This window comes from Ruegeria discodermiae (assembly GCF_030758345.1).
GTDB lineage: Bacteria > Pseudomonadota > Alphaproteobacteria > Rhodobacterales > Rhodobacteraceae > Ruegeria_C.
Genome location: NZ_JAVAMO010000002.1, coordinates 230,687 through 345,694 on the forward strand (window position 1 = coordinate 230,687; position 115,008 = coordinate 345,694).

98 protein-coding genes, 1 tRNA gene and 2 pseudogenes (2 of these 101 only partly in view) are annotated in these 115,008 nt (G+C 61.0%); 39 read left to right on the forward strand and 62 right to left on the reverse strand.

The genetic code is table 11. From position 1 onward, the window contains the following. Positions 1-394: the start of an alkaline phosphatase family protein gene (locus tag Q5Y75_RS08090; protein WP_306196095.1), read on the reverse strand. 1,136 nt of this gene lie to the left of the window's left edge; only the first 394 of its 1,530 coding nucleotides appear in the window; the start codon lies at positions 392-394; its stop codon lies beyond the left edge, outside the window. A 199-nt stretch (positions 395-593) separates the two neighbouring features. Between Q5Y75_RS08090 and Q5Y75_RS08095 the strand changes: the two genes are divergently transcribed. Further along, the gene (locus Q5Y75_RS08095) at positions 594-1,238 is read left to right on the forward strand and encodes a GNAT family N-acetyltransferase (RefSeq protein WP_306196097.1); all 645 of its coding nucleotides are present in this window, start codon (positions 594-596) and stop codon (positions 1,236-1,238) included. 89 nt (positions 1,239-1,327) lie between these two features. After that, positions 1,328-3,100 carry an adenylate/guanylate cyclase domain-containing protein gene (locus tag Q5Y75_RS08100; protein WP_306196099.1) on the forward strand — a complete coding sequence of 591 codons (1,773 nt, stop codon included), beginning with the start codon at positions 1,328-1,330 and terminating at the stop codon, positions 3,098-3,100. Between the two features lie 75 nt (positions 3,101-3,175). Here the strand turns inward: Q5Y75_RS08100 and Q5Y75_RS08105 are convergent, their stop codons facing one another. The 14 genes from Q5Y75_RS08105 to Q5Y75_RS08170 all read right to left on the reverse strand — a co-directional run bounded on the left by Q5Y75_RS08105 (position 3,176) and on the right by Q5Y75_RS08170 (position 19,914). Continuing rightward, positions 3,176-3,898 (reverse strand): hypothetical protein, encoded by a 723-nt coding sequence (locus Q5Y75_RS08105; RefSeq protein ID WP_306196101.1) that lies wholly within the window; start codon positions 3,896-3,898, stop codon positions 3,176-3,178. A gap of 35 nt (positions 3,899-3,933) precedes the next feature. After that, complete coding sequence (locus Q5Y75_RS08110; RefSeq protein ID WP_306196102.1) at positions 3,934-5,229, reverse strand: gluzincin family metallopeptidase; 1,296 nt, start codon at positions 5,227-5,229, stop codon at positions 3,934-3,936. 20 nt (positions 5,230-5,249) lie between these two features. Further along, positions 5,250-6,584 carry a TfuA-like protein gene (locus Q5Y75_RS08115; RefSeq protein WP_306196104.1) on the reverse strand — a complete coding sequence of 445 codons (1,335 nt, stop codon included), beginning with the start codon at positions 6,582-6,584 and terminating at the stop codon, positions 5,250-5,252. Beyond that, positions 6,581-7,777 carry a YcaO-like family protein gene (locus tag Q5Y75_RS08120; RefSeq protein ID WP_306196106.1) on the reverse strand — a complete coding sequence of 399 codons (1,197 nt, stop codon included), beginning with the start codon at positions 7,775-7,777 and terminating at the stop codon, positions 6,581-6,583. The genes Q5Y75_RS08115 and Q5Y75_RS08120 overlap by 4 nt, the downstream gene beginning before the upstream one ends. Before the next feature lie 111 nt (positions 7,778-7,888). After that, complete coding sequence (locus tag Q5Y75_RS08125) at positions 7,889-9,805, reverse strand: beta-galactosidase (RefSeq protein WP_306196108.1); 1,917 nt, start codon at positions 9,803-9,805, stop codon at positions 7,889-7,891. After that, positions 9,802-10,662, reverse strand: a complete 861-nt coding sequence (locus Q5Y75_RS08130; RefSeq protein ID WP_306196109.1) for an SMP-30/gluconolactonase/LRE family protein — start codon at positions 10,660-10,662, stop codon at positions 9,802-9,804. The genes Q5Y75_RS08125 and Q5Y75_RS08130 overlap by 4 nt, the downstream gene beginning before the upstream one ends. After that, complete coding sequence (locus Q5Y75_RS08135) at positions 10,662-11,264, reverse strand: 2-dehydro-3-deoxy-6-phosphogalactonate aldolase (RefSeq protein ID WP_306196111.1); 603 nt, start codon at positions 11,262-11,264, stop codon at positions 10,662-10,664. Before Q5Y75_RS08135 ends, Q5Y75_RS08130 begins: the two co-directional genes overlap by 1 nt. Position 11,265: 1 nt before the next feature. Further along, positions 11,266-12,159 (reverse strand): 2-dehydro-3-deoxygalactonokinase, encoded by an 894-nt coding sequence (locus Q5Y75_RS08140; RefSeq protein ID WP_306196113.1) that lies wholly within the window; start codon positions 12,157-12,159, stop codon positions 11,266-11,268. Between the two features lie 3 nt (positions 12,160-12,162). After that, the gene (locus tag Q5Y75_RS08145) at positions 12,163-12,924 is read right to left on the reverse strand and encodes an SDR family NAD(P)-dependent oxidoreductase (protein WP_306196115.1); all 762 of its coding nucleotides are present in this window, start codon (positions 12,922-12,924) and stop codon (positions 12,163-12,165) included. A gap of 57 nt (positions 12,925-12,981) precedes the next feature. Beyond that, entirely contained in the window at positions 12,982-14,688 is a 1,707-nt protein-coding gene (locus tag Q5Y75_RS08150; protein WP_306196116.1) for an IlvD/Edd family dehydratase, read from the reverse strand. Continuing rightward, on the reverse strand, positions 14,685-16,772 hold the full coding sequence (locus Q5Y75_RS08155) for an alpha-galactosidase (RefSeq protein WP_306196118.1): 2,088 nt from the start codon (positions 16,770-16,772) through the stop codon (positions 14,685-14,687). The genes Q5Y75_RS08150 and Q5Y75_RS08155 overlap by 4 nt, the downstream gene beginning before the upstream one ends. Beyond that, positions 16,772-17,620 carry a carbohydrate ABC transporter permease gene (locus Q5Y75_RS08160; protein WP_306196120.1) on the reverse strand — a complete coding sequence of 283 codons (849 nt, stop codon included), beginning with the start codon at positions 17,618-17,620 and terminating at the stop codon, positions 16,772-16,774. The genes Q5Y75_RS08155 and Q5Y75_RS08160 overlap by 1 nt, the downstream gene beginning before the upstream one ends. 3 nt (positions 17,621-17,623) lie before the next feature. Further along, positions 17,624-18,556 carry a carbohydrate ABC transporter permease gene (locus Q5Y75_RS08165; protein WP_306196122.1) on the reverse strand — a complete coding sequence of 311 codons (933 nt, stop codon included), beginning with the start codon at positions 18,554-18,556 and terminating at the stop codon, positions 17,624-17,626. A gap of 101 nt (positions 18,557-18,657) precedes the next feature. After that, complete coding sequence (locus tag Q5Y75_RS08170) at positions 18,658-19,914, reverse strand: ABC transporter substrate-binding protein (protein WP_306196124.1); 1,257 nt, start codon at positions 19,912-19,914, stop codon at positions 18,658-18,660. 140 nt (positions 19,915-20,054) lie between these two features. On the opposite strand from Q5Y75_RS08170, the gene Q5Y75_RS08175 reads away from it, so the two are divergent. Then, on the forward strand, positions 20,055-20,849 hold the full coding sequence (locus Q5Y75_RS08175; RefSeq protein ID WP_306196126.1) for an IclR family transcriptional regulator: 795 nt from the start codon (positions 20,055-20,057) through the stop codon (positions 20,847-20,849). Then, entirely contained in the window at positions 20,846-21,904 is a 1,059-nt protein-coding gene (locus Q5Y75_RS08180) for an ABC transporter ATP-binding protein (RefSeq protein WP_306196128.1), read from the forward strand. Before Q5Y75_RS08175 ends, Q5Y75_RS08180 begins: the two co-directional genes overlap by 4 nt. A 91-nt stretch (positions 21,905-21,995) precedes the next feature. Here the strand turns inward: Q5Y75_RS08180 and Q5Y75_RS08185 are convergent, their stop codons facing one another. The 5 genes from Q5Y75_RS08185 to Q5Y75_RS08205 all read right to left on the reverse strand — a co-directional run bounded on the left by Q5Y75_RS08185 (position 21,996) and on the right by Q5Y75_RS08205 (position 25,693). Continuing rightward, positions 21,996-22,481 carry an SRPBCC family protein gene (locus Q5Y75_RS08185; protein ID WP_306196130.1) on the reverse strand — a complete coding sequence of 162 codons (486 nt, stop codon included), beginning with the start codon at positions 22,479-22,481 and terminating at the stop codon, positions 21,996-21,998. Further along, complete coding sequence (locus tag Q5Y75_RS08190; protein WP_306196132.1) at positions 22,474-22,812, reverse strand: ArsR/SmtB family transcription factor; 339 nt, start codon at positions 22,810-22,812, stop codon at positions 22,474-22,476. Before Q5Y75_RS08190 ends, Q5Y75_RS08185 begins: the two co-directional genes overlap by 8 nt. 119 nt (positions 22,813-22,931) lie before the next feature. Then, the gene (locus tag Q5Y75_RS08195) at positions 22,932-24,038 is read right to left on the reverse strand and encodes a saccharopine dehydrogenase family protein (RefSeq protein WP_306196134.1); all 1,107 of its coding nucleotides are present in this window, start codon (positions 24,036-24,038) and stop codon (positions 22,932-22,934) included. A gap of 117 nt (positions 24,039-24,155) precedes the next feature. Further along, positions 24,156-24,584, reverse strand: a complete 429-nt coding sequence (locus Q5Y75_RS08200) for an Lrp/AsnC family transcriptional regulator (protein WP_306196136.1) — start codon at positions 24,582-24,584, stop codon at positions 24,156-24,158. Positions 24,585-24,664: 80 nt separating this feature from the next. Beyond that, positions 24,665-25,693 carry a fatty acid desaturase gene (locus Q5Y75_RS08205; protein WP_306196138.1) on the reverse strand — a complete coding sequence of 343 codons (1,029 nt, stop codon included), beginning with the start codon at positions 25,691-25,693 and terminating at the stop codon, positions 24,665-24,667. 223 nt (positions 25,694-25,916) lie between these two features. Between Q5Y75_RS08205 and Q5Y75_RS08210 the strand changes: the two genes are divergently transcribed. Next, positions 25,917-28,100, forward strand: coding sequence for a thiamine pyrophosphate-dependent enzyme (locus Q5Y75_RS08210; protein WP_306196140.1), 2,184 nt, complete (start codon positions 25,917-25,919; stop codon positions 28,098-28,100). Beyond that, complete coding sequence (locus Q5Y75_RS08215) at positions 28,097-29,128, forward strand: ACP S-malonyltransferase (protein ID WP_306196142.1); 1,032 nt, start codon at positions 28,097-28,099, stop codon at positions 29,126-29,128. Before Q5Y75_RS08210 ends, Q5Y75_RS08215 begins: the two co-directional genes overlap by 4 nt. Before the next feature lie 77 nt (positions 29,129-29,205). Here Q5Y75_RS08215 and Q5Y75_RS08220 read toward each other — a convergent pair whose 3' ends face one another. Continuing rightward, the gene (locus Q5Y75_RS08220; protein WP_306196144.1) at positions 29,206-31,218 is read right to left on the reverse strand and encodes a heparinase II/III domain-containing protein; all 2,013 of its coding nucleotides are present in this window, start codon (positions 31,216-31,218) and stop codon (positions 29,206-29,208) included. Between the two features lie 204 nt (positions 31,219-31,422). On the opposite strand from Q5Y75_RS08220, the gene dctP reads away from it, so the two are divergent. The 3 genes from dctP (at position 31,423) to Q5Y75_RS08235 (ending at position 34,567) form a co-directional block, all read left to right on the forward strand. Then, entirely contained in the window at positions 31,423-32,436 is a 1,014-nt protein-coding gene (dctP, locus tag Q5Y75_RS08225) for a TRAP transporter substrate-binding protein DctP (RefSeq protein ID WP_306196146.1), read from the forward strand. An 85-nt stretch (positions 32,437-32,521) separates the two neighbouring features. Beyond that, complete coding sequence (locus Q5Y75_RS08230) at positions 32,522-33,154, forward strand: TRAP transporter small permease subunit (RefSeq protein WP_306196148.1); 633 nt, start codon at positions 32,522-32,524, stop codon at positions 33,152-33,154. Between the two features lie 12 nt (positions 33,155-33,166). Then, on the forward strand, positions 33,167-34,567 hold the full coding sequence (locus tag Q5Y75_RS08235; RefSeq protein ID WP_306196150.1) for a TRAP transporter large permease: 1,401 nt from the start codon (positions 33,167-33,169) through the stop codon (positions 34,565-34,567). Positions 34,568-35,014: 447 nt separating this feature from the next. On the opposite strand, the gene tssK is transcribed toward Q5Y75_RS08235, so the two are convergent. The 20 genes and pseudogenes from tssK to tssA form a co-directional block, all read right to left on the reverse strand. After that, the gene (gene tssK, locus Q5Y75_RS08240; RefSeq protein WP_306196151.1) at positions 35,015-36,355 is read right to left on the reverse strand and encodes a type VI secretion system baseplate subunit TssK; all 1,341 of its coding nucleotides are present in this window, start codon (positions 36,353-36,355) and stop codon (positions 35,015-35,017) included. A 40-nt stretch (positions 36,356-36,395) separates the two neighbouring features. Continuing rightward, a complete protein-coding gene (gene tagH / locus Q5Y75_RS08245) occupies positions 36,396-37,853 on the reverse strand; it encodes a type VI secretion system-associated FHA domain protein TagH (RefSeq protein ID WP_306196153.1) in 1,458 nt (485 codons plus the stop codon). Positions 37,854-37,863: 10 nt separating this feature from the next. After that, the gene (locus Q5Y75_RS08250; protein WP_306196155.1) at positions 37,864-38,166 is read right to left on the reverse strand and encodes a PAAR domain-containing contractile injection system baseplate protein; all 303 of its coding nucleotides are present in this window, start codon (positions 38,164-38,166) and stop codon (positions 37,864-37,866) included. 2 nt (positions 38,167-38,168) lie between these two features. After that, the gene (locus Q5Y75_RS08255; RefSeq protein ID WP_306196156.1) at positions 38,169-38,771 is read right to left on the reverse strand and encodes a DUF6931 family protein; all 603 of its coding nucleotides are present in this window, start codon (positions 38,769-38,771) and stop codon (positions 38,169-38,171) included. A gap of 11 nt (positions 38,772-38,782) precedes the next feature. Then, complete coding sequence (locus Q5Y75_RS08260) at positions 38,783-40,816, reverse strand: type VI secretion system Vgr family protein (protein ID WP_306196158.1); 2,034 nt, start codon at positions 40,814-40,816, stop codon at positions 38,783-38,785. Between the two features lie 31 nt (positions 40,817-40,847). Beyond that, positions 40,848-43,796, reverse strand: a complete 2,949-nt coding sequence (locus tag Q5Y75_RS08265; RefSeq protein ID WP_306196483.1) for a type VI secretion system contractile sheath domain-containing protein — start codon at positions 43,794-43,796, stop codon at positions 40,848-40,850. 2,358 nt (positions 43,797-46,154) lie between these two features. Next, positions 46,155-46,658, reverse strand: a pseudogene (gene tssB / locus Q5Y75_RS08270) (type VI secretion system contractile sheath small subunit); the annotation flags it as partial. Continuing rightward, complete coding sequence (locus Q5Y75_RS08275; RefSeq protein ID WP_306196160.1) at positions 46,651-47,508, reverse strand: ion transporter; 858 nt, start codon at positions 47,506-47,508, stop codon at positions 46,651-46,653. The gene Q5Y75_RS08275 and the pseudogene tssB (Q5Y75_RS08270), both read right to left, overlap by 8 nt. 76 nt (positions 47,509-47,584) lie before the next feature. After that, complete coding sequence (locus Q5Y75_RS08280; protein ID WP_306196162.1) at positions 47,585-48,838, reverse strand: hypothetical protein; 1,254 nt, start codon at positions 48,836-48,838, stop codon at positions 47,585-47,587. A 46-nt stretch (positions 48,839-48,884) separates the two neighbouring features. Next, positions 48,885-50,132: a hypothetical protein gene (locus tag Q5Y75_RS08285; protein ID WP_306196164.1), complete on the reverse strand. Its 1,248-nt coding sequence runs from the start codon at positions 50,130-50,132 to the stop codon at positions 48,885-48,887. A 215-nt stretch (positions 50,133-50,347) separates the two neighbouring features. Then, a complete protein-coding gene (locus Q5Y75_RS08290) occupies positions 50,348-51,925 on the reverse strand; it encodes a hypothetical protein (protein ID WP_306196166.1) in 1,578 nt (525 codons plus the stop codon). 50 nt (positions 51,926-51,975) lie between these two features. Next, positions 51,976-54,723, reverse strand: a complete 2,748-nt coding sequence (tssH, locus tag Q5Y75_RS08295) for a type VI secretion system ATPase TssH (protein WP_306196168.1) — start codon at positions 54,721-54,723, stop codon at positions 51,976-51,978. Between the two features lie 59 nt (positions 54,724-54,782). Further along, entirely contained in the window at positions 54,783-55,814 is a 1,032-nt protein-coding gene (gene tssG, locus Q5Y75_RS08300; RefSeq protein WP_306196170.1) for a type VI secretion system baseplate subunit TssG, read from the reverse strand. Continuing rightward, positions 55,778-57,655: a type VI secretion system baseplate subunit TssF gene (gene tssF, locus Q5Y75_RS08305; protein ID WP_306196172.1), complete on the reverse strand. Its 1,878-nt coding sequence runs from the start codon at positions 57,653-57,655 to the stop codon at positions 55,778-55,780. Before tssF ends, tssG begins: the two co-directional genes overlap by 37 nt. Positions 57,656-57,657: 2 nt before the next feature. Further along, positions 57,658-58,152 (reverse strand): type VI secretion system baseplate subunit TssE, encoded by a 495-nt coding sequence (gene tssE, locus Q5Y75_RS08310; RefSeq protein WP_306196174.1) that lies wholly within the window; start codon positions 58,150-58,152, stop codon positions 57,658-57,660. Continuing rightward, positions 58,145-58,963, reverse strand: a complete 819-nt coding sequence (locus tag Q5Y75_RS08315; RefSeq protein ID WP_306196176.1) for a type VI secretion system accessory protein TagJ — start codon at positions 58,961-58,963, stop codon at positions 58,145-58,147. Before Q5Y75_RS08315 ends, tssE begins: the two co-directional genes overlap by 8 nt. Positions 58,964-59,047: 84 nt before the next feature. Next, positions 59,048-59,545, reverse strand: a complete 498-nt coding sequence (locus Q5Y75_RS08320; protein WP_306196178.1) for an Hcp family type VI secretion system effector — start codon at positions 59,543-59,545, stop codon at positions 59,048-59,050. 99 nt (positions 59,546-59,644) lie between these two features. Next, on the reverse strand, positions 59,645-61,141 hold the full coding sequence (gene tssC / locus Q5Y75_RS08325) for a type VI secretion system contractile sheath large subunit (protein WP_306196181.1): 1,497 nt from the start codon (positions 61,139-61,141) through the stop codon (positions 59,645-59,647). A 3-nt stretch (positions 61,142-61,144) separates the two neighbouring features. Further along, entirely contained in the window at positions 61,145-61,660 is a 516-nt protein-coding gene (tssB, locus tag Q5Y75_RS08330; protein WP_306196183.1) for a type VI secretion system contractile sheath small subunit, read from the reverse strand. 65 nt (positions 61,661-61,725) lie between these two features. Beyond that, positions 61,726-62,766 carry a type VI secretion system protein TssA gene (tssA, locus tag Q5Y75_RS08335; RefSeq protein WP_306196185.1) on the reverse strand — a complete coding sequence of 347 codons (1,041 nt, stop codon included), beginning with the start codon at positions 62,764-62,766 and terminating at the stop codon, positions 61,726-61,728. 149 nt (positions 62,767-62,915) lie between these two features. Here tssA and Q5Y75_RS08340 point away from each other — a divergent pair, with 149 nt between their 5' ends. The 7 genes from Q5Y75_RS08340 (at position 62,916) to Q5Y75_RS08370 (ending at position 67,702) form a co-directional block, all read left to right on the forward strand. Then, positions 62,916-63,932 carry a hypothetical protein gene (locus tag Q5Y75_RS08340; RefSeq protein WP_306196187.1) on the forward strand — a complete coding sequence of 339 codons (1,017 nt, stop codon included), beginning with the start codon at positions 62,916-62,918 and terminating at the stop codon, positions 63,930-63,932. 25 nt (positions 63,933-63,957) lie between these two features. Continuing rightward, entirely contained in the window at positions 63,958-64,383 is a 426-nt protein-coding gene (locus tag Q5Y75_RS08345; RefSeq protein WP_306196189.1) for a hypothetical protein, read from the forward strand. Positions 64,384-64,386: 3 nt separating this feature from the next. Further along, positions 64,387-65,004, forward strand: coding sequence for a MotA/TolQ/ExbB proton channel family protein (locus Q5Y75_RS08350; protein ID WP_306196191.1), 618 nt, complete (start codon positions 64,387-64,389; stop codon positions 65,002-65,004). Positions 65,005-65,015: 11 nt separating this feature from the next. After that, the gene (locus tag Q5Y75_RS08355) at positions 65,016-65,447 is read left to right on the forward strand and encodes an ExbD/TolR family protein (protein ID WP_306196193.1); all 432 of its coding nucleotides are present in this window, start codon (positions 65,016-65,018) and stop codon (positions 65,445-65,447) included. Beyond that, the gene (locus Q5Y75_RS08360; protein WP_306196195.1) at positions 65,444-65,854 is read left to right on the forward strand and encodes an ExbD/TolR family protein; all 411 of its coding nucleotides are present in this window, start codon (positions 65,444-65,446) and stop codon (positions 65,852-65,854) included. Before Q5Y75_RS08355 ends, Q5Y75_RS08360 begins: the two co-directional genes overlap by 4 nt. Further along, positions 65,851-67,296 carry a DUF4384 domain-containing protein gene (locus Q5Y75_RS08365; protein WP_306196197.1) on the forward strand — a complete coding sequence of 482 codons (1,446 nt, stop codon included), beginning with the start codon at positions 65,851-65,853 and terminating at the stop codon, positions 67,294-67,296. The genes Q5Y75_RS08360 and Q5Y75_RS08365 overlap by 4 nt, the downstream gene beginning before the upstream one ends. A gap of 64 nt (positions 67,297-67,360) precedes the next feature. Further along, entirely contained in the window at positions 67,361-67,702 is a 342-nt protein-coding gene (locus Q5Y75_RS08370; RefSeq protein ID WP_306196200.1) for a hypothetical protein, read from the forward strand. A gap of 573 nt (positions 67,703-68,275) precedes the next feature. Here Q5Y75_RS08370 and Q5Y75_RS28640 read toward each other — a convergent pair. The 4 genes and pseudogenes from Q5Y75_RS28640 to Q5Y75_RS08390 form a co-directional block, all read right to left on the reverse strand. Continuing rightward, positions 68,276-68,731, reverse strand: coding sequence for a hypothetical protein (locus Q5Y75_RS28640; RefSeq protein ID WP_306196201.1), 456 nt, complete (start codon positions 68,729-68,731; stop codon positions 68,276-68,278). A 38-nt stretch (positions 68,732-68,769) separates the two neighbouring features. Beyond that, a pseudogene (locus Q5Y75_RS08380) lies at positions 68,770-69,755 on the reverse strand (integrase core domain-containing protein). A gap of 384 nt (positions 69,756-70,139) precedes the next feature. After that, a tRNA-Val gene (locus Q5Y75_RS08385) sits at positions 70,140-70,215 on the reverse strand. 103 nt (positions 70,216-70,318) lie between these two features. Further along, positions 70,319-70,843: a CBS domain-containing protein gene (locus tag Q5Y75_RS08390; protein WP_306196203.1), complete on the reverse strand. Its 525-nt coding sequence runs from the start codon at positions 70,841-70,843 to the stop codon at positions 70,319-70,321. A gap of 118 nt (positions 70,844-70,961) precedes the next feature. On the opposite strand from Q5Y75_RS08390, the gene Q5Y75_RS08395 reads away from it, so the two are divergent. The 3 genes from Q5Y75_RS08395 to nqrM all read left to right on the forward strand — a co-directional run bounded on the left by Q5Y75_RS08395 (position 70,962) and on the right by nqrM (position 72,491). Beyond that, a complete protein-coding gene (locus tag Q5Y75_RS08395; protein WP_306196205.1) occupies positions 70,962-71,150 on the forward strand; it encodes a hypothetical protein in 189 nt (62 codons plus the stop codon). A gap of 66 nt (positions 71,151-71,216) precedes the next feature. Next, positions 71,217-72,242: an FAD:protein FMN transferase gene (locus Q5Y75_RS08400; RefSeq protein ID WP_306196208.1), complete on the forward strand. Its 1,026-nt coding sequence runs from the start codon at positions 71,217-71,219 to the stop codon at positions 72,240-72,242. A 12-nt stretch (positions 72,243-72,254) separates the two neighbouring features. Continuing rightward, positions 72,255-72,491: a (Na+)-NQR maturation NqrM gene (gene nqrM / locus Q5Y75_RS08405; RefSeq protein WP_306196211.1), complete on the forward strand. Its 237-nt coding sequence runs from the start codon at positions 72,255-72,257 to the stop codon at positions 72,489-72,491. 3 nt (positions 72,492-72,494) lie between these two features. Here the strand turns inward: nqrM and Q5Y75_RS08410 are convergent, their stop codons facing one another. The 3 genes from Q5Y75_RS08410 to Q5Y75_RS08420 all read right to left on the reverse strand — a co-directional run bounded on the left by Q5Y75_RS08410 (position 72,495) and on the right by Q5Y75_RS08420 (position 74,464). After that, positions 72,495-72,836, reverse strand: a complete 342-nt coding sequence (locus Q5Y75_RS08410) for a hypothetical protein (protein ID WP_306196213.1) — start codon at positions 72,834-72,836, stop codon at positions 72,495-72,497. After that, a complete protein-coding gene (locus Q5Y75_RS08415) occupies positions 72,833-73,780 on the reverse strand; it encodes a DnaJ C-terminal domain-containing protein (protein ID WP_306196215.1) in 948 nt (315 codons plus the stop codon). Before Q5Y75_RS08415 ends, Q5Y75_RS08410 begins: the two co-directional genes overlap by 4 nt. 276 nt (positions 73,781-74,056) lie before the next feature. Further along, positions 74,057-74,464 carry a hypothetical protein gene (locus Q5Y75_RS08420; protein WP_306196217.1) on the reverse strand — a complete coding sequence of 136 codons (408 nt, stop codon included), beginning with the start codon at positions 74,462-74,464 and terminating at the stop codon, positions 74,057-74,059. 146 nt (positions 74,465-74,610) lie between these two features. Between Q5Y75_RS08420 and Q5Y75_RS08425 the strand changes: the two genes are divergently transcribed. Both Q5Y75_RS08425 and Q5Y75_RS08430 read left to right on the forward strand, forming a co-directional pair. After that, the gene (locus Q5Y75_RS08425; protein ID WP_306196219.1) at positions 74,611-75,147 is read left to right on the forward strand and encodes a gluconate 2-dehydrogenase subunit 3 family protein; all 537 of its coding nucleotides are present in this window, start codon (positions 74,611-74,613) and stop codon (positions 75,145-75,147) included. 4 nt (positions 75,148-75,151) lie between these two features. After that, positions 75,152-76,732, forward strand: a complete 1,581-nt coding sequence (locus Q5Y75_RS08430) for a GMC family oxidoreductase (RefSeq protein WP_306196221.1) — start codon at positions 75,152-75,154, stop codon at positions 76,730-76,732. Here Q5Y75_RS08430 and Q5Y75_RS08435 read toward each other — a convergent pair. Further along, the gene (locus Q5Y75_RS08435) at positions 76,725-77,453 is read right to left on the reverse strand and encodes a glutathione S-transferase N-terminal domain-containing protein (protein ID WP_306196222.1); all 729 of its coding nucleotides are present in this window, start codon (positions 77,451-77,453) and stop codon (positions 76,725-76,727) included. The genes Q5Y75_RS08430 and Q5Y75_RS08435 overlap by 8 nt on opposite strands. Before the next feature lie 161 nt (positions 77,454-77,614). Between Q5Y75_RS08435 and Q5Y75_RS08440 the strand changes: the two genes are divergently transcribed. The 7 genes from Q5Y75_RS08440 (at position 77,615) to Q5Y75_RS08470 (ending at position 87,123) form a co-directional block, all read left to right on the forward strand. Continuing rightward, entirely contained in the window at positions 77,615-79,279 is a 1,665-nt protein-coding gene (locus Q5Y75_RS08440; protein ID WP_306196224.1) for an NAD-dependent malic enzyme, read from the forward strand. After that, a complete protein-coding gene (locus tag Q5Y75_RS08445) occupies positions 79,279-80,526 on the forward strand; it encodes a hypothetical protein (protein ID WP_306196226.1) in 1,248 nt (415 codons plus the stop codon). The genes Q5Y75_RS08440 and Q5Y75_RS08445 overlap by 1 nt, the downstream gene beginning before the upstream one ends. 47 nt (positions 80,527-80,573) lie before the next feature. Further along, positions 80,574-82,139, forward strand: a complete 1,566-nt coding sequence (locus tag Q5Y75_RS08450; protein ID WP_306196228.1) for a winged helix-turn-helix domain-containing tetratricopeptide repeat protein — start codon at positions 80,574-80,576, stop codon at positions 82,137-82,139. Between the two features lie 162 nt (positions 82,140-82,301). After that, entirely contained in the window at positions 82,302-83,381 is a 1,080-nt protein-coding gene (locus tag Q5Y75_RS08455; protein WP_306196231.1) for a PLP-dependent cysteine synthase family protein, read from the forward strand. Position 83,382: 1 nt separating this feature from the next. Further along, a complete protein-coding gene (locus Q5Y75_RS08460) occupies positions 83,383-84,783 on the forward strand; it encodes a pyridoxal phosphate-dependent decarboxylase family protein (protein ID WP_306196233.1) in 1,401 nt (466 codons plus the stop codon). Positions 84,784-84,857: 74 nt separating this feature from the next. Continuing rightward, entirely contained in the window at positions 84,858-85,874 is a 1,017-nt protein-coding gene (locus tag Q5Y75_RS08465) for an AbrB family protein (RefSeq protein WP_306196235.1), read from the forward strand. Positions 85,875-85,935: 61 nt separating this feature from the next. Then, complete coding sequence (locus tag Q5Y75_RS08470) at positions 85,936-87,123, forward strand: GAK system CofD-like protein (protein ID WP_306196238.1); 1,188 nt, start codon at positions 85,936-85,938, stop codon at positions 87,121-87,123. A gap of 124 nt (positions 87,124-87,247) precedes the next feature. Here Q5Y75_RS08470 and Q5Y75_RS08475 read toward each other — a convergent pair whose 3' ends face one another. The 8 genes from Q5Y75_RS08475 to Q5Y75_RS08510 form a co-directional block, all read right to left on the reverse strand. Continuing rightward, on the reverse strand, positions 87,248-88,750 hold the full coding sequence (locus Q5Y75_RS08475) for an FG-GAP-like repeat-containing protein (RefSeq protein WP_306196240.1): 1,503 nt from the start codon (positions 88,748-88,750) through the stop codon (positions 87,248-87,250). Next, the gene (locus Q5Y75_RS08480) at positions 88,725-90,416 is read right to left on the reverse strand and encodes a thiamine pyrophosphate-binding protein (RefSeq protein WP_306196242.1); all 1,692 of its coding nucleotides are present in this window, start codon (positions 90,414-90,416) and stop codon (positions 88,725-88,727) included. Before Q5Y75_RS08480 ends, Q5Y75_RS08475 begins: the two co-directional genes overlap by 26 nt. 301 nt (positions 90,417-90,717) lie before the next feature. After that, positions 90,718-91,797 carry a DUF1513 domain-containing protein gene (locus Q5Y75_RS08485; protein ID WP_306196244.1) on the reverse strand — a complete coding sequence of 360 codons (1,080 nt, stop codon included), beginning with the start codon at positions 91,795-91,797 and terminating at the stop codon, positions 90,718-90,720. Position 91,798: 1 nt separating this feature from the next. Continuing rightward, positions 91,799-92,794, reverse strand: coding sequence for an imelysin family protein (locus Q5Y75_RS08490; protein ID WP_306196246.1), 996 nt, complete (start codon positions 92,792-92,794; stop codon positions 91,799-91,801). After that, positions 92,795-94,318, reverse strand: a complete 1,524-nt coding sequence (locus tag Q5Y75_RS08495) for a di-heme oxidoreductase family protein (RefSeq protein WP_306196248.1) — start codon at positions 94,316-94,318, stop codon at positions 92,795-92,797. Continuing rightward, positions 94,305-94,790 (reverse strand): bacterioferritin, encoded by a 486-nt coding sequence (gene bfr / locus Q5Y75_RS08500; RefSeq protein ID WP_306196250.1) that lies wholly within the window; start codon positions 94,788-94,790, stop codon positions 94,305-94,307. Before bfr ends, Q5Y75_RS08495 begins: the two co-directional genes overlap by 14 nt. Continuing rightward, the gene (locus Q5Y75_RS08505) at positions 94,733-95,032 is read right to left on the reverse strand and encodes a (2Fe-2S)-binding protein (protein WP_306196252.1); all 300 of its coding nucleotides are present in this window, start codon (positions 95,030-95,032) and stop codon (positions 94,733-94,735) included. Before Q5Y75_RS08505 ends, bfr begins: the two co-directional genes overlap by 58 nt. Positions 95,033-95,085: 53 nt before the next feature. Beyond that, positions 95,086-96,357: an imelysin family protein gene (locus Q5Y75_RS08510; RefSeq protein ID WP_306196254.1), complete on the reverse strand. Its 1,272-nt coding sequence runs from the start codon at positions 96,355-96,357 to the stop codon at positions 95,086-95,088. A 276-nt stretch (positions 96,358-96,633) separates the two neighbouring features. Here Q5Y75_RS08510 and nadA point away from each other — a divergent pair, with 276 nt between their 5' ends. The 7 genes from nadA to Q5Y75_RS08545 all read left to right on the forward strand — a co-directional run bounded on the left by nadA (position 96,634) and on the right by Q5Y75_RS08545 (position 102,252). Then, positions 96,634-97,686, forward strand: coding sequence for a quinolinate synthase NadA (gene nadA, locus Q5Y75_RS08515; RefSeq protein WP_306196256.1), 1,053 nt, complete (start codon positions 96,634-96,636; stop codon positions 97,684-97,686). A gap of 9 nt (positions 97,687-97,695) precedes the next feature. Further along, positions 97,696-99,264: an L-aspartate oxidase gene (locus Q5Y75_RS08520; protein WP_306196258.1), complete on the forward strand. Its 1,569-nt coding sequence runs from the start codon at positions 97,696-97,698 to the stop codon at positions 99,262-99,264. Continuing rightward, complete coding sequence (nadC, locus tag Q5Y75_RS08525) at positions 99,261-100,112, forward strand: carboxylating nicotinate-nucleotide diphosphorylase (RefSeq protein WP_306196259.1); 852 nt, start codon at positions 99,261-99,263, stop codon at positions 100,110-100,112. Before Q5Y75_RS08520 ends, nadC begins: the two co-directional genes overlap by 4 nt. Positions 100,113-100,329: 217 nt before the next feature. Further along, on the forward strand, positions 100,330-100,674 hold the full coding sequence (locus tag Q5Y75_RS08530; RefSeq protein WP_306196261.1) for a hypothetical protein: 345 nt from the start codon (positions 100,330-100,332) through the stop codon (positions 100,672-100,674). A gap of 79 nt (positions 100,675-100,753) precedes the next feature. Further along, the gene (locus Q5Y75_RS08535) at positions 100,754-100,957 is read left to right on the forward strand and encodes a hypothetical protein (protein ID WP_306196263.1); all 204 of its coding nucleotides are present in this window, start codon (positions 100,754-100,756) and stop codon (positions 100,955-100,957) included. A 54-nt stretch (positions 100,958-101,011) separates the two neighbouring features. After that, on the forward strand, positions 101,012-101,344 hold the full coding sequence (locus Q5Y75_RS08540) for a hypothetical protein (RefSeq protein ID WP_306196265.1): 333 nt from the start codon (positions 101,012-101,014) through the stop codon (positions 101,342-101,344). 281 nt (positions 101,345-101,625) lie between these two features. Next, positions 101,626-102,252 carry a LysE family translocator gene (locus Q5Y75_RS08545; protein ID WP_306196267.1) on the forward strand — a complete coding sequence of 209 codons (627 nt, stop codon included), beginning with the start codon at positions 101,626-101,628 and terminating at the stop codon, positions 102,250-102,252. A 119-nt stretch (positions 102,253-102,371) separates the two neighbouring features. On the opposite strand, the gene Q5Y75_RS08550 is transcribed toward Q5Y75_RS08545, so the two are convergent. Together Q5Y75_RS08550 and Q5Y75_RS08555 are read right to left on the reverse strand one after the other, a co-directional pair. Next, positions 102,372-103,118, reverse strand: coding sequence for an anti-sigma factor family protein (locus Q5Y75_RS08550; RefSeq protein WP_306196268.1), 747 nt, complete (start codon positions 103,116-103,118; stop codon positions 102,372-102,374). Next, positions 103,115-103,639: an RNA polymerase sigma factor gene (locus Q5Y75_RS08555; RefSeq protein ID WP_306196270.1), complete on the reverse strand. Its 525-nt coding sequence runs from the start codon at positions 103,637-103,639 to the stop codon at positions 103,115-103,117. Before Q5Y75_RS08555 ends, Q5Y75_RS08550 begins: the two co-directional genes overlap by 4 nt. Before the next feature lie 95 nt (positions 103,640-103,734). Here Q5Y75_RS08555 and Q5Y75_RS08560 point away from each other — a divergent pair, with 95 nt between their 5' ends. Further along, on the forward strand, positions 103,735-104,670 hold the full coding sequence (locus Q5Y75_RS08560; RefSeq protein ID WP_306196272.1) for a c-type cytochrome: 936 nt from the start codon (positions 103,735-103,737) through the stop codon (positions 104,668-104,670). Between the two features lie 46 nt (positions 104,671-104,716). Here Q5Y75_RS08560 and Q5Y75_RS08565 read toward each other — a convergent pair whose 3' ends face one another. Next, entirely contained in the window at positions 104,717-105,721 is a 1,005-nt protein-coding gene (locus tag Q5Y75_RS08565) for a LysR family transcriptional regulator (protein ID WP_306196274.1), read from the reverse strand. 228 nt (positions 105,722-105,949) lie between these two features. Between Q5Y75_RS08565 and Q5Y75_RS08570 the strand changes: the two genes are divergently transcribed. The 3 genes from Q5Y75_RS08570 (at position 105,950) to Q5Y75_RS08580 (ending at position 112,614) form a co-directional block, all read left to right on the forward strand. Continuing rightward, entirely contained in the window at positions 105,950-109,510 is a 3,561-nt protein-coding gene (locus tag Q5Y75_RS08570; RefSeq protein ID WP_306196276.1) for a spondin domain-containing protein, read from the forward strand. 67 nt (positions 109,511-109,577) lie between these two features. Next, complete coding sequence (locus Q5Y75_RS08575; protein WP_306196278.1) at positions 109,578-111,311, forward strand: type I secretion system permease/ATPase; 1,734 nt, start codon at positions 109,578-109,580, stop codon at positions 111,309-111,311. Beyond that, positions 111,304-112,614: an HlyD family type I secretion periplasmic adaptor subunit gene (locus Q5Y75_RS08580; protein WP_306196280.1), complete on the forward strand. Its 1,311-nt coding sequence runs from the start codon at positions 111,304-111,306 to the stop codon at positions 112,612-112,614. Before Q5Y75_RS08575 ends, Q5Y75_RS08580 begins: the two co-directional genes overlap by 8 nt. A 90-nt stretch (positions 112,615-112,704) precedes the next feature. Here Q5Y75_RS08580 and Q5Y75_RS08585 read toward each other — a convergent pair whose 3' ends face one another. After that, positions 112,705-114,561, reverse strand: a complete 1,857-nt coding sequence (locus Q5Y75_RS08585) for a CHASE2 domain-containing protein (protein WP_306196283.1) — start codon at positions 114,559-114,561, stop codon at positions 112,705-112,707. Beyond that, positions 114,555-115,008, reverse strand: the 3' portion of a protein-coding gene (locus Q5Y75_RS08590; protein WP_306196285.1) for a FecR domain-containing protein. The gene runs 68 nt beyond the window's last position; the window shows 454 of its 522 coding nt (coding positions 69-522); its start codon lies off the right edge, out of view; its stop codon occupies positions 114,555-114,557. The genes Q5Y75_RS08585 and Q5Y75_RS08590 overlap by 7 nt, the downstream gene beginning before the upstream one ends.

The window sequence follows — 115,008 nt, forward strand, 5'->3', positions numbered from 1 at the left end:
TCATTTCGTGAAACCCGGGCATCGGGAATTCATAAGTGCTGAGCGCCGGGTCGCCGGGGGCAAAGGCGCGCGGATCCTGCGACGTGTCGGTATATCCGAACAGCATCGGCAGATAGCCCAGCTTGCGCATTTCGGTCGCGATATTCGGCGTGTCATGGCGCAACGGCGTGCCATTGCGGATAGAGCGGTGGTTCATCGCATATTGACCGGTCAGGATCGAGGCGCGCGAGGGGCCGCAGGGGTTGGTGACCGAGAAATGCCGCTCGAACGAGACCGCGTCCTCCATGAAGGCGCGCAGGTTGGGCAGTTCGACATGGGCCGCCAGCGCGCCGCTCAGGCAGTCCGCTCGCAGCTGATCGATGATGATGAAGAGGACGTTTTTTGCGTCTGCCATCCTCGCCTCCGGGTTTGCACCGCACCGATCGCAGCTTTGCCCGGCGAAACCCGATATGCCAAGCCCCGACACCTGCAAAGGTGTGCAAAAACGATACCTTTTTAGGTAGCCTCAATATGATACTCTCGGTATTCGCAAACTCGTGCTAAGATTGACTGAGCCGAATTTGTATGAGTTATTGCTTAAGAGGATGCCAATTATGTCGGATCGACCCCAGGGCCATTATGCGCTCAGACCGCTGGAAAAAGCAGATTTGACACTGATCTCCCGCTGGTTTCGCAATGTCGATGATCTGGCCGCCTTTGATCGAACCTGCCGCATGCCGCTCAACCTGACTGGCACGGAACATGCTTGGGAACGTGCTGTCGAGCAAACGACAGAACGCGAACGCTGCTGGTTTGTCATCGAATCGGAAGACAATGTGGGCGCAGGCATCGTCGGGCTTGAGGGGATATCCCCCACGAATCGGGACGGCGTCATCGCCACATTCGTTGACTCTTCCCTGCGTGGGCAGGGTCTGGGCACCCGCGCCGCTGCGTTAATGCTGGATCTGGCCTTTCGGCAGCTTGGCTTGAACCGGATCACCTCCTACTATCGCGAGGACAACCACACCAGTCATCAGGTGTTGGGACAACTTGGATTTCAGATAGAAGGACGCATGCGCAAAGCATGGTTTGCGCAGGGAAGATTCTTTGACATGCTGGTCGTAGGTCTCTTGAAGGACGAATGGAACGCGCGACGCCAGCCCTTGTCCAACGAGCTTGGCGCCGAGATCAGCGTTGGGATGGGCGAGGTAGGATCCTCAGGGTGGACTTGGCCACTCATTGACCCGGATGCAATTTAAGTTCATTTAGATTTGTCAATTTCGACGGAGGGAATGGGGTTATGGCCCATGGCCAGACCCGGGTGTAGGACAGAGGTGGAGCACGGAACGTGAGCGCAGACAGCCCAAGTTCTGAGATCAAGCACCGGCTTGGGGCGGTGCTGTTTGCCGATGTGGTCGGGTATTCCCGGCTGATGGGCCAGAACGAGGTCGACACCTATAGTGCGCTGAAATCCCTGTTGGTCCGGCTAGAAGATGCCTGCCGCAAGTTCGACGGGCATGTGGCCGAGATCCGTGGCGACGGGGTTCTGGCGCTTTTTGACACAGCCTCAAGCGCGGTGCGCTTTGCTGTGGAACTGCACCGGATCGCAGATGAGAACAACGAATCCCGCGAAGAGGACCAGCGCATCCATTTCAGGGCCGGCGTTCATCTGGGCGAGATCATGACTGATGAGCGCGGCGTTCATGGCGACATTGTCAACATCGCCGCGCGCCTGCAGGAGATCGCCGAACCCGGTCGCGTCTGCGTCAGCGCTACGGTTTATGAACAGATTCGCAACCGGCTGCGCTATGGCTATGAATTCCTGGGTCCGCAAACGCTCAAGAACATTGCCAACCCGGTCCCCACCTATTGCGTGCGCAGCGAGGTCGAAGGCGTGACCATGGCCGCGACGCTGCGACCCAATCCGACTAGCGTCGAGGAACCAATGCGGCCGGATACACCCTCGGTCGCGGTGCTGCCATTTGTCAGCATGGGTGGTGATCCCTCCGATGGCTGGGTAGCGGACGGGCTGACCGATGACATCATCCTCAACCTGTCGAAATTCAGGAACCTCTTCGTCATTGCGCGCAATTCGACGTTTTTCTTCAAGGCGCAGTTCATGTCACCGCAGGACGCGGCGGCTAAACTGGGTGTGCGCTATATCACGCGTGGCAGCGTGCGCCGGGCGGGCAACAGGATTCGGATCAGCGTCGAACTGATCGATGCGGATTCCGAACGTACCATCTGGGGCGAACGGTATGACCGGGTGATCGACGATATCTTTGCCATTCAGGACGAGGTGACTGAATCCATCGTCGCCTCAACCGCCGTGCTGATCGAGTCGCAGGAACGTCAGCGCCTGGCGCAGGCAGTGCCTAATGATCTGGCCGCCTATGGCTATGTTCTGCGCGGCCAGCAATACCTGTACAAATACACGCGGCAGGACAATCACGAGGCGCATTCGCTTTATGAACAGGCCTTGGAACGCGACGAAGGCTATGCCCGCGCCTCCGCCGCTTTGTCGCGTACGCTGAATATCGACTGGCGCTATTCCTGGACCAATGACTCAGACCGGGCGCTCGATACCGCGCTGGGGTTTGCCCAACGGGCCGTCAACCTGGACCCGACCGATGCGCGGGGCTTCGGAGAGCTGGGCTTCGTGCATCTCTATCGCAAGGACCATGACGCGGCCCTCGGCTCGTATCGGCGCGCGCTGGCGCTCAACCCAAATGACGCCGATCTGCATTCCGACTATGCTGACGCTATGGCCCATTCGGGTGACAATGAAACCGCCATCCACCATCTGAAGCAGGCGATGCGGCTGAACCCCTATTTCCCGGATCAGTATCTGTGGCATCTAGGCGGTGCCTACTACAATCTCAAGCAATATGACGATGTCATCGAGACCGTGAACAAGATGAACAACCCCACCGAGGGGCAGCGGATGCTGGCTGCCAGCTATGCGCAACTGGGCAAGATGGATATCGCCCGCGAAATCGCGGACAAGCATCGCGCGGCCCATCCTAACTTCTCGCTTGATCACTGGGCGAAGATCCAGCCCGACAAGCTGGAGGACGATACCCAGCATTTCGTCGAAGGGTTGAAGAAGGCCGGTTTCTGAGCCAGGCCTCATCTGGCCCAATACGAAAAAGGGCGCGCCTGACGCACGCCCCTCTCCATTCAATCTCAAAAAAGTTCAGTCGCCCCCACGTGCCTTTGCACCGCTGACTTTGGCACCGGAAACCTTGGCTCCACTTACTTTCGCGCCGGACACTTTGGCCCCGCTGACCTTCGCGCCGCTCACTTTAGCGCCGGTGACCCCAGGCATTTCGGTACCAAAGAACATATCAAGCAAGACCTGCTCGTAGCGGCCATTCATGACGTCCATGCGGATCGTGTAATCAGACTGCTGAACGCTCCAGACGCAGATGTCATCAGCGAATTGGAAATCGGCTGCTGCAATCCCTGTCAGACCGGGTTGGTTGGGTGCGCGCGCAGCGAGCTTGCCAGGGGCGTCACCCTCTATACCCTTGAACCCATTCACGAGCCGACCTGCGCATTGCATCAGAAACAGTGCCGGCGATGGCAGTTCATAATATGCGCCGTCATAGGAGAAACCGTAAATCCGCGCAAATCGCGGATCGTCAGCCGTGCCATCCTCGGGACCAGGCTCGACTTGCTCTTCCAGGAACCTGTTCCGACCACAGCCAGCACCTTTCCCGCTCTTGTACTCCAGTTCCGTGATTTCGCGTCCAAATAGCAGCACTTCCGAAAAATTGAGTAAAGACTCGCCCACTTCACCCACTCCTTGTGTCTGAGGGATTTCATCCGGGCAGTCCGCCCCCAATCCCGATGTGGTGGTCCCGCCAGGCCGGGACCCAAATAAAGATAAGAATAACTCCTTCAGCCACCGTGCCATAAAATTCTCCAATCACAAAGAAATTTACGCATGGCTCATTCCGGCACACGGGTGCGCGTTGATACCGCGTGGCTGTGCTCATCCGGCTCGGTCAGTCTCGGCCCCACTTCGACGACACCAACCTCGCGCATGCGGAAATTGCCCTCGATGATCTGGCGAAACGCGCCGTTGGTGATCTCCTGATCCACCTGCAGCAGCGCTTGCTCGACGCCCATGTAGCTCAGCATCTCGGCGTCCAGCAGGCTCCAGGCATCGGCCAGATAGGAGCCCAGGAAATCCCGCGCCTCCAGCAGCGCGACCCGGAAGCCATCGGGGTTCTCGGCGTAGCGCTCGTCGAACATCTCCTGCATGACCTCGCCATATTCGGGCGAATCCTCCAACTGGTCCGACAGGTCCTCCATCTCTGGCGAGATCAGGTCATGCACCAGCAATCGTTCGTGATAGATATCGACGAAAATGTCGAACATCGCGCCGGTCAGCGGTTCCGAGAGTGCGTGTTCACTGCTCCAGCCGCATTCGAATTCCGACAGGGTCTTGTCGTTGGCGGCCATGCGAATCTGGGCGTTTTCAGACAGTTCCGCAAAGCGGCTGAGCCGGTTGAAGGAATAGAGATTGCCGCGTGTGTTCTCCAGCAGATCCTCGACCACCGAGCCGAAATGTAGCGCGGCCACCAGAGCCACCATGTCGGCAGCGGATTCGTGAAAGCCATAATATTCGCCCGGTGTATCCTCGGGCGCGGGCATACCGATCACGCTATAGATGATGGCATGGCCGATCTCATGCGCGACCACGTCGAAATTCAAGCTGTAGGCGCGGTATTCGTCACCATGTTCCCAGGTGCCGCCGGTCTCCAGAAACCCCCAACCGATATGGGCATTGTCGAGGCTGGGCAGCAACGACAGTTCCAGCCGGTCGAAGTCGCGTTCGAAATGCCACGGGATCGGGCGGCCGAAATAGCCCTCCCAGACATCCATGGTGAAATGCGCTGAGCCAAAAAGATGCGCTGCCTCAAAGGCGGGGTCCGAAGGGTCGAGATGGGTGAAGTTGCCATCCTCATCGGGCTCCGCGGGCGGGTGAACCGGCCCGTCCCAGGGCGGCAGATACATGCCCGGCCCATTTGGCCCCTCAACGATTGCGCCAAACGGTGTGGTCTTGCCCTCCGGGTTGACCGTGTACATTCGCGGCCCAGACGGCCCGGCAGCAAGCGAGCCGGGCGGGGCCGAGACCTCGACCAGTTCCGGCCTCGGGTTGCTTTCGAAAAATGGTGATTGCGGGAAGAGCAGAAACCGCGTGCCCGGCGCTTCGTCCTCTGGCAGGTCAGGTTCGTACATGCGTCCCTCCAATCGTTCAACTATGCGTCTGGCGCCTCGGCAGCATCGCCGCCACCCTGAGAATACAGGAACTCGCGCGCGACCAGTGTACAGAATTCTTCGCGATCCGCGAGCCCAAGGGTTTGGGCATGCTCATCCAGGTCCTCGGGGACCGGTTGACGCAAGCGTTCCTCAAAGTACCAGATCAGTAGCCGCAGCCGATCATGCCCGGCAAAGGCCCCGTTTTCAACGCCCCGCAAGGCCGCCTTCTTGGCCTGGGCCCGGGCTTTGAGATCGGTGTAATTCCCCGCCCAACGCATCGCCGAGAGCATGTGCGGCTCCAGCCGGTCGGCACGCAGCGCGCGTATCTCGTCGGTGAGCGCGGCGCTGCCCAGAAAGTCCTCGTAGCCAGATTCATCGAGATCATTGGCCTCCAGCCAATGCAAAATATCGCGCCGCTGTGCCAAGCCGGCCTGCGCGCGGTGGCGGTCCATCTGCGCCATCAGCGCCTCGCGATCCGCCTGCAACCCGCGCCGGGCGGCGTCTTCCTGCGCGAGCACGCCCAGCATTGCCCGCTCGCGCAGGTCCGCAAAGCGGGCCGGATCAAGCCGTAGCTCGTCCAGCAGATCCTGCGCGCTTGAGCGATCCCGTGCGGTTTCGCCATCAATGCGCCGGGTCAACCCCTGCCAGGCCAATGTCCGTTCGACCCGCGTTGGTGTCTCCGGGGACTCTGCCCCGCCCTCCAGATAGGCCGCCATCTGCCGCAGCATGTCGCAGGCATCCTCGCGCTTGGCATCAACCTTGCCCTCGGGCAGCCAGTTGCTGAACGCGTCCAGATCATGGTCCTGCGCCAGCATGGACAGGAGGCTCGGCCAGTCCCGGTCGCGATAGTGCAGCGCCTTGCCCGCCCTCAGGATCGCCTCAGCCGAGCCCGGTGACAGCACGCCGCACTCCAACGCGCGTGCCACGGTGGCACGGATTGACACCATCGGCTCGCTCAGCGGCTGAAACCCCAGCTCTGCCGGGCTGTGCAGCACGGCCACTTCGTCATCATCCTCCAGCACGCCAGCGTAGTAATCCTCAAATATCCGGCCCACGCCGATCATCCCGAAATCGGCAAGTTCAGCGGCACGCAGCGCGCCCATGCTGGCACTGCCGAAGACCGGGATGTCCTGCTCCATCGCCCAGAGGATTTCCTTGTGCCAGACCGAGGGGACGCCTTCGAAATACCCGTCGATAATACCGATGGCGCGGGGGTTCTCGCGGGCGACGCGATAGACATCGCCCTGCCGCACCGGCGGCAGGATCTCGGCCTGCAAAATCTCACTTATTGCTCTCTGCCCCAGCGTCGGGCCGACAAAAACCACCACACTCATGCGCGTGCCCCCATCGCCCGCGCGCCCGGCACGAAATCGGGGTCGTCATGCGGCGCCTCCAAGCCCGGTATGACCGCGCGCACCACGGCAATGTCGAGCCCCTCTTGCGACAGATCGACAGCGATCACCTGCTCGATCCCGACCGAAGCCAATCGCGCCACCAGCCAGTCCAGATCGCCCGCAAAGGACTCGGTCGCGTTGCTGGGGCAGTCCAGGAAATCAACAATCGGTGCTGCGCCGTCGATCAACTCGCGCACGTAGCGGCCCCGCGCATGCAGGGCGCTATCGGTGAAATCCTCGGGCTCCAGATCGTCGCGCGCGCCCGAGATATAGGTCAGCCGAGTCTGCGCCGCCTCGGTCAGGGCGCGCAATAGCGCAATGGCGCGATCTGGATGGCAGCCATCGCCCAGCCCGATATGGCCCGGCTGAGCCCCCGCCTCGCAGATCGCGCAATGAAAGCAGGCCACGCCCACATCCGAGGTCGTGTTCCACACACCCACATCAATCCCGGCAGCGGTGAACCGCCCCAATGCCTCGCGGCAACGGGGATCATCGATTGTCGCGGGGTCAATGCGCTGATCGCGCCGCCCCTGATGCCAGAGCGTGGTGGCATCCCGCTCGATCACCTCGCAGATCGCGTGACAGGTCGCCTCATTCAGGTCATTGCCTGAGGCCAATCCGTTGGTCGATCGCGGAAAGGCGCAGTGGCCGCCATTGGGCGGCTCGGTATAGTCCGTATCGACCATCTCATAGGGCACCCAACAGGGCATGTTTGCACCCAGGTCATGACCTTCGATCCAGAGCAGACGGCGATGCGGATCGAACCGCCCGCCGGTCACCTTTGGCAACCGGTCGATATCGGCCACGTTCACCTCTGCCCGCAAGTCAGCATAAGACGCCCGGCGCAAGGGTCGCGTGATCCGCTCGGCATGCCAGCTTTCGATCGCCTCCATCACGCCTGAGGCCTGCGCCGCCTCCAGTGACAGCCCCTTGCCCAGCGACACGGCGACAGAGCGTGAGTTGGGCCGACACACCATCACCGTGGGCAGCCCGATCCGGTCCAGCCCGGTCAGGTTGGCCACCCGCGTGATGCCCATGCGTTTGAGATGCGGCTGCACCAGCGCCAGCGTCTGAGCCGGGTCGCGCAGCCGATGGGTATCGAGGCGATAACGCTTGGTCGACGCATCTGTCATGGAGTCAGCCTTTGGAAATGGTCACGGCCCATGGGACGGGCGAGGAGAATAATGCCTTCGAGGATGGGCGATCAGCGCCCCCCGGTCAATATCGCCTGTCGCCCTGCCCGGTCAGAGGACCTGTTCGCCATCCTTCCAGACCGCCACGCCGCAAGGCTCCAGCCGCACGCCGTTCCACTCCACCGCATGCGCATTGTAGTTCACGGCAAAACGATGCGCGCCCATATCACGCAGGCGCAGACCCTCGGGCAAACGCGTGACGGCAAGCCGCGCGCGACCAGCCGCCTGTTCGACGATCCGGTCCCAAAGGGCCTCATCCGGGAAGGCCCCGAGGTAGCTGAGCCCTTCGCTGTCCATCTGCACCGGCGCGCCCGCCTCAGTCCGCAACATCACCTCAGCCCGACCGCTCAGCTGCTCCTGCCAGTGGATCACCTGCCCACCGCCCGAGACTGCGCGGGTATGATCGGGGGGCAGCGATTCAACCAGATCGACATGCACGTCCAGCCCCGCCACACCGGGGCGGCCTGTTTCAGGCACTTGGTAATCCTCGGTAATCGCCCCGCTGCGCGGACCCAGCACCACCTGCGCGCCAGAGGCGCTGAGCGCGGCGTTCAGGTCAGGCGGCAGAATCGCCAGCCCCGGTGCAAGGATCAGGTCATAGCCGTCGAAATCGCGCTGCCGCGATGGCAGGAAATCAACCGATAGCCCCGCACGGCGCAACGCTTTGTAAGCCGACAGGACCAGGTTGAAATAGCTGAACCCCGCCCCCTGCGGCTGCGCGGCCCAGGCCCAGTCCGACGGATAGTCGAACAGGATGGCCACCTGCGCCTGTGTCGGCTTCAGATCGCCCAGCTTTTCCAGATCATCGGCCGCCTGCGCGGCCTCATCCGCTCCGACCGCGTCGCGGCCATCTGGCTGCAACAGACCGGCATGATATTGCTCCTGCGCAAACGGGGCCTGCCGCCATCGGAAATAGCTGACCACTTCGGCCCCATGCGCCACCGCCTCCAGCGACCAGAGTCGGACCATGCCCGGCAGCGGCGCAGGGTTATAGGGTGCCCAGTTCACCGGGCCCGGCTGCTGTTCCATCACCCACCAGCGCCCGCGCCCCACAGCACGGTAGAGATCGTGGTGCATCGCCTGCATGTCGGGATCGCCCTGCTGCAGGAAGGCCAGCTTGTGCTCCGCATCCTCGTCCAGCCGATCTGACAGGAAGCCGATCGGATAGCTGTCCCAACTGGCGATATCCAGATCGTCGCCGACGTCGAAATGGTCGAATTCCAGCACCCGGCCCATGTAGTTATGGATCAGCGGCGCGTTGGTATGGGCCTTCAATACCTCGGCCTGCGCCCTGTTGAACCGCACGACCTGATCCGAGCTGTAGCGGCGGAAGGCCAGCACATGCGACGGGTTCGGGTCGGTCACGGTGAGGTTGGGCAGATCAACCTCGTCAAAGGCGCCATATTCCATCGACCAGAACACATTGCCCCAGGCATTGTTCAACGCTGCCACATCGCCATAGCGCGCCGCCAGCCAGCTATGGAATCCGTTGCGCGCGGCCTCGCTATAGCTCAGCACCGTGTCATGACAGCCATACTCATTGTCGATCTGCCACGCCGCCACATGGGGGTTGTTGGCATAGCGCCGGGCGAGGATTTCGGTGATCCGCACGCATGCGTCCATATATCCGGCATGGCTGAAACAGTAATGCCGACGCGAGCCAAACTTGCGCGGCTTGCCATCGGCATCTACGGCCAGCATGTCCGGATGCCGGTCGATCATCCAGCGCGGCGGCGTCGCCGTGGGCGTGCCCAGCACCACCTTTAGCCCGGCCGCACCCAGCACCTCAACGGCGCGATCCAGCCAATCCAGTTGTAATTGCCCCGGCACCGGCTCCATCCTGCTCCAGGCGAACTCGCCGATGCGCACCCAGGCCAGGCCCATCTCGACCATGCGAGCGGCGTCCTCCGGCCAACGCTCTTCCGGCCAATGTTCGGGATAGTAACAGACGCCCAGTTCCGGTCTCATAAGATCACCTGATATTCGGCACGGCCCTTGCCGACGCCAATCGCCACAAAAGTCATGCCGTTTTCCGGCTCGGCCCGCAGCCGTGCCGCGTCGATCCCCTGCCGCGCGCTGGTGCAGTAGAGATCGCGAAACTCCGGTCCGCCAAAGCCGGGGCAGGAGGTATGCCGCCCGCCAAAGTGCACCGCTTTCAGGAAGGTGCCCAAAGGCGAATAGGCTGCCACCCGGCTTGCGCCCCATTGGGCGATCCAGACATTGCCATCCTCGTCCACCACCGCGCCATCAGGGTCCAGCCCGTCTACCCGCAGGTCCAGAAACACATGTGGCTCGCCCTCTGGCCAGCCGCTCTCTGCCTCCAGTGGCTGGCGCATCACCTGACCGGTTGCTGTATCCGTGTAGTAAGCGCAGCGACGGTCCGGCGCGAAGCAGATCGCGTTCGAAATGGAGACCTCGGGCACAAGTTGCCGCAGCTCGCCGCCATAGAAGCGATAGATCGCACCGGCGCCGTGCTCGGCCTGCTTGCCCATCGTTCCGATCCAGAACCCGCCCCACGGGTCTGCTCGCCCGTCATTCGAGCGCGTCACATGGTTGTCGGCCTCAAGCGCCATCACCAGATCGCGTTTGCCGCTCTGCAGATCGAACCGCCAGAGGCCGGTTTCAGACGCGATCAGCAGCGTCTCGCGGTCCACCCAGCCTGCGGCCGAGACATATTCGTCAAACTGCCAATCCCGCGCGCCATCCGCGTCGCGCGTCAGCAGCCGCTTGCCGAGGACGTCGAACCAGAAGAGCTGTTGGCGTTGCGGGTGCCAGAGCGGCCCCTCGCCCAACGCGCAGGGGCGGTCGTCGAAAACCCGACTCATCAGATGGCCTCGTCATACGCCGCCACGATATCCGCCGCACGGGCGCTGACATCTGCCACCGACATGCCGGGCTTGAACAGGGCCGAACCGATGCCGAACCCATCGGCGCTCGCCGCGACCCATTCTCCGAAATTCTCCGGCCCCGCACCGCCGACTGCATAGACCTGCGTGCCTGCGGGCAGGATGGCGCGCATCGCCTTCAACCCGCCGGGTCCCGCCATGTTGCCGGGGAACAGCTTCAAACCGCTGGCCCCGGCCTTGAGCGCGGCGAAGGCCTCGGTCGGGGTAAAGATGCCGGGCCAGCTTTCCAGCCCCAGCGCGCGGCTGCGCGCGATCACCTCGGTATCGCAATTGGGCGACACGATCAGCTTGCCGCCCGCTTCGGCCACCTGTTCGACCTGTTCCACCGTCAGCACCGTTCCGGCACCGATCAGCGCCCGGTCGCCGCAAGCGCGCGCCATGTCTGCAATGCTCTGCAACGGGTTTGGCGAGTTCAGCGGCACCTCGACCCGGGTGATCCCGGCAGAGATCAACGCTTCGCTCATGGGGACAGCATCCTGCGGGTCAAGACCGCGCAGGATGGCGATAATGGCTCGTTCCATTTTAGTGCTCCAGCAATTTCCGGGCCGCATTCAACCCGGCAAGTGTCATATGTTGGCCATCCGCGACCGTCGCCGGGACACCCTGTAATTCCAATGCCTTGGCATAGATTTCTGACATACCCGAGGCGCCGATCAACGCGATCTGCTGACCCAGCCAATAGGGCCGCGCGGCAGCCAGTTCCGCCCCGATCAAGAGGCCCGAGAGACGGGCGCGGGACACCGCGCCTTCGGTGGCCTCAAGCAGGTCACTGGCGCGGATACCAAAGAGCCGCGCCGCCACGCTTTCGGGTTTTGACAAGGTGGTCTCTACCGCCTCGCGAAAGGCGTCATCGTACCAGCCGTCGCCGACCGAATGGCGCAGGACAGACGTTTTGCTGAGCAGATCAAACATCTCGCCGGTCATGAAGGTCTGAAAACTGACAACCTCGCCTGCGCTCACATGCACCCATTTGGAATGGGTGCCGGGCAGGCAGATCACACCGTCCCAATCCTTGTTGAGCGCCAGGAATCCGGCGATCTGGGTTTCCTCGCCCCGCATCACATCTGTTGGTTTGAGCTGCTTCAGGCCGGGCACCACATAGGCCCGAATGCGCGGGTCGGTCTGCGGCACCCGTATTGGCGCACCCGAGAGCGGCGCGACAGGAACCGTAGCATAAGGTGCCTCGACCCAGCCCTGGCGCGCACCAACCATGCCGCAGGCGATCACGTCGACGGGGGCGTCATCCAGCCAGCCCCCGGCCAGCTCCAGCAGGGCGTCCTGAAACTCGGACCGCGCCAGTCGGCCCATGCCTTTGTCCGAGCGCGCCTCGCCTACGGCGCGCGTATCCTGAATGGCCCAGACCCGCAAATGCGAGGTGCCCCAGTCGACCGCGATCCATTCGGCTTTGACGCTCATATCTTATCCTGTCACCACAACGCCGCCATCCACGACCATGCATTGGCTCGTCATCATCCGGCTGGCATCCGAGGCCAGATACAGCACCGGACCGATCATGTCATCCGGCGTCAGATGCTCTTTCAGGCATTGCCGCTCCATATGCGCCTCCAGACCTTCGGGCGTGGCCCATTGATCGAGTTGCTTCTGAGTCAGAACCCAACCGGGCGCGAGGGCGTTGACGCGGATTTTCTGCGGCCCAAGCTCGCGCGCCAGTGATCGGGTCATGCCGGTGATCCCCGCATTGGCGGTGGTATAGGCGGTATAGCCCGCATTGCCCATCATATAACTGATCGAACTGAAATTGATGATCGAGCCGCCCTCCTGCATCTGCCGGGCGGCCTCCTTGCAGGCAAAGTAATAGGCTTTGAGGTTGATCGCCTGCATCCAGTCCCAGAAATCCGGCGTTGCTTCTTCCAGCGAATGGCGTTTGTCATTGGCGGCATTGTTCACCAGCACCCGGATCGGCCCATGGGCATCCGCCGCCTGCCGCATGGTTTCCAGCAACCGGTCGGTATCGGTAATGTCTCCCTGCATGAACAGCGGCGCGCGCCCATGCTTGGCTTGCATTTCGGCAACGAATTCACTGGCATCCGATCGTCCGATAAAGGCGACATTGGCCCCCTGCCCCATGAATCCATCGGTCAGCGACGCGCCAAGGCCCGAGCCGCCGCCGGTGATATAGACCGACGCGCCCTTCAGGTCCGGGTGTACCACTTGTGTCATTTGCTCACCTCTCAACTGGGCGGGAAGAAAACTCGAGAATCTTGCCCGCGGTCGCCATCAATGGCTCTCCCGCGTGACCGGGCGGGTGTCCTTGCCAACCAGAAAGTCCAGATCGGCTCCCTCGTCGGCTTGCAACACGTGATCGACATACATCTTTGCATAGCCGCGTGTGTAATGCGGGGCGGGCGCGGCCCATTCGGCACGGCGCTCCGCCAGGACTTCGTCGGATACCAGCAGTTCCAGCACCCCGTTCGCAGCTGACACCTTGATCAGGTCGCCCGTCCGCACCAGCGCCAACGGTCCGCCCGCGGTCGCTTCGGGGCTGACATGCAGGATCACCGTGCCAAAGGCCGTGCCCGACATGCGCGCATCCGAGACCCGCACGATGTCGCGCACGCCCTTTTTCACCAGCTTGGCCGGGACCGGCATATCGCCCACTTCCGGCATGCCAGGATAGCCCTTTGGGCCGCAGTGTTTCAGGACCAGCACGGTGTTTTCATCCACCGGCAGATCGTCCCTTTCGATATTGGCCTTGAGCTCTTCGATCGTCTCGAAAACATAGGCCTCGCCCTGATGCTCCAGCAGATGATCGCTGGCCGCCGAGGGTTTCGCGATCGCGCCCTTGGGTGCCAGATTGCCGCGCAGCACCCGCAGACCCGCAGCAGGTTTGCGCGGAGCATCAAAGGGATAGATGACGTCACGGTTATAGCATTCGGCCTCGTCGTAGTAATGCGAGATGTCCTTGCCCATCACTGTGTTCGCGGCGCGCAGCTTGTGGCTGAGTTCTTTCAGCACCACCGGCACGCCGCCAGCGTAGCAGAAATCCTCCATCAGGTATTTGCCCGACGGCATGCAATTGACCAGCAGCGGAATCTCTCCGCCGATCTCGAAATCCTCCATGGTCAGGTCTACGCCCACCCGACCTGCCAATGCCAGTAGATGCACCACCGCATTGGTCGAGCCGCCAAGGGCGGCATTGGCCAGAATGGCGTTTTCAAAACTCGGTTTGGTCAGCACATCCGAGAGTTTCAACTCTTCCTCGACCATTTCGACGACGCGCTTGCCGGTCATATGTGCCAGCGCCATGCGCCGCGCGTCAACAGCCGGTAGCGAGCCGTTCATCGGCAGCGCCAGCCCCATCGCCTCGGTTAGCGAGGACATGGTCGAGGCGGTGCCCATGGTCATGCAGACGCCCTTGGAGCGGCTCATACCCGACTCGGTGGCCATGAAATCCTTGAGCGTCATGTCGCCCGCCTTCACGTCCATGGCGAACTTGCGCACATCGGTGCCTGACCCCAGATCACGGCCCTTCCACTTGCCGTTCAGCATCGGACCGGAGCTGACCACGATGGTCGGCAAATCGACCGAGGCTGCGCCCATCAGCTGCCCCGGCGTGGTCTTGTCGCATCCGCCCAGCAGCACAACGCCATCCATGCCATAGGCGCGAATGCTCTCTTCCACATCCATCGACAGCAGGTTGCGGAAGAGCATCGCGGTTGGCTTCATCTGCGTCTCGCCCAGTGACATCACCGGGAACTCGACCGGGAAGCCGCCCGCCTCCCAGACACCGCGCTTCACCCCTTCGGCCAGTTCACGCAGACCCGAGTTGCAGGGCGTCAGTTCGGACCAGGTGTTGCAGATGCCGATGACAGGCCGCCCGTCAAAGGCATGGTTGGGAAAGCCCTGATTCTTCATCCAGGAGCGGCGGATGAACCCATCCTTATCCAGCATGCCATACCAGCCGCGGTTGCGTCGCTCGCTCATAGTTTCTTGCCTTCGATCACCCACATGCTCTGCGGGAAGCTCCAAGGCAGGGTTAGCCCGTAGCTCATCAGATATTGCCCGCTCAACTTAACGGGTTGTTGTTTCAAAACCGGATTGCCGCGCGACAGGGTCGGTGGCGCCTCGGCGGTGCGGCGCAGTTCGACCTGATAGAGCGCGTTCGCTTCCAGCCGCGTTAGCCGCAATGGGCGCGGCGCGATCTGGGCCGAGGTGTCGGCCTTGCCCGCAAAAACCACAAAGCGCGAGCCATCACTGGTTTGCTGCTGTTCGGCGATCACCGAAGGATCAGGGCTGTCGAGCCGCAGGATGTCCGCGTAGTAGAGCCAGTCGCGATTGGCCTTCCACCACGCCGTCACGCCTTTCAGCACCGCCGCCTCGTCCTCGGTCAGCTCGCGCGGGTCCATTTCGAACCCCATATGCCGCTGGGCCGCGACCCAGGCCCGGAACCGGATGTCCAGCACCCGGCCCGAGGTATGGCAGACGCGCGGTCCTACATGGCTGCCCGTCACCGCCATGGGCAGGAAGATCGCTGCGTTGTGCTGGATGCGCAGTCGCTCTAGCGCGTCATTGCTGTCGCTGAGCCAGACTCGCTGGGTACGCTTGAGAATGCCGAAATCGATCCGACCGCCACCGCTTGCGCAGCTTTCGATCTCCACATGCGGGAAATCGGCGCGCAGCCGGTCGATCAGCGCATAAGAGCCCCGCGTCTGAGCCGCGTCGGGCATCGGAAGCACGCGGTTATGGTCCCATTTGATATAGTCGATATCGTGACCCGACAGGATCGCCGCCATGCGTTCATAGAGAAACTCCCGCACCTCGGGCAGCGCCATGTTCAGCGCCTTTTGCTGGCGGCCGAGGATCTGATCCTCCCCCCCCAGCGCCCATTCGGGATGCGCCCGGTGGATCGAACTGTCGGGGTTGATCATCTCGGGTTCGAACCAGATGCCGAAGGTCATGCCCAGCGAATGGACATGTTTGATCAGCGGGTCGAGACCATCGGGATATTTGCGCGGGTCGACCTCCCAATCCGAAAGCGATGACGTGTCGTCATCTCGCTGCCCGAACCAGCCATCATCCAGCACGAAGCGCTCGGCGCCCAGATCGGCGGCGCGTTCCGCGATGTCCTTCAACTCCGGCAGGTTGTGGTTGAAGTAAACCGCTTCCCAGCAATTGTAATGTACCGGCCGGGCGCGGTCGGGTTTCGGGAAGGCCACGATCCGGTCGCGCAGATGGCGCTGGAAGGCGACGGCGCAACCATTGATCCCGTCATTGGAAAACACCGCATAAAGCGGCGCTGTCTCGAACCGGGTGAGCGCGTCACGCTCCATCCGCGCGGCCTGTCCGAACTGGATCTGGCGGCGGCCATCTGGCAGCTCCTCGGCCACCATCCGGTGCCCGCCTGACCAGCCATAGTGGAAGCCATAGGCCTGTCCCTGTGCATTGGTCGCGCCGCGCACCGGCACGATCAGGCCGGGAAAATGCTCATGACCAGTGCGTCCTGTGCGGTTCTCGCGATAGCGGATGCCGGGCGACCAGGCGGTGCGGTTCATCTGAAATTCACCACACCAGCGCCCGGCGAAATCGAACATCTCATCGGAAAGCTGCGGGCCCGGGAAGACCGGCGCACTGAGCCAGTGCAGCAGCACCGGACGATCTGCTTCCAGAGCGGCCTGCGCCTCGATGATGTGAGTCTTGGGATCGATCGAAAACCGCGCCTGATAGGTCAGCCGATCGGTCTCATCACGATAGGTCAGAACGATTTTCCGCTCGTCGACCTCCTCGCTCTCATAGCAAAACTTGGGCAACAGCGGCCTGCCGTCACCGTCCCGAACAATTAGACCCGGCTGACCCGGAAAGCTGCGTGTGGCCTCAGGGCAGATCGACAGTTCTGGGTTGGCATCCAGCATACCACCAGTGACGTCCAGCCCGTAAGCCATGAACAGCGTTTCCGCGCTTTCGCCATCTGGCAGGCGCGGCCCGAAATACACAACTTCGGGAAGGTGCTCGCGGTGAGCCGCGAGCACCAGAGATTGCCGCTCATCATGCAGCGACCATGTTCGTATCATTACTTGACGGCTCCGAGGGTGAGACCCGCAATGAAGTGTTTCTGCATCAGGAAGAACATCGCCACCGGCGGCAGTGCCGCCACGATGGAACCCGCACTCATCAAATGATAGGCTGCGCGGAACTGCGCGTTAAAGCTGGTGATCCCCGCGGTGACCGGCTGGCTTTCGGCACCCTGCGTCAGCACCACCGCCCAGAAATAGTCGTTCCAGATGAAGGTGAACATCAGCACGCTGAGCGCAGCCAGCGCCGGTTTCATCAGCGGCAGGACCACGTACCAGAAAATCTTGATCTCGCTGATGCCTTCAACACGCGCCGCTTCGATCAGGGCAAAAGGCAGCGCCTTGATGAAGTTGCGCATGAACAGCGTGCAGAAGCCGGTCTGGAACGCGATGTGGAACAGCACGAGGCCAGTCTTGGTGTTGTAAAGCCCCAGTTCCAGCGTCAGGTCCCGCACCGGCACCATCAGAATCTGGAAGGGCACAAAGTTGCCCGCCACGAACATGAAAAAGATCCACATGTTCGATTTGAACTTGTAAATCCCCAGGGCGAAACCGGTCATCGAGCTCAACGCCACCGCCCCGATCACCGTAGGCACCGTGATCAGGATCGAGTTCAGCATGTAGCGCGGCATGTCGCTGTTAAAGAAAACCTGCCCGTAATTGTGCATGAACTCGAAGGAGGACGGCAGACCCCAATAGTTGGCGTTCACGAAATCCGCATCCGGTTTGACCGAGAAGAGCGCCACCGCCAGAAGCGGCCCCAGCCAGAGCAGCAGGGCGACCGGCAGCAATGCCTTGTAGGTGATCTGGGCGGCTTGCGACTGTTTTTCGATAGGTGTGGGAAACATGGCTTAATGTCCCTTCTCTTCACGGTACATCGACCACAGGAAGTAGACGATGAAGCACATCATGATCAGGAACAGCACGACGGCGATGGCCGCGCCATAGCCCATCCGGAAACCGTATTCGGACAGCGCCACTTCGAACATGTAGTAGGCCAGCACCCGCGACGATCCGAACGGCCCGCCCTGTGTCATGACCGAGATCAGGTCAAAGGATCTGAGCGCGCCGATGATCGTCACCACAAAGGCGATGAAGGTGGCGGGCCGCAATTGCGGCAGCACGATATACCACAACATCTTGGCACCTTTTGCACCGTCCAGCCGCCCGGCCTCGATCTGTTCGGGATCAACGGCGTTCAGGCCGGTGAGATAGAGGATCATGCAATAGGCGGTCTGCGGCCAGAGCCCGGCCGCGATGATCCCGTAGGTGACCAGATGCTCGTTGCCCAGCACGTTGATTGGGCCAAGGCCGAACACGCCGATCATCTGGTTCAACAGGCCGAAGGTGGGATCATAGAACCAGGTGAATACAAGGCCCACGACAACCTGGCTGATCACAAACGGAAAGAAGAAGAGCGACTTGTAGAGCCGGATACCAAACACGGTCTGGTTCAGCAGCAAGGCAATAAATAGACCCGCCGGAATCGCCAGCAAATAGAGAACAAGCCAGATCAGGTTGTTCTTGAGCGAGACATAGAACGCATCGCGATCGACCCATTCGTAGTACAGGTCCTCGTAATTGCGCAGGCCGATATATTCCGCCTGCCCCAGCCCGTCCCATTGATACAAGGACAGGTTGAAGGATTGGAAAACCGGAGCAATCACATAAACGACAAAGAACAGAATACCCGGTGCCAGAAACAGCCAAGGGGCGATGGCTTGCTGGTTGCGGTGGAACCAGCTTTCGGGTTCGGAATCGATGATATCGGTCGAGGCGGTCATGGCGGCCATCTCTTTCAGACTGAAGGGGTGCGGCTGCGGGATCAGGCCCCGCCTGCCGCGTTAGCAAGCGTTGGGTGGGGTATTATCCCCACCCCAATCGGTTATTTGTAGATACGCCCGCGGGCGCGCTCCAGCTTGGACAGAACCTTGTCGAGGCTGTCAGGCTTGACCATGAATTCCTGGAAGCCTTCCATCGACACTTTGGCCATTTCCGCCGGCGCGTCACGATCCCAGAACTGGGCGACGCCGCCCGGGCTGTTCTCACTCAGCATGACAAAGCCCTTCTGCAGGAACTTGTCGTCATCCACAGTGGACTTCGAGTTCACCGGCAGCTGTCCTAGGTTCTTGCCATTGTTGATGATGGTCTGCTCCTCGGGCGAGGCGACAAAGCGCAGGAACTCGCGCGCCGCTTCCTTGTTCTTGGCTGCGGACGGAATGTGGAATGTGTCGGTCGGCGCATCTTCGGCCTTTTCCACGCCCGGGGTGATCTCGACAAACTGGTAGAAATCCAACTGATCATCGGTCAGGCCCGCATCGCGCAGCGGTGCCACCGCGAAGTTGCCCATCAGATAGGCGGTCGCCTCACCATTGACCATGAAGGGCAGCGCTTCCTGCCAGCTATAGGTCTGGTGATTGTCGATGAACGCGCCCATGTCGATCAGCTCTTTCCAGTTCGCGAAAGTCTGCTTGACCCGGTCGTCTTCCCAGCTGATTTCGCCATTGGCCAGCTGATTGTGGAAGTCATAGCCGTTGGTGCGCATGTTCAGGTAGTCGAACCACCCGCCGGCGGTCCACAGGAACTTGGTGCCGATCGTATAGCAGGCGCGGCCCGATGCGACGATCTTTTCGCAATTGGCCTTTTCCTCTTCCCAGGTCGTCGGCTCGCTCAGGCCCAGCTCGTCAAAGATGTCTTTGCGGTAGTAAACGCCCCACTGGTAGTAGGTATAAGGCACGCCCCACTGCTTGCCATCGATCGTCATTGCGCCCCTGGTGGACTTCAGATCGTTTTCGAACATCGGCTCTGCCCACAGATCCGATACATCCTCGAACAGACCAGCATCAACATAAGGCTTCATCCGGTTGGCGGCATACCATGTCGCCACATCAGGTGCGTTTGCGGTCAGGAAGTTGCGGATCTGGGTCTTGTAGGCTTCGCGGTCGATCACCGTGACCTCAATATTCAGATCCGGGTTCTTCTCGCCAAAGCGTTCGATCATGGCTTCCATCGTGGCGCGCGGGGCCGGGTTCGACGTGTCGAGAAAGATCGACAGATCGCCGCTGACCTGCGCCGCGGCCGGTGCCGACAACGCCGTGCATGCGGCAAGAGCGGCCAGAGTCCGCTTGGTCATGGAATGCATGGTTTCCTCCCTGTAGCTTCCATTTTTGGTTCCAATATTTGAAACCATGTTTTACATGTTGAAAACTACACATCACTTCGGCTAGGGTTGTCAACAATAATCCTGCGGGAGGGCAGGACCAAGGGAGGAGACGTCACCTCATGTCAGGGGACGGGACAGTCGGCAAAGCATGTGACGTGCTGGACCTTGTCGCAAGGTTCAATCGCCCTGTGCGCTTTGGCGAATTGCTCGATCACAGCCCCTTCCCCAAGGCCACGCTCTATCGCTTTCTGCAGACGCTCACGAATCAGGGCATGCTCAGCTACGATCCCGACCGGCAGTCATATGCGCTGGGAATCAGGCTGGTGCGGCTGGCCCATGCCGCCTGGACCCAAAGCTCGCTGGCGCCTATCGCACGGCCGCACATAGACGCGCTCAGTCGTGATCTCGGCGAAACCGTGCATCTGGCACAGCTCGATGCCAGCCAGGTGCTTTATGTCGACAAGCGAAATGCCGCCGACCCGGTCGAAATGTATTCGCAGGCCGGCAAGGTTGGCCCCGCATATTGCACCGGCGTTGGTAAGGCGATGCTGGCCTTCCTGCCCGACGAAGCGCTGAACCGGGCGATCCAGCAGCAGAGCTTTCACCGCTTCACGCCGCATACGCTGGCCTCGGAAACCGCGCTGCGCACCGAGCTCGCAGCGATTCGCGACCGTGGCTATGCCTTCGACCGCGAAGAACATGAGCCCGGCATCATCTGCATCGCCGCCCCGATCCTGACTCCGGGTGGGCGCATGCTGGGCGCGATGTCGATCACCGGACCCACCAGCCGGACCGATCTGAAGACACTAGAAAACTGGGCCCCGCGCGTGCGGCAGGCCGCTGATGACATTGGGCGCGAGGCACAAGCCTGGCGCTTCCCGGAAACACTTCACAAAGAGGCGATGGCGACATGACAGGTGTGACGCTGGAAGGCGCAATCAAGCGCTATGGACAGACACAGGTGATCCACGGGGTCGATCTGCAAATCGAGGATGGCGAATTCTGCGTCTTTGTCGGCCCCTCGGGCTGCGGCAAGTCCACCCTGCTGCGGATGATTGCAGGGCTTGAGGAAACCTCGGATGGCAAGATCAGCATCGGGCAACGCGATGTGACCCATCTGGACCCGGCCAAGCGCGGCGTGGCCATGGTGTTCCAGACCTATGCGCTTTATCCGCATATGACGGTGGCCGAAAACATGGGCTTCGGTCTGAAGATGAACGGCGTCGCCAAGGGTGAGATCGACAAGAAGGTGCAGGAGGCTTCGGACATCCTGAAGCTCGGCCCCTATCTGAAACGCAAGCCCAAGGCAATGTCGGGTGGCCAGCGCCAGCGGGTCGCCATTGGCCGCGCCATTGTGCGCGGACCCGATGTGTTCCTGTTCGACGAACCGCTGTCGAACCTCGACGCCGAACTGCGGGTCGAGATGCGGGTTGAAATCGCCCGGCTGCACAAGGAAATCGGCGCGACGATGATCTATGTGACTCACGATCAGGTCGAGGCGATGACAATGGCCGACAAGATCGTGGTGCTGCGCGACGGGCGTATCGAACAGGTCGGTGCGCCGCTTGAGCTCTACCGCAACCCTGACAACCGCTTTGTGGCAGGCTTCATCGGCTCGCCCTCAATGAACTTCCTCGATTGCGATGTAGTCGATGGCAAGCTGACCCACCCTGCCCTTTCCGCCCCGCTTGATCCGCCCGCGCCGATCCCCGCCGGGGCCAGCAAGATCACGCTGGGCCTGCGCCCCGAACATATCGGGCTGGACCGCAGCGGCGACGCGCTGTCGGTGGATCTGACCGAGGCGCTTGGCGGTGTTTCCTACAGCTACCTGACCGCCTCGAACGGCGACAAGCTGATCGTTGAAGAGCGCGACGATGAACGCAGCACCGAAGGCAGTCGGGTCGGCCTGATCCTGCGCCCGGAGCGTGCGATGATCTTCGACACAGAAAGCGGCGCCCGCATTCGATAAACCTTCACTTGGCACGGGCGATCAGCCCGTGCCACCTTCTTATCCGCGCCGCAGCCCGGTGCGTTCGGTTCGCATTGCTCACAGGCAAGCGCTATACTTTCTCTTTCAGAAGACCTTCGAGCTTGTCGAAGGCCTGACCCCAGCCGCGTGCTCCGGCTGACCCTTCCGGCACGCCAACGTGCACCATTGTCATAACGGTCTTTCCGTCGACCTCGCGGAGTTCAACGATAACTTCGGTGATATCTGGATGACCTGCAGGCATACCCATGCTCTGCGGCGAGATGATGACACCTTCCGCATCACACATGCTTTCAGTGTAGACAAGCCGCGATGGGGGCGAGATCTCTTTATACACGCCGGTGAACCACATGCTCATTGAGCGCTCTGGCGATGTCATTTCCATACAGATTTTTCGCACGCCCCCCACCACGACATCCATTTCTGCAGTTGGCACATGCATCCCCATTGGTCCATACCATGCCTTGAACAGATCCGGATCGGTCCACATTTGCCAAACAAGGTCGATGGGAGCATCGAATTCCCGCTCGATCCTTACCCAGGCTTGCTGATCAGTCATCTTTGCTATCCTTCATTGCCTCTATCACCCTTTCCATCGCGTCGAACCGGGCTTCCCAGATAGGACGGTATCGATCGGCCCAATGCGCGACCTTTTCCAGAGGCCTTGCGTTCAACTTGCAAGGCCGAAACTGAGCATCTTTCCCGCGTGTGATGAGCTCGGCTTTTTCCAGAACCCGTATGTGTTTGGAAATGGCAGGCAAACTCATCTCAAATGGTTGGGCGAGCATGTTCACCGTCGCCTCTCCTTGCGCGAGCCGCGCGAGAATTGCACGTCGGGTTGGATTGGCCAAAGCCGCAAAGACGGCGTCAAGTCTTTGAGAGTCATTCATCTAAGTATTACATAACCAATCGGTTAATTAATCAAGTGATTTAATGCAAGGCAACGCGGTCGACCGCTAGAAAAAAGAATGAACTTCGCCATATAAAGTACAGAAAAGAAATGGACTTCTTAAGCCGCCGCGTTCTGGCGTGTCACGTCCCCACATCGATAAAGCTGCCCGAACTCGGTCTGCAGGAACGCCTGCAGCGGCACCTGCTCCTGCCGGATGAAGCCTGATTGCGGCAACTGGCCGGTGCGCATCAGATCAACCACGCCAAGCACCCCGGCGGCGGTGGTCACTTGGATGGCGCTCCAGACCCGGCCATCAATCTCGCGGGCGAAAGACTTGTTGATATAGCTCTGCTCGCGTAACTGCCCGTCTTTCAGCCCTTTGGCGGTGCAATAAACCAGCACCACATCCTGATCGGTGCGCGGCAGGGCGGCCTCAAATATCTCTTTCAGCAGATCGCGTCGCCGCTCCAGCCCCAGATCATTGAGCAGCAGTTTCAGGATATCGCGGTGCCCCGGATAGCGGATCGAGCGGTAGGAGACCGCCCGCGCCCTACCCTCAAGCGTTTCCGGCAAGGTGCCCAGCCCGCCAGAGGTGTTGAAGCACTCATATTCCACGCCGTCATGACCCAACAATTCGTAGTCTTCCAGCGGCGCGGTCTTGACCCGGGCACCATTCACGATGGCGTCGCAGAGATTGCAATATTCGTTGATCAGCCCGTCGGTGGACCAGGTCAGGTTGTATTTTAGCGCATTGGTCGGGAAGAGCGGCAGCGCGCCCACTCGCATATGCAAGCTGTCCAACTCATCGAACTCCGCCGCCAGCGCCGCGCCCGCGATGCCGACAAACCCGGGCGCCAGACCGCATTGCGGCATGAACGCCGTTTGGCTGTCCTGCGCCAGACCGCGCACGGCCTGTGTGGCCGCGATATCCTCGGTCAGGTCGAAATAATGCGCGCCCGCTTGCCGAGCCGCCGCGGCAATCACTGGGGTCAGAAAGAACGGCGCGGCGGAGATCACCGCATCAAAGCCACGCAAGGCTTCGGTGAGTCCTGCAGGGTCATCGGCATCAATCTGCATGGTCGGCAAACCCGCTCGATTCAGCGTGCCTAAAGCGGCCAGATCGCGATCGGCCACCGTGACCGCGTAATTGCGCGACCCGTTCAGCAGCGTGGCGATCATCCGCCCGATTTTGCCCGCCCCAACGATGCAAATATTCCAACGCATGACATGTCTCCGCTCTCTTTCTTCAAGAGTCTGGGGAAAAACCTGTTCGGAGTGTAGGGCACAGAGTGTCGGAATGACTCATGTCTCCGTCATATCGGTGGAAATATCGTCGTTTCGTTAGGCGCGGTCTATCTTGCGGCCAAACACTACTGACGTATTGGTCCGCTGCACGCCGGGAATGCGCGCCAGTTCGTCGACCAGTACATCCAGATCCTCGATCCGTGGTGCTTCTGCAGACAAAAGCAGATCGAAATCCCCGTTGATCGACAGGCACAGCTTGACCTCAGGATAGGCCTCCAACCGTTTGATGATACGGGTGGTTTCCTGCTGCTGCACTTCAAGCATCACGATGACCTGAACCTTGCCGCCCTCTTCCGGGTCGCGCAGCACAACCGAGTACCCGGCGATCACGCCGCGCGCCTCCATCTTTGTGATCCGCTCATGTACGGTCGTGCGCGCCACGCCAAGTTGTCCGGCAATCGCGGTGGTCGATTGCCGCGCATTGTGGCGCAGGGCGGCGATTATCTTGCGGTCGAGCTTATCCATTTGTTCTGCATAACGCCGCCGGGGTTTCACGCAAAGCGGCTTATGGCCCTAAAATGGCGCAACAAACTCAGCGACGACGATCAGATCGTTTTTCGGGCTTGCGCGAAGGAAAGCAATCTCTTGCTGTTTTCATCCCATAAGTGAAAGCGCACGCTCGACAAGCTCTCTCTCACTGTCATTCTATTGCTTTGCGCAAGGATATCGTGATCGCGCAACACTTCTGGCAGCCGGTAGAACGGGATGCGGCTGTATAGGTGATGGACATGGTGGATTCCGATATTGGCACTCAACCATTGCAGAACAGAGGGCAGAACATAGTGCGAGCTGCCCTGCAATGCTGCGGTGTGCAAGTCCCACTCAGCTTCTGGTTCCCAATGTGCAGCCTCGAACTGGTGTTGTACATAAAACAGCCAGACACCAGCCGTCGCGGCGAGCAGCGTCGAGGGCAAAAAAATCAGCAGCAGCGGCATGACGCCACCAAAATAGTAGATCAACGAAAGCGCGAGCAGAATCGCTGCATTCGTACACATCGCGCTGATCCAGTACCGTACCTGGCTGGTTAAACCCAAAGGCAGCCGGTTCTGCAGGAAAAAGAGATATCCGGGTCCAAGACCGAACAACACGATGGGATGACGATAAAGCCGATACAGCAGACGCTTTGCCGGCGTCAGCACCCGATATTCGGCAAGGGTCAGGGTGTGGATATCGCCCATGCCCCGCCGTCCCAAATTGCCCGAAGAACTGTGGTGGATCGCATGGGATCGACGCCAAACATCATAGGGTGTCAAGGTCAGCACCCCAATCAATCGCCCGGTCCAGTCGCTCACCGCGCGGTTCTGGAAAAACGCACTGTGCCCGCAATCATGCTGGATCGCAAACAACCGCAATAAAAAGGCTGCATTGCAGATTGAAATTGCGAATGTAAGCCAAGCGCTGATCGACAGCGCATACCAAGCCAATACCCACAGAAGAAAGAAGGGACCCAGAGTCACCGCGAGCTCAAACACGCTTCGAGTAGCGTCCGGTTCACGATACTTGGAGAGTATCCTGACCCAATCCCGAGCATGTACTGGATCGGGAGTGAGAGAATCTTGGGGACTTTGATGCATATGCCTGCTTCTTGCCTGTGTTGGCCATCCTGATAAACGAAAGTGTCGGCGAAGCAACGCGCAATGCCCGTTCTTAGGAACATACTCAAATTGTGAACACGCCAGGCCCAGTCCCGGCTTCTATGTCATTTCCTCATAGATGCATTCCACAAGATCGGTTTTGCTCCCGCGATTGCGCCCCTAAGGTGACCCAAGAACAACGGGTGAAGGCAAAGGGTTGGGTATGGATCGCGCTGATATTGTCGATCAGGCTTTTCGCCAAAGGCTGGCTTCGGGCGACTTGCCTGCGGGCCAGCCCGCCACGGGGCCGCTCTCCGATACGCAGGCAGTGGCGATCTTTCGCGCCCAATGCCTCAGCCGCAATCTCGACCGCCGCTCGCGCAAGATGCAGGCCGAGGGGCAAGGATACTATACGATCGGTTCGTCCGGGCATGAGGGGATGGCGGCAGTTGCTGCCGCGCTGCGCCCCGACGACATGGCATTTCTGCATTACCGCGATGGCGCGTTCCAATGCATGCGCAGCCAGCAGGTGCCCGGGGTCACCCCCGCATGGGACATGCTGCTCAGCTTTGCCACGGCGATGGATGACCCGACTAGCGGCGGGCGGCACAAGGTGCTGGGCTCGCGCCCGCTGCTGATCCCACCGCAGACCTCGACCATCGCCAGCCACCTGCCCAAGGCGGTCGGTGCGGCCTATTCCATCGGTCTTGCCAAGCGCCACCCGCCCGAACATCAGGTGTTGCGCGATGACAGCCTGGTGATGTGTTCCTTCGGCGATGCCTCGGCCAATCACTCAACGGCGCAGGGCGCGTTCAACACCGCCGCCTGGACTGCCTATCAATCGACCCCGCTGCCGCTGCTGTTTGTTTGCGAGGATAACGGCATCGGTATCTCGACCCGTACCCCGCGTGGCTGGGTGGCGGCGAGTTTCAGGCAGTGTCGGGGGTTGAAATACTTCGCTGCCGACGGGCTCGACCTCTATGACACCTACCGCGTCGCTCTTGAGGCAGCCGATTACACCCGCCGCCTGCGCAAGCCCGCCTTTCTGCATCTTAGCTTGGTACGACTTTACGGCCATGCCGGATCGGACCTGCAACAGGCCTATTTGCCCAAACAGGTGTTTGAAGGTTGGGAGGGCGACGATCCTCTGCTGCACTCCGCCCGCCTGCTGATCCAGCGCGGAATCCTGAGTGCTGACGATGTCCTGACGATCTACCAGAAGACAGAGGATCAGTGCGCCCGCGTCGCCGCCGAAGTCGTGACCCGCCCCCGCCTGCAAACAGCGGAACAGGTGATGGCCTCGCTGATTCCGCCGCCGCGCGCCTGCGCGCCCAGCAACGGGCCGTCAGAAGAGGCACGGCACGCCGCCTTCGGCTCGGACCACAAACAGCTCAGCACTCCCCAGACCATGAACAAGCTGATCAACTGGGCGCTCACCGATCTGATGCTGGAGCATGATGAGATCGTGATGATGGGCGAGGATGTGGGGGCCAAGGGCGGCGTCTATGGCGTCACCCAGAAAATGATCGACCGGTTCGGCCCGGACCGGATGATTGACACGCTGCTGGACGAACAGTCGATCCTCGGGCTGGCCATCGGCATGGCCCATAACGGTTTTGTCCCGATCCCCGAGATTCAGTTCCTCGCCTATCTGCACAATGCCGAGGATCAGCTGCGGGGCGAGGCCGCCACTCTGCCGTTCTTTAGCCAAGGCCAGTTTACCAACCCGATGGTGATCCGCATCGCCGGGCTGGGTTATCAGAGAGGCTTTGGCGGGCATTTCCACAATGACAACTCGCTGGCTGTGCTGCGCGATATTCCGGGGTTGATCATCGCCTGCCCGTCACGCGGGGACGACGCGGCGATGATGATGCGCGAATGCGTCCGGCTGGCACGCGAAGAACAGCGCGTGGTGGTCATGGTCGAGCCCATCGCGCTTTATCCCATGCGCGACCTGATGGAGGAGAAAGACGGTGGTTGGATGACCACCTACCCTGCCCCCGACCGCCGTATCGCCCTGAGTGAGGTAGGCGTGACGGGCGAGGGTCCACTGGCGATCCTCACCTATGGCAATGGCCGCTATCTAAGCACGCAGGCCGCCCATGACCTCGCGGCGCAAGGCATCGAGACCCGCGTGATCGACCTGCGCTGGATCGCACCGCTGCCGATCAAAGAAGCGTTGGCCGCGTTGGAGGGCGCGCAGAAGGTACTGATCGTTGATGAATGCCGCAGCACCGGCAGCTTGTCCGAAGCTCTTATGACAATGCTGCAGGAACAGACCACTCTGCCCCATGCCCGCCTCGCTGCCGAGGACAGCTTCATCGCCACCGGCCCGGCCTATGCCGCCACCTTGCCCTCGCGCGCCAGCATCGCCGAGGCCGCGCGCAAACTGTGGAGCGGATCATGAAACAGACCGCCATCGTCGTTGCACCGGGGCGCGGCACTTACAATCGCGAGGAACTCGGCTATCTCGCGCGTCACCATGGCGACAAGGCATCATTGATCGAAGATTACGACGCCTATCGCCGCGCGCAGGGCCAGACGCCCATCAGTGACCTCGACAGCGCCGCGCGGTTTTCGGGCGCGGTGCATACGCGCGGCGACAACGCCTCGCCTCTGATCCATGCCTGCGCCTATAGCGATTTCCTGTCCATCGACCGCGACCGGTTCGAGATTATCGGCGTCACCGGAAACTCGATGGGTTGGTATATCGCCCTGACCTGCGCATGCGCGCTCAACCCGATGAATGGGTTGCGGGTGGTCAACACCATGGGCACGCTGATGCAGGAGCAGATGATTGGCGGGCAGCTGATCTATCCCTTTATGGATGCCAATTGGCAGGTGATCCCCGGCGCGCGTGAAAACACCCTTACCAAGATTGCTCAGATCGCCGCCCGACCCGATCACGTGCTTGCGCTTTCGATTGATCTGGGCGGCATGCTGGTGCTCGCGGGCAATGCCCACGGTCTGGCCGCCTTCGAAGCTGAAATGCCCCGGCTGCAGGATCGTTTCCCGATGCGCCTGCCCAACCATGCCGGGTTTCACACTGCGCTTCAGGCCCCGGTGGCCGCGCTTGGCCAAAGCAAGCTGGAGCAGAGTCTATTCGAGCAACCCCAGCTTCCCCTGATCGACGGGCGCGGCGCGATCTGGCAGCCCAGATCCAGCGACCTGACCGCGCTGTGTGACTACACGTTGGGCCATCAGGTGACCGAGACCTATGATTTCACCGCCGCCATCCGCACCGCCGCGCGCGAGTTCATGCCGGACGTGTTCATCATTCTCGGTCCCGGCACGACCCTTGGGGGTGCCACGGCGCAAAGCCTGATCCTGTCGTCTTGGCGTGGCCTGACGGGCAAAACGAGCGTTCAAATATCTGAACCGCCTTTGCTACTGTCGATGGGTCGCGCGGATCAGCGTGACCGGGTGCTGGGCTAGCCTAGTCGGACCGGGCGCCAGCCAGTACATTCATGGCTTTGCCAACCTCTTGCAGGTCTCATCGGCATCCGGCCCGCTCAGTCGCCGCCGCGCGGGGCGGGATTGGTGAGTGTCGCCGCCAGCCGCCAGTCGTCAAGCCGGGCCACCCGGGGAACATACAAGTTTGCCTGGGCCGGGTCGCTTAGGATCAGCACGGCGATCCGGCGCGGGGATTGCTGTGCCTCCACCGAGACCATCAGCCGTTGGATGCCGGTATTGGGGTTCTGCGCGTCACATTCGGCGTTGTAATCCGTGTCGCAGGGGTTGGCTGAGCGCAGCTCGAACCGTGCATCGGCGGGCGACAGAATAAGCGCTGTCATCTCCTTGCCCCCCTGCTTTAAAACCGCCTGCGCGCCGTCCAGACTGACCTCTGCATTGGTATGCATGGTCCATGCAACCTGCTCGACAATCGCGCTGGTGAGTTCATCCTGTATCAGCACCGCCCTGTCGTTTATCAGAGCCACGCCGCGCCGGATCGCGCCGGGTGCCGCGCTGAAGGCGTCGGACAGATCGGCAATGGCAAAGGTGAACCCGGGTATCTGCGAGAAATCCTCGATAAAGGCGCGCGATGTGACCTGCTGGTTGGCGCTCTCAAAGGTCAAGGTATTCTGACCGATGGTCGCGGTCCGGTAATAGTCGAATCGGTTCGACGTGAAATACCCCGGCAACTGGTAATTCCCCAGCCCCAGATCGATTGCCCACCGCACCCCTTTGGCATCAAACACGAATGTGCCTGCATCGAGGTTGTTGTGATGGCTTTGCAGCGGGCCGGCCTTGAACCCCACAAATGTCGCATCGGAATCGTTCCAGGCCGAGCGTAAGGCCACCAGCCCCCTGCCTCCGAACCACAGCGCTTTCGGCTCGCGCACTTGCGGACTGATACCGGTTCCATAACGCCAGAGCAGATTGAACGCGGGATGGGACGACTCCGGCGCATCTGAGCCGTGCCAGTCATAATCGGGTCGCCCGAACCGGTGCGCCAGCCAGGACAGGGCAACCGGATCGGTCACCGTGTCGCTGTCGCCATAGTTGAACAGCAATCCGGTGGGGCCGGTCATGTGCAACAAGTAATCGCCGAACCCCGGTAGGCCGGCCGCCTCGGACAGATCGAAATCATGGCCCAATACGCTTTCCAGTGCGGTCACGAGGATCGCGGTATCGCGGGCGGACAAAGCGCCATACATCGGCCCTTCCGGCCATGCGCCGTCAGGGGCGAACAGTGCCAGACCGTTTCGCAGCGAAATCTGCGCTCGCTCGATTACTTGGGCGGCCAGCTTGGGCTCTGCCTCGGACACGGCCAGGGCCGCCACGATCAGCCCGGTATTGCAAACGATGTTCCAGTTGAACGAGGCCACCGGCCAAGTGATGTCGGATGTCGCTGTACCGTCAGGCAAAGTGGCGGGCACCGCGATAGGGGGCACCCAATCCTGCGGCCGGGTCCAGCCGGTGTCGAAATAGTGTTGGTCCTTGTCATAGATCGCCATGCCGGGCTTCAGCGCGTAGTTGACAAGAGCGGCGCGTATCACCTGATGCTCCTGTTCCGTAAGCGCGTCGCCTAGCCAGCTATATCCCAGTGCGACCGCGAGGGCGATCCGGCTCAGGCCGAGGAAATGCGCCGGATACCAGCTGTTCAATTGTGCCAGCCCCAGCAATTCGTCCCGACCGCGCGCGGCATAGCGGTCCTCACCTGTGAGGCGCCAGACCATCCCAATTGCCGTCAGGCGTTCGACCGCTTTCTCGCTCATCCCGTGCAGCGCGGCGGAATCGTCTTTGTAGGTGGTGTGGAATTCTTCTGCGATCGTCGGCTCGTCCAGATAAGACCGCGCCGCAGCGATCAATACATCGTGGTCCCGTGCGATCGCCGGATCTCTCTGCCGTAGCTTTTTCAGACGGGCCAGCGCGGCATCGTTGAGTATGATCTGTGGAACGCCAGCCCCCATGCCCTGCGCTACCTCCGGGGGCGTGGTCTGGGCTTGCAACCCAGGGGCTGCCCCAACAAATGGCAAGACGAACATCGCCGCCAAAAAAACGGTCAAGCTGCTGCGGGGCATTCCGATTTCCTCGTTTTGATACCGACAATACCGGCGAGTTACTTACCGTCAATGGTCACCACGAGGTCATCTCGCGCCCATATGTACCCTGCGGATTTCCGCAGGCAACCGCTTAGGCCATGCGCGGATTCCTTCCTTGCCAAGCGGTTCGGCAACGCGGATGCTGCCTGCCATCGCATTCGAGCGCTTCTGGGAGGAACCATCATGCGCAAATACCTCACCGGGACGGCTGTTGCCGCCCTGACTCTTGCCTTTGCAGGCGAAGCTCTGGCCACCGAGTGGAATGTCTCGCTTTGGGGCAAACGCCGCGCCTTTACCGAACATGTCGAGAAACTGGCCGAGTTGGTCAATGAAAAGACCGGCGGCGAATTTACCCTGAACATCAGCTATGGCGGGTTGTCGAAGAACCGCGAGAACCTCGACGGCATCGAAATCGGCGCGTTTGAGATGGCGCAGTTCTGCGCGGGCTATCACCGCGACAAGAATCCCTCGATCACGGTTCTGGAGCTGCCGTTCCTGGGCGTGAATTCACTGGAGCAGGAGATCGATCTGTCGATGGCGGTCTATCAGCATCCCGCCACGGTCGAGGATCTGGGCCGCTGGAACGCAACCCTGCTGATGCCCTCGCCCCTGCCGCAGTACAACCTTGTTGGCGTGGGCGATGCACCAGCCTCAGTCGCGGATTTCGAAGGGCTGAATGTGCGCGCCACTGGCGGTATCGGGGCCGCTATGGAGACCGTGGGCGCGGTTCCCACCTCGATGTCGGCCACCGAAGTGCGCCAGGCGATGGATAGCGGTGTGGTCAAGGCCGTGGCATTCGCGCCCCACGCACATATGTCCTTCGGCACGATCGAGAACGGCACATGGTGGACTACCAACCTCAACCCCGGCACGGTGAACTGTCCGGTCGTAGTGAATACCGACGCGCTGAACGATCTGTCGGACGCGCATCGCGACGCGCTGCTGGGCTCGGTCGAAGAATCGCTGGCCCATTACGTGGACAACTACAACAACAACACGATGAACGCCTGGGGCCCCGCCATGGAAGAGCGCGGCATCACGCAGGTGACCTTCTCGGATGAAGAGATTGCCGCCTTCAAGGAAGCCGCCGCAGCCCCGGCTGCCGCCGCGTGGATCGAGGAAAACAACGCCCGCGGCCTGCCCGCGCAGGAGCTGTATGACCTCGTGACCGGCATGATCGCCGAAGGCAACAGCTAAGGCACTTGGCTCCGCGCCCGGATGGGGCGTGGGGCTAATCCAAGCCGCCACGCACACCACCACTCACATGGAAGGAACGCCCGTCATGGCCGGTTCGTCTCTTGTGCTTTCCGATGACAGTCTACTCAGCCGCATCGACCAGCGCCTCTACCGTCTGGAGAAGATGCTGGCGCTGCTGAGCGGTCTTGCCGTGTTCTCGCTGATGCTGCTTGCGGTGGTGTCGGTGGGCGGGCGCAACCTGTTCAACCAGCCCCTGCCCGGCTATGTGGACTGGATCGAACAGGCGATGCCGCTGATCGCGTTCATGGGGATTTCCTATACCCAGCGCGATGGCGGCCATATCCGCATGGACATGATCGTTGGCAAGCTGCGGGGGCGCACGCTTTATCTGGTCGAGTTCGTCACCACGCTGGCGATCCTGATACTGATGGCGCTGCTGGTCTGGGGCAGCTGGGCGCATTTCGAGCGTAGCTTCGATTTCGGCGCACCCTTGTGGAGCCGCGATAGTTCAATGGATATCGCCCTGCCGATCTGGCCTGCCAAGCTGCTGGCGCCAGTAGCGTTCGGCGTGCTGTGCCTGCGGCTGGTGCTGCAACTGGCCGCCTATGGCCGCGCATTCCGCAACAACGATCCCAAACCGGTGGCGGTGCCACTGATCGCCGATGCCGCGACGCAGGCCGCGATGGAGGCCGAGCATGTCTCGGCCCACGACAAGTAAAGGGCGCTGAGCATGGAACCGATTGAGATTGGCCTGATCGTGTCAGGCGGCATGCTGGTGCTGGTTGTGCTGGGCATGCGGGTTGCCTTTGCTGCCGGTCTTGCCGGGATGGTCGGCCTGATCTGGATCTTCTGGGCCAAGTTTGGCTATGATCCCGCCCGCTTCGGCAAGGCCGTCACCGTGGCGGTGAAAACCGCCGGACAGGTGCCCCATTCCAAGATCTCGTCTCAGGCGCTGTCGCTGATCCCCACCTTCATCCTGATCGGATATCTGGCCTATTACGCCGGTCTGACCAAGGCTCTGTTCGAGGCGGCCAAACGCTGGCTGGCCTGGGTGCCGGGCGGGCTGGCCGTGTCCACCGTCTTTGCGACCGCAGGCTTTGCAGCCGTGTCGGGCGCTTCGGTCGCCACCTCTGCCGTCTTCGCCCGCATCGCCATTCCCGAGATGCTGAAGATCGGCTATGACAAGCGCTTCGCGGCGGGTGTTGTGGCCGCAGGCGGCACGCTGGCCTCGCTGATCCCGCCTTCGGCCATTCTGGTGATCTATGCGATCATCGTGGAACAGGATGTGGGCAAGCTGCTGCTGGCGGGCTTCATCCCCGGCGCGTTTTCCGCGCTGATCTATGGGCTGCTGATCATCGGCATGGCACTCACGATCAAAGGCTTTGGCCCCCCGGTCTCGGGCTTTACCTGGCGCGAGCGGTTCGTGTCGCTGCCGCCTGCCCTGCCAATCCTGTTCGTCGTCGTGACCATCATCTTCTTCGTCTATAACCCTTTCGGAGGCGACGCCTGGGGCACCCCGACCGAGGGCGGCGCGATCGGGGCCTTTGTGGTCTTCCTGATGGCGCTCTATCGCGGCATGCGATGGGCCCAGCTGAAGGACGCGCTGCTGGAAACCGCCAAGCTCAGCGTGATGATCTTCACCATCATATGGGGCGTGCTGATCTACGTGCGATTCCTGGGCTTTGCCGACCTGCCCGGAGCTTTTTCGGACTGGATCACCTCGCTGACCATGTCGCCAATGCTGATCCTGATCTGCATCCTGCTGGCTTATGCAGTGCTGGGCATGTTCATGGACGCAATCGGTATGCTGCTGCTGACTCTGCCGGTGGTCTACCCGGCGGTGATGGCGCTCAACGGGGGCGAGGCCGTCTCGGCGCCAGAAAGCACCTTTGGCATGAGCGGGCCCATGTGCGCGATCTGGTTCGGCATTCTGGTAGTGAAAATGGCCGAGTTCTGCCTGATCACCCCGCCCATTGGCCTAAACTGTTTCGTGGTGGCTGGCGTGCGCGATGACCTGAGCGTGCAGGATGTCTTCAAGGGCGTCACTCCCTTCTTCATCGCCGACGCAATCACCATCGCCCTACTGGTGTCCTTCCCGGCTATTGTGCTGTGGCTGCCCAGTCAGGTGTGAGCAGCAACAAGATCTTTTGGGTCAGATAGAATATGTGTAGGTCCGATATGCGGGACTTTGCTGACATTGAAATGAGCCGAGAAGTTTCTACCGAGACTTGAGAGACTTAGAAGCATGTCACTTTCTTCGGTTACGCCAAGCCCAAAGCGTGAAGCCAAGCACGACCGCATAAAACAGCATGAGATCTAACTCCGTTGTGCCATCACTCGTTCCAATATCGCCAAAAATGTAGAAGAGAATGGGTCCGAATATGACAAATGCTAGGAAGAGAAGGCCCAAAACCTGGCCAAGTCGAGTTCTCTCTTCTCGCATTTCCGACTCCAACCGTATTCGCCCAAACATTCGAAGGATGTCACAACAAAATGCGAACTCCAATGCTGCTGTCTAGACGGGCTCGAAGCTGCCAGTTGAAGCTGTGATCAATCATCGTGCTTTCGAGATATAAAATCACTGATTGCGGATCGCCCAAAGCTCCATCTTCAGTCCCGGATATTGGCCCGAGACATGCACGGCGATGCCGCCCGAGGTGGTCATCTTGTTCCAATAGGGGCTGGCCGCGTCCAGTTCGAAATAGACGACGCCTGCGTGATACGGGATTTGACGCGGGGCGACCGGCAGCGGGCGCAGGGTGATGCCCGGAAGGGCCGAGTTGACCAGTTGGCGGATTTCCTCGACCGGGCCGGTCTTGGCCTGACCGGCGAAATGGCGGCGGATGTCCTCGGCGGGGATATCGGCATTGACCGCCAGCACAAAGCCCGCATTGCCCACCAGCTTGCGGTCGGCGATGACGCCAACGCTGATGCCGTATTTGCGTGCCTCCAGCGGGATCGACACAGCGGTCTGTTCCAGTACCGAGCTCAGATATTGCCGCAGCACCCGGATCACCGGCGCAAAGCTGTCGGTCAGGTTGTCATGCTCATAGGCCGGGAATTGCGGCGTGGCCTTGTCAGCGCTCATAAAGGTTGCCAGCTCTCCGGCAAGTCCGGCGCAGACCCGGTAAGCATGTTCGGGATGCACATTCTCAATATGCGCAAAATGGCGCACCAGAGGCAGGTTGCGGTTGATCACCATCAGCAGCAGGAAATCGGAAATTTCCGCTGCGCCCTTGGCCGGTCCCCCTTCGGACAACCGCCCGGCAAGCGCCTGCATCCGATGCGATAGCATGCCTTCAAGTTCGTTCAGGAAGCCCGACAGCGGCGGTGCCGCGCGTACGTCCAGCGCCGAGGGGATAAATCCGCGATCCAGCACGATTTCCTTGTCGGGGCGCACCTCGATGATCTTGGCGATGGGGATGGCCAGCCGGTCGGCCAGATCGTCCACCTCCAGCGCAAATTGCAACCGCAGCTTGCCGACGCCCAATGTCACCGGCTTTTTCTGCTGGCTCATCACGTCGGTGATCTCCAGCTCGGAGGGGCGCAACCGGCTGAGCGATTGCTCCGCCCCGGTCAGATCGACCTCAGCCGCGCCCTGGCGGCGTTGCGGCACGGTCAGGTAGACCACGCAATCCTTGATGGTTTCGGGCACTTCCAATGCGGGCGGATGGTCATCCGATTGCGGTACGCGGAAGACTGTGCCGTCATGGGTCAACCCGGCGCAGGATTTCAGCGCGAATTGCCCGACCTTCAGCACCTCGTCGTCGATCTCAAGCGCGCTTACCCCCCAGGCGTAGGGCGTGACCCGTCGGGCCAGTCCCGAAACCAGCGCCTCGCCGTAGCGGTCAGCCTGCTGGAAGTGATGCGGCTGCAGGAACAACCCTTCCGTCCATAGCACCTTGCTGTCCCAGGACATGCCCTGCCCTCCCTTATTCGCGCGCCGCTTGGATGCGGCTTTATTTCAGTTTTTCCAGCTGTTCCTTGTAGGCGCGCGCAAATTCGCGGCTGAACAAGTCGTGGAATTCGTTTTCCGCTTGATCCGAGATTTCGGCATACATCTTTTCATAGATTTCCCAATAGCGCGCCTTCTTGCCTCGGAAGAGCGATCCGAGCGCGCCTGAGGTCTCGATCTTGCCCGCCACCTGTTCGGGGTCCAGCCGGGACAGCACGCCTTTCAGCGCCGCCTCCATGCCGGTGATCATCGCCACCTGATGGGCTTTGATATCATCAAGGGCTTCTTTGGTAGCTTCCTCGGACCCCAGGTAGCCACGCACGCGCGGCTTTACCATCGCCTCGATGGCCTGTTCGGGGCTGATTGAGAATTTCAGCGGGTTGTTGCCCCCTGCGCCGATCATGGTCTGGTCGATGCGGAACTCGGATTTGATCGAGGTGCGCGTCATCAGGATCTCACGCAGGCCGGTAACCATGGCGCGCAGGACCCGGCCCATCCGGCCCATCGTGGCGGGCAGGTCGGCATCGTCGATTCGGACGTCGTCAAGTTCCAGCGCCTCAAGGAAGGCCCGCGCTGCAGAACTGTCACCTGCGGCCGCAGGTGCCGCCGAAGCGGGCTTTGCGTCCGCTGGCACGACGGGCGCCGTACGCTCTGGTTGCGCGGGGGCCGAGGGCGGCAGAACGGTCTGTTCTTCCGAGGTTGGCAGCGGCGCTGGCGGCTGTTGCGCGCCCGGTGTTGGCTTGGCAACAGGTGCGGGCGGCTCAGGCTCGGACGGGCTGAGCAGATCGTCGTCCCAGTCATCGGGAATGAACGATCCCCCACCAGAAGACGGGGCCGCAAACGCATCCGTCGGGGACGGGCTATGCATGGCTTCGCTGGCACCTTCGCCTTCCATTCCGTCGCTGGGTTTCTGGAAGAACGGGTCGTCATCCTCCATCGGCGGCAGCAGGTCGTCGATCGGGTCTGGGATGTCGATCTGCCCCGGCCCCTTCGGCGTCTCGTCACCCAGCAGGTCATCCAGGAAATCGCCGCCCGGCGGTGCATCATCCAGCAGTGCCAGCGGATCGGGCGCGTTGCCAGCCACGCCATGGCTGACACCGCCCTGTGCGGCAGGGGCCGGGATCATCTGCTCGAAACTGGGCAGATCGGCACCGATCTCGACCACCATCTCATAGCCGCCTGCGATCAGAACATCGCCGTTGCTGAGCGGCGTCGGGGTACGGCCCAGCGGGATCTTGGAGTAATTCAGGAAAGTGCCGTTGGTCGACAGGTCGACCACCACCACGCTGCCTGCCTGATCCTCGATTGCGAAATGGCTTTTCGACAGGGTCTTGTCGGGGTCGGGCAGCACCAGATCATTCGCTGGGCCGCGCCCAACGGTCAGAGAGCCGCCCTGCATCGAGACCGGGCGGCCATCACCGGGCACCATCCCGGTGGTTTGGAATTTGAGCGTTACGCCCATGTGTCTTTCTTCATCCTCCGGTCAGAACCGTAACCTCGCCCTTGATGATCGCGCCACCGCAAGCGCCGAGATCGCCGATCCGGGCGGCTGGCAGTTTCTGGATCAGAACCGTCATCGACCCTTTCACGATCGGGTGCGGCGAGGGCGCCGCCGCATGCATATCGGTCACCCGTGCCGCTGGCATCTTTGCCACCAGCACCGTCGGACAGCAGGGCGGGATGATCGGCATCGGGGCAGGCACCGGAGGCACCGTCGGCGCAGGCACGTTGCACTGATGCATGTCGGTCACTCTGGCCTGTGGCATTCCCGGCATGTTCAGCCCTCCTCTTCGGCTTCGGCCTTTACCTGTCCATTTCCGCCGCGGGCGATATCCACGGCGCGGTCGACAAGTTCCTGAGTATAGGCTTCAAAATCGCCTTCATACGCGTCCAATGCAATCACATTTACCGCAAAGGCCATCACTTCCGAGCCGCCGGGCGGCGCCGGGTGCTCGTCCAGATCGCCCGGCCCCAGCGAGCCTTCGGCATAGATCGCGCTCAGGGCGCATTTGACGGTTTCGTCGTCCGGCTCGGCCATGTCAATCGCCTGCATCAGCTTTTCGCGATTTTCGGGGCTTGGGCGAAACACCCAGGCCTCGGCAGCCTCAAGCGAGGGGGTGTTATTGTCAGGCGCCGGGCCCACGAAATCTCGCGCCGCGAGACAGGCCCACCAGACCCGTTCGCGCGGTGGCAGGGCGATGGACAACACGCGCAGCATGTCGATGGGCTTGCCCTTGGCGTCCAGCTCGGCCAGCACCGCATCGGTGGGCGCGCTGGCCGGCGCGTCCAGTTTCAGGCTGAGTTTCGTATTGACGTCGGCCAGCATCCGCGCAGTGGGGAGGGCCGGGATTTTCGTCATTTTTTCAAAACGTTCTGTCATGACGGCCCCCATCAGTTGATCATCACTACGCCGCCCTTGAGGGTCAGCACGCCGCTGCCCTCGACGGTGGTGAGTGGGCTTTTCACATCACATTTCGCATCGCCCGTAACGGCGATCATCGGTCCTTTGATGGTCACGCCCTTGGGATCGATCTTGACCGAGGACCCGGCCACTTTCAGCTCGATCGATTGAGCGGCGGTCATGGTGATCTTGCCGGCCTTGGCATCGACCTGGATATTGCCCATCTTGACGGTAGTTGTCTGATTGCCCTTGTCTACATCGATGGTTTGGTTGCCCTTGCTGACCGTGGTGGCCATGTTGCCCTCGCTGACCGTCTCGGTCAGATCGTTGTGGACGGTCAAGGCCATGTTGCCGGGGTCCTGCTTTTTGTCCCCGACCTTAATCGTCGCGTTGTTCAGGACATTCTGCTCGTAATCCTTCTCGGCGACGAAACGGACCAGCTCCTCGTCTTTCTTGTCCTCGAACATCAGCTCATTGTAACCTTTGCCACCTTTCGAGCTGTTCGTTTTAATCCCCGATTGGGTCTTGTTGTCAGGCAGCTTCCAGGGATGCTTGGTGTCCTTGTTATAGAGCATTCCGGTACAGATCGGCCTGTCCGGGTCGCCCTCTTCGAACTGGACCACCACTTCCTGACCGACGCGCGGAATGTGGACCATGCCCCAACCGCTGCCCGACCACGGCGTCGCGACCCTGATCCAGCAGGTGGTCTTGTCATCCTTCTTGCCTTCGCGGTCCCAGTGGAACTGCACTTTGATCCGGCCATGTTCGTCGGTGTAAATCTCCTCGCCACTGGACCCGGTCACAATTGCCGTGTGCAGCCCCGGAATCTCCGGCCAGGGCGTGTTCATCGGCGCGCGATACTGAACCGTGGCCGGAATAACGGTGAAATCGACGCGGTAGAGATCCTTGTTGTCCTCTTCGAATTCCAGCGCCCCGGTGTCCAGATCGGTCTCGCGCTTGACGAATTCGTAGCCCGATGTGGTCTGCAGGTAATGCGTCGCGCTGGTGGTCAGATACTCGATATTCATCGCGTCATCGTCATGTTCGGTCAGCTTGAACTTCTCGCCAGTGGCCATGGTGCGCACCGTCGCCCGACCGCGCAGGTCCTGATGCTCAAGCTCTTCGATCTCCATCCGCACCTGCGCGCGCTTCTTACCGAGGTTCTTGTCGGAATAGTAGTGACCGGGATAGTCGAAGACCTCGTAATCCTTGTGCGAATGCTTGGGTTTAAGAGTGCTTTTTTCACGGATTTCATAGGTTTCCGGTTGCGGCTTCAGAAAGTCGAAATCGCGCAGCACAACATTGCCCGAGACCACCGCCTCGCCATAACCCCATTCGGTCACGCGCTCATCAGTGCGCTGCTTGCCATCATCCGCGGGCCAGAATTCGAGGTCGGAATTCTCTTTGATGCTGGAATGCGTGCCCTTGTCATCGGTCAGGACAAGTTTTTCGTATTTCTTGTCGGCATCGCTGTGGTCGAAATAGAAATAGATTCCTTCTTCTTCGGCGAGGCGGCAGACGAAATCATAATCGGTTTCGCGATATTGCACGCAGTAGTCGCGCTTGGGCAGTGTGCCGCGAATGTTGAATTTGTAATCCGAGAAACCCAGGTCGTCGAAGACCTTCTTGATGATCTCATCGGCTTTCATTTCCTGGAAGATGCGGCAATCGGTTGTCTTGGTCAGCATCCAGAACCACGGGCGCAACTCGGCCAGCAATTGCAGGTAGCCATCGCGATAGGCCAGCCGCTCGACCGAAACCACGGTGCCGGTGAACAGCCTCTCTTTGCCCTCGCCGGTCTGCATATGGACCGTCATGATCTTGCCCAGCATATCCTCCAGCTTGACCTTGACGTCGCGCGACAGGAACTCGACCGATATTTCGGTGAGCTGACTCAGGCCCTCCTTGACGATGGCGCGCCGGATGACCAGCGGATCGACGCTTTTCCCCTCGACCACCACTGGCTTGAGACCAAAGGTGTTTGTCTGCCAAAGCACCTGTTTTTCATGCATCTTAGGAGGCATCAGTTAATTCCTTTTTCCTCTGCAGGCGGCATCACAGGTCCGCCAGCAGCGCGGCAAGTTCCGCATCCATTTCGTCATCATCCCCGTCTGAATCGTCATCGTCGTCGCTGTCATCGCCGAACCCGGCCAGCAGCGCGTCCAGATCGTCATCCCCGCTGTCGTCGTCATCATCCCCGCCGAAATCCATGTCGAGGTCCAGATCGTCCCCGTCATCGCTTTCCTCATCCGCCGCAGGCGGTTCGGGTTGCGGTGGCGACGGTTCAGGCGCCGGAACGCCTGTCCATGGCCCCAATACTTCGTTACCCGCTAGCGCGTTGAACGTGCCCAGCCGGATCTCGTCGCGCCCCTTGGGCGACAGGATCGGCATATAGCCGCGCTGCACCGTCTGTTCATGTTGCGCCATGGTCAGGTTGCGCTCGGTGCAGGGCAAGGCCACCTGATCGCCATAGCGGTCGTTGACATAATGAAACGGCATGCCCCCCAGCGACATCACGCTGCCCAGTCCCATCGAGCGGCCATTCTTGCGGAAGGATTGCGCCAGCAGGATCGTCACCAGCACCACCGGGTTGGCCCAGAGCATGCCGCGCAGCCCTTCAGCGATGGTGAATTCCTCGAAGTCGAACTCATAGATAGGCTCAGACTTGGCCCCATAGGGCCGCCGCAGCAGGAAGCGGGGCGAGGCCAGCCCCAGATGCCCTGCTTCGGGCATCGCGCGCAGTGTATCCCAGGCCTCGGCCACCAATGGGTGTCGGTCCTTCTTGGCCACATCCAGATAAGACGGCGTGATCGCCGAGAAGAAAGGCGCATCCACATGTGCTGCAACCCGGGCGATGCGGCCCAGGATTTCCGCATGAGGCGGCGTTTCCTCAAAGGTGTACATACCGATCAGGGCGGAATAGCCGCCGCGCCCGTTTTCCTCGTCCAGCGGTTCTTCGGTCAACAAACGCACTAGGCCGGTCTTGGCCAGATCCTCTTCGGCGGCCAGGTCAGCGGCGATTTCCTCAGCGCTGACATCATAAAGCATGATTTCCAGCGTATCATCGGTCTCGACGCTGCGCGCGATCAGGTCCAGACTGCGCCATTGCGCCTCGATCGACTGGAATTCCGGGTGGTGCAGCACCATCCGCATTGCTGCACTCAAAGCCTCATCTACAGCCTTTTGCATGGCGGCAGTGTCAGCGTCGGGCAGCTTGCGGATATGCGGGCCAACGATACGTTTGAGCAGATCGTCCAGAGGCGAGGCCTGCGCCAGTTCGCCACCGGTATCACCGATCAGCTTCTGGAAATCGCTCAGCTTCAGATCGGCGCGCACGGTATTGCCCGAGGAGGTCCTGCGCGGCGGCACCACCGCCTGACCAAATTCCTCGCCCCAGCCGATCAGCTGTTTTGCCGCGTTTTCGGCGGTCGCCCCCGCGCTCAACTGGCTTTTCAGACTGGCGAGCCCTTCGAACAGGTCAACCTTTTCGTAAAGTTCGTCAGGATGCAGGTCGTCGAGCTCTTTCAGCTCCACCTCGATCCCCGCCCCGTCTTTGCCGATGGGCAGGACAAGTTTCGTCGCGAATCCCTCAATGATCTCCTCTACCGTATCGGGGTCCAGCAGCGTTGCCTTGCGGCTGGCCAGATCGTCGCCGGTTTCAACCAGCCCGCGCGCCGAGCGGCCCGAGAAATCGCCGAACATCGCGATCCGGAACCGCTTGCGCTCAAGCTTCTGCGGTTCGGGCCGATCAGCGCTGATCGTGCCAAAGGCCAGTTCGGGATCATCGCTCATCTCAGTTTCGGCCTCGGCTTGGGTTTCGGTTTCCGCGCTTTCCGTATCGTCATCAAGCCCCGCCAGTAGGGCATCCAGATCGTCATCGCCGCCTTCCGCATCATCATCACTCAACAAAGCGTCCAGATCCGCGGGTTCATCGCTTTCCAGATCAGCGAGCAAGGCATCGAGGTCGCCATCATCCGCCTCTGCGGCCTCGTCGGATGTATCGTCGGTATCTAAATCGGCCAGCAGGGCATCCAGATCGTCCAGCCCGTCGGCCTCATCCTCGTCCTCTTCGGCGTCCAGCCCGGCCATCAGATCGTCCAGTTCATCGCCGCTGTCGTCACCGTCCAGATCGGCCAGCAGCGCGTCCAGATCGGTATCGGCCTCTTCCTCTCCGGCCTCGGCCACCGCATCGCCCATATCCGACAGATCATTCAGCAAGGCGTCGAGGTCGTCATCCTCGGTCTCCTCCTCAACCTCGGAGGCCTGGGTTTCCTCGTCATCCCCCAAATCGGCCAGCAGCGCGTCAAGATCATCCGCCGCCCCGACATCCGAGGCGTCAATTTCGGCCAGCAGATCATCCACCGCGCCGCTATCCGCATCATCTTCCGGGTTCACCTCTCCAATATCCGAGGCATCCAGATCGGCGAGCAGATCGTCCAGGTCATCGCTGTCGGTCTCGCCATCATCATTGTCATCGGACAGATCCGACAACAACGCGTCGAGGTCGTCATCGCCACTTTCTGCTGTCGTGTCAGTGTCCTCCTCGTCGGACAGATTCGACAGCAGCGCATCGAGATCATCCTCCGCTTCGCCGTCGCTTTCGGGTTCATCCTCGCCAAGATCGGCCAGCAAGGCATCGAGGTCATCCGCGCCACTCTCCGCTCCCGCATCAGGTTCTGCCTCATCGGGCAGGCCCGCCAGAAGAGCATCGAGATCGGTATCGTCCGCGTCTTCACTCTCAGGGCTTTCCAACCCGTCCAGAACCTCCGAAAGCTCCGAGTCTGCGTTTTCGTCAGGCGTGTCGGCCTCCGCCAGTTCGGTCAGGATGTCGCCTGTGCTGTCTGGCTCCTCGGACTGTTCGGGCGTGTCATCGGCCAGATCGGCCAACAACGCATCAAGATCACCGTCATCACTATCTTCTTCGGTGACATCGAGGTCCGGCAAACCCTCCAGCGCATCCTCAACGCTGGTGTTTTCCTCCTCCTCTGGCAGGTCTTCAGCCATGTCAGCCAATAGCGCGTCGAGGTCATCCTCCTCCGGGGCCTCTTCCGGGGCGTCCGTGGCAAGGTCGCTCAGCACGTCATCGATGCCATCGTCTTCGTCGCTGTCATCCGTCTCGGGCAAGGAGGACAAGGCCTCCTCCAACAGGTCGTCTTCCGCTTCCTCGGGTCCCTCATCGGCAAGATCGGCCAGCAGCGCGTCCAGATCTTCGTTTTCTTCATCCTCGACCGGCGCCGCCTCTGCCAGATCGCTCAAAATATCCGCATCACCCTCATCGGCTTCCTCGTCGAGCGTGTCCGGCAGGGACGAGAGCGCATCGTCAAGGGCGGTAGCTTCCTGGTCCTCTGGGGCGGCATCGGAGAGATCGGCGAGCAATTCGTCCAGGTCGTCGCTTTCGGGTTCCTCATCGGGAACAGAGGTGGCGAGATCATCCAGAACACCCGCATCGCCCTCATAGGCTTCCTCTTCGGGCGTGTCCGGCAGAGACGAGAGCGCATCGTCTAGGGCGGTATCGTCCTCTTCTTCCGTGGCGGCGTCGGAGAGATCGGCGAGCAATTCGTCCAGATCGTCTCTTTCGGGCTCCCCATTGGGGGCAGAGGCGGCCAGATCATCCAGAATACCTTCATCACCCTTATCGACCACCTCGTCGGGCGTGTCCGGCAGGGATGAGAGGGCATCCTCAAGCGCGGTGTCTTCCTCGTCCACCGGAGCCGCGCCGGAGAGGTCGGCAAGCAGGTCGTCCAGATCATCCTCTGAGGAGTCTTCGGCCGGCGCAGCCTCGGCCAATTCATCGAGAATGTCCGAGGTGGCGTCCTCTTCCGCCGCTTCCTCGGTATCAGGCACTGAAGCGAGCGCGTCGCTGACGCTTGTATCAATCCCGACCAGATCGCCGGGTGCCGCCGCCGCCAGCTCCCCCAGTACACCCGTTGTCGGGTCGGCCTCCTGAGGCGCTTCGGTCTCTGGGATCGAGGCGAGGGCATCGGCGACCGCTGAGTCGTCTTCGGTTTCTGGTTCGGCGTCGGGCAGAGAGGCCAGGGCATCGGAAACCGCGTCCTCCTCCTCTGCTTCATCGGGAACACCCGTGGCCAGACCGCTCAGCACATCGGCGCCGTCATCCTCGCCCGAAGCTGTTTCAGCCTCGGGGAGCGACGCGAGCGCATCCGAAACTTGCGAGTCTTCGGCCTCTTCCTCCGGCGCGGCGGCGGCGAGCCCGTCCAGAATATCGCCCGAGCTGTCCTGTTCTGCCGCCTCGTCGGTTTCGGGGATCGAGGCGAGTGCATCGGCGACGTAGCTGTCTTCCTCGACTTCCTCTGGCGCATGTTCGGCTAGCCCACTAAGGACGTCAGCGGATGTATCCTCGTCAACCGCTTGTTCGGCTTCCGGCAAGGAGGCCAGTGCATCGCTGATATTGGAATCCTCAGCGACCGCCTCCGGTGCGTTCGCGGCCAGATCACCCAGCACGCTGTCAGGGCTATCGGTTTCGATCTCGGCCTCCACCTCCGGGATCGAGGCGAGCGCATCGGCGACGGAGTTGTCTTCCTCGACATCCTCCGGCGCGCTTTCTGCTAGCCCGCTGAGAACGTCAGCGGATGTATCCTCGTCGACCGCTTGTTCGGCTTCCGGTAAGGAGGCCAGCGCATCACTGATACCGGTATCCTCGGCAATCGCCTCCGGCGCGCTCGCGGCCAGGTCATTCAGCACGTCCTCAGAGCTATCGGTTTCGACCTCTGCCTCCACCTCCGGGATCGAAGCCAGAGCGTCCTCAACAGCGTTGTCTTCCGGCGCGTCCTCGGGGGCGGTGGCCGCCAACCCGCTCAGAACCTCGCCGGAGGTATCTTCCTCGACCGTCTGTTCGGCTTCGGGCAGCGAGGCGAGGGCATCTGTGACGCTGGTATCTTCTTCGATCTCATCAGGCTGGCGCGCCGCCAGATCATTCAGTACATCGGCAGACTCGTCCGGTTCCGCCACCGCTTCGGCCTCCGGGATGGAGGCCAGTGCATCAGCGACGGAGGTGTCTTCATCTGCTTCTTCGGGCGCGGCGGCGGCAAGCCCGCTCAGAACATCGTCAGAGGTATCTTCGTCCTGCACCTGTTCGGTTTCGGGAAGCGAGGTCAGCGCATCTGTGACCGATGTGTCCTCTGCCGCCTCTTCCGGGGCGTTGGCGGCAAGCCCGGACAGGACATCAGCAGATGTGTCTTCCTCAACGGGCGCTTCGGTCTCGGGGATCGAAGCGAGCGCGTCTGAGACCGATGTATCCTCGGGCGCATCTTCGGGGGCGGCGGCGCGCAGGGCATCCAGAACGTCGCTGCCGTCATCCGCCGGCGTTTCGGCAATCTCCGCATCGCGCAAGGAATCGAGCGCGGATTGAGTGTCGCCCGAGGGTTCGGAGGCGGCCACGGCTGACAGCAGGGACGGATCGGCGAGGATCTTTTCGATCAGCGTCTCGGCCCCGGTCTTGCCATCCATATAGGCCATCAGATTGTCGAGCTGGGTGCGTGCTTCGAGCAGGGCGCGCAGCGGTTCGATCTTGGCGGCGATGGCGGCAGGGTTGAAATCGCTCATCTTCTCAAAGGTCAGATCGACCGGCAGATTGCCCTCGCCGGTCATCGTGTTGGGCACGGTGAACTCGACGCGCGGGGCCATCGCCTTCATCCGGCTGTCGAAATTGTCGACGTCGATCTCCAGAAACTTGCGATCCTCAATCGATGGCTGCGCCACCTCGGACTTGCCCGCCAGATCGCTCATTACCCCCATAACGAAGGGCAATTGTACCTTCTTTTCGGCGCCGTAAAGCTCCACATCATATTCGATCTGAACCCGAGGCGCGCGATTGCGGGCGATGAATTTCTGCGAGCTGTTAGCCATCGCGCGCGCCTTTCAACTCGGCGACTTCCTTGCGCAGCGCACGCAGCTCCTCATGCAGGGCGAGCACATGCTCATCCACCACATCGGTCTCGGAACGCACCAGCTCGCGCAGCTTTTCGAACTCCATCTCGGACTCGTCCTCCACCGCCGATTGCATCGTGTTGACAAGCAAACCGATGAAGAGGTTCAGAACCGAAAAAGCGGTGATAACGATGAACGGCACGAAGAAGGCCCAGGCGGTCGGATATTCCTCCATCACCGGTCGGACGATGCCCATCGACCAGCTTTCCAGGGTCATGATCTGGAACAGCGAATAAAGCGATCGGCCCAGCGTGCCGAACCACTCGTCAAAGCCCGGGCCATACATCAATGTGGCCATGACGGCAAAGACGTAGAACACGATCGAGATCATGATGATCACCGCGCCCATTCCGGGCAGCGCATCCAAGAGCGCCTGCACCACCGCTCGCATCTGCGGGATGACGGAAAGCAGCCGCATTGCCCGGATGACCCGCAGCCCCCTCAGCGCCGACAGACCGTCGCGATCCGGCAGCAGGCCGAGGCCAACGACGATCAAGTCAAAGACGTTCCAGGCATTGGTGAAGAAGCGCAGCCGATAGGCGTAGAACTTGATCAGAAGCTCGATCACGAAGATGCCCAGCACCACCCGGTCGAACACCGCCAGCAGATCGCCCACCTGCGCCTGCACCGCCGCCGAGGTGGACAGGCCCAGCGTGATCGCGTTGACGATAATGACGCCAAGAATGGCGTTCTGAACGCCCGGCCGCTCGATGAACTCGCGCGCGCGCTCTTGCAATGTCATGGCACCGTCTGCGCTGCTGCTGTCCATCGAATCGTTCCTTTGCAGGTCTTGAATGCATCGGGCACGGCCTCAACGCCGTGCCCGGTGATAGGGTCATGTGCCGTCAGGCGGCAAGATCGCTGATCTCATCCACCAGTTTGTAGATGCCTGAGACGCTTGTCACCATGGCTGCGGTTTCCTTTAGGGCGGTTTTTTTGTCGAGTGCCTTCAGCTTGTTGTAAATCGTTGTGTCATCGACTTTCAAACCGTTGGCTTCCATCAGCGATTGCATCTCTTTGAGGAATTTCTCGCGCTCCTCCAGAACCGCCGCCAAAGAGCTGGCATACCGTTTCGAGGCCATCGCCTCGGCGCCCAGCTTGATGCCCATCGCGTTGACCTTGCCTTTGGGGGCGGATTGCGCGCGGGCGACCTTCATCAGCTCATCCGCCTTGGCACCGTATTTGTCGACCTCCTGGCGGGCCTTGGTGGTGTTTTCGCGGTATTTCTGGCGCTTGCTGTCAGCATCCTTGTTGTAGGAGTTGATGCCCTTGATGGTGAAATCCAGGATCTCTTTGCGCAGCTGTTTGGCATCCTTGCCCTTGGTCACCTCCAGTCCGGCATCAATGATCTTGTCGGCCATTTTATTGATGGACTCCAAAGGCTTCTTGATGTCGAGACCCGAGGTGTCGGTCAATCCGTGACGCTTGGCTGCCTGCATGATCGTGGTGCCACGCAGGGTGATGTATTTCTGGATCGCGCTTTCGAGATCCTTGCGCAGCTTTTCTTCCCCCTTGCGTTGCTGCTGAATTTCCTTGCCCAGATTGTACATCTGTTTGGCAATGGTCTTGTAGGCCAGAACGTCTCCCCCGGAAGAGGCCACCAGCCGGGTGACGGCGGTACCGATCTTGATCACCCCCATCGTAACCTTGAGCGTGGTCTTGGCCCGCGCCTCAACCAGCAGTTTGTCCTTGTTAGCCTCTTCCTTGAGCCGCTTCTGGATCGCAACCTGCGCCGCAGCCTCGGCCGAGGCCATGGCGTTCTTGATCGACTGGTTGGTGCCCTGGATCAGTTTTTCGGCTTCGGCCCGGCCTTTTGCGCCCGGGGTTTTCTTAAGGATTTCGCCGACCTTGGCGTCAAGCTTGACCGCTTCTTCGGTGATGACTTTTTCATAGCGCTCAAGCTCCTTCATCCCGGCCGCTTCGAGGCGCTTCAGCGCCGTTGACGGACAGGGATCGGGCTTTTTCAGCTTGCCGGTCGTCGTGACTTCAAAGACGACATCGACCTTGTACTTGGGCAGTTCGATGAATTGCAGCTTGGGTTTCTTGCGAACCAGATCGACGACGCCGAACTTGTGCTTAACTGTGTTGGTCTTGGCCATTTTCTATTCCGTTTTCTATTCCGTACCCTTTTGGGTTTTTCTTTCATCAGGCCGCGTCGAATACGGTGCCGTCGAGCGCTTTGCTGGTGATCTTGTCATAGGCGTATCCGCCCGCCGCACCGCCAACACCCAGCGCCAGGTCCTTGGCCCCGGTCGCGATCGAGTTGCCGTCGATCGGCGCGGTGGCCAGAGCGGCAAATTTCAGCGCCTCGCGGAACACCTTGAGACCCTTGGGGTCCTTCAGCGCCAACTGGCTCACGCGCTTCATCAGGTCCTTGATCGTATTGGCCCATTTGCGGGTATCGGCATACATCAGCTGCACCTTGGTGATCCCGCTATCGACCGCCTTGTAGTTGTCGGTCAACGCCGTATCGAGCGCCTTGCTGATCATGGTCAGCTGCGCCTTCTTGTCCTTGACGGGGTGCTTTTTCAGCTTGTTGCCCACCTCTTTCATGAACTGCGCCTTCAGCTTGTCCTGCTCCTTGAGGATCTTGTTCAGTGTCTTGGACAGATCATGCACCTTGACGACCATCTGGGCATATTTCGCCTTCAGCGTCTCGGCCGCGTCATCCACCGTCTTGATCGAGGGCTGGGCGATGCCGATAAACTCGTTCAGCACGGCGGCCGTGACCTCGTTGGCGGCATAGAGCCCTTTGTTCTGGGCCGCCTTCTCGACAACCTTCAGTTCAACGACCAGATGCTTTTTGGCCGTGTCAATGTCGGTGGCCAGCTTGCCGATATCCTTGGCCAGCGACACGCCCGACTTGATCAAGCCCAGAATGCCAAAAGCCGCACCTGCGCCACCCGAAAACGGTGAGGTCGCCATGGCCGCAATCGATACTGCCAGACCGGCAACCGTCCCCGCAATCGAGACGCCGACCTTGATCTTGAACTTTTTCCATTCTTTCTTTTTGGCCTGCAGCTTGGTCCAGGCTTTTTGTGCGGCCAGCTCACCAGCTTTCTGAGCGACAGCCATGTCCTGCTTGATGGCGTTGTTCAGCCCTTTAAGCTGCTTTTCCATGTCCTTGTCGGACGCGCCCTTGTTGGCCATGCCAACGAACAGCTTGTCGAAGACCTTGCATTTCTGTTCGATGGTGGCCTTGGTCTGATCCAGAACCTCGCTTGCGGCGGCTTGGAATTCCTGTTGCAGAAGCGGGTCTTTTTCGACTCCTTTCTCCATCTTCTTGTCCAGTTCCACGACAACCTTGTAAGACAGTTTGGGTGGATCGACCATCTCCAGACCGGTTTTGTTGATCGGGACATTTTTCATGTCCATGACAACGTGCTTGACCATTGTGTTATCCCCTATGTGTAAGTGGTGGTGCCCTAAACAAACACGCAGTTGTGAGTTGCATCTGTGAATTTGTTTTCAGAGCGGTGAAAAAGTTACCCAGGGTCACATGTACATGGAACAGAGCTTAGGGCGCATCCGGTGCCGCTTCGTTATGCGATCGGATGCGCTGGTGGTTCTTTAAAAGTCAGACACCTCCTTAGGTGAGCTGTATAGCATCAGATTTTCTCGGCGGCGAAATCGGCGGCTTCAAGACCCAAGTCGGCGACCAGGCCGACCCCGGTGCTGACCCAATCCGCAACTGAGCTAGAATCGGCGGCACCCGTGCCAAAGCCCACGCCGGTCAACGCCAGGCTGACAACCGTGGGGAACACCTTGTCGAAATATTTGTTGAAATCGGTGTTCTTGTCCTCAAGCACTTTCACCATCTGTTTGAGCTTCGGAATGCTCTTTTCGAGCTTGGTCATCCGCGCCCCGAGATCTGAGCATTTGTCCAGGGCCTTGGACAGTGCCGCGCGGGTTTTGACCAGCTTGTCATACGCCTTGCGCACCTTGGCGGCCTTGACACCTTTGAGTTGCTTTTCCAAATCCTCGGTCTCTTTCATGGCCTTGAGGATCGATTTGGACAGCTTGCGCGATGCAACCGCGATACCGGCGGTTTTGTTGCCGAGAAGTTCGATATTGTCGCTGCATTTCGGAATGGTGGCCAGAAACGGCGCATCCGTTCCAAGCAAGCCTTTGAGTGTCGTCGCCCCGGTTTCAGCGGCAACTTTCTTGACCGCGCTCTTGTAGCGGGTCTGCAGCGTTTCAAGGTCACTTTTTAGCACCTTCTCGACTTTCTCGGCACTGCGGTTGAGATCGACAAGCTGCTTGGTCATCGCCGCACAGGACCGCAATGTTCCGGCAAGACCCGCAATAAGACCGGGAATCGCCAGCGCCAGCGAGCCGCCCATCGTGGGCACTGCCCCCGCTGCTGCGGCAACGCCCAGCCCAAGCCCGCCAAGACCCGCCACGATGCCGAAGGTCCCGGTGGTCAGCTTGACGCCCGTCTTGATCTTGTACTTGGTATATTGCTTTTTCTGTGCCTTGAACTTCTTCCAGCGCGCCTCGGGCAGTTTTTCCAGCTTGCCCTTAGCCACATCCATCTTGGACTTCAGCGCTTTCAACAGCGCCGCCTCGACCTTTTTGGTGTCGGTCAATTTGCCAGACTGGATCAGCCCGTCGATCTGTTTGAGATCCTTGACGATTTCGGCGATCACCATTTGGCCGATCGCCTCGGAATCATCGACGATCTGCTGCGGCGTGACATAGTCGCCTTCTTTCTCGAACACATCGAGAATGTCGTCATTCAGCTTCTGTTCAAGCAGGAAACCGTCGATCCCATCGATCCATTGCAGCTTGATCTTCTTGAAGACCTCCTTGCCGATATCGCGCTTCCAGATGACCACATCCTTGCCCATCTTCTGCGCCGGAACCGCAGCCGGAGCGGCCGCGGCCTTCTTCTGCTCGTCCGCGATCTTCTTTTTCAGATCGTCATCGGCCTTCTTGATGACGGGGTCGTATTTGCTCAGCACATCCTTGGTCGTCTTCTGGGTCCTGTCGCTGCATTTCTTGGTGGCGACTTCGACCTTTTTCTTGACCACAACCAGAGCCTTGCGCGCGTTGTCATACTCGAACTTGTCCATGGCGATCGCATAATCTTTCAGCGCATCGCCAAGTCCGGTCTTACCCAGAAAGGTCGGTTTGTTCTTGGACCACCATTTATAGTCCAGCTGCGGTGTCATTCCTTTTTTCATCAGTCACAACTCCCTTGAATAGGACACCGCCCACCGCGGCGTCTGGTGCCTTAGTCAAATCCGTAAGTGAACTCTCCGTCTGTGACATCTATCACAACCTTAGATATATCATGCCCTTCCATCATGCGTTTGAGGAATTCGGCTGAAATGTCGGGCAGCATCGTGTTGGTGACGATGGCGTCGATCATCCGCCCGCCGCTGTCGAGTTCCTGGCACCGGTTGACGATTTCTTCGACCACCGCATCGGAATATTCGAACGGCACGCCATGGGCCTCTTGCACGCGTTTCTTAATCCGGCCCAGCTGCAGCTTGGTGATCTCGGCGATCATATGCGGGCTGAGCGGATAGTACGGGATCGTCACCAGACGACCCAAAAGCGCGGGCGGGAAAACCTTGAGCATCGGGTCGCGCAGCGATTTGGCCAGCCCCTCGGGGTCGGGCATCAGGTCGGGATCAGCACACATGTCCATGATCATTTCGGTGCCGACATTCGAGGTCAGCAGGATCAGCGTGTTCTTGAAGTCGATCACCCGGCCCTCGCCATCCTCCATCACGCCCTTGTCGAACACCTGGAAGAAGATCTCATGCACATCCGGGTGTGCCTTTTCGACCTCATCCAGTAGCACCACAGAATAGGGCTTGCGCCGCACCGCTTCGGTCAACACGCCGCCCTCACCATAGCCGACATAGCCCGGAGGCGCGCCTTTCAGGCTGCTGACGGTATGCGCCTCCTGATATTCGGACATGTTGATGGTGATGACGTTCTGTTCCCCACCATAAAGCACCTCGGCCAGCGCCAGCGCCGTTTCGGTTTTACCCACACCAGACGTGCCCGCCAGCATGAACACACCGATGGGTTTGGAGGGATTGTCCAGCCCCGCCCGGCTGGTCTGGATGCGCTTGGCGATCATCTTCATCGCGTGATCCTGTCCGATCACCCGCTTGGACAGATGCTCTTCGAGGGTCAGGATCGTCTCGATCTCGTCCTTGACCATGCGGCCCACCGGGATGCCGGTCCAGTCGCCCACGACGCTCGCCACCGCCTGATGGTCGACGATGGGCAGGATCAACGGGCTGTCGCCCTGGAGCGCTTCCAGCTCGGCATTCTTTTCCTTGAGCTCCGCCATCAAGGCATCTCGGTCGATCTTCTGGGACTCGCCGTCGATATCCGGCACTAGATCGGTTGTCTCGGCCTCTTCGGTGGCGGCAGCGCCTTCCGCTGTGCCGGTGCCTTCGACCTCCTGCCCGCCCTCGCGCAGCTTGGCGCGCAGATCGAGAATGGATTCCACCACCGCCTTTTCCGCCTCCCAGCGCTCGGTCAGACCGGTCAAGCGTTCCTCTTCGGCCTCTTTTGCGGCTGTCACCGCTTCGCGCCGGTCGGCCACGTCATAGCCTGCGGTTTCATCGCGTCCGATGATTTCGAGTTCCGTTGTAAGCGCCTCAATCCGGCGGCGACTGTCATCCACCTCGGCCGGAACCGCGTGCTGACTAACGGCGACACGAGCGCAGGCGGTGTCGAGCAGGCTCACTGATTTATCGGGCAATTGCCGTGCAGGGATGTAGCGCGCCGAGAGCGTCACCGCCGCCTCAATCCCTTCATCCAGAACCTGCACGCGATGATGTCCTTCCAGCATCGACGCAATGCCGCGCATCATCAGCACGGCCTTGGGAATGTCCGGTTCATCGACCTGCACCACCTGGAAACGGCGGGTCAGGGCGGGGTCTTTTTCGATATACTTCTTGTATTCGGCCCAGGTGGTCGCACCGATGGTGCGCAGCGTGCCGCGCGCCAGCGCCGGTTTCAGCAGGTTGGCAGCATCACCGGTGCCAGCTGCGCCCCCTGCCCCCACAAGTGTGTGGGTTTCATCGACAAACATCACGATGGGGGTCGGGCTGGCCTGTACCTCGTCGATCACCTGGCGCAGGCGGTTCTCGAACTCGCCCTTCATGGACGCACCGGCCTGCAACAGGCCCACATCCAGCACGAGCAGGCGCACATCCTTCAGCGCCGGGGGCACATCGCCGCGCGCAATACGCAAAGCGAAGCCTTCAACCACTGCCGTCTTACCAACGCCCGCTTCACCGGTCAGGATCGGGTTGTTCTGGCGGCGGCGCATCAGCACATCCACGATCTGGCGGATTTCCTCGTCGCGGCCCACGATCGGGTCGATCTCGCCATTGCGCGCCTGTTCGGTGAGGTCGGTGCAGAACTGCTCCAGCGCCTCGCCCTTACCCATTGCACCGGGTGCCATGGAACCGCTTGCCTCACCGGGTTCGGCCCCGCCGCCGACCTGAGAGCCATCCTGCGCGCCCAAGCTGTCCTCGGGCGAACCATCGGTGGCCGCGTTGAAGTTATCGGCCAGATCATCAGCGCCAATCGAGCCCAGTTCCGGCGACATGGTCTGCAGGATGTTGCGCAGGGCGGGCGTTTTCAGCATGCCCAAAATCAGATAGCCAGTCCGCACCTTGCTGTCGGAATAGAGCAGCGAGCCCCAGACCCAGCCGCGTTCCATGGAATCCATCAGATGATCGGACAGATCCGAGATGGTCGAGGCCCCGCGCGGCAGCATATCCAGCGAGCGGGTCAGCTCCGTGGCGATCTTGCCCGGGTCCAGATCATAATGCTGGATGATGCGGTGAATGTCGCTGTCCTGCCCGTTCAGAATCTGGTGCAGCCAGTGCTGGATTTCCACATAGGGATTGCCCCGCATCTTGCAGAAAACGGTTGCCCCTTCGATGGCCTGATAGCCCAGTTTGTTCAGCTTGCCGAACAGCGCCACGCGGTTGATCTCAGTCATTTTGATATCCTTTCGTCCCTGTCGGCTTGTCTTTCAAAACCCGTCTCAAATCTTGTGTTTCAAGCGGCGGAATAGGTCGGGTAGAGGATCAGATCCTCGGCATCCGGCCTCTCTGCATCGCCCTCATCCCGTGTGCGCACCCAACTTGTGTGCCCTAAACGCGTTGTCCCGCCCAATGATGCGCGGGGCACCTCGTCTCCGGCCAGCACCAGATTGACCTCCCAATCCAGAGCGTCGCCCACATGGGTCCTCACCAGGCTTTCCAGCCGCTCCTGCGAAACCCCGCCCGGCAGCAGGCGTTCGTAGTCTTCCAGCGAGAGCGGCCCTATGCGGATGCGGAACTTGGCCGAGCGCGACCAGACCCGGTTGCCGATGCTGGTGTCATGTCCCAGACCCACCATACCGCCCAATTGCCATGTGTCATCCGGTTCCAGTTCCAGCCACGACCCCACGAAGTCCTGCAGGCTGACCGGGACATGGAAGAACTGCGACAGCATCGCTACCAGACCTTCGGCGGTTTTTGGTCCCGAGGACAGATGGCCGGCAAAAAACCGGCGCGTCCGGTCGGGCATCGCATCGCGGTCTGCACTGCCTTTGCCCTTGAACCCGGCCAGCGCTGCGACGCGCTGTTCGAACGGGTCGTCGCCCCGGTCAAAGCTGGGCGCAGGCCGGGCCGCTGCCCAGGCGCGATAGAGCAGCCCCATAAGCCGATGGGTGAGCATGTCGGCGAAAGCCACGAAGGTGGGGTCGCGGTGGTTGCGCAGCCGGTCGCGGGCAAATTCGCTCAGATGGAGTGGCAGCGGCCCTTGCGGGCCGAAAAAGCCGAACCAGTGATTGCTGAGCTTGGCGGGTCTTGATCCCGTCGCAGGCGTGTACCCAGTGATGGTCGAAGGCGGAAAGGCCAGACTCACATCCTGGGTCAGGCGCACTTTGTCTTCGCGCGGGCGGCGTGACTCGCCCAGGCGCGGCGCATCGTGATAATGCGCCTCCAATATGCGCAGCGCCTGAAAAACATGATGTTTCTCAGGGTGTTTCGCAAGCTCTGCCAGCAGGCTCAGATGATCCGGCCGAGGCCGGTCGCCGGTCTCCATCTGGCTATTTCTCCTCGTCTGTCGGTTGTCAGCACCGTTTCGGTGAAGCTGTTTATCGTTGTGTATTTGCGGAAGAACCGCTCAAGCACCGCGCCCAGAACATAGACGCTGGTGCCCTCATAAAAGCTTTCGTCAAATGCGATGGTGATCTCCAGTCCGCGTACTGCGGTGCTCAGCACCTCGTCGCTCATCCGGCGCACGATGGGGCGGCTGGACACGGCGGTGATCCCTTCGAGCTGTTTCTCGGTCACCCTGTCGCCGAGCGGCGCATAGATGCCCAGCAATTCACGCAACGCCGCTGATCCGCCATTATTTTCGTTACCATCAATGGACAGGTAGTTCAGGCTCAGATGGCTGATCAGTTTCCATGCCGCATCCCCCTGAGCCAGCTTGGAATGCGGACGCGTGGGCGTAACGGGCGTTCGGATCGCCTTGACCGGGCCGCTTTCGGCGAGAAAGAACACGTTGTCGCCGCCGGTTGACAGCAGCAGCGGCAGGTCACGATTGGAACAGAGCGCCTCGACCGCCAATTGGTTGAGCGCGGACGGGTAAGGTGCCTGCGCCCGGTCCACCAGCGTCAGGAACAGCTCGGAGCCCAGATAAGAGGTGCGCACCCCGCGCAGCCGCTCCTTTTCGTTGCGCTGCCGCATCCGGCGCGAGATTGTGTAATAGGCGTGATGGTTGTCCCCGGCCGAGGTCAGATCGGTGTCGGAATAGAACGGGCGGAACGCAATATCGCCTTCTTCATCGCTGCGGATGCCGCGCACCTTCTCAATCGAGAAAATCTCGTAGTCCAGCCCGGCGGTCCGGCTGGGCACGATATGGTGCTCGGTGTCCTTGGTCGTGACATGCACCCGGTCGCAGCGGCGGTGGAACAGGTTGATCGCGGGCACCGCGTTCAGCGTGAAGGCGGCGGGCGTGACCGCCGGGGCCACCTCCTTTGTGCCTTCGCGCAGAAGGACATAGATGTCCACCTCATCGCCCTCGGCACGTTTGAGCGCGGGGTTCAGGCCGAAAAGCTCGACAAACAGGAACCGCTGCGGCATCGCGAAATATTCCTGCAACAGGCGATAGCCGTCGAAGCTTTGCGGCGGGGTGGGTAGCAGCGCCTCGTCCCGGCTAAATCCCTTTGCCTCGGTCCCGCTACCCGCCAGCACCTGTGTCCAGTCGGCCCGCCGGTTGGTTGACCGTCCGGTCAGGCCCTGGCACTGGGTGCAGAGCAATTCGTGGATATCCCAGGCCTTGCCGCTTTGCGTGTCCAGATGCAGCACAAGGCGATCCATCGGCAGTTCTGCCAGCGGCCCGCCATCCGAGCGTTTCAGGCGCAGGCGGATACCGGCTCGCGCATCTACATCGCGCGCCAGCCCGGCGGCCACCAGTTCTCCGCGCCCGTCAATATATTCCGCCTCGCTGATTTCGATCGGCCACATGGTCACGTCGGCGCCGGTGCGGAACTCGCAAGGCGTCTGCTCTCCCTCCATCAGGCGCGATTGCAGCGTCGATCCGCGTGGGATCACAAAGCCTTCGGCCAGCGCGGAATTGCCCGGGTCCGGCTGAAGCTCGGCAATCATCATCGACGGCGTGGGCGCGAGGTAATGGGGATAGACAATCTCCAGCAGATTCGAGGTGAAGGCCGGGAATTGCATGTCCAGTTCCAGTTGCACCCGCGCCGCCAGAAACGCGCTGCCTTCCAGCAGCCGCTCGACATAGGGGTCGATGACCTCGATCCCCTCCATGCCCAGACGGGCGGCGATCTTGGGATAGGCCTGCGCAAATTCTGCACCCATCTCGCGCAGAAAGGCCAGTTCGGTTTCGTAATGTTTGAGAAGTCGGGTATCCATCGTCAGTTCCGCTCGATGGCGACTTCGCCGGTGGTCACGTCGACCCGGCTGCGCAGGTAGAGTTCCAGCGGCATCGGCTGCGCCCACATCACGGCGCGAATGTCGAATTCGATCTGCATCTCGCCCGAGCGTTCTTCGGAGCGCAGTTCGACCATGACCGAACCGTCAACGATGCGCGGCTCAAACACCGCCACCGCGTCCGCGATCGAACGCTGGATCAATCGCGCGCGTTCCATCGTCGAAAACGCGCCAGAAGTTTCGCGGATACCGAAATTCACCACGGATTTAGCCGCGTGCGGATAGTTCTTGGGGTCGATTAGGTCGGAATGATCGGTGGTATTCAGCAACATCGATAGATCGCGTTGGATGATCTCGCGCAGGCGCGACACGTCGATAACCCTCGCGTCGCGTCCTTCTTTCTGCGTTTCTGGCGCATCATCGGTCAGCCGGTCGAGCAGCGACGGCTGAAGCCGCTCTGCCAGTGTCCGTTCAGCCATCTGAAACCTGTTCTTCGGCCGGGCTGACATCCAGCACAAGTTCACGCAGATCCAGCAGCGCAACATCCGACTGATCGGTGGCCAGCAGTCGCTGACCGACGCCAAAGAAGGTTTCGGCGCCGCCATCGACCCATTGCGTGGCGCGGGCCAGTTTCGCGGCATCGTCACCTTGCGCGATCGTATCGGGATAGCGGGTCGGAATCAGCGCCGCGACCTCGCCGCCGCTGGCAACGGTCAGCGTGCCGGCCGTCCAGACCGCATCGCGCAGATCGCTGGGTTCCTCGCAGCTCAGCTTCACGATCTGCGAGAAGGGTAGCCAGAAATAGCGCCCGTTTACAATGACTTCCAGTACCGGACCCAACCGCATATCCGCGTCAGCGATCCACTCAAACGCCTCGCCATTGACCGTTCCGGAGGTCGCCGGAGCAGCATCGAACGCCTTGGCACGCAGCTCGGCGGCCTCGGCGGTATGGCCGCCTGCAAATAGCTTCTGCGCCTCGATCAGATGGGCCAGCCATTCCTCGGGCTCGCCGAAGATCAGCGGGGTCTTTTCGCCGGCGAAGACCTTTTCGCGGTAAACCTCGCAGATGATCGCCTCGCGATAGGTTTTGGCCATCATCGTGGCCAGTTCGTCCATTTCCGCGCTGAGTTTCAGCTGCGTGATGGCGCGTTTCCAGTCCCCCAGCACACACAGGAGCTGAAACAGGAAAATCCGCAGAGCGGGGTCTGCGGGATTGGCCCGGATCTTGTCCTGCAGGCTGGTCAGAGCGGCGGTCAGGTCGCCTGATTTAAGATGTTCTTCCGGCGTCATATAATCCTCGTCCGCTCAGGCCCGAATACAGAATCGAAAAAGGCCCGGGCAGTTCGCACTGCCAGGGCCGATAGCTGTTCAGGCTTAGCTGACGTCGCCGGTCTCCAGGTTCCACAGGAACGAGTTGCAGTCGCTGAGCGCGCCGGTGTCGAAATCGGCGATCTTGTATTTGATCTCGATACCGCGATAGGCGATTGTCCAGCTTTCTTCCGGGATCTGCTCTTCGCCGCCCGACACCGAATAGCTGTCGATGATGGCGTGGCGCAGGGTCCAGATCAGATAGGGCTCCATGCCTTTTTTCTCGGTATCACCGGCCCGGCACATATGGATCACCAGTTCCTTGGACGCCTTGCCCGAGGCCACATAGGTCATCAGTTTGGCCGAGGCTTTGCTAAGTTCGGTGGTAACCGAAATCTTGCCAAAGTTGGTGTTGGCATAGCCGCGCTGGGTGGTGCCGAGGTCAGTCATGTCTAGCGTACGTTCGACATTCCATTCGATCGATTTGACCGCAATCCAGTCCTTGTGTTGCTTTTCACGTGCTTCGCCAGGGATCTGGTCAATTTTGATATATACGTTTTCCATTCTCGTCTCCTTCGAGGTGCAGAAGTATCATTGCCGCGTTGTTCGTTTCGATGACACAGACATAACTCACAAAGAATCACCAATCTGCGAACTTTTTCACTAAGCGCCTTTTTCTGATGGCAGCTTCGAAACAAGTCGCAGAGAGACCGAAAGCCCTTCGAGCTGATAGTGCGGTCGCAGGAAGAATTTCGAGGTATAATAGCCCGGATTTCCTTCCACGTCCTCAACCACAACCTCGGCCGATGCGAGCGGTTTGCGCGCCTTTTCGGACTCAGCCGAGATGTCAGCGTTGAAGTCGACATACTGGTTGATCCAGTCCTGCAGCCACGACTGCATGTCGTCACGGCTTTTGAAGGACCCGACTTTGTCGCGCACCATGCACTTGAGGTAATGCGCAAAGCGGCAGGTCGCGAAGAGATACGGAAGCCGTGCCGCCAGGTTGGCGTTTGCGGTGGCATCCGGATCGTCATACTCCGCCGGTTTGTGCAGCGACTGCGCTCCGATAAAGGCCGCCGTGTCGGTGTTCTTGCGGTGGATCAGGGGCATCATGCCGTTCTTGGCCAGTTCCGCCTCGCGCCGGTCCGAGATTGCGATCTCGGTGGGGCATTTCATGTCCACGCCGCCATCATCGGTCGGGAAGGTATGCGCGGGCAAGTTCTCCAGCGCGCCGCCCGATTCCACGCCGCGAATACGCGAGCACCAGCCGTATTCCTTGAAGGACCGGTTGATATTGACCGCCATGCCATAGGCCGCGTTCACCCAGCCGTATTTGCTGCTGTCCGACCCGTCTGTGTCTTCCTCAAAGGCAAATTCCTCGACCGGTTCGGTCTTGGCGCCATAGGGCAGACGGCCCAGGAAGCGGGGCATCGCCAGACCGACATATTTGGAATCCTCGCTGTCGCGGAGCGACCGCCAAGCGGCATATTCTGGGGTCTGGAAGATCTTGGTCAGATCGCGCGGGTTGGCCAGTTCCGACCAGCTGTCCATCTGGAACAGGGTCGGCTTGGCACCGGTGATCAGCGGTGCATGGGCTGCGGCTGCGATCTTGGACATCTCGCCCAGCAGCTCGATATCCTGCGGGGAGTGGTCGAAATGATAATCCGCCACCAGCGTGCCATAAGGCTCGCCACCCATCTGACCGAATTCCTCTTCGTAGAGCTTCTTGAAGATCGGTGACTGGTCCCAGGCGGTGCCTTTGAACTTGCGCAGGGTCTTGTGCATGTCCTTCTTGGAACAGTTCAAGACCCGGATCTTGAGCATCTCGTCGGTTTCGGTGTTGTTCACCAGATAATGCAGACCCCGCCACGCGCTTTCCATCTGCTGGAATTCTTCGTGGTGCAGGATCAGGTTGACCTGTTCGGTCAGCTTCTGGTCGATTTCAGCGATGATGCTTTCGATCGAGCGCAGCGCATCATCCGAGATCAGCGCGGTATTGGCCAGCGCCTGCTCGGCCAGGGTCTTGACCGCGCTTTCAACGGCGGTTTTTGCCTGATCAGATTTCGGACGGAATTCCTTGGTCAGCAGCGCTTCGAATTCGGATGATCCAAACGCGGTTGCGCCTTCGGCGGCTTCGACCTGGGCTTCTTCTTCGGCCATCTCTTACTCCTCCTCGGCGGCGTCATCGCCCGGCTTGGGCTGGGCTGCCAGTGTCTTGAGCAGGCTCGGGTCCTGCATGATCTTGGAAATCAGGTCCTCGGCCCCGGTCTTGCCGTCCATATAGGTCATCAGGTTGGACAGCTGGGTGCGGGCATCGAGTAGCTCTTTCAGCGGCTCAACTTTGGCGGCAATCGCTGCGGGGCTGAAATCATCCATCGATTCAAAGGTGATATCGACGGCCATATTGCCTTCGCCTGTCAGGGTGTTGGGCACGGTGAACGCAGCGCGAGGCGCCAGCGCCTTCATCCGGTCATCGAAATTGTCGACATCGATCTCAAGGAATTTGCGGTCGGCCACGGCGGGCTGTTCCACCTCGGATTTGCCGGCAAGATCGCTCATTACGCCCATCACGAAGGGCAGTTGAACCTTCTTCTCGGCACCGTAGAGTTCGACATCATATTCGATCTGAACCCTTGGCGCCCGATTGCGGGCTATGAATTTCTGTGAACTACCGGCCATGTCTGAGCCTCCTCAATTCTTCATCCGTTCTGTTTCACTGTCCGGGGCGAGCATGGCCCGACCGGTCAATAATCGTAATCGTCACTGCCTTTGATACCGCCGATGCGGCGCACTTCGGACAGGCCCTCTTTGGCCATGTCTTCAATGATGGTCAGGAAATCGGCGCTGACCAGCCGCTTGGCGCGATCAAGCAGGATCGGCACCGGGCTGGAGGGTTCCGTGCGCGCGTAATAATCCATGATACGGTCTAACATCATGGTTACATCCGCGGGCGAGTTGATCGCCCCGCCTCTGCCGCCACCTGACGGCGCAGGGGCCGCACCACCACCTGCAGCAGGGGCGTCAGCGGCGTCATCCGCCGCGTCGGAGGGCACCTCGGCGCCGGAATGCTTGGCCAGCGCGCGCTGCAATTTCTTCAGCGTGTCTTTGAGCGGGTCAAGCGTCGGCCCCTCGCCGGGGGTGTTTTCCACGAACACGTTGTCGATGGCGTCCACATCCTCAAGCGCGGCATTCACCGCCGCGAGATTGGCTTCAAGAACCTCGTCATCGGTGTCCTGAAACGCTGCCGAAACCCCAGCCGCATCGGGCACGTCGTCCAGATCAGGCGGCATGTTCGCGGTGCCCTCGGCCACTTCGATATGGCGCAGGGTCATCCGCCCGAACATGCGGCTGTCGGTCAGTGCCGTGCGGCGCAGGGCGCGCAGCACCCGGTCCGACCCGGCGATCCCGGCCACCGCGTTTATCCGCATCGTGGCGTCGCCATCATCCTCGTCCAGCTCGGGATGGCAGCTGTCCCAATACTCCTCCAGCAAGGCACGTAGGTATTTGGTGACATCGGCGAACTCGGTCAGGCCCTTGGTGTTCAGCACCGCTTCGGCCAGAAACACACCGGCACGAATGTCATGGCTCTGCTCCATGACCGCCAGTGCCTTGTCGCGCACATCGCCCCAGTCCTGCTCCTGAGCTTCCTTGACCTCGTCGCCCATCTGCTGCTCTTCGCCGGGCTGCGCCGCCAGTTCCAGGTCTGTGAAGGCCGGGTCGTATTCTAGGTTTTCGCCGCTTGGCGGATTTGCATCCCGTGGTTCGAGATAGGCAGCAAGATCCATTTTAGCTCCGCTGGATTCTTTATTCTTCGCGCCACCAGTTGCCCCTTCGGGTTGTATCCGAATTGGCCCTATGACCTCCTGTCTTGACGAACAGTCAGCCTTATAGTCTGGTCAAAGTCAAACTGATTATTTCGGCGGGACCCATTGCCATGGCAACACAGGCGATCGACGGCGCGGCGCTGCGCCAGATGGTGAATCTTGCCAGAAAGCAGAGCATCAGCTTTGCGTTCTGCCCCGGCAGCAAGAATGACGATGTGCTGCTGCTGGACAAACGGCAGCCGCCTGCCGCGCTGGCAAAGGACGCAAAGAAGATCGGCTCAACCCCGAAAACCGCCTTTGGCCGCATGAATGCGGACGCCAAAACGGTGTGGCTGGAGTGCGAAAGCGCCCTGCCCAACCTGGCTAAGAGCATCCGGAAGTACCTGAAGGATAACGGTGTTTCCACCGACGTACAGATGGCGGACGGCGCCGCGCCCGCGCCTGATTCAGAACAGGACACCCCTGCCCCGCAGGATGCGAGCGCTGCGCCAGAGGCGAAGCCGGGGGTCGATAAAACGGCGCAGAGGGCCCTCTCCCAGGAGTTGAAAGACGCTGTGATGAAGGCCGCGCGCGTCGGACCGGACGCGCAACGCCTTGCGGCAGCGGCGGCCAAACAGATCGCGGCACAGATCAAGCGCAATGAACTGGAAGCGGCGCGCACCGCGCTGTCCGAGCTTGCCAGCCGCATTCGTGGCACGCAGGCCACATCCTCCGAACAAACTGCCCCAAAATCCGCCCCGCCCGATCTGGCCACCGCCCGTCGGGACTGGGCAAGTGCGCGCAAAGCGGCGGCAGGCGATGTTCGCGCATTGGTCGCAGGCGTGAAAAAGGCCATTTCCGACGCGGAGGGGCTGGGTCATGCCCCGCGCGAGATCGCCAAGCTGGTGCGGCCGGCCCGACAACTGGACTCGCGGCTCGATACGCTGCTGGCGCAAATCGAAAAGGCGGGGTCCCCAGCCGAGCGGCAAAAGCTGACACAGGCCGCGCAACGTCAGATCGGTAGCCATGTCGGGCTGATGAACACGGCCTTCTTCAAGGCGGTGGATCAGAGCGGCTTTGCCGAAACCAATATCCGCGCAACGGTTCTGGGATCGCTGCGCAAGGTGAACAAGGCGATCCGGGGCTAGACCCGAAACGCCGGAGGGAGGAAACATGATCAAAACACTGCTGCGATCCGCATTCTGTACGGCGCTGGCGCTCTGTGCCGGGATGGCCCAGGCGGAGGAGGGCAAGCTGACCGTGCAGCTCAACAAGTTCGAGCCGACCGAAGGTGGCGGCTGCCGGGCGTTTTTCCTGTTCCAGAACCAGACCGAAAACAGTTTCGAAGGGTTCGAGATGTCGCTCGCCATTCTCGATGGCAATGGCGTGATCGATCGGCTGCTGAGCATCGATGCCGCTCCCCTGCCCGTCAGCCGCACGGTGCTGAAACTGTTCGAGATCCCGCAGATCAGCTGCGACAATGTCTCGGAGATTCTGCTGCATGACCTGCCGGTCTGCAAACCACAGAATGCTGAGCCGATCGACTGTTTCCCGATCCTTGCGCTGGACAGCAAGACCAGCGCTACGCTGGCGCAATAAGCGATGCCTGGTTTCGACAATCTCGGCACCGGCGGGCCGATCATTGCGCTATTGGCGGTGATGTCGCTGTTTTCGCTGGCGCTGATTGCGGTCAAGACCCTGCGCCTGATGCCCGTCACCTCGGGCCGCGCGGCGCGGGATCAGGCGCTGGCGGATTGGGCCAAGGGCGACAAGACGCAGGCCCAGACGCAGGTCGCCGCGGGCCGCGCGCCTGCCGATCGGGTCTGCGCCTACGCGATGCAATCGCTGATCGACGGGTTCAAGGGACCTGGGCTGATGACCGAATTGACCCGGCGCGGCAATGAGGAATTTGCCGCGATGAATGCGATGATCCGTATGCTGGAGCTAATCGCCATGATCGCTCCGCTGCTTGGGCTGCTGGGCACCGTGACCGGCATGATCCAATCCTTTCAGGAGTTGGAGCTGGCTGAGGGCTCGGCCAATGCCTCCGTGCTGGCAGGCGGCATCTGGCAGGCGCTGCTGACCACGGCCGCTGGTCTGCTGGTCGCTATTCCGGCCGCTGTGGGGGCCTCGCTCCTGTCGGGACGCGCCGAGCGCGGCGCGCAAGCCATCGAGAATGTCGTCGGTCGCCTGATGGTCATCGAGGAACGCGCTGCCTGAAGGGAAACGCCATGTCAGGTGATCTCAGCCTGCGTCGACCAAAACCGCCCCGCGCGCTGATCTCGCTGGTGCCAATGATCGACGTCATGCTGATTCTGCTGGTCTTTTTCATGGTCACTTCGACCTATCTGAACCTCGACATGATCCCAGCGCTGGCGCAGCGCGACGCGCCCGCGCCGGTGCAGGCGGCCTCGGATACCCCGGCAGGGGTGCTACTGATCCGTCTCGGCGCGGATGGCCAGCCGGTGCTGCGCGGTCAGGCCTTTGAAGCAGAGGCCCTGGCAGAGCTGCTGAGCGCCCGGTTGAGTGACGCGCCCGGCCTGCAGGTCATCATCCTGCCCACCGGCTCTGCCCGGATGCAGGCGCTGGTCTCGCTGATGGATCTGGTCACGCAATCGGGCGTGCGTGAAATGCGCGTCGTCCGTTTGGAGGCGGCGCAATGAGGATCGCCCGCCCGCCCCCACGCACCCAGCCGGAGACGATCATCGCCCTGATCGACGTGGTGTTCTTTCTGCTGGTCTTCTTCATGCTGATCGGCCGGATGGACGCTACCGCGCCTTTTGATGTCACGCCTCCCACAGGCACCACCGGCAGCGATATGCCTGCAGGTGGCGTGACGCTTTCGGTCAGCGCCGTGGGCGAACTGGCGCTGGATGGCGTGACGGTCGATTTTATGTTGGCAGAGCAACAGGTCGCGGCCCGGCTGGCCGATCAACCCGACAGCCTGATCCGCATCAACGCCCATCGCGACGCCGAGCTGCGCCGGGTTCTGCCGCTGATCGCACGTTTCGAGGCGATGGGCGCCAATGAGGTCGTGCTGGTGGTGACGCCACCCAAGGCCAGCCCGTGACGCGCAACCCGCTCATATGGCTGGCCGGCATCGCGATCTCGCTGGCTGCGCATCTGGCGGTTGGCGCCGTGCTGCTCTGGTCGCTAGAGCCTGAGACCATGCCGGAGCAACCCGTGCCGGAAAGCCGAATGCAGCTTGCGGCCTATCAGGTCGAACGCAGCGAAGCCCGGCCCGCGATCCTGGACAGCGAGACCGCCAGCGCTGAGGACGCCAACGGCGCGCGGCTGGGCCTAGGCGCAATCCCAAGGTCTCGGGCCGAGGCGGTCGCCCTGCCTTCCGAGCCCACCCCGGTGGCAGAGGCGCCTTCCCCCATCCTGCAAGCCAGCGAAACACGCGGCGAAGCAATCGCCAACAGCGAGGCAGAGGTCGCCGCCCTCTCCGCCACGCCTGCCCCTTCTGCCAGCCTCACCACAACCGCCCCACAAGCGGAACGCCTCGCAAGTGCCACCGCATCCGATCAAAGCGAAGCCGTGGCGCTGGCCGTCCTGCCCGCCGACCAGCGTCTAACCACCAGCCCGGCAGAAACCGAGCCCGTGACCCTTGCCGCGCCCGCTACGACAAAGCTCGCCGAGGCATCGGCGGTCCCGGTCGCCTTGACTCAGGCTGCAGCGGAGGTGACGCGCGCCAAGGCGGCGCTGGCCTTCAGCGGATCGGGGGATGGCCCGGTTGATCCGGTCTCGCTGGCCGCCTTCCAGAGCTTCATGGCCTCAGAAGATGCGGGCGATGCGGCAGCCGAGCTGCGCGACGGCATCGCGGGTATTCTGACGCAAATCCCCTGCGCGCGGATGCAGGTGCAGTTCGAGCCGGAGACCAACACGCTGCAACTGGTCGGTCATGTGCCCGACGCGGACATGCGCGCGCCCGTGCTGGAAGCACTGCGGGCGCAAATGGGGGCGGATATCGCTGTCGCCGATACGCTGCTGATCCTGCCGCGCCCGCAATGTGGCGCACTGACTGGCATCGCCGGTGTCGGTCTGCCGCAATCCACCGACCAGATCACCAACCCGCTGCTGGTAGGCGAGGATACCCATGCCCGCGAGTTCCGCTACACCGAGGGCCAGCAGTTGATCCTCGACCTGACCGCGCCGGATTATGACGCCTATGTCTATGTCGATTACTTCGACGCCAAGGGGCAGGTCATCCACCTCAGCCCCAATGACAGCGTGCCGCTGGCCCTGGCCGAGGCCAAATCCGCTCTGCGCGTGGGGGCTGAACGCCCGGGCGATCCGGGCCTCTATATCACCATCGGGCCACCCTACGGGCAGGAGATCGCGGTGGCCTTCGCCGCCTCACAACCGCTCTACGACGAGGCGCGACCTCTGGTAGAACCGGCCGAGCCTTATCTTAGCTGGATGAAGGCACAAGTGGCTGACGCCCGCGCAGCCAACCCGGATTTCAAGGGCGAATGGGTCTATTTCTTCGTCACGACCGCCGCGCAATAACCTGCCCCTTGCCCTGACCGGCGGCGATGCTACGGTCGCCTTGCCCAACCGTATGGAGATTGCCGTGGCCCGCTTTGTTTCCTTGCTCGCCTTGAGTTGCACCATCGCCGGTTGCACGGCCCCGCCGCCAACGGCGGGTGGTGGCAACAGCCCCGCCACCCAGGCCAGCGCAGTTGCCCAAGACGGCATGCTTGAAGTTTCGGACGGCGCCAGCCTGTGCCGCGGAGAATATGACCCCACCGAACTGTCAAAATCCCTGCAAATCGCGCTGCAATGCGATGACGGCAGAACCGGCACCGCCAGCCTCACTGCCAGCGCGGACCAGACAGCGGGCTCGGGAATCGTATCCCTGAGCGATGGCACTCAATGGGAGTTCCTGTTCGGCCGCGCGACCGAATTGATCTAACGCCATTTAACGCTGACGCTCGTAGATGCCACCCTATGCAGTTTTGGTCTGCGGCGTCTGCCCAGCTTTGCATCCCACCGGCAAAGAAATTGCTCGCTGACTAGTGACCCTGGCAACATACTCAGGGGCCCGAAACTTCAGATGGCTGGCCTCCCTGATCACGTTTGTTGTCGCAACACACATCTCAGCACCTAGATCGCCGGTTGAGGATTTCCGATCCCACTCATTATGTCCCGGCTGTGCAGTCTTTCGACTGCGCTGCGATGCACACCGTTTTGAGCGGAGGTGAGCTTGAGACCGCGCACCCGATGCCACAAATCATTCAGTGACAGACCTATTAGTTTGGCCCATCGATTAGCTGCTTACCCACTTCGCCAAGGGGGGCAGGATGAGGACATATTATCGACAGAATCTCAAAGTAGCAGAGCTTGGATTAAACAGTTATTGTTTCTCGCATGTTGCGTGCTCTTTGGAACTTCGACATCTTCGCTGTCGGACCCAGCGAAGAATGCATCTTACATTGCTGAGCAATACAATGTTTCGACCAAAGTCGAAGAAAAACTGAGCGCACTTTCAAGAGGTTTGATGGCGGACATGAACGCCGCCTTTGAAATACTCAGAGCGCAAATAATCGACTCTGATCGCTTTATGGCCTAGCTGATAGGTGATTTTGAAGCAGAACTCAATTCGAACATCTGCAAGACCTCCGCCGCCGCATATCAAGAGTTGATGACGGACGAGGAAATAGCTGCCTTGGCAGATTTTTATCGAAGTTACATAGGTCAGGCTTTGCTTGATCGGGGACTCTCTGAGGCCACTTTGAATGAATACAACGCATTCGCGCGAGAGGGCGCGGGCGCGCCGGTATTGGAGCAATAGTCCCAACGATGGAAGAAATTGGCCCTGATGTTCTGGCGCGCTTACAAGGACCTGTTCTCGATGGCGCGCATAGCTGATGTCATGGAGATGGAAAGCGTCGTGAAGCTTGAAGATGAAAGCCATCGCAAAGGGGTTGTTGACGCCTTGCATGAAGCTGGATGAAGCGTTTTGACAGCACATAGTCAGCGCTAGTTGTTCAGTCGCGGCATCTGGTGGATCGGGTTCACAATGAAACTGTCTGGCTCTGAAGTCCAGATTTTGCAGATGTATTTGTAAGGCGTGAGGCCGCTGAGTGTCTTCAAGCGGCGAGCGTGGTTGTAAGCATCGAGGAAATCGGCCAGATGCGAACGAAGCTGGTCGTGGTTCTTGTAGTGATAGCGCTTGACGGTTGCGTCTTTGATGGTGCGGTTCATGCGTTCGACCTGGCTGTTTTCGAGGGATTTGATCCACTGGATCAAATCCTGATCCCTCAAACTCCACGTATGGTTCGGCTTTGTCGGCCTGTGCTCGATCCCATTGGCGTCACAACTCATGTCGAAGCGCATTGGTCTGGAATAGATGGAGTTCCGGTTCCGGGGCTGCTCTGCGAACTGGATACCGTCGCCATTGGTTGCTCGGACCAGTGGCGCAACCATTGGCAACTCTGTCAGGATCGTGTGAATGCGATAGGGCCCGGCTTCGAGCAGGTGTTCGAGGAATTCCCATGCCGCTTTGCGATTGGCCCTCTCCACCAACTGTGCCACCGCGAATTTGCTGGTTCGATCAATGGCGACTAAGAGATGGAGCTTTCCCTCCTCGGTTCTGACCTCAGCGATGTCGAGGTGGAAGTAGCCGATGGGATAGCGTTTGAAGCGCTGCCGTTTCGGCTTGTCACCATCCATGTCCGGCAGTCGTGAAATGTCATGCCGCTGAAGACAGTGATGCAAAGAAGAGCGTGTCAGATGTGGGACCGACGGCTGCAAGGCATAGAGGCAGTCGTCGAGCGGCAGCAAAGTATGACGCGGAAGGCTACGACGATCGCTTCTTCATCTTTGCTCAGAACGGTCGAACTCGGCTCCTTCGGCCCCGTCTTACTATCCTCGACTGTTTGGCGCTTTCGCCACTTGGAAACGGTTTTGACGTTGATGCCAAGCTCCCTGCTCAGCTCCGCCGTCCAAGCTTGCGATCGCTGTATCGCTGCTCGGACTGCGTGCGTTCCCTCTCGGGATCATGCTTCGCATGGCCCTGCCGGGCAGTGGTACGTGGCGCAGCCGTGACGTATCTGTCCCATAAGGCATCCTTCCATTCCATCGAATAGATCGCACCATCAAACCCTGGGAGCAAACAACTAGGGCGCGAATAAGGCTGCGGAACTCTTGGTGCCGTCCGTGGGTGAGACGGAATTCTTGGACTGCGGAGTCGACTTGAAGTCTGAGCCTGGGCGTAGCCCGTGATTCCTGTAACGCAAGCGGAAAGAAAAGAGGTCACCGCACCTCCCGGACTCACATGTAGATATAGTGCGTTTCATATGTGTCTCTAAGGATGAGACGGGAATAACTGCTATTTTCAATCAGGTGAATGGTGGGTGATGAGAGACTCGAACTCCCGACATCTTCGGTGTAAACGAAGCGCTCTACCAACTGAGCTAATCACCCGTTGCGGGCGGATTTAGCCAAGGTCCGAGACATGTGCAAGGGGTCCGGTGCGGAAAACCCCAAACAAATGCCCGTCCTGGCACCCCCGCCCGAGGTCAGGCGGTCAGCCGACGATCATCTGCTTCATGCGTAGCGCCTCGTATTCCAACTCCTTGAGCCGGAAGTTTACCACGTCGCCGATGGTGATCATACCACACAGATTGTCATCCGCGATCACTGGCATATGTCGGAAGCGGCCCTCGGTCATGCGTTTGAGCACGTCCATCAAGGCATCATTGGGTGCGCAGGTTACCACATCGCTGGTCATCAGCGCCGAGACTTCCTGCGGTAGGGTCTGACCCGGCGTTTCTGCCATCCGGCGCACGATGTCGCGTTCCGAAAGGATGCCTTGCAGCTTACCGTTCTGGTCAGTCACCACCAACGCCCCGATATGCTTGTCCTTCAGGATCTGGACCGCGTGGCTGATCGTGTCATTGGGGCGCAGGGAAAACACCGCGTCTCCTTTGCCCTCCAGCAATTTGGCCACGGTGGTCAGCGAATGCGACAGGTTCGACTCCACCGATTGGCTATGGGTCTTCTTATCGGTCTTGTCGCCACGGCTGGGTGCTTGGTAAGAGCTTGGGGCCATAGGCTGAATTCCTTCTGCGGATGTGTTTCTGTTCTGCACTCACTTTAACGCGGGATGGCGATCCCGGAAGAGGGAATTTGGACGCGGGACACCAGAGCACAGGATCGGAGCGACGAAAATGGGTGAAGAATTACATCTTACACCGGTGACCGGGGCGCTGATCGTCTTTGCGGTGGTGGTCTGCGGCCATCGGTTCCGGCTGGCCTGGAAGGATCAGGCACCGGGTTGGCAACGCCGCGCCTGGCTGTTTGGCGTCCCTGCGGCGCTTGGCTTGCTGGCACTGGGATTTCTGCCGCTCAAGGTCTGAGCATGGTTTGACTCCCTCCACCCCCGCTGGCATATGCCGCCCATGACATCCGACCGGAGTTTTCCCATGCCGAAATGGTTCCCTCTGCTCTTGCCCGCCGCGCTTGCGGGATGCCTGTTCGATGAGGAACCCGAGGTGGTGCGCCTGTCAGGCGACACCATGGGGACCACCTATAATATCACCATTGTGGGCGAGGATCTGGACGAGGAGGCGATGGCCGTTGCTGTGACCGAAAGTCTCGCCGCGACCAATGCCAAGATGTCGAACTGGGACCCGAACTCCGAAGTTTCGGTCTTTTCTGCCTCTGGTGATACGCAACCGGTGGCGGTTTCGCCCGAATTTGCCACGGTGATCGCAGCAGCGAATGATGTACATGCGCAAAGCAATGGACGGTTTGACGTCACGCTCGGGCCGCTGATCGAGCTCTGGGGTTTCGGCCCCCGCAAACCCGAGGATCCGGTGCCAAGCGATGAGGCCATCACTGCCGCGCTCGATCATGTGGGACAGGATCGGCTGCTGGTGCTCGACCCCGATGCAGGTACGCTGGCCAAGTCTGACGTGGCGGTCGGCATCAACCTGGCCGCCATCGCCAAGGGCTATGGCGTTGACGCGGTTGCGGCAGCAGTCGCGGGGTTTGGCGTCGAGAACTACATGGTCGAGATCGGCGGCGATCTGGTCACGCGCGGCGAGAACGACAAGGGCGAGCCCTGGCGCATCGGGATCGAACGGCCCGATGCTGCGGTGCAGGCGGTGGAACTGATCGTTCCGGTCAGCAATCACGGTATGGCCACCTCGGGCGATTATCGCAATTTCTTTGAACAGGATGGCGTGCGCTACTCGCATATCATCGATCCCACCACAGGGCGTCCCATCACCCATCGCACCACTTCAGTCACCGTAGTGGCTGATGACGCGATGATGGCAGATGCATGGGCTACTGCGATGCTGGTTCTGGGGGTCGAAGAGGGCCTGAAGATCGCAGAAGAGCATAAACTTGCCGTGTTCTTCATCAGCAAGGCTGCACAAGACGGTACCGACCCCTATATTGTCGAGCAAAGCAGCGCCTTTGCCGAGATTCTCGCGGGCCAGTGACGGAGACGGATCATGAGCACTTTCATTCTTGCCTTTGTGCTGCTTGCGCTGGTGATGGTCGGCATGTCGCTGGGCGTGATCTTGATGGGCAAGACCATCAAGGGCAGCTGTGGCGGGCTGAACGCGATCTCGGGCGCCGATAAATGCGTGGTCTGCCAGAAGGATGTCGACCCCGACAGCCCGCTGCGCGACAAGCTGCAATGCAAGCGCGCCCGCAAGATGATCGAAGAGATGGAGCGCGCGGGCTAAGCTCTAGCGCTTGAACCGCGCCACGCCGATCGCCTCGATAAGGCTCTGACGCACCGGATCGGGCTGTGCCTCGACCGCGCCCAGCACTTCACGCAGCTCTGCGCGCAACCCGTGCATCTGGTCAATGAGTGAGATCATCATCGACAGCGCATCCGCCTCCATCTCGTACTGCTCGTGCAGCTCACAGGCCAGTTCCAGCCGCGCTACGTCGAGGCTCTGATAGACCAGCCCCTGATCGGACTGGGTCGGGATCACGATTTCCGCAGCCAGGTATTCGGTCAGCAGGTCGGGCGTAAGCCGCGTAATCGTCGCAACGAGTTGGGTTTCGGTATAGGTGCGGCTCATGACGGCATCCCCTCGCGCGGATCATAGCCGTGGGCATCGCGCCACGTCTCCATGAACTGTTTCAGATCATCGTCGATCTCTTTCGGCATCATCACGGTCAGTTCGATCAGCTGATCGCCCCGGTCCGAACCGCCGCGTTTCTTGACCCCCTTGCCACGCAGGCGCAGCGTGCGCCCACTGCTTGTGCCGGGCGGAACCGTGACATTCACCTTGCCGTCGATCGTGGGCGCGGGAACCTTGCCGCCCAGGATCGCCTCGTCGAGCGAGATCGGCAGGGTGATGCGAATATCATCCCCCTCGCGCAGGAACAGTGGATGAGGTGCGACGCTGACTGTCACCAGCGCATCGCCGGGTGCGCCCTCGCCCATGCCGGGATCGCCCTTGCCGCGCAGCCGGATGGTTTGGCCATCGGTGATTCCGGCAGGGATTTTCACCTCCACCCGGTCGCCATCGGGCAGGGTCAGCTTCTGGCTGGCACCATAGACTGCATCCAGAAACGAGATTTGCAGGGTATACTGGCGATTGCGGCCCGGTGCGTGAAACTCATAGGCCTCGCGTTGCCCGAATCCGCCCTGCCCGAATCCGCTCTGGCCGCGCCCGCGCATGAATTCTGAAAAGATGTCGGACATATCCGGCTGATCGCCGAAATTGGAGCCGGTGCGATAGGGGTTCCCCGCCGCCTCGGCATAGTCGCGATAATAGTGCTGCTGCGGCTTTTCCTGCCCTGATGCATCAATCTCGCCCCGGTCAAACCGCGCGCGCTGCTCAGCATCTTTGAGCAGGTCGTATGCGGCAGCGGCGGCCTTGAACTTTGCCTCCGCCTCGGCATCGCCGGGTTTCAGATCCGGGTGGCATTCTTTGGCGATGCGCCTGTAGGCCTTCTTGATCTCGGCGTCAGAGGCGTCTTTCGAAACACCCAGCACGGAATAGGGATCGTCGCTCATCCTCGCCTCGCTCTGTCATGGCCGCCAGCGGTTTACCGGATGCCCTTGAGCAAATTTTATCACTCGTTTCCAAGCGGTCAAACCGGAACTGTACTCTCAAAGGGGCCCAACGATAGTGCCAAGAAGTGATGTGCGTCCCAACTATCAGCTCATCGATGACGCGGCCAAAGAGGGTTCAAGGCGGCCACTAGCGGAAGGCGTTCTGGACTAGGAAAAGCCGGACGGTCCGGTTGGAATCCCGGTCAAGTCTGACTGATACTGCCCTCATGAACTCTGCTAGGAGGGCTGGCGCCAGTGATAATGCGGCGCTCGCCCACCCCGCAGGTAGCGGATCACATCTGCCGCATCCATCACCAGTGAGGTGGCGTTGAACGCGATCAGCACCACCAACCACCAATAAAGCGACGGGTCGGCCTGCCGGTCGGGCATTGCTGACGCGAACCAGATCAGCATCGGTATCCAGAACACGTGGCCGATGCCCAACAGCCGCACGAAACCCAGCCGCGTATAAATCACCATCATCACCGCGATGCCCATCAGCGCCACCAGCAGGGCGACCTTGCCGTAAGAGGTATCCAGAAAGAACAGCGCGCCCAGATTGACCGCAATCAGGCAGATCGCCCAGATTCGGGGCAGCGGGCGAAACCGCAGCAGGACGATCCACAGAATTTCAAAGACGTGCATGCTTCGACCTCTCTGAGACCCCACCATTGGAGAGTAGCGGGCACAATCCAGCAAGGCCCCGATGCATTTGCTGGCGCCAGGATTGGACCGAACGCTCCGAAATCGCCTAGACTGGAGCACATCCCGCCGAACAGGGCGCTGACAGAATGAACCGCAGACGCTTCATCGCCAATATTCTCCGCATCGCCGCGCTGTTCGGCGTAGCACCGCGCGTGGTGGCCGGCCAAAGCCAGGAAGGGAGCAGACCCATGTCACTCACCGAACCCGAGGCCGAGACCCTGTCGAAATGGTGCGATCTGCTGGCACCCGGTGCAGCGCGGGCCGGGGTGGCGCGCTATATCGACCAGAATGCCTCGGGCGGGTTCGGCGACTCCATGTTGCTGCTGCGCTATCTCGACAGCGGTGCGATGCTGCCCTTCTATCGCGGCGGCATCGCCGGGATAGAACAGGAAAGCCAGCACCGGTTCTCCATGGGCTTCGCCCGGCTGGACCCGCAACAAAGCGCGGAGATCGTGGCGGCGGCGGCCGGGTCAAAGACCGAAGCCTGGACAACCCCCGACCCCAATTTCTTCTACTTCATATCCCGCAGCGATGCGGTGGATATGGTCTATGGAACCGAGGCCGGGTTTGCCCGGCTCGACATTCCCTATCTGGCCCATATCGCCCCGCCAAAGCCATGGTGAGCCCATGAGCGATCACACCCATGATCCTGTCGACGTAGTCATCGCCGGTTCGGGCATCGCGGGCGGCACCATGGCGGCCGAACTGGCCGAGGCGGGTTTCTCGGTTCTAGTGCTCGAGGCGGGACCTCAGCGCAAACTATCCGAGATGATCAGCTCGCAAATCTGGTCTCGGCGGCTGCGATGGGCAGGACCCGAGGTGATCGAGACCGGTGATCTGGTGGGGGCTGCAAATTTCGCCATGGGCTGGGGGACAGGTGGCGCAGGGCTGCATTGGTACGCCAACTGGTACCGGCTGCACCCGGATGATTTTCGGGTCAGGACGCTGCATGGCAAAAGCGTGGACTGGCCGATCAGCTATGAAGATCTGCGGCCCTGGTACGACCATGCGCAGACCTATTTCGGTGTCTCGGGTGATGCAAAGGCGGACCAATGGTCACCACAAAGCCAACCCTACCCGATGCCACCTCTGCCGATCTCGCGCCAGTCGCAGGCGCTGAAGAAAGGGTTCGATGCGGTGGGACTGTCGCTGGGGCCCAACTCGCTGGCGATCAACAGCCAGAGCTATGACGGCAGAGCGGGCTGCATTCTGGACGGCTGGTGCGATGCGGGCTGCCCGATCGGCGCGCTGGCCAATCCGCTGGTGCTGCAATGGCCCAGGGCGTTCAAGGCCGGCGCGATGCTGCGCCATAATGCCTATGTCAGCAAGATCACCACCGACCCGTCGGGCAAACGCGCAACCGGAGTCGAATATCTCGACGCCGATGGCGCGCGTCATCTGCAGCCCGCATCGATTGTGATCCCGGCCTGTCACACGATCTGGAACGCGCGGCTTTTGCTGCTTTCGGCCACTGACCACCACCCGGACGGGCTGGGCAATGGCAGCGGGCTGCTGGGTCGCCATTTCACCTCGCATGCGCTGACCACAATCCACGGGTTGTTCCCGGACGAAACCGAGCCCTTTAGGGGCGTGACCGGGGCCAATACGCTTTGTCTTGAAGGCTATGACGACAAGACGCCCGCAAAGGGTGCCTTTGGCAGCCGCGCCTGGCTGGCGGCACAGGCCACAAAACCCAATGATCTGCTGGGGCTGGCGCTGGCCCGGCCCGAGCTTTATGGCGCGGCGCTGGATGACTATATGCGCCGAGCCGTCCGGCATTACGGCAACATGACCGTGCTCTGCGAAGAAACCAGCATCCCGGAAAACCGGATCGAGCTGGACAGCCGGAAAGACCGCTTTGGCCTGCCCACAGCAAAGGTCACCAACAACTTGCCGAAGGACAACGCCGCACGCTCTGATCTGGCCAAGGCCGAGGGGCTGAAGATCTTCAAGGCGGCCGGGGTCAGCGAGCCCTGGGCCGGGCAGCGGGCACCCATGCATATGATCGGCGGCACAATCATGGGGGACGACCCGGCAACATCCGTGACCAATTCCTACGGGCAAACCCATAATGTCGAGAACCTGTTTCTGGCAGGCGCGAGCCTGTTTCCAACCCCCGGCGCCGTGAACCCCACCGCGACACTGGTCGCTCTGGTGTTCCGCACCGCCAAATATATCAGCGACAACCGCGCGGCCCTGCTCAGGTAAGCGGTGGCAGATCCCAATGGGCGCGTGGCGGCTGCGCCCGCCCCATTCCGTCAAAAGCATCCAAAAGCACGTCAAACCAGCGCTCCAGCGCCGAGCCTTCCGGCCAGAAGTGGCGTTGACTGACCACCCGCGCCCATTGAAACGTACCAAACAGGATATAGTCGCCATAATCGGGCGCATCGCCGCCCAGATAGGGCGCGACCGACAGGGCATCCTCCACCGGGGCCAGCGCTGCGCTGACCTGCGCGGCGGCGGGTTCGGGGTTCGCGCCGATCTCCTCGACGTTCTGGCCGAACTTGGCCAATGTCCGCGCGCGGTAGTAGGTCTTGTCAATCTCGGCGGTCAGCGGGAACTGCTCTGCGATCACTGCGCGGAACAGCGCCGGATGCAGCGCGCTATCTGCCCAGCTGTTCAGGAACCGGCAGCGCGCCAGAGCGGCGGGACCGGATATCAGCGTGTGTTCAGGGTGAGCCTCATCAAGATAAAGCGCGATTTGCCAGCTGTCGCGCAGCCATTGCCCGTCCTCCACCAGCACCGGCGCGGTAATGCCACCGGAGGCGGCGATGCGGTCCTTTTCGGTGATGTGCCAGGGCTGGAGATCATAGCCCAGACGTTTATGGGCCAATGCCATCCGAATTCGCCAGCAATAGGGGCTGAGCCTGCAGGCGGGGTCTTCGCCGATCACCTCAAAAAACCTGCGGGTCTGCGCTTGTCCCGACATCGCACCGCTCCTTCCCATGCCGCATAGGCTGTCGCGCATACCTGCGACGGCTAAACCCGCAAAATAGCTGGTTTTTGGGTAGACTCCAAGCTTCCCCAACGCGCCTGTGATGTGCATGCTGTGTCACATGCAAGGCGATGTTCACGTCAGGAGGACCCGAGATGACACAGACCGGCCCCGCCAATCTGCACTATCTGGCCAACCCCCTGCTGAACAAAGGAACTGCCTTCTCGCAGGCGGAACGCGACCAGCTTGGCCTCACCGGGCTGCTGCCACCGCATATCGAGACGCTGGACGAACAGATCGACCGCGCCTATGCCGCATTCCGATCCCAGGCCTCGCCAATCGAACAGCATATATATCTGCGTAACTTGCAGGACGATAACGAGACCCTGTTCTACGCCCTGCTGATCCGTCACCTGCCGGAGATGATGCCGATCATCTACACGCCGGTGGTCGGTGATGCCTGCAAACAGTTCAGCGAGATTTACCGTCATCCACGCGGGCTGATCATCCCCTACCCCAAACGCGATCAGATGGAGCAGATTCTCGACAATGCCATCATTTCCGATGTGCAGGCGATCGTGGTCACCGATGGCGAGCGCATTCTGGGGCTGGGCGATCAGGGCGCGGGCGGCATGGGCATCCCGATCGGCAAGCTCTCTCTCTATTCCGGTGCCGGTGGCGTCGATCCGGCGGTGACATTGCCGATCCTGCTCGATCCAGGCACCAACAATCAGGAGCGTCTGGACGATCCGATGTATATCGGCTGGCGGCATGAGCGCATCTCGGGCGAGGAGTATTTCGAGTTCGTCGACCTCTTCGTTCAGGCGGTGAAGCGGAAATGGCCGAACGTGCTGCTTCAGTTCGAGGATTTCGCCCAGCAGCACGCCGCGCCGCTGCTGGAGAAATACCGCGACCAACTTTGCACCTTTAACGATGACATTCAGGGTACTGCCGCGGTCACCGCTGGCACTTTGCTGGCGGCGGCCAATGTGACGGGCGTGCCCCTCAAGGAGTCACGCATCGCCTTTCTGGGCGCGGGATCGGCCGGGGCAGGCATTGCCGAGGAGTTGATCAAGCTGATGGTCAAACAGGGCTTGCCCGAGGCCGAGGCGCGCGGCCAGATCTATATGATCGACCGGCATGGGCTGATTACCGACGCGATGGAGGGCCTCTTGCCGTTCCAGCAGCCACTGGTGCAGCCTGCCGACAAAGTGGGGGGCTGGGCGCAGGGCGACATCTCTCTGCTCGACGTGATCGCCCACGCGAAACCCAATATTTTGGTCGGCGTCAGCGGTCAGGCGGGGCTCTTCACCGAAGAGATCATTCGCACCATGGCTGCAGGCTGCGACCATCCCATCGTTCTGCCGTTGTCGAACCCGACCTCGCGGATCGAGGCGACGCCGGAACAGATCATCCACTGGTCCGACGGCAAGGCCATTGTCGCGACTGGCAGCCCCTTCGATCCGGTCAGCTATAGAGGCGAAAGCCATCACATCGCCCAATGCAACAACTCGTATATCTTCCCCGGTATGGGTCTGGGTGTTCTGGCCGCAAGCGCGACGCGGGTGACCGAAACCATGTTCATCGCCGCCGCCGAGGCGTTGGCGGCGCTCTCGCCCGCACTGGCAGATCGCCGCGCCAGCCTTCTGCCCGATGTCTCGGACATCCGCGGTGTCAGCCGTCAGATCGCGCTGGCCGTGGGACTGACGGCGCAGGCCGATGGTGTCGCCCCGCAAACCACCAAAGACGAGCTGGAGGCCGCGATCGCAGCCAAATTCTGGACCCCGCACTACACAGACTTCGCAACCGGAGACGCATGATGACATTCGACCTGATGAGCTATCAGCCCCGTGGAGACAAGAAGAACTCAGACTTCTTTACCGAGTATTTGCCCCGAATTTATGAGCGCCGCCAGTCCACCGGTATTGCCGATCAGGTCGGCAATATGCGCGCCGTGGTCCAGCAGGTTGAACCGGATGCGATCATGGACACGATGGTCGAGCTTTACGTGATGACCCCCTATCGCCATTCCGCCAGCTTTCTGGGCCGCACGCATCGCTTCTCGGTTCTGCATTCGCATCCCGACTACCCGGCCCTGATCCTGATGGCCCCGCTCAGCGATGGGTTCGAGGATTTCATCCCGCGCATCAACCGCATGTACCCTCTGGCCCGCAAGCTGCCGCAGACGCGCTATGTGGGAGAGATCTATGCCGCAAGCGACCTGAAGTTCCTGCGCGAGACGCTGGAGGATCAGAACATGCGGTTCGAATATGCCGGGGATACGGAAAATCCGTTCTATACCGGAAACGGGTTCCTGTTTACCACGCCATCGGATTTCACCGCCAACCGGGTCGGCTATTCCAATCTGGATTTCAACAACCCCAATGCGCTGGGGCTGGGCGACGTGATCGAGTTGAGCGCCGAGGAACGCGGGCGGCTTGATCAGGCCGCCGCCTTTGGCGCGGACAGCAAAATCTCGCCGCTGATGCTGGGGCTGGACCATATGGCCACCCGAATTCTCGCCGGCGAGCGCGAGGATGCGATCCTCGAATTTCTGACCATGGTGCCCTATTATTTCTGGGGGGCCTACAACATCTCGGACATGAACTCGTCCACCAACGTGAACCGCAACCCGAATGTGGATGATGACAAGAAGTCGCCCGCCAAGGTTTTCACCGCCAACAACACGCCCTCTTTCGTCAATTCGTTTGACCGGCTTCCGATGCCGACCGAGGATTTCGTGCGCAATTTCGGGCGGCGCCTGCATCACATGGCGGTGGAGATTCTGGATGGCGATCATGCGGGCGGCGAAAAGAATGTTGATTTCGTGGTCAACACGCTGAAAGACAAGGGCGTGCCGTTCCTGGCGCATGTGGTGGGTGAGTGTAAAGACGATCCGAACCTGAAACAGATCTTCTCGAAACACTCGAAATTCACCCTGCTGATCACCGAATATATCGAGCGCTGCCACAAATATGATGGCTTCTTCACCAAGGACAACGTCGCCGCCCTGACCGCCGCCGCCGGGCAGGATGAGCAGTACCAGCACGGCCATGTCTTTGACTGAGCGGCGCAGGATTTAGACAGAACCGCATTTGCTGCTATGATCCGGCGATGATCTACAGGTTTGGGGCGTTTTCACTGGATATCGCGCGGCAGGAATTGCGCCGTGGCGATGCGCTTGTCGAGGCCGAACCGCTGGCACTGGCGCTGATCCAGCACCTGATTGAACATCGTGACCGGCTGGTCGGCAAGGATGAGCTGTTCGATGTGCTCTGGGACGGGCGGGCAGTGTCGGATGCGGCGCTGTCGACCTGTATCAAATCCGCCCGCCGTGCTGTAGACGATTCCGGTACGCTGCAGGCGGCGATCAAGACGGTACATGGCAAGGGCCTGCGCTGGATCGCCGAAATCGAGCCCACGCCCGTCACGACGCAACAGGACACCCAGACTGATCTGGACCAGCCTGACGAGGATTGGACCCAGGCCTCGCGCCGCCCCTCGTTGGCAATCCTGCCTTTCGACGTGATGGGCAGCGACGTGACTGCCGCCACACTCGGCGAGGCGATCCCGCATGAGCTGATTGCCGCCATCTCGCGACTGCGCTGGATTTCGGTGATCGCACGCGGCTCGTCCTTCCGGTTCCGGTCGAACCACGGCAATCTGGACGAAATACGGCAGAAGCTGGGTGTGCGGTATTGCTTGACCGGCTCGGTCGAGATGATCGGGCGACAAGTCTGCATCAGCGTGGAGCTGGCCGAAACCTCGGACGGTCAGGTGATCTGGGCCGAGCGGTTCCAGTCTTCGCTGGAGGAGGTTCACGAGATCCGCGAAACCATCGTGGCGCAGGTGATCTTTGCGGTTGAAATGCAGATCCCGCTCAGCGAGGCCGCCAAGGCCCGGCTGCAATCGCCCGAAAACATTGATGTCTGGGCGACCTATCATCTGGGCCTGCAATCACTCTATCGCTTTGACCAGGGCGACAATGCTCGCGCGATTGCCATGTTCGAAAAGGCCATCGCACTTGACCCGGGCTTTGCCCGTGCCCATGCAGCGCTGTCTTTTGCTCATTTCAAGACCGCTTTCATGCACTACGGCACCGACCGCGAGGTTGCAGTCACCGCCGCTCGCGGGGCCGCCGAGCGCGGGATCGAGTTGGACCCGATGGACCCGTTCACGAATTTCAACATGGGGCGCTCGCTCTGGCTGGTCGATGATCTGACTGGCGCGCAAAGCTGGCTGGGTCGCGCCACCTCGCTCAGCCCCAGCTTTGCGCAAGGTCTCTACGCCCGCGCCTGGACCGAAACAGTCTCCGGCTCCAGCGAGACGGGCCGCCGCCTGTCGGATGAGGCGCGTTCGCTCAGCCCGCTCGACCCGCTGCTCTATGCCATGTTGGGAACGCGAGCGATCAGCCTGTCGCAGCAGAACCGCGACTATGAGGCCGCAAGGTGGGTCGAGCGCGCAGCCAACGCACCCGGCGCACATTATCTGATCCGGGCCATCGCGGTGGCCATCCATGACATGGCCGGCAAGCCCAGCGAGGCCGCGATCTGGGCCGAGCGCCTGCGGGGTCAAAGAGAAGAAATCACGCAAGCGCAGTTCTTTCGTTCGTTCCCGTTTCGCGACGAAAGCTACCGCTTGCGTTTCTCAGAGGCGCTGCGTCGGTATGGTATCGAATGACAGACCAGCAAGGTGCGTTTTTCACAATTCCTCAAGCTTTCCCCAGACAGCCCTCAAGACATCGGGGCTGCTTGCGCATAGCTTGATGTCATAGGCCGGAGACGAACACGTCGTCGACGGTTCATCCGAGATTGCATTGAAAGTCAGACAAAGGGACGCATTATGACCACCGAAACCGTCAGAACTACCAAGGGCCGGGGCCGCACGTATGACAATGTGCTGGATACGATTGGCAACACACCTGCCATACGGGTGAACAATATCGCTCCCGATCATGTCGACATGTATGTGAAGTTCGAGGCGTTCAACCCGGCAGGCTCGGTCAAAGATCGGTTGGCGATCAACATCATCGAGGCTGCCGAACGCAGCGGCGCGCTCAAACCCGGCCAGACCGTGGTCGAGGCGACCAGCGGCAATACCGGCATTGGGCTGGCAATGGTCTGCGCTCAAAAAGGCTATCCGCTGGTGGTCACCATGGCCGACAGTTTCTCGGTCGAGCGGCGCAAACTGATGCGGATGCTGGGGGCCAAAGTCATCCTGACCCCGCGCGCTGAAAAGGGCTTTGGCATGTACCGCAAGGCGGTGGAACTGGCCGAAAAACACGGCTGGCTGCTGGCCCGCCAGTTCGAAACCGAAGCGAATGCAGAGATTCACGCGACCACCACGGCACAGGAAATCCTGAGCGATTTCGATGGCAAGCGACTGGACTATTTTGTCACCGGCTACGGCACCGGTGGTACAGTGTCCGGCGTGGGCCGCGTGCTGCGCGAGGCGCGTCCAGAGACAAAAATCATCTTGTCTGAGCCTGCCAACGCACAGTTGATCGGCAGCGGTCATGCACAGGAACGCGGTGCCGACAACGCGCCAGCCGCTAGCCATCCAGCGTTCGAGCCGCATCCGATCCAGGGCTGGACCCCGGATTTCATCCCCGCCGTGCTGCAGGAGGCCATTGATGGCGGCTACTACCAGGACCTGCGCCCGGTCGCGGGCATGGTTGGTGTGGAATGGGCCAAGAAACTGGCCGCCCAAGAGGGCATCCTGACCGGTGTTTCCGGTGGAGCCAGCTTTGCCATCGCGATGGAAGTCGCCGAAAAGGCCGAACCGGGTTCAACCATTCTGTGCATGCTGCCCGACACCGGCGAGCGCTACCTGTCGACTCCGCTTTTTGACGACATCGCCGAGGAGATGACCGAGGAAGAGATCGAGATATCGACCTCGACACCCGGTTATCACATGCCCTGACATGACCGTGCCTCTCGCAGAACTGGAGCTGGCCTGCGCGCAGGCCCTGTCCTATCGACAGGGTCTGCCAGACGCCCCCTGCAAAGCGGCACGCAATTATGCGCAGATGCTGGCCCTCTATGACGCACCCCTTCCCGAAACCGGAGAACCGGGCGCGGATGTCATCCGGGATCTCGCGGAAACCGCTACGCAGGGCCTGACACCGATGGCGCATCCGCGGTTTTTCGGCTGGGTGCTGGGCGGCTCGGCCCCGGTAGGGGTGGCCGCGGACTGGCTGGTCAGCGCCTGGGGCCAGAACGCAGCCTTTCACACCAGCTCACCCACGGTGTCGGCGCTGGAGCAGGTGGCAGAACGCTGGCTGCTCGATATTCTCGATCTGCCGCGTGATGCCGCCGTGGGCTTTGTCACCGGTGCTACGGTCGGCAACTTCACCGCGCTTGCGGCGGCACGCGGCGCGGTATTGCGCCGCCATGGCTGGGACCCCGATCAGGACGGGTTGTTCGGCGCGCCGCCGGTCTCGGTTTTTTTGGGCGATGACGCCCATACCTCGGTCTTTTCTGCGCTGGGATATCTGGGCTTTGGTCGCCGCCGTGTGCAGCGGATCGCCACCGACGATCAGGGCCGGATGGACCCGGGCGATCTGGCAAGGCAGATGGCGCAACAACCCGGCCCGGCAGTGATCATCGCACAGGCCGGTCAGATAAACACAGGGGCCTTTGACCCGTTCGACACGATTGCCGATATCGCGGCGGAGCATAATGCTTGGCTGCATGTGGACTCGGCCTTTGGCCTCTGGGCGCGGGCGCATCCGGAATATCGCGCGTTGACGCATGGCATCAAGCGCGCCCAATCCTGGGCCGTGGACGGGCATAAATGGCTGCAAACCCCGTTTGACAGCGGATATGCCATCGTGCGCGACCGTACCGCATTGGAGGCAGCGATGGGCATTGACGCAAGCTATCTGCCCGAGCGCGCCGCGCAGGAAAGAATCCCCTCATTTCTGGTGCCCGAACTGTCCCGCCGCGCGCGTGGCGTGCCGACCTATGCAATGCTGCGCAGCCTGGGCCGTCAAGGCGTCGCTGACATGGTTGGGCGACACTGCGGGATTGCCCGCCAGATCGCTGAGCGGCTGACCGGTCAGCCGGGCATCACGATCTTGAACGACGTTAACCTCAACCAGATCATCCTGCGCTTTGGCACGGGCGCGGGCTGCGACATTGCCACCGAGCAGGTTATTGAAGCCCTGCGCGAACAGGGCGCCCTGTTTGCAGGGGGTGCCAGATGGCGTGGCCGATGGGTCCTGCGTCTTTCAGTGATCTGCGAGGCCACCGCCCTGCTCGATGCCAACCCGGCCGCCGAGGCCATTCTGGAGGCTTGGGCACAGGTCCGGGACGGGCTCTAACCCTTCATGTTTTCGGCTTGCGCATTTTGGTATGCAATGGTATACAAAATCTAGTCCATTTTGCCGAGACCGCCATGAACTCCCCCATCTTGCGTACGCTTGTCATCGCACTTGTCGGCGTCGCCATCTTTATCGTGGTCGGTTTGCCTCTGCCCTGGCTGTTAGGGCCAATGTTTGCCTGTCTGGCTGCCGCACTTCTGGGGGTCGATCTGCGCGCACCGGAGCGGCTCTGCGCCGGTATGCGCACGATCCTTGGCGTGGCCGTGGGGGCTTCGATCACGCCCGCTGTCGTGGTACGACTGCCCGATATGGCCGCGTCCATCGCGTTGATTCCGCCTTTCATCCTGTTGATCGGTCTGATCGGCTATCCGTATTTCCGCAAACTCTGGGGTTTTGATCCCGCCACCAGCTATTACGCCGCAATGCCTGGCGGATTGCAGGACATGCTGGTCTTTGGCGAAGAGGCGGGCGGCTCGGCCCGGGTTCTCAGCCTGGTGCACGCCACCCGCGTTCTAGTTATCATCAGCCTGCTGCCGCTGTTTCTGACTGAGGTCTTCGACCTGGACCTGTCAAACCCGCCCGGCAAACCCCTGGCCGATGTGCCGTTTCAGCAGCTAGCCCTGATGGCCGTCATCGCCATCGCCGGGTGGCGCATCGCCGCCGCCATCGGCATGTTCGGCGCGGCCATACTCGGCCCGATGATCCTGGCCACGATCGCCAGCCTTGCCGGGCTGATCGACCAGCGCCCCCCGGCCGAGGCGATCCTGGCCGCGCAGTTCTTCATCGGTATCGTGGTGGGGGTCCGCTATATCGGGCTGACGGTGGCGGAACTGCGCCGGATCGTTGTCGCCGGGTTGGGGTTCACGCTCGTCTTGGCCGTGCTGTCAGTGATTTTCATGGAGATCGTGATCTTGCTGGGCCTTTCGGACCCGGTCGATGCGATCCTGGCCTTCTCTCCCGGCGGACAGGCGGAAATGACCGTGATCGCGCTGATTGCTGGGGCGGATGTGGCCTATGTGGTCACGCACCACCTGACCCGGCTGATCACGGTGATCATCGGTGCGCCCCTGGTTGGACGCTGGCTGCGCTGAGCTAGCCGCTTGTATCCGCTGCTGCTATAGGCAAAGGGTAACATGTTGGAGAGCCCCACCGGTGTCAGACCTGCTGATCTCGCGCCGCGCCGATATCCCGGACCCGCTGCGCGTGGCGCGGGCCAGAAGCCTGCCCCATCTGGGGCCCCGCCTGCTGTTTCTCAGCGGAGGTAGCGCACTCAACGACATTGCGCGACGGCTCAAGCTCTATACCCATAATTCGATCCACCTGATCACACCGTTCGACAGCGGCGGCAGTTCGCAGGTGTTGAGACAGGCCTTTGACATGCCAGCCGTAGGCGACCTGCGCAGCCGATTAATGGCACTGGCCGATGAGACAGAGCTGGGCCAGCCCGACATCTTCCGTCTGTTCAGTTACCGCTTTCCTCTGGATGCGAGCACCACAGCGCAAGAGGAGGAATTCCGCGCGCTGCTCTCCGGTGAGCATCAGCGCATGCGCAGCATCACCCAGCCCATGCGACGTCTGATCCTGTCACAGCTGCGCAGTTTTGCCGAGCACCGCCCCGACGGGTTCGATCTGTCCGGGGCCAGCACCGGCAATCTGATCCTTGCAGGCGGCTATCTGAGCCATGATCGCGCGCTGGAGCCGGTGCTGTTTCTGATGTCCAAGATGGTCGATGTGCGCGGCACGGTACGGGCCATCGTCGATGACACGCTGGGTCTAGGAGCGGAACTGGAGGATGGTCAGATCGTACTCGGCCAGCGAGACCTGACCGGCAAGGAAACCGCGCCTATCACCGCGCCGATCCGCGAGCTTTTCCTGACTCGTGATGATACGCGCCTTGCGGCGAACTCGGTGCCGCTGCCCAAACGCAACCGGCGCCTGATCGACCGCGCAGACCTGATCTGCTATCCCCCCGGCAGCTTCTACACCAGTGTCCTGGCCAATCTGCTGCCTGCCGGAACTGGACGGGCGATCGCCGCGCGGGGTGTACCCAAAATCTACCTGCCCAGCCTCGGCCATGACCCCGAATGCCTCGGGATGACCCTGCCGGATCAGGTCGCCACCCTGTTGGCTTGCCTGCGCGCCGATGCGGGTGCCGACTGCCCGGTCCAGTCGCTGCTCTCCGCCGTGATCTGCGATGCCGAGGCCACGCCCGTGGACCAGCAGCGAGAGGTCGAAGCCCGGTTCGGAATTCCCTGCCTGCCCCTAAAACTTGCCCGTCCCGACCGCATCGACCGCTATGACCCGAACCCGGTTTGCGAGATGCTGATCTCTCTGTCTTGAAGACGATAAGAACGTCTCGGCAAGGGTGTTTATTTCAAGCCTCCTGTCAAATATTGAGGCATGTATGCAGAGTGCAGTCCACGTGGAGACACTCCTGACAATTCACAATCACCAAATGCCAGCCTCAGGGCGAGTAGTAGTTCCAGTTCTGCCGCCCCCGCCGATACGCGCGGTCCTGCCACAGCCGGTCTTGCGTCACTGCTTTGGCCGGCTCGTCGTTCCAGAATATCTTGAGCGTGGACCCCTGAGGCCGGGCTTCCAGCACGATAAGCTCTTCGCGGGCATCCCCGGTCACATCGGCCGCATAGGTTCGCGCCGCCTCTGTCGGCCAGACCCGCAGGAATTCGCCTGTCAGCGCATCCACCAGCGCGATCTGACCGTCGATATGGCGCTCGGTCACAAACAGCAGCTGCCGCCCGGTCCCGTCCCAATGCACCGGGCGCACGAGGTCGATCCCGTATTCGCCACGGCGCGGGCTGCGCCCACCGCGCAGATCCACCTTGATACGGTCGTTCAGCCGCTGAAGGAAATTCGCCTCCGGGTCAGCGCGGCAATCGCCCACATGACACCAGCCCGGCGGAGCGGTGTCGCTTACCGACCAGGACGCGATCACGCTGCCATCCCCGGCCATCACCCACGGGTGGTTGCCGCAGGAGGAACGGGCAAAGACCTCCTCGCCGGGATGATCGGGATCGAACTCGCCCACCGCCAATTTGTCGGGGTCTTCCCTGCGGCGGCATTCGCCAATGGCCCAGATGCCGCCCGGTTCATGATGCCGCCACCAGCCCGGGCCAGTGACACCCATCACGATTGTCTCGTCGTTGCCATGCTGTTCTGCCAGCGCAATCTCCAAACCCGGCGCGGGTAATATGTCGCCCACCGCTAGGCTGTCGAAACTGTTCATTTTGGTGCCCTCACGCGCGGCAGAGCGCAGCACCTGCCCCGCAGAGTCCAGCAGGATCGGCCCCAGCACTTCGTCGCGGCCATCGCCATCCAGGTCCAGCACCCGAACAATGCCGTGCTCCACCCCCTGCCAATCGGTTACATGCCAAAACGTTTCACCGGTTTCCAGGCTGATGGCCCGCAATTCGTTCTGCGAGTATTGCAGCACCGCATCGCGATCACCGGTGCCGCGAAAATCGGCGATCGCCACTCCCTGCGCCCCTGGAAAGTCGTAGCTCCGTTTGATCTGACCGGTTCCGCCCTCGCGGATGACCAGCGTGCCATCGGGTCGCAGGTAGGCCAGTTCCTCGGCACCGTCGCCGTCCATGTCTCCTGCAATCGCTCCCGGTCCATGGGTGCCCGGAAATGAAAACCCCTGCGCGCTTTTGCCCAGATTGATGTTGTCCCGGATATGCCAGAGTGGCGCGCCCTTGTTCGAATAGGCCGCGATATGGCCCGGCGCTGTTATGAGGAAATCCATATTGCCATCCCCGGTCAGGTCATGGGCAAACAACCCGCCTTCCTTGGGCGAGGTGAGCGGGATATCAAGTTCGAACACCATCGGGTTTTCGGGATAAGGCGCCGCCAAGGCGGGCGACAGCCCGGCAAGCAGGCTGATCACGACCCAGATGATGCGCAAACCTTTGCGACCCATGAGATTACCTGCAGCGATTGGGACGTCCATTGTTGCGCGCCACCTGATTGCCCCAGCGCAGCAGGTTGACATTGCAATCGTCGCGGTCGATCGCCACCTCAATGAAGCACAAACCGTCCCGGCCTTGCGCCTCGGCGATGGCTTCATCCAACTCGCCCTCGGTGGTTGCCCGTGTATTCCAGGCCTTGCCCTCGCCCGCGCCAAACACCTCGATCAGCCGGGAATAGTCCCAGTTCTTGATCGTGTTATAGGGGCCATCATGGATTTCCACCTCAATCGTGTAGCCGCCATTGTTGATCAGGAAGATGATCGGGTTCGCATCATAGCGGATCATGGTCGAGATTTCCTGTGCGGTCAGCTGGAACGAGCCGTCACCGATGCAGGAAATCAATCGGCCATCGCTTTTGCCAAGCGCGTAGCCCAACGTTGCGCCAACCGACCAGCCGATTGAGCCATATTGCATCTGGATCTCGAACCGCGCTCCGTCGGGCAACGCAACATCTATGCCGTTGAACCAGGAATCGCCTGTTTCGACCAGCAGGGTGCTGTCGACCCGCAGCAGGCTCTCGATTCGTGCAAAAAGCTGGCGCACGGTCAACGGAGTTTCAGTGGCGCCGGGGGCGGGTACATGGCGCGGGGTGCGGACCCGCTCAAAGGCCTTGACTGCGCCGTCATTCGGAGCCAGCCGCCCGCTCAGCGCCTCCAGAAATTCGTCCATGCGCACATTGCTGTACCTTGTCTCGCCCAACTGGACCGAGATGGGATGCGCAATCACCGCCTTGGACCTGTCAAACCCAAGCTGATGACCCGTTGTTGTGTAGTCGGTAAAGACCGGCCCGGCAAAAAGCAGTGCGTCGGCTGCATCGACGATCTCACCGCAGCCCGGCGTGCTGACCGGGCCCCAGTAGATTCCCATGTAATTCTCGTGCGCCTCGGACAGAAAGCTCTTGGCATTGGGCATTGCCGCCTGTGCATAGCCGCAAGCATCGGCCAGAGCGCGCAGGGCCGGTTCCGCTCGCGCCGCGCGGGTCTTGCTGCCCGCGATCAAGATCGGGCGTGCGGCGGCGTTCAAAACCGTGGCCGCGTGATCGACGGCGGCGGCCAGAGAGCTCGGATCACTGGTGACCTGCCGGGCAAAGCTGCGGGAAATCGGCGCAGAGGTTGGCGCATTTGCGATATTCGAGGCGATCTCGATATAGACTGGCTTACGGCGCAGCATCGCGGTATCGATGGCCCGGTCAATCGCCACCGGGGCCAGCGAGGGGTGATGGATGCGCACTGCCTCGGCGGTGACCCGGTCGAAGATCTCGCGTTGATAGCCGTAATCGACCTCGCCCAGCGTGTGATGCAGATATTCCCACTCGGCCTCGGAATTGGTGTTGGGGCCGCCGGAAATGGCGATCATCGGCAGGTCCTCGGCATAGGCCCCGGCCACCGCGTTCAGCAGGCTCAACCCGCCCACCGAAAAGGTGACCACAGCCGCTGAGGGACCACCGGTTGCACGCGCATAGCCATCCGCGGCGTATCCTGCGTTTAACTCGTTGCAGCAACTGATCATCCGCAGGTCCGGATTGCTCAGCAACTCATCGAGTAGCACCAGATTGTAGTCTCCGGGCACTGCGAAATAGTCGCTGATCCCGGCCTCCTGCAAGCGCCGCGCCAGATATGACCCGACCGTCCAATGCTCTGATGCCATGGCAATACCTCTCGCGATTGTCCTCAAAAACTGGGAGCTGCTTCTAACCTAGAGGCCGGGTCGCGATCTTGGCAAGTTTGCGCAGCCGGAGGCCCAGCCTTCGCTTCTCCAATCGATAACTTATCGAGGGCCGATCCCCATCGAGCGTGTCAGGGTTCCCACGAGTAAGCGATTGAGCGTCGCGCTGGAAGTCAGATCGATATGCCCTCAGCAATCCGGAACTTTGACCTTGATCCCGAAGAACAGAAATCGGTGATCTGAACGGCAATCCTATCTAAACCACCCGCAATAGCTCCGCAGCTCAGGCCAGCGCAACCAGATGGTTGTCCCATTGGCACCCTGAATGGGACAGACCGGCGGGCCGCCCCTGCCCCAGCCGTCCGATCAGGCCGGTCCCGGCGGTGAAGAAAAACCCCGACGGCCCCGCGCCGAGCCCGCAGACATCCGCGATCTCATGCGCCCCAGCAAAACTGTGACCATCCGCATCGAACACATGCAGCGCGCCGCCGCGCGGCGCGGTAATCCCTACCCGCGTGCCATCGTGTGAAAAGGCTATGCTGCCCGCATAGCCTTGGGTCCGCGCCTGCTCCGCCTCTGGCGCGGCCAGAAACACCGGGTCAGAGCCGCGCCAGTGCAGACCCAGCAAGGGCGGATGCAACGTTGCTTCGCCCTGCCATTGCATCGCAAAACCCAGCAACCCGTCGTCGCGCAGCGCCAGATGGCGGATCGAGTTCTTGTGCTGGCTCGACGGTGGCGCAACTTGCTCCAGAATCTCACCCTCTGGCCCCATATAGGTCAGGCTCGGCTCCATGAAGGGCAGGTTCAGCTTGGCGCGCCCGGTATCGGGATGGGTCTCAATCCCGCCATTGGCCACGGCCAGTGTTTCGCCATCCGGCATCAGCACCATGTCATGCGGCCCGACCCCACCCGAAGGCATCTCGCCAATCCTGGCATACGCCCGCGCGGCATCCCAGAGCCCGATCACCCCCTGCCCTGCGTCATAATCGTTCTCGGTGGCGAACAACGTTCGGCCATCGCGCGAAAACACGCCATGGCCGTAAAAATGCCGCCCCGCAGGCGCATCAAGCGTAGCAATGCGCTGGCCGGACAGACAATTGATCACCAGTGCAAACCGGCCCGGCCTGCGGGCGAAGGCCACCGCCTCGGGCCGAAACGGATGGGCGGCGGCGGCATGACCCCTACCGGGCAGCGGCAGGTCAAAGACCATCTCACCCGAGGCACGCAGCCCAGCCAGGCGGTAGGAACCATCGGGAAACAGGGCGGCGGCCAGATAATCCGGCGCGCCGACCTCGGCCCAACCCGTTGCCGGTAGTGTCCCTGTTGCCGCGAGACCGGCAAGAAAACGGCGCCGCGTGGTCATCTCAATCTCCGTCCAGCGAATTGAACCCCGCCGCGACGCCCAGTTGCGGGCCAAGGCGGGTTGCGGCGATCGCGCGAATCTCGTCGATGCTGTTCCTCAGCGCCTCGACCCGGAACCGGCCCTGCGGCGTGGCGACGCCAGCGAAAACCGGATCCTCCAGCCGCTCGGCCAGCGCAATGCTGCGATCGAACGCGGCATCAAGTTCCGCCGCCGTCCCGGGATGCCCCTGCGAGAGCAGCGCCGCCAGTTCGCGCAGCGCGGCCAGCGACAGGATTACGTTGCGCAGCGACCGCTCCGAGCGGCGCGCCTCGGCGCGGTTCGGGCGCGGCTTGTCGAAACTGCCCATCGGGCGGCCCAGCCGTGTATCAGAGGTGAATTGCAGCCCCGTCGTGAGTGCCTTGAACAGTTCCTGCGCCGCTTCCTCGTCGCTGCGATAGCGGCTGTCGGGGCCGGGCGCGGTCAGCAGCGCGGCATAATGGGGCGCCCAGTCGGACAGGATATCGACCGCGATCCGGTCCATGTCCTCGGCAATGGCGCGGATCAGATCGCAGCGATAGCCGTCCTCGCCCGCCGTCGAAAGCTGGGCATCATACAGCAGAAACTCCAACGCAAAGAGGCCCCGCGCAGCTATAGACACCTCAGAAAACTGCGCCGGGTTCTTCACCGCCGGGTCCTGATCCGCGATCAGCGCTGACAGCGCTTTCGGCGTGAACCCTTTGGTGTCAGGCCAGAAGGCCATGGCAAAGGCGCGATCCTGCGTCTCGGTTGGGCCAAAGCGCAGATGTGACACGGCCATCCAGGCATCAAACGCGTCGTGATAGGGCGCCTCAAGGCCGGTGCAAGCCTCAACACTGGCAGCTTTTAGCGCCTCGGTGCGCTGCGCCAGCGTCTGAAACCCCGGCAGGACATGGCTGTCGACCACCTGCTGCACCAGAGGCGACTGGGCAAGAGCAGCACCGGGGAAGAACATCAGGCACAGGGCAAACACGCGTATCATCTAAAGGCTCTCCAGAAATCGGATCAGGGCGTCACGGTCACGTTTGGGCATCTCGATCACCGCATCCCGCTGGACCTGCGCCTCACCGCCATGCCACAGCACGGCCTCAAGCAGCGAGCGCGCGCGCCCGTCATGCAGAAACCGGGTGTGGCCCGAGACCTGCTCGGTCAGGCCGATGCCCCAAAGCGGCGGCGTGCGCCATTCCCGTCCGGTGGCGCGGCCCTTGGGGCGGTTATCGGCCAGCCCCTCGCCCATGTCATGCAGCAACATGTTGGTATAGGGCCAGATCAGCTGGAAACTGTGCTCGGGGCGGTCCTCAAGCCGATGGGTGACAAAGGCGGGCGAGTGGCAGGACACGCAGCCGGTCTCATTGAACACCTGCTTGCCGCGCAGCACGTCCGGGTCATCCACGTCGCGCCGGGCGGGCACGCCCAGATTACGGCTATAGAAACTGGTGAGGTCCAGCGCCACCTGATCCACCTCATGCACGCGCACCGGGTCGTCGCCATGCGGCGCGGCGAGGCAATCCACCTGCGCTTCGGTGCAATCACCCGCAGGCGCGGGAAAGAGCGGCGAGGAAATCCCGATATCGCCGGAAAATGCGGCCGCTGATTGCTGGCTTATGGTGGGCTGACCCGCCTTGTGTCCGAACCGACCCAGCATGGGGCGGCCTTGTTCCAGCGACCAGACGATATTGGCGCGGCCCGATATGCCATCGCCATCCGCGTCCTCGGGATCGGCGCGCGCCAGAATATCCGCCGTTGGAATGGCTTCCAGAAGGCCAAGCCCGATCATCTGTGGTGCGACGCGCGGGCTGAGCATCGCCTCAGGGTGCAACGGTCCATAACCGAGATCATCCACATGATAGATCGGCTTGCGCAATGTCGCCTGCTCGCCCTCCGACAGGGTCAGATCAATCACTTCATAGGTGATGCGCAGCGTGTATTCCGCCGAATGACCGGGCAAGGCGAAATCCTGCAGTTGTTCGCCATAGACCGGGTCGGGCTGCGTCGCCAGATAGCCCTCGATCGCTTCCGCGCCCGCCTCGCCGGGAACAGATATCCGCAGCAGGAAAGATACCGGGCTGTCATCGGGCGAAAGCGGCGGATGGCCGCGGCCGTCCTTGATGTGGCAGCGCTGGCAGGCGCGTGCGTTATAAAGCGGCCCCAACCCGTCAGAGGCCAGGGTCGATGAGGGCGACGACACCCAGATCTTCTTGAACAGCCCGTTGCCGACCCGGAAATCCAGCTCCTGCTCAAAGCTCAGATTGGCCGAGGGTTGCGAGAACGCATCCGCATCGCTGCGCGCCCGCACGGTGGCGGCCCCTGCAGACAGGTGTTCGAATTGCTGGGGTCGCGAAAAATCCGAGGCCGGGGCGGTGATGGCGGCGATCCGCGCGGTCTCTTCCTCGGTCCGGGGCAGAACGTTCAGATGCCGGTCGCGCAGCGGCGCGGTCTCTGTCTCTGCCGCGAAGCTGGCCGGGCCGATCAGCCCGGCCAGAACAACAAGGCTACTCAGCCTCATCCATTTTCGATGCGTTGAGCTGCGCATAGTTTTCCGCACCGATCCGGTCATGAAGTTCAAGCTGGGTTTCGAGGAAGTCGATATGACCCTCTTCATCGGCCAGCAACCCCTCGAACAGCGCCATCGAGACAAAATCGCCCACCGACTGGCAGTATTTCCGCGCCTCGGTGTAAAGCGCCTGCGCCTCCTGCTCGGCAGCCAAATCGCATTCCATGGTCTCCTTCGGGGTCTGACCAATCCGCAGCGGGTTCAGCTTTTGCAGATTGGGATGGCCTTCCAGGAAGATGATCCGCTCGATCAGCTTGTCGGCATGTTCCATCTCTTCGATGGATTCCTCGCGGCTTTTCTTGGCCATATGGCCCAGGCCCCAATCATCCTGCAGCCGGTAGTGCAGCCAGTACTGGCTGACCGCCGTCAGTTCGTGCCGGAGAGACTCGTTGAGGTATTCAATGACTTTGCTATCGCCTTGCATTCGCTGGGTTCCTTTGTTGCTCCGCCCCTAAGGGACCGGAGTTGAACGGGTATTTCCAAGTTATCGTTTTTTCTCATGGAGTCTAAGAAAAGTGGCATGCAGCCGCCGCAATCCGCGGCCTTGCCAAGTGCTCGATAAATTTTGCCCGGTGTGATCAGGGCCTGCGGGTCCGAGGCGCGCATCCAGTCGATGGCGGCGTCGATTTCGGTGTCCGAAATGTTTTGGCAGTGACAGACAATCATGGGTGCATCCTGATCAAACGGGCCGGGCGCTGGCTGCGCCCGGCGGTTACTCGTTACTGGAAAACCGCATCCGGGTTATCCAGGCTGTCAGAGCCTTCGATTTCCAGTTGATCGAGGCCAAGGGCGCTGACCACGCGTTCGATGCCTTTGGTTTGATCGACCAGACCGGCCACGCCGCCCATCACCAGCGCCTCGCCAGCGGCATTGCCGCGTTCCAGCATCTGATCATAGGCAAAGCCAGCCTCGGCAGCGGTCTTGATCCGCCCAAGCGCCAGCATCGTGTTGGCCAGTTTTAGCTTCATCTCAGCATCCAGCGCCGGATCGGCCTGGATCACCAGATCGCTCAGGCTAGGGCCTGAGACCAGCGTGCCATCCGCACCCACATATTGCCCCAAATAGACGTTCTGTACGCCCAGCCCGTCATAGTAATGGTCGTTATGGGTGTTGTCGGCAAAGCAGGAATGCTCTTCTTCGGGATCGTTCAGCATCAGGCCAAGGCGCATCCGCTCACCTGCGGTTTCGCCATAAGACAGCGAGCCCATGCCGGTCAGGATCGCCACAACGCCCGCATCTTCATTTGCGCTAAGCGCGCCGCGCGCATCGCCGCCCTCGGCCCATTGCGCCGCCATCCATTCCAGATCGCTCACCAACAGGTCGGTTGCCGCCTTCAGATAGGCCGCGCGGCGGTCGCAATTGCCATTGGTGCAATCCGCACCCTGGGCGTAGTCGGTCCAAGGGCGGTTGCCCGCGCCAGTGCCATGCCCGTTCAGGTCCTGACCCCAGAGCAGGAATTCGATGGCGTGATAACCGGTGGCCACGTTGGCCTCGATCCCGTCCGCCTCATGCAGGGTATCGGCCAGCAGGTCCGGCGTGATCTCACTGGCGTCGATTTCATTGCCCGACAGGTTGAAGTTCGGATTTGCAATTACGTTCAGAACCGCGAATTCATTGTCGTCGGTGGGTCCACCATACGAGGCGTCCACATAATCGATCAGACCTTCATCCAGCGGCCAGGCGTTCACCTTGCCTTCCCAATCGTCCACGATCGCATTGCCGAAGCGGTAGACCTCGGTCTGCTGATAGGGCACACGCGAGACCAGCCAAGCCGCCTTGGCCGCCTGCAGGGTTTCCGCCGAAGGGTTTGCGATCAGCGCATCGACTGCCGCTTGCAGCAGTTTCGCGGTTGCAACGCTGTCGCCATATTTCGCCGCCGCGATGTTCGAATAGTTGGCCAGCACATCAGCCTTGCTGACCTCGGCTGACGCTGAACCCGGCGCGCTCAGCGCAATCGCTGCAAACGCCGTCGAAAGAAGCGCAGTTCTCATCTGAAATATCCCTTGTTCTGCTTTGGTCCCGCTCTGCCCCCAGGACGGGACTCAGAAAGACGCGCCAAAACTGAGTAATTTAATCGGGATAGTCAACCCGAGTTTTTTACTCTGGATTGCAAATCCCTGTGTCCGAAAGACGCACCAGGGCAGCGGAACGGAAAGAATCTGTCAAAAAACCGTCACGTTAGCGCTGGCGCAGGGGCCTTGCTGGTGGCCAAGCAGGGCGAAACTTCTTATATGCACCCCGGACTCAACAAACCGGGGGCTATTCCCTTGTTCGATCTGCCAACGCTTCGCGCCTCGCTTTCCGACAAATACGATCTTGCGCCCTCGCCCGAGATCGCGGCTGAGCTGAGCCATATCTATGACCGGATGAGCCGGGTCGTCACGCCCGCCGACTGGGCGATCTATGCGCCATACGTCAAGGCGATCAACGCGCTCAAGAAAGAGCGTAACGCTGTGATCCTGGGCCATAACTACATGACGCCCGAGATTTATCACGGCATCTCCGATTTCGGTGGCGACAGCCTGCAACTGGCGATCAAGGCAACCGAGGTCGAGGCGGATGTGATCGTGCAATGCGGCGTGCATTTCATGGCCGAGACCTCGAAAATCCTGAGCCCCGAGAAAACAGTGTTGATGCCTGATATGGAGGCCGGTTGCTCGCTGGCCGAATCCATCACCGCCGAAGGCGTGGAAGAGATGCGCCGCCGCTATCCCGGCGCGCCGGTGGTCACCTATGTGAACACCACCGCCGAGGTCAAAGCGGCCTCGGATATCTGCTGCACCTCATCGAACGCCGCCCAGATCGTCGCCGCGCAAGACAGCGACACTGTGATCATGACGCCGGACCAGTATCTGGCGCAGAACGTGGCCAAGGAGGTTCCGCAGAAAAACATCGTCTGGTGGGAAGGCTCCTGCATCGTGCACGAGCAATACTCGGCCAAAGACCTGCGCGATTTCCGCGAATGGAACCCGGGCACACGCCTGATCGCGCATCCCGAATGCCCGCCTGACGTGGTGGCCGAGGCCGATTTCTCCGGCTCCACCAGCGGCATCATCAAATATGTCACCGACGAGAAGCCGGAAAAGGCGCTGTTGATCACCGAATGCTCAATGGCCTCGAACATCTCGGACCAGCTGCCCGAGGTTGATTTCGTCGGCCCCTGCAACATGTGCCCCTTCATGAAGAAGATCACGCTGGAGAAGGTGCTTTATGCCCTCGACACCATGACCGGTCAGGTCGAGGTTGACCCGAGCGTCGCCGACAAGGCGCGCCTGTCGGTGCAGCGGATGATCGACCTCAGCCATCAGCTCGGTATCTGAGTTCGTCCAATGCAGGAGGTCACCACCGAGAGGGTGGTTATTGTCGGCGCCGGGCTGGCCGCGATCTACGCGGCGCTGAAACTCGCGCCCCTGCCAGTGGCGATGATTTCGCCCGACCCGTTGGGCATGGGCGCAAGCTCGGCCTGGGCGCAGGGCGGGGTTGCCGCCGCGATGAACCCCGCCGACAGCCCCGCAGCGCACGCCGCCGACACGGTGCGCGCAGGCGCGGGCGCGGTGGATGCGGCTGTGGCCGAGTTTGTCACCCGTGCCGCGCAGGCGCATGTTCTGGACCTGACCGATCTCGGCACTGGCTTCGACCGGACGCCCGAGGGCGGCTATGTGCTGTCGCGCGAAGCCGCCCACAGCATGGCGCGCGTGGTGCGGGTCAAGGGTGACCAGGCCGGGGCCGAGATCATGCGCGCCCTGATCGCCGAGCTGCGGCGCACGCCATCGGTGCAGGTGCTGGAAGGCACCCAGGCCGTACGGTTGGAAACCGACGGCAATCGCGTCACCGGCGTCGTCCTGACCCGCTCCAATGAGGCTGGATCACAGCCCATCCTGTTGCGCGGGGTCGCCACGCTGCTGGCGGGCGGCGGATCGGGTGGGCTTTATGCGCTCACCACCAATCCCCCCCGCATTCGCGGTCAGGTGATCGGGATGGCGGCTCGCGCCGGGGCCGCCATTGCGGATGCGGAGTTTGTGCAGTTCCACCCCACTGCCATCGACGTGGGTGAAGACCCCGCCCCGCTCGCCACCGAAGCCCTGCGCGGCGACGGCGCCGTGCTGATCAACCGTGAAGGTCAGCGCTTCATGACCGGACTGCACCCCGAGGCTGAGCTTGCGCCGCGCGACGTGGTGGCCCGCGCCATCTACGCCCAAACACAAGCCGATCTGCGCCCAATGCTCGACACGCGTGACGCGATTGGCCCCCATATCCTGACCGAGTTCCCCATCGTGGCCCAGGCCTGCGCCCGCAACAAGCTGGACCCTGTCCGCCAACCCATCCCGGTCGCCGCCGCCGCGCATTATCATATGGGCGGGGTTGCCACCGACCTGAACGGGCGCACTACACTGGTGGGTCTCTGGGCCTGTGGCGAGGCCGCTTCGACCGGGTTGCACGGGGCCAACCGTCTGGCCTCGAACGGGCTCTTGGAGGCGCTGGTCTTTGCCCGCGCCTGCGCGCAGGACATCGCGCAAAACACCCCCCTGCCCGGTGGCGCGCCGCTGCTTGACCTTGATTTCCAGCCCGGCGGTCAGAGTGCCGACCCCGACTCCGTGACAAAACTGCGCCAGACCATGACTGACCATGTGGGCGTTGTGCGGGACGGCGACGGGCTGCGCCGCGCGCTGGCGATGCTCGCGACGCTGGAACAGAACCACGCTGCCTGCGACGCGTTCGAAAACATGATCGCCACCGCCACGCTCATTACCGCCGCCGCGCTCACGCGCGAGGAAAGCCGGGGCGCGCATTGCCGCGCGGATTTCCCCGACACCGACTCCGGGCCGGGCCGCCGCGCCCCGCTGCATTTGCGCGATGCACTGACACTCCGCGATCAGATCGCAAAGGACATGACATGACCCAAGCTCCCCTGCCCGATCTGGTTCTGGAACCGATGGTCCGCGCCGCGCTGCTGGAGGACCTCGGCACCAATGGCGACATCACCACCCGCACGGTGATTCCCACCCGCACCACCCATGCCGCGCGTCTGAATGCGCGCGAAGACGCCGTTGTCTCGGGCATGCAGGTGGCGCGCCTCGCCTTCCGCCTGATGGATGCCCACCTGTCACTTACCACCCTGATTGATGACGGCCAGCCCTGCCAAAAGGGCGACACTCTGATGGAGATCACTGGCAGCGCCGCTTCGATCTTGTCGGCGGAACGGGTGGCGCTGAATTTTGCCGGACGCCTCACCGGCGTCGCAACCCAGACCGCAGCGCTGGTGGCTGAGACCAAGGGCACCAAGGCGCGCATCACCTGCACCCGCAAGACCACGCCGGGCCTGCGCATCGTCGAAAAACAGGCCGTGCTGCATGGGGGCGGCTTCAATCACCGTAACTCGCTGTCCGACGCGATCCTGATCAAGGACAACCACATCGCGGCCGCTGGCGGCATCGCACCAGTGCTGGCGGCCACCAAGGCGCAGGCCTCACATATGGTGAAGGTCGAAATCGAGGTGGATACGCTGGATCAACTGGCCGAAGTGCTTCAGGTCGGCGGCGCAGATGTCGTGTTGCTCGACAACATGTCCTCCGACTCCCTGCGCGAGGCGGTCGCCATGATCGACGGGCGGCTGGTCTCAGAAGCCTCGGGCAATGTCACCCGCGAGACCGTGGCCGCCATCGCTGCAACCGGCGTCGATTATGTCTCTTCAGGCGCGCTAACCCATTCCTACCGCACCATCGATCTGGGCCTTGATTTCGGCTGATTTCCATTGAAATCAAATAATCTGCGGCGCGCGTTGGCTTATCAGGGGCTGGATCACCCAAAGCGGGAGCCCCCAGGCCAAGGCTGGCCCGCCATCAACATAAGCTCTTCTTAACACTCCAATAACAAACACCGCAGAGTGCCTTCCTAAGTTGGGATCAAGCTGACGCTTGGAATGCGTCACGCTTGATGGCTTTGTGCTGAGGAGGAGCGAAGGCATGAATATCGATGGTCAAGACCGCACACACAGCTTGCGTGCGCTCTTAGAAAGAGCGCGGAATGACGACGCCTTCAGCAAGCGTCTGGACCAAGATGCCAAATCTGCACTTGCGGAAATCTTGGGAGAGCTGCCAACCGGCCTGGATGTCAAAGTGGTACGGGACACTGCCGACACCAGATATGTCCATATTCCAGCTATGCCGTCGCAGACCGAGGTTTCGGATCAAGATCTGATGCAGGCGCAGGGCGGGTCGGGATTGTTTTGCGTCATCACGATGGGCGCAGGCACCGGCGTCGTTGGTTCCGTGTCGCTGATTGCCACTGCAATAATTGAGCAAACATAGACACTTGCCCGCTGTTACCAACCCGACCCAACCAGACCCGTCACCCGGAATTCGGGTAAACTAAAAGGAGCTCTCGACTATGGAAAACACTGGACGCGATCGCCCGCAAACAAACGCGAAAGACCTTTCAGCACAGGACGCGATAGAGATCAGCGATGCCGACCTCATGAAGCTGACGGGCGGAACGACGCCAGTTTGTTGGATGACCGTCGCCGTATATTCTGCCTCGCTGGCTGTTTCGGTCATCGAAACAACCAAAGAGATCACCAACAAGGATAACTAAGGCTTCGCGCCAATCGGGCGCGGCGAAGAAGAAACGTCAACATCGGAGGAGAAGATGACAGGCATCACTCACAAAACAAACCATGCCCGCTTCTTGCAGAGAGTCTGGAATGACGAGATATTCGCAACCGCGTTGCAAGAGAACCCAAGGGATGCGCTAAGCACCTATTTTGGAGACCTGCCGGATGATCTCGATATCAGGGTGGTCAGGGATACGGAAAATACCCGCTATGTTCACGTTCCCACGGCGCCTGAGGGTAGGGAGATTTCGGATGCGGATCTGGCATTGAGTCAAGGGGGAACCACGTTTGGGTGTTTGATGAGCGCAACGGTCGCAATATCGGCCACCGTGACGGTTTCGATGAGCGTGTCTGTCGAGTACGGGTAGTCTCGTCTGCTATACCCTCAAAAAACCGCGACGAGAGTTGATCTCGCGCCGCATACGGCCAAAGCCGAAGGATTTGGCTGGGACACACGCGAACTTGCGCGGGGCGATGCAGTCGAACTCACTGTGCGCGATGGTATGGAAACCAGCTGCTTTTGCGCCTTTCATCCGCATATGAAGGGTTTTTTATCGCTTAAACGCACTGGTCAGCGCGGCTTGGGAAACTTGTCTTCCGGCGGTGTTTGTGGATTGCTGATGTCCAAAGCTTCTTTGGAGAATGCCGCATGATCGAGCCGACCGTCTTAATGACCTACGCGTTGATAGTCTTGGGATTTGTTTTCATACCCGGACCCGCAACTCTGCTGACGGTCGCACGCGCAACAACCTCAGGGACCAAAGTTGGAATTGCCACGGGCGCAGGCATCACTGCGGGCGATTTTTTGCACACGATCATGGCTGTGGTTGGTATTTCAGCAATAATCGCGGCCTCTGCGACGCTCTTTACAATCGTGAAATATATCGGGGCCGGCTATCTGGTTTACCTCGGACTGAAGGCGATCTTCGAGAAAACACCTGTCGATCTCGGTCAGGGCCGCGTGAAAATCACCGCGCCTCAAGCGTTTAAGCAAGCCATATTGGCGGAGGTTCTGAACCCCAAAACTGCATTGTTCTTTTTGGCGTTCTTGCCTCAGTTCGTCGCGCCGGAAAGAGGCTATGTGGTGATGCAGCTCACGGTTTTGGGGGTCGTCTTCGCTCTGATCGGATTTTTCAGCACGATTGTCTATTCGGTCGCCGCAGGTGGGCTTGGCAATTTTTTGCGCCGCAACCCGATGGTGCTCAAGTGGCAGGGTAAAGTTGTGGGCAGCATCTATTGCGCGCTCGGCATTCGACTCGCCATGCAAGAGCGGTAAGGACCGTCTCGGGTTAGAACGGTTTGGCGTTTGGGCCAAGTTGACGGTTGAGGCGTTCATGAAACTCTCGTTTCGAGGACGCCTTTATGCTTGGTGCAGAGCGATCTAAGACGGGAAATTCAACTCTGAAACAAGTCTGTCAGAACGCCAAGGTTCTGCTCCAGATCAGAAACGCTATCGCCGCCAACCAGCATATAGCCGTATTTGCCATCTCCCCAATGCGCCGTTGCCAGACCGCTCAGAGTTTCTCGGGTCACACCCTTTTTGGCGGAAGAAGCATCGTCTGGCAGGATGCAGAAGGCGATGGGCAGCCCTTCGGGATCGGCAAAAACAATCTGCACCAAAGGTGTCCCGCCCAGCGACAGTATCTGCGCGCGTTTCAGCTCAAGCCCGGGCAATTCGGCAAGTTTTTCGCGCTGCAGAGACCGCCCCAGCTTGGCCTCTGCACGCGCAAACTGCGCATCCAGCACATCAGGCGCGGTGTCGAGTTGAGAGATGGTTTCAGGTGAATAGAGCGCCTGGTAGATCGCAACCTGTTCCCGCCAGTTCAACGCATCCGGCCGTGTCAGCCAGAAGGTCATGCCAAAAGCGGCAAGCCCCGCCACGACCGCCACCAGGGCCAAAGGCCCATATTTTGGGGATGCCTGCCCGGTTTCGATCTTGGGCGGAATGGCAAGGGAGCCCAGCCGGTCCTCACCGGGAAGCGGTTCGAATATCTCTTTCAGCGCTGGTGCGAACGGGTCGAGCGTGATCAAGCGATGTTCAAGTGCCGGATCAGCTTCCACCGCTGCCTCCAGGGCCTTGCAGGTCTCACTGTCAAGGTTGCCATCGAGATACGCTTGCAGGGTTTCATCCGAAGAGGTCATTTTACTTCCCGCCGCATCGTTGCGGCCTCGCGATGCTGAAGCACGGCTCTGAGTTTTTGCCGTGCCGCCGACAATCGGCTCATGATGGTTCCGATGGGCACGTCCAGAAGGCCGGCCACTTCACGATAGCTATACCCCTCGACAAAGACGAGCATTACCGTTTCACGCTGAACCGTTGGCAGTTCCATCACTTTGGTAAACACTTCAGCGGCGTAAATATTCGTTTCTGCGTCCGGACCACCTGCAATCAGGTCAACTTCGGGGGTTACGGCCAGCGATTGGGTGCGGCGGATCGTACGGGCGCGCACCTCGTTCAGCCAGATCGACCGGCAGATGGTCAGAAGCCAGGAATCCAGCCGCGCCTCTGATGTAACTTGCGCGTGACGTTCCAACGCGCGCAGACACGTCGCCTGCAGCAGATCATCGGCGACATCCGCGGCACCGGATAATGCCAGACCAAATCGCCAGACCTTGCGTTTATGCGTTTCGATCGCCGCCCGAACGGCGTGTTCTGATCTCATTTCCGTATCCACCGAATAAATCCGGACCTTTGGGTGTTTGTCAGACATGGGCCAAACGCTTGCTACTTGGCTGTCACAAATTCTGGAGGAAAGAAATGAAACTTCTGTTGAACATGATCACAATTGCGATGGTGACGGCGGCGGCACCGGCCCTTGCCGAAAGCTGGGTGCTAGATAATGACGCGTCCAGCCTGGCCTACGGGTCGATCAAGAAAAACGCAGTTGGTGAGGTCAATGTGTTTGAGGCCCTGTCCGGCACGGTCTCCGAAGATGGCGTCGCGCGCATCGATATCGATCTTGCATCGGTGGAAACCAATATCGACATTCGCAACGAACGGATGATCGAGCATGTGTTTCGGAATGCGGGCACGGCGACGCTTGAAGCGCAGTTCGACATGGACGAGATCTCCGGGCTGGCAGTGGGCGACAGCGCGATCATCGACAGCGAGGCGGTGCTGTCTCTGGTCGGTGCCGAGATCGAGTTCGATGCTGAGATGTTTGTGGCGCGCCTGTCCGAGACGCGGGTGCTGGTTTCAACCAACGGCATGGTGTTTCTGAGTGTCGAAGAGGCCGGGATCAACGATGGCATCGACAAGTTGATGGAGCTTGCCTCGCTGCCCAGCATCACCCGCACCGTGCCGGTCACCGCGCGCTTCATGTTTGACAGCGATGGCAAACAGGCGTCGGTGACACAAGCCGGGCAGGTCGAAGCCGTCGCGTTTCAGGGCGATGTGAAAGCGGGCAAGAAAGTGTTTCGGAAATGCAAGGCCTGTCACCAGCTCAAAGAAGGTCGCAATGGCGCCGGTCCGTCGCTGCATTCTGTTCTGGGGGCACCGGCTGGCCAAGTTGCAGGGTTCAACTACTCTGACGCGATGGCGCAATCGGGTATTGTCTGGACAGATGAAACCATGGCCGCGTTCCTGGCAGCACCCAAATCGGTTGTACCCGGAACAACAATGCAGTTCCCCGGCCTCAAGAAAGAAAGCGACGTGGTCAATCTGCTGGCCTATCTCGCGTCAGAAACGCTATAATCTGAGAACACTGCGCGGGTCTGCCGGATGCATGACGGCAGACCGGTCATGCGCAATAGGCCTCGGCCTGCGCGCACTGTTCAACTGCGTCGCTGCAGGCGCAGATGGCTTCGCGGCACACGTTTGAAATGAAATCCTGAACCAGACGAATGCGCGCGAAGCTGCGGATATCGGGATGGGTCAGGACCCATAGATCGGCCGTGCTTTTCAGCAAGCCGGGAAGCACCTCAACCAGATCGTCATGGGACCGGCCAAGATATTTTGGGAACGGGGCGAGGCCCAGACCGCTCTTCACCGCTTCGAGCTGTGCAAAGATATTGTCGGTAGTGAGCGCCACGTTGCAGCGGTGGGCCATCTCGGCAAATTCGACCGATTGCTGGGTCTTCTGCAACGCGCCGGTGGCGGCGATGACGTTATGGCCCTCCAGATCGGCGGTGCTTTCAAATGGCGCGAGCTCGGCCAGATACAGGCGTGAGGCATAGAGCCCGAACCGGATGTCGCCCAGTTTTCGCGCGATCAGCCGCTCCTGCTCCGGCGGGCCGATCCGAACCGCGATATCGGCCTCGCGGTTGAGCAGGTTTACCCGCCTAGTCGAAAGCGTGAGACGAACCCGGACTTTGGGATGCTGATTGTGCAAGTCGCGCAGGCGGGGTGCCAGCACTGTCTGCCCGAGCCCGCTGGGTGCGGTCACTGTGACCGTGCCATGCGACAGGTCGTCATCCTTCATCACGGCCTCGCCCGCTGCCAGAACCTCGCGTTCGATGTGTTCCGCACGGGCGAGAATGGAGGCGCCGTTTGGCGTCAGTTCAACGCCTGAAACGCTACGATCGAACAAAGTGGCGGACAGCTCAGCTTCGAGTTTGCGCAGTTTGCGGCCCACAGTAGCGGGACTTTCCCCAAGAACGGTCGAGGCGGTCGCAATGCTTCCAGAGCGCGCCGCCGCGAGGAAGAAGCGATAGAGATCCCAGTTCTGTTTTGTCGCTATGTCAGAGCTCACATCCAGGCCCGCCATGCCCACTGCGTTGTCCCCATAAATTTGAGGGCCAACCATGCAAAATTGCTAACGCCAAGCCCGATGAAACGCGACTCAAATTTAGTTGTGCCGGTGTGAACAAAGAAAAGTTTTCATTATTTACAATAAGGTAACATGTATCTCGTCATTTCTTCAACATGAAGCACAGCCATTCATTTTTGAAGCGTTGTTCGGTTTCGCTCCGATCACAGGTTCAGTTTCGGTTGGTGCCTATCCAGCCCGTGAGTGAAATCTGGAGATGAAATCATGACTATTCAAAACGGCAATATGCAGCCCATCATCGGCACGGATGTTGCAGACAACTTGCCCGGAACCGCCGGGGATGACGATATTCAGGGCCTGGGCGGTAACGACACCCTCACAGGGAGCTTGGGTGACGATACGCTTGATGGTGGAGCCGATATCGATACGGCGGTCTACTCCGATATCGACGTTCCGGTCGAGGCCGATCTGGCCGCGGGCACCGCGAGCCGCGAAACGGGATTCTCGGTTATCGTGACCGATCAGCCGCTGGCATCGCTTACCACCGATCAGAGCCCCTCGGACCTCGTCGACGAAGCGGTGGCGGGCAATCTGTATTACAACATTCACACCAACGATTTTCCTGGTGGCGAGATCCGCGGTCAGTTGTTGCTGCAAAGTGATGAAACGACAAACGGTATTCGAACCGTCACCCTGACCGCCGCTCTTGATGCCGCGCAGGAGCCGGAGAATGCCAGCGACTCGCTGGCCACGGGCGAGGGCACCGTGGTGATCGTGATCGATGGCGCGAATGTAGCCTACAGCTCCGATCTTTCCGTATCGGGCCTGGCAACCTCCGACCTGCTACCGGTCGCAGGCGTCAGTGCGATCCATCTGCACAACGCCCCGGCTGGCATAAATGGTCCGGTCATCACCGATATCGTTCAGGATGCGGGTGGCGACATCAACGGGCTGAACCCTGCCGAAGAGGATGGCAATGTTTTTGCCGAAGTGATCGAGACCGACAGCCTGATCAGCATCGAAAACCTCGACGGATCGAATGATGGGGATGTTCTGGCCGGTGACGGCAATGCGAATGTGCTGAACGGGCTTGATGGTGATGATGTGCTGAGTGGCCTGGGCGGCGCGGATGTGCTCAATGGTGGGGCCGGAGACGACACTCTGTCCGGTGGCGGTGGCGTTGACGTCATCGACGGCGGCGAGGGTTTTGACACCAATGATTTCGCCAATATCAACCTGGGCGCGCAGGACCCGACGATTGCAGGCGTGACCGTAGTGGTGAATGCCGATGGCACCGGCACGGCGTCTTACAATGGCGGCGGCGGTAACGGCCCGCTGATCGAAGAAGAGTTCGCGGGCATCGAGAATGTGACCGGATCTTCGAACAACGATGATATTCGCGCGCTCGGTGCGGCTCCGAACACCATTGATGGCGGCGACGGGGATGACTTCATTGCCGGTGGCGGTGGCACGGATGTGCTGAGCGGCGGTGAAGGTGTCGATACCAACAGCTTCATCAATATCGGGGCCGAGGTGGTTGCCGATCTGGGATCGGGCAGCGCCTCTTATGCGCCGAATGAAAACGTCACTGTGTTCGAGAATTTCAACGGGTTTGAAAATCTGGATGGCTCGGCGAACGATGACCAGCTCTTTGGCGATGGTGGTGCCAATACGCTGACCGGCAACGAAGGCAACGACCTGCTCGTGGGGCGTGGTGGCGCGGATGTGCTAGAAGGCGGCGCAGGCAATGATGTGCTGCGTGGCGGTGGCGGTTCGGATGTCACTGATGGCGGCGAAGGTATCGACACTGCCGATTTCCAGGATATCGGCACGGCGGTGACCGCCGACCTGTCATCGGGAACGGCAACCTATCAAGGTCCCAATGGCGAGGTCACCGATACCTTGATCAGCATCGAGAACCTGACCGGGTCGTCCAATGACGACAACCTGACCGGCGACGCGGGCGAAAACCTGTTGGCCGGTGGTGCGGGCGACGACACCATTGATGGTGGCGCAGGTGACGACGTGATCCGGGGCGATGCAATCGGCGACGGCGAAGCCATCACCGTGACCGTCACCAACACCCTGGGCGAAGGCGGCACTTTCCTGACCCCGGTCTGGTTTGGGTTCCACGATGGCGAGAATTTCGACCTCTGGACCGATGGCGAGGCCGCCAGCGGCGGTTTGGAACGGATTGCCGAAGATGGCAGCGTCGAAGGTATCGCGGCAGAGTTCAACCAGGAGGTTGGCGATGGCGGCGTGGATGCCACGATCATCGGCGGGGCCGGTGCCCCCGGCCCGATTGATCCAGGCGAAAGCGCCAGTTTCACGTTGAACGTCGATCCCGACGCGGTTGGCCAGGGCTATTTCACCTGGGCGACCATGGTGATCCCGTCAAATGATGCCTTCCTGGCCTCTCCCGACGATGCCTTGCAGGATTTTATCTTTGATGCGGATGGCAATTTTGCCGGGCCACTGGTCATCGAACGCTTCGGCAGCGACGTTCTGGATGCGGGCACCGAGGTCAACACCGAAGAGGGCGCAGCCTTCCTCAACCAGACCGCGCGCGATCAGGGCACAGAGGAAAACGGCGTTGTCCGCCAGCATGAGGGGTTCAATGGCTCCGAAGGCAACCCGGATGGGACCCCGGTCAACATTCTGGGCGGCACCACCGCTGCAGGGACCATTGTTGATCCAATCGAGGGCGACTTCACCCGCAACGGCGGCGATGAGCAGCTGCTGCGCATTGTGGTCGATCTGGCCGAAGGCGGCGACGACGATCTGTTCGGCGGCGCAGGCAACGATGTTGTCGATGGCGGTCGTGGTGACGACCTGCTCGATGGTGGTATCGGCGATGACACGCTGATCGGGGGCACTGGCCGCGATACGTTCCAACTGCGCCGCAATGGCGGATCGGACATCGTGGCTGATTTCGGTGCCGGTGCCGAGGGTGGCGATTTCCTGGATGTGTCGGATTTCGGTGTGACCAGCATCGAAGATCTGGACATCGTGCAGGACGGCCCCAATACGGTGATCACCCTGTCCGAAGACACTCAGGTCACGCTTGAGAATGTCGCACCCAATGAGTTGGTTGCCGAAAACTTCGTCTTTGCGGAAGAAGAAGTGGTCGAAATTGCCCCCACCAATGGCGATGACGATCTGGTCGGCTCGCCCGACGCGGATGAGATCAACGCCGGGAACGGCGATGACCTGATTGAGGCCGGAGGCGGTAATGACACTGTCGACGGAGGCAATGGCGATGACGATATCTTTGGCGAAGGCGGCGGTGACGCGCTGTCGGGCGGCAACGGGGATGACAACCTCGAAGGCGGCCAGGGCAACGATAATCTTATCGGTGGCAATGGCAACGATCTGCTGGCCGGCGGTGCCGGGGCGGACAACCTCGATGGTGGCCGCGGCGATGATATCCTCGAAGGCGGCACTGGCAACGACACCCTAGAAGGTGGCCGAGGCGATGACGTGCTGGATGGCGGCGCGGGCAACGATCTGATCTGCGGTGGATTGGGCGATGATCTATTGATCGGCGGTGCCGGAGATGATCGCCTGGAAGGTAATCGCGGCTCGGATACCTTCCTGTTCGAAGGCAATAGCGGCGACGATGTCATCACCGATTTCGAGGCCTTCGCCAATGGAGACCTGCTGGATCTGAGCTCGGCAGATCTCGATTTCGAGACCTTCGCGGACGGTTCGGATGCGTTTACTCAGAACGGTGCCGATCTGGTGATCGATCTGGGCGACGACAACTCGATCACTCTGCTGGGTGTTCAGGCCGCTGATCTGAGCGAAGACAACGTGCTGTTCTAAGCGCGGTTACGGCGGCGGTCTGTAAATAGGCCGCCGCCGGTTTTTTCCTGTTTTGATGGAGGCATCGATGCGATCCCAGACCGCACACACATCGGATCTGAACCGGGTGCTCAAGGCTGTATTGCCGGGCCTGTTTGTCACTGGCGGGTTCAGCCTGCTGATCAACCTGCTGATGCTGACCGGCCCGCTCTTCATGATCCTTGTCTATGACCGCGCGCTGCCCAGCCAGAGCGTGCCGACCCTGATTGGTCTGTCTGTGATGATGATCGGGCTCTATTCGGTTTTTGGCCTGCTGTCTCTGGTCCGGTCGCGGCTGTTGGTCCGGCTGGGCAACCGCGTCGCGAACCGTTTGCAGGAACGGGTGTTCACCGCCCAGCTTTTGCAGACAGCACGGGATGGCGGCACTGGCGGGCATGACGCCACGCGCGATCTGAATGTGATGCGCGAGTTCATGGGAGGGCCAACCCCAGCCGTTCTGTTTGATGCGCCCTGGACCCCGATTTATCTGGCCTGTGCCTATGTCCTGCATCCCTATCTGGGTTATGCCGGTCTGGCTGGCGTGATCTTTCTGGTGCTGGTCGGGCTGCTGAACAACAGCCTGACCCAGCGCCGGGCGCGCGAGGTGAACACCGATCAGGCGCGCGCAAACCGGGTCATGTCCGATATCGCGCGCAACAGCGAGGTGATCACCGCAATGAAGATGGGCGGCGACCTCTATTCCCGCTGGAGCCTGCTGCAGAACCGTGCGCAGAGCGGGCAGAGCCGGACCAGCGATTTGGCCTCGACGCTGTCGACGCTGTCGCGCACCGTGCGGATGCTGTTGCAATCCACCGTGCTGGGTCTTGGGGCCTATCTGGCGATTGGCGGCGATCTCAGCGCCGGGTCGATCATCGCCGCCTCGGTGATCGTTGGCCGGGCGCTGGCTCCGGCCGAGCAGGCCATATCCGGCTGGCGTCATTGCGTGGCGGCGGTTGCTGCCGGCAAGCGCATCAACAGCTTGTTGATCGACAACCCGGTGCGCGGCACCAGCATCAAGCTGCCGCAGCCCAAAGGAGATATCGAGCTCAAGAACGTCTACGCCGCCGCTCCCGGACAGAGCCAGCCGATGCTCAAGAATGTGAGCCTGTCGCTCAGCGCGGGTGAGGTTCTGGCGGTGATCGGACCCAGCGGTTCGGGCAAGTCGACGCTGGCAGGGGTGGTGGTGGGGGCCTGGGTCGCCATGCGCGGCCATGTCCGCATCGACCGCGCCGATATCGCCTATTGGAACGCACTGCAACTGCGTGAAACCGTTGGCTATCTGCCCCAGACCGTGGAGCTTTTTGACGGAACCGTGCGCGAAAACATCGCTCGATTCCAAGGCGATGCAAGAGATGAAGACATCATCGCCGCCGCGATTGGCGCAAACGCCCATGATCTGATCCTGGGATTGCCCAAATCTTATGACACAGCACTTGGTGAAGGCGGCAGCGCCCTCTCTGGTGGAGAAAGGCAACGGATCGGACTTGCGCGCGCGCTGTTTGGTGATCCGTCTGTGGTGGTTTTGGACGAGCCCAACTCCAACCTCGATGCGGCAGGCATGACCGCGTTGAACATGACCATAGAGAGGCTGAAATCACGAGGCAAAACTGTCGTCCTGATCGCGCATCGGCAAGGCGCGCTGGCGCTCGCGGACAAGGTGCTGGTGCTGGACAAGGGACAGGTGACCGCCTTCGGCCCGCGTGCGGAAATCCTCAACACCTATTCACAGAACCAGACCCGTAAGGCTGCTGGAACCAGAATGAAGGAATCCTCCCATGTCTGATGCGAAAAACACCTTGGACCCCGTGCCAGCCGAAGGCATCGGCGGCTGGACCTTCACAGGCCTCGGTTTGGGTGTCGGTTTGCTGGCCGGGCTGGTCGTCTGGAGCCTGAACACCCGCATTGACGGCGCGGTTGTAGCGCCTGGTATGGTCGGGCTGGAGACTGATCGGCAGGTCGTACAGCACCTTGAAGGCGGGATTGTCGCAAACATCCTCGTGCGTGAGGATCAGGCGGTGACACGCGGCCAGGTGCTGCTTGAGCTGGATACGACCCAGGATCAGGCAGAACTGAACGCCACTGCGAGCCAGATCGCCAATCTGACGGTTCGACGCGCGCGGCTCACGGCAGAACTGGACGGTTCGGAGTTTTCGCCCGCCGATCTGGGCCTTACAACTACCGAAACCACCCGCGCCATTATCGCCGCGGAATGGCGACTCTTTCGCAATCGCAGCGAGTCCCGGCAGGCCGAGGCCGCTTTGCTGGAAACCCGCAGGCAGGCCTTGGCGGCCCAGATCGACGGGTTGCGCAGTCAGAGCCATTCACTGACGGCTGACATGGCGCTGACCGAAGAGGAACTGACCTCTGTAATCTCGCTGCATGACAAGGGGCTGGTGCCGGTCACGCGCCTGCTGGAGGTGCGCCGCAGCAAGCTCGATATCGAGGCGGGCCTGTCCGGCAACGCAGCACAGATCAAGAGCCTGCAGGCTCAGATTGCAGAGGTGGACAGCCAGTTGCGGAGCGCGCGCGCCACCACCGCCGAGGAAATCGCGATCAATCTGGCCGAGACCGACCAGCAATTGCGCGAGCTACGCGAAAGGCGTGCCAGCCTTTGGGACCGTGTGCAGCGCAGCCGGGTAACGGCGCCGGGCGAGGGTCGCATCCTCAACCTAGCGGTTCACACGCGAGGCGGGGTGATTGCACCGGGCCAACCGATCATGGAAATCGTGCCGGTGCAGGAAGACACCATCCTGACGGCCAACATCCCCGTGACCGAGATCGACCGGGTGATGCCGGGCCAGGACGCCACAGTGCGTTTCACCGCCTTCAATTTGGGCCAGACCCCTGAATTGCAGGGGCAGGTGCGATCGGTTTCCGCTGACACGCTCACGGATCCGACGACCGGAACCCCTTATTACAGCGCAGAGATTATGCTGAGCGAGGCCGAACGTGCCCGGCTCGGCGGGCAGGAGCTTGTGCCGGGCATGCCTGCGAATGTGCATATTACGACGGGTGAACGGCTGGTCGCATCTTATCTGTCGCGCCCTCTGGTTGATGCCTTCGCTGAGACGTTTCGCGATGAGTAGGATCGCCTTCAAACCATTGGTAACGGCCATTAGATTCATCGGCACCCGTCATCTGTTGTAGGATCTGGGATTGTTCTGGCAGGTGTCGAGCTACGGTTCGACAGAAGTAGGGGGCGGCCCTGTCCAGATTTCGATCGGTTCGGCTCGACCGCGCAGAGTATGTTGGCCGGCGGGGCGCAAACCCATCTTCTCTGCATGCTCGCGCGTTTCCGGGTTTGACTGTAGCAGCGCGCTGGACAGAGCAATGGCTGCGCTTTGGGATTTGGCGAAATCCTGAAGGCGACTGGCGGTATTCACCACGTCGCCACTAACGGCGAGTTGTTTGTGGCGCTTGCCTCCGATGATACTGGTCTTGACCGGGCCTGCCTGTCCCCCAACCCTCAAGCCGAGGCCGGGCCAGTCTGAACATGCGCCAACCACCGCATAGAGCGCCTCAATGAAGCGCAGCGCGCGAATTGCGTCGTCCGGATTGGGTTCTGGCAGGCCAAAGACGACCATGGCACCATCTCCGGCAAAATGTGCGATGATCCCGCGCTGCGGTTCCAGGGATTGTTCGACTAGCCCATGAAACAGACGCAAGAAGTCAGCAGTGCCCTCGGGGCCGAGCCTCTCGGAGTGCTTCGTGAAGTTTGCAACGTCGACAAACAACACGACTGCAGGCCGTGCGGAGGCTTCGAAACGTGGATCGACCGCATCTGCCAGCCGCTCAACGAGCAGCGGCGACTGATAGAGCGCGAGATTCGCCGCGCGCCGACGATGTTGCACAAGGCGCAACCCGGCCCCGACCCCTGCGCCAAGCAGCAACGAAAAGAGCGCCGTGACCCCGTCCAGCCACCACCCTGCGCCGAACGCAGTTTGCACCACAATGGCCAATGCGATGAACACTCCTGCGGTCGCAAGCGCCCCGAGCAAGGGCCGGTCCAGCCTCGCCGCGAAGAACCCAAGCGTGGCCGCGATCAGCGCCAATGCGATGTCCCATGACCACGTCAACGCATCGCGACGCAGAAAACGCTGTTCGATCACGTTTGCAGCCAGGGTCGCATGCAACTCAACTCCGGGAAAAGTGGCATCATAGGAGGTCGCATGCCGGTCTCCAAACCCGGTTGCGGTCGCTCCGACAAATATTATCTTGCCGCGCAGGTCGGCATCCGCGAGCTCTGCGAAGGAATAGGTCGGAATCGTACCGGCCTGCCCATAAAAGTTCAGGGGGATGGCCCCCTGCCCGTCCAGTGCGATCTGGGTTTCCCCGACTGAAAGACGCCCGCCGGTTTGCGATGACCTCACCTGCAAGTCCAGTTCTGCATCTGACGCCTTCAAGGCCGCCAGGGCGAGCGAAGGATACCATTTATTCCCGTCTTGGGTCGCCAGATACTGCGCTGCGCCAAGTCGGCGAGCTGCCCCGTCGGAATCGTGGCTCAGGTTTACGTGACCGATTGCCGCCATGTCGCTCAGGGTCTCAACTGGCCCCAGTGCGGGTAGCGGGTAGTCGATTTCGGGGGCAATGACGACTGAAAAGCCGCCACTCTCGAGGTCTTGCAGCTCGGCATCGGCAGGAGCCTCCGCCACCCCAAGAACCGCGTTGATCTCGGCCAATGCCCCGGCAAGATCACGATCACCCGCACGCGGACCAATCAGCAGAAAATCCAACGCAATTGCTGCAGCGCCAGCTTCGGTGGCAACAGACACCGCCTCTGCCAATGCCGATCGAGGTGGCGGAAAGGTTTCAAGCTGCGACATCGCGGCGTCGTCAAACGCAATGATTGCGATACCCGCCGGGGGCACCATAGGGCCTCGCCAAAGGAACCTTGCGTCAAGCAGCCGACCTTCGACACCCTGCCAAAATGGGCTTCGGTCCCCGGGATGCCAGATCGCGATCAACAGGCTCAACAGCAGTACGATCGCCCCGGTGATGCGCCATTCGCGTCGAAACCCGTCCGGTGCTACCATTCCGCCCCGAGAAGCACGTCGAACTCTTCAATGCGCGCTTGTCCCCAACGCGCGACAGAACCCATCTCGCCAGAGGGGGACACATCGACACCCTCCCCCGGTCCAAGTTGTGCATCGGCGTCATCTACTGCAACAAACACCGTGCCTTCTCGTGTGAAAATGGCGCTCGCGTCGCTCTCGACTTGCATCGCCCATTCGGTGGAACGGACAGCGGCGACGGCAGAAGGTGTTCTGACCTGGACGCCGTTTCCGTCTTCCGAGGAAAAAAGGAACCCGGCGATGCCATCGATCAGGCGCAGTCCAAAGGGGCGTGTATCACCCTCCAGCAGGCCAAGCACGTCGATCTCGCTCTCGGGGCCCACGACGATCTCAAGACCACCAGAGCAGGCCATTGTGACCCGCGCCTCCGCTTCCGTGCGCAGCTTCGCATTCAACCCCAAACCCAAA

What these genes read in the sequence shown, in the direction of transcription:
- tssE (WP_306196174.1), bottom strand. Translation starts at nt 58,152, where the DNA reads ATGGCTGAACGGACACTGGCAGAGCGGCTTCAGCCGTCGCTGCTCGAC.
- Q5Y75_RS08115 (WP_306196104.1), bottom strand. Translation starts at nt 6,584, where the DNA reads ATGAGTGTGGTGGTTTTTGTCGGCCCGACGCTGGGGCAGAGAGCAATA.
- Q5Y75_RS08200 (WP_306196136.1), bottom strand. Translation starts at nt 24,584, where the DNA reads ATGGATAAGCTCGACCGCAAGATAATCGCCGCCCTGCGCCACAATGCG.
- Q5Y75_RS08540 (WP_306196265.1), top strand. Translation starts at nt 101,012, where the DNA reads ATGACAGGCATCACTCACAAAACAAACCATGCCCGCTTCTTGCAGAGA.
- Q5Y75_RS08560 (WP_306196272.1), top strand. Translation starts at nt 103,735, where the DNA reads ATGAAACTTCTGTTGAACATGATCACAATTGCGATGGTGACGGCGGCG.
- Q5Y75_RS08205 (WP_306196138.1), bottom strand. Translation starts at nt 25,693, where the DNA reads ATGCATCAAAGTCCCCAAGATTCTCTCACTCCCGATCCAGTACATGCT.
- Q5Y75_RS08575 (WP_306196278.1), top strand. Translation starts at nt 109,578, where the DNA reads ATGCGATCCCAGACCGCACACACATCGGATCTGAACCGGGTGCTCAAG.
- Q5Y75_RS08435 (WP_306196222.1), bottom strand. Translation starts at nt 77,453, where the DNA reads ATGTCGGGACAAGCGCAGACCCGCAGGTTTTTTGAGGTGATCGGCGAA.
- Q5Y75_RS08460 (WP_306196233.1), top strand. Translation starts at nt 83,383, where the DNA reads ATGACCGTGCCTCTCGCAGAACTGGAGCTGGCCTGCGCGCAGGCCCTG.
- Q5Y75_RS08315 (WP_306196176.1), bottom strand. Translation starts at nt 58,963, where the DNA reads ATGACGCCGGAAGAACATCTTAAATCAGGCGACCTGACCGCCGCTCTG.
- Q5Y75_RS08320 (WP_306196178.1), bottom strand. Translation starts at nt 59,545, where the DNA reads ATGGAAAACGTATATATCAAAATTGACCAGATCCCTGGCGAAGCACGT.
- Q5Y75_RS08425 (WP_306196219.1), top strand. Translation starts at nt 74,611, where the DNA reads ATGAACCGCAGACGCTTCATCGCCAATATTCTCCGCATCGCCGCGCTG.
- Q5Y75_RS08535 (WP_306196263.1), top strand. Translation starts at nt 100,754, where the DNA reads ATGGAAAACACTGGACGCGATCGCCCGCAAACAAACGCGAAAGACCTT.
- Q5Y75_RS08095 (WP_306196097.1), top strand. Translation starts at nt 594, where the DNA reads ATGTCGGATCGACCCCAGGGCCATTATGCGCTCAGACCGCTGGAAAAA.
- Q5Y75_RS08420 (WP_306196217.1), bottom strand. Translation starts at nt 74,464, where the DNA reads ATGCACGTCTTTGAAATTCTGTGGATCGTCCTGCTGCGGTTTCGCCCG.
- bfr (WP_306196250.1), bottom strand. Translation starts at nt 94,790, where the DNA reads ATGCAAGGCGATAGCAAAGTCATTGAATACCTCAACGAGTCTCTCCGG.
- Q5Y75_RS08120 (WP_306196106.1), bottom strand. Translation starts at nt 7,777, where the DNA reads ATGACAGATGCGTCGACCAAGCGTTATCGCCTCGATACCCATCGGCTG.
- Q5Y75_RS08140 (WP_306196113.1), bottom strand. Translation starts at nt 12,159, where the DNA reads ATGAGCGTCAAAGCCGAATGGATCGCGGTCGACTGGGGCACCTCGCAT.
- Q5Y75_RS08505 (WP_306196252.1), bottom strand. Translation starts at nt 95,032, where the DNA reads ATGATTGTCTGTCACTGCCAAAACATTTCGGACACCGAAATCGACGCC.
- Q5Y75_RS08355 (WP_306196193.1), top strand. Translation starts at nt 65,016, where the DNA reads ATGTCAGGTGATCTCAGCCTGCGTCGACCAAAACCGCCCCGCGCGCTG.
- Q5Y75_RS08190 (WP_306196132.1), bottom strand. Translation starts at nt 22,812, where the DNA reads ATGAATGACTCTCAAAGACTTGACGCCGTCTTTGCGGCTTTGGCCAAT.
- Q5Y75_RS08565 (WP_306196274.1), bottom strand. Translation starts at nt 105,721, where the DNA reads ATGGTTGGCCCTCAAATTTATGGGGACAACGCAGTGGGCATGGCGGGC.
- Q5Y75_RS08585 (WP_306196283.1), bottom strand. Translation starts at nt 114,561, where the DNA reads ATGGTAGCACCGGACGGGTTTCGACGCGAATGGCGCATCACCGGGGCG.
- tssC (WP_306196181.1), bottom strand. Translation starts at nt 61,141, where the DNA reads ATGGCCGAAGAAGAAGCCCAGGTCGAAGCCGCCGAAGGCGCAACCGCG.
- Q5Y75_RS08125 (WP_306196108.1), bottom strand. Translation starts at nt 9,805, where the DNA reads ATGAGACCGGAACTGGGCGTCTGTTACTATCCCGAACATTGGCCGGAA.
- Q5Y75_RS08210 (WP_306196140.1), top strand. Translation starts at nt 25,917, where the DNA reads ATGGATCGCGCTGATATTGTCGATCAGGCTTTTCGCCAAAGGCTGGCT.
- tssH (WP_306196168.1), bottom strand. Translation starts at nt 54,723, where the DNA reads ATGACTGAGATCAACCGCGTGGCGCTGTTCGGCAAGCTGAACAAACTG.
- dctP (WP_306196146.1), top strand. Translation starts at nt 31,423, where the DNA reads ATGCGCAAATACCTCACCGGGACGGCTGTTGCCGCCCTGACTCTTGCC.
- Q5Y75_RS08430 (WP_306196221.1), top strand. Translation starts at nt 75,152, where the DNA reads ATGAGCGATCACACCCATGATCCTGTCGACGTAGTCATCGCCGGTTCG.
- Q5Y75_RS08185 (WP_306196130.1), bottom strand. Translation starts at nt 22,481, where the DNA reads ATGACTGATCAGCAAGCCTGGGTAAGGATCGAGCGGGAATTCGATGCT.
- Q5Y75_RS28640 (WP_306196201.1), bottom strand. Translation starts at nt 68,731, where the DNA reads ATGCAAGGCGTCAACAACCCCTTTGCGATGGCTTTCATCTTCAAGCTT.
- Q5Y75_RS08400 (WP_306196208.1), top strand. Translation starts at nt 71,217, where the DNA reads ATGCCGAAATGGTTCCCTCTGCTCTTGCCCGCCGCGCTTGCGGGATGC.
- Q5Y75_RS08555 (WP_306196270.1), bottom strand. Translation starts at nt 103,639, where the DNA reads ATGAGATCAGAACACGCCGTTCGGGCGGCGATCGAAACGCATAAACGC.
- Q5Y75_RS08440 (WP_306196224.1), top strand. Translation starts at nt 77,615, where the DNA reads ATGACACAGACCGGCCCCGCCAATCTGCACTATCTGGCCAACCCCCTG.
- Q5Y75_RS08275 (WP_306196160.1), bottom strand. Translation starts at nt 47,508, where the DNA reads ATGGACAGCAGCAGCGCAGACGGTGCCATGACATTGCAAGAGCGCGCG.
- Q5Y75_RS08285 (WP_306196164.1), bottom strand. Translation starts at nt 50,132, where the DNA reads ATGGTCAAGCACGTTGTCATGGACATGAAAAATGTCCCGATCAACAAA.
- Q5Y75_RS08450 (WP_306196228.1), top strand. Translation starts at nt 80,574, where the DNA reads ATGATCTACAGGTTTGGGGCGTTTTCACTGGATATCGCGCGGCAGGAA.
- Q5Y75_RS08265 (WP_306196483.1), bottom strand. Translation starts at nt 43,796, where the DNA reads ATGGCTGAAGACCTGCCAGAGGAGGAGGAAAACACCAGCGTTGAGGAT.
- Q5Y75_RS08530 (WP_306196261.1), top strand. Translation starts at nt 100,330, where the DNA reads ATGAATATCGATGGTCAAGACCGCACACACAGCTTGCGTGCGCTCTTA.
- Q5Y75_RS08520 (WP_306196258.1), top strand. Translation starts at nt 97,696, where the DNA reads ATGCAGGAGGTCACCACCGAGAGGGTGGTTATTGTCGGCGCCGGGCTG.
- Q5Y75_RS08135 (WP_306196111.1), bottom strand. Translation starts at nt 11,264, where the DNA reads ATGGAACGAGCCATTATCGCCATCCTGCGCGGTCTTGACCCGCAGGAT.
- Q5Y75_RS08480 (WP_306196242.1), bottom strand. Translation starts at nt 90,416, where the DNA reads ATGGCATCAGAGCATTGGACGGTCGGGTCATATCTGGCGCGGCGCTTG.
- Q5Y75_RS08455 (WP_306196231.1), top strand. Translation starts at nt 82,302, where the DNA reads ATGACCACCGAAACCGTCAGAACTACCAAGGGCCGGGGCCGCACGTAT.
- Q5Y75_RS08105 (WP_306196101.1), bottom strand. Translation starts at nt 3,898, where the DNA reads ATGGCACGGTGGCTGAAGGAGTTATTCTTATCTTTATTTGGGTCCCGG.
- Q5Y75_RS08130 (WP_306196109.1), bottom strand. Translation starts at nt 10,662, where the DNA reads ATGAGTCGGGTTTTCGACGACCGCCCCTGCGCGTTGGGCGAGGGGCCG.
- Q5Y75_RS08180 (WP_306196128.1), top strand. Translation starts at nt 20,846, where the DNA reads ATGACAGGTGTGACGCTGGAAGGCGCAATCAAGCGCTATGGACAGACA.
- Q5Y75_RS08465 (WP_306196235.1), top strand. Translation starts at nt 84,858, where the DNA reads ATGAACTCCCCCATCTTGCGTACGCTTGTCATCGCACTTGTCGGCGTC.
- Q5Y75_RS08445 (WP_306196226.1), top strand. Translation starts at nt 79,279, where the DNA reads ATGACATTCGACCTGATGAGCTATCAGCCCCGTGGAGACAAGAAGAAC.
- Q5Y75_RS08165 (WP_306196122.1), bottom strand. Translation starts at nt 18,556, where the DNA reads ATGACCGCCTCGACCGATATCATCGATTCCGAACCCGAAAGCTGGTTC.
- Q5Y75_RS08340 (WP_306196187.1), top strand. Translation starts at nt 62,916, where the DNA reads ATGGCAACACAGGCGATCGACGGCGCGGCGCTGCGCCAGATGGTGAAT.
- Q5Y75_RS08490 (WP_306196246.1), bottom strand. Translation starts at nt 92,794, where the DNA reads ATGATACGCGTGTTTGCCCTGTGCCTGATGTTCTTCCCCGGTGCTGCT.
- Q5Y75_RS08350 (WP_306196191.1), top strand. Translation starts at nt 64,387, where the DNA reads ATGCCTGGTTTCGACAATCTCGGCACCGGCGGGCCGATCATTGCGCTA.
- Q5Y75_RS08170 (WP_306196124.1), bottom strand. Translation starts at nt 19,914, where the DNA reads ATGCATTCCATGACCAAGCGGACTCTGGCCGCTCTTGCCGCATGCACG.
- Q5Y75_RS08360 (WP_306196195.1), top strand. Translation starts at nt 65,444, where the DNA reads ATGAGGATCGCCCGCCCGCCCCCACGCACCCAGCCGGAGACGATCATC.
- Q5Y75_RS08235 (WP_306196150.1), top strand. Translation starts at nt 33,167, where the DNA reads ATGGAACCGATTGAGATTGGCCTGATCGTGTCAGGCGGCATGCTGGTG.
- tssK (WP_306196151.1), bottom strand. Translation starts at nt 36,355, where the DNA reads ATGTCCTGGGACAGCAAGGTGCTATGGACGGAAGGGTTGTTCCTGCAG.
- Q5Y75_RS08545 (WP_306196267.1), top strand. Translation starts at nt 101,626, where the DNA reads ATGATCGAGCCGACCGTCTTAATGACCTACGCGTTGATAGTCTTGGGA.
- tagH (WP_306196153.1), bottom strand. Translation starts at nt 37,853, where the DNA reads ATGGGCGTAACGCTCAAATTCCAAACCACCGGGATGGTGCCCGGTGAT.
- Q5Y75_RS08510 (WP_306196254.1), bottom strand. Translation starts at nt 96,357, where the DNA reads ATGAGAACTGCGCTTCTTTCGACGGCGTTTGCAGCGATTGCGCTGAGC.
- Q5Y75_RS08550 (WP_306196268.1), bottom strand. Translation starts at nt 103,118, where the DNA reads ATGACCTCTTCGGATGAAACCCTGCAAGCGTATCTCGATGGCAACCTT.
- Q5Y75_RS08280 (WP_306196162.1), bottom strand. Translation starts at nt 48,838, where the DNA reads ATGGCCAAGACCAACACAGTTAAGCACAAGTTCGGCGTCGTCGATCTG.
- Q5Y75_RS08160 (WP_306196120.1), bottom strand. Translation starts at nt 17,620, where the DNA reads ATGTTTCCCACACCTATCGAAAAACAGTCGCAAGCCGCCCAGATCACC.
- tssF (WP_306196172.1), bottom strand. Translation starts at nt 57,655, where the DNA reads ATGGATACCCGACTTCTCAAACATTACGAAACCGAACTGGCCTTTCTG.
- Q5Y75_RS08250 (WP_306196155.1), bottom strand. Translation starts at nt 38,166, where the DNA reads ATGCCGGGAATGCCACAGGCCAGAGTGACCGACATGCATCAGTGCAAC.
- Q5Y75_RS08255 (WP_306196156.1), bottom strand. Translation starts at nt 38,771, where the DNA reads ATGACAGAACGTTTTGAAAAAATGACGAAAATCCCGGCCCTCCCCACT.
- Q5Y75_RS08110 (WP_306196102.1), bottom strand. Translation starts at nt 5,229, where the DNA reads ATGTACGAACCTGACCTGCCAGAGGACGAAGCGCCGGGCACGCGGTTT.
- nadC (WP_306196259.1), top strand. Translation starts at nt 99,261, where the DNA reads ATGACCCAAGCTCCCCTGCCCGATCTGGTTCTGGAACCGATGGTCCGC.
- nqrM (WP_306196211.1), top strand. Translation starts at nt 72,255, where the DNA reads ATGAGCACTTTCATTCTTGCCTTTGTGCTGCTTGCGCTGGTGATGGTC.
- Q5Y75_RS08345 (WP_306196189.1), top strand. Translation starts at nt 63,958, where the DNA reads ATGATCAAAACACTGCTGCGATCCGCATTCTGTACGGCGCTGGCGCTC.
- tssB (WP_306196183.1), bottom strand. Translation starts at nt 61,660, where the DNA reads ATGGCCGGTAGTTCACAGAAATTCATAGCCCGCAATCGGGCGCCAAGG.
- Q5Y75_RS08410 (WP_306196213.1), bottom strand. Translation starts at nt 72,836, where the DNA reads ATGAGCCGCACCTATACCGAAACCCAACTCGTTGCGACGATTACGCGG.
- Q5Y75_RS08395 (WP_306196205.1), top strand. Translation starts at nt 70,962, where the DNA reads ATGGGTGAAGAATTACATCTTACACCGGTGACCGGGGCGCTGATCGTC.
- Q5Y75_RS08570 (WP_306196276.1), top strand. Translation starts at nt 105,950, where the DNA reads ATGACTATTCAAAACGGCAATATGCAGCCCATCATCGGCACGGATGTT.
- Q5Y75_RS08155 (WP_306196118.1), bottom strand. Translation starts at nt 16,772, where the DNA reads ATGATACGAACATGGTCGCTGCATGATGAGCGGCAATCTCTGGTGCTC.
- Q5Y75_RS08390 (WP_306196203.1), bottom strand. Translation starts at nt 70,843, where the DNA reads ATGGCCCCAAGCTCTTACCAAGCACCCAGCCGTGGCGACAAGACCGAT.
- Q5Y75_RS08175 (WP_306196126.1), top strand. Translation starts at nt 20,055, where the DNA reads ATGTCAGGGGACGGGACAGTCGGCAAAGCATGTGACGTGCTGGACCTT.
- Q5Y75_RS08195 (WP_306196134.1), bottom strand. Translation starts at nt 24,038, where the DNA reads ATGCGTTGGAATATTTGCATCGTTGGGGCGGGCAAAATCGGGCGGATG.
- Q5Y75_RS08495 (WP_306196248.1), bottom strand. Translation starts at nt 94,318, where the DNA reads ATGAGGCTGAGTAGCCTTGTTGTTCTGGCCGGGCTGATCGGCCCGGCC.
- Q5Y75_RS08215 (WP_306196142.1), top strand. Translation starts at nt 28,097, where the DNA reads ATGAAACAGACCGCCATCGTCGTTGCACCGGGGCGCGGCACTTACAAT.
- Q5Y75_RS08415 (WP_306196215.1), bottom strand. Translation starts at nt 73,780, where the DNA reads ATGAGCGACGATCCCTATTCCGTGCTGGGTGTTTCGAAAGACGCCTCT.
- Q5Y75_RS08475 (WP_306196240.1), bottom strand. Translation starts at nt 88,750, where the DNA reads ATGGACGTCCCAATCGCTGCAGGTAATCTCATGGGTCGCAAAGGTTTG.
- Q5Y75_RS08580 (WP_306196280.1), top strand. Translation starts at nt 111,304, where the DNA reads ATGTCTGATGCGAAAAACACCTTGGACCCCGTGCCAGCCGAAGGCATC.
- Q5Y75_RS08290 (WP_306196166.1), bottom strand. Translation starts at nt 51,925, where the DNA reads ATGAAAAAAGGAATGACACCGCAGCTGGACTATAAATGGTGGTCCAAG.
- tssA (WP_306196185.1), bottom strand. Translation starts at nt 62,766, where the DNA reads ATGGATCTTGCTGCCTATCTCGAACCACGGGATGCAAATCCGCCAAGC.
- Q5Y75_RS08220 (WP_306196144.1), bottom strand. Translation starts at nt 31,218, where the DNA reads ATGCCCCGCAGCAGCTTGACCGTTTTTTTGGCGGCGATGTTCGTCTTG.
- Q5Y75_RS08150 (WP_306196116.1), bottom strand. Translation starts at nt 14,688, where the DNA reads ATGAGCGAGCGACGCAACCGCGGCTGGTATGGCATGCTGGATAAGGAT.
- Q5Y75_RS08145 (WP_306196115.1), bottom strand. Translation starts at nt 12,924, where the DNA reads ATGACACAAGTGGTACACCCGGACCTGAAGGGCGCGTCGGTCTATATC.
- Q5Y75_RS08260 (WP_306196158.1), bottom strand. Translation starts at nt 40,816, where the DNA reads ATGCCTCCTAAGATGCATGAAAAACAGGTGCTTTGGCAGACAAACACC.
- Q5Y75_RS08230 (WP_306196148.1), top strand. Translation starts at nt 32,522, where the DNA reads ATGGCCGGTTCGTCTCTTGTGCTTTCCGATGACAGTCTACTCAGCCGC.
- tssG (WP_306196170.1), bottom strand. Translation starts at nt 55,814, where the DNA reads ATGGAGACCGGCGACCGGCCTCGGCCGGATCATCTGAGCCTGCTGGCA.
- Q5Y75_RS08485 (WP_306196244.1), bottom strand. Translation starts at nt 91,797, where the DNA reads ATGACCACGCGGCGCCGTTTTCTTGCCGGTCTCGCGGCAACAGGGACA.